Origin of the sequence: Burkholderia sp. MS389 (assembly GCF_016899425.1) — a bacterium.
Classification (GTDB): Bacteria; Pseudomonadota; Gammaproteobacteria; order Burkholderiales; family Burkholderiaceae; genus Burkholderia; species Burkholderia sola.
The window spans coordinates 288,358-400,773 of record NZ_CP045994.1; the positions used below are offsets into that span (position 1 = coordinate 288,358).

The following is a 112,416-nucleotide window of genomic DNA, read 5'->3' on the forward strand; positions in this document are numbered from 1 at the left end:
GATCGAGCCGCCGCCGTCGGACGCATGCGCGAGCGGTACGATGCCGGCCGCGACGGCCGCCGCCGCGCCGCCGCTCGACCCGCCGGGTGTGTGGTCGAGATTCCACGGGTTGCGGCACGCGCCGAACAGTTCCGGTTCCGTGTACGGCATCTGGCCGATCTCGGGCGTGTTGGTCTTGCCGAATACGTTCAGGCCCGCCGCGCGGCTGCGCGCGATCACCGGCGAATCGTCGGCCGGCACGAAGTACCGGTAGTGCCGGCTGCCCATCGACAGCGGCAGCCCGGCGACCGCCGCGCCGAGATCCTTGACGAGATACGGCACGCCCGCGAACGGCGCGTCGGCGCCGGGTTGGGGCGCGGCCGCCGCACGCGCGCGCGCGGCTTCGTAGTCCTGCAGCACGATCGCGTTGATCGCGCCGTTCACCGCTTCGGCCTGGCCGATCGCGGCGTCGAGCAGTTCGCGCGGGCTGGCGTGGCGGTCGCGCACGAGCGCGGCGAGGCCGATTGCGTCATGCGCGAGATAGTCCGAGTGCATCGCGGTCACCCCCGTTGTGACTCGTGGCGATGGTGCGAGCATAACGCGGGCCCGGCGCGCCGGGACCGCGGCCGGGCCTTTTCAGAGATGCTCGGCGAGGAAGGTCAGCGTGCGGCCGTGCGCGAGCGCCGCGGCGCGCTGGTTGTACGACGCGCGGTCCGTGCAGTTGAAGCCGTGCTCGGCGCCCGGGTACACGTGGAACGAAGCGTTGCCGCGGCCGGCGAATGCGGCCTTCACCTGATCGACGGCCGTGAGCGGAATGCCGTGGTCGTTTTCCGCGTAGTGGAACAGGATCGGCTGCGTGACCTGGCCGGCGAGGTCGAGCGCATTCTGGATGCCGCCGCCGTAATAGGCCACCGCCGCGTCCAGCTTGCCGGTCGCGGCCGCGCGATACGCGAGCTGGCCGCCGAAGCAGTAGCCGATCGCGGCGAGCTTGCCGGCCACTTCGGGGCGCGCGCGCAACGCGTCGGCCGCCGCGACGATGTCCGCGACCGCGAGACCCACGTCGGTCTTCTTCAGCAGCTCGATGCCCTTGTCGCGATCCGCACCCTCGTAGGTCAGCTCGACGCGCGGCTGCGTGCGCCAGAATACGTCCGGCGCGAGCGCGACGAAGCCGTCGGCCGCGTACTGATCGGCGACCGCGCGGATGTGCGCGTTCACGCCGAAGATCTCCTGGATGATGATGACGGCAGGGCCCTTGCCGCGCTTGGGCAGGGCGAGATAGCCGCCGAAGCTGTCGTTACCGGTCGGGATGTCGATCCATTGGGCAGTCACGTTCTGAACTCCTGGCGTGCGGGGTGCGGGAGGCGCCCCCGGGGATGAAAAGAGGCGGCCTAGTGTGCCACCAATCGCCCGCTGCTGCAGCGCACGCGGCCGCTTCTCGCGCAGCGATCGTTTCGATCTCGATTATTCATTTTTCGGCGCCGAGCCGCTTCGATAGAGTCGATGTACCGGCCTTTACAAAGCGCTTTCGCGCACCGTCATCGAAGGATTCGCCATGTCTGCCCGCTCGTTTTCCACGCCCTTTTCCGCACGCTTCGGCCTGCGTCTGCCGCTCGTGCAGGCGCCGATGGTCGGCGCGACCACGACCGCGATGGTCGCCGCCGCATCGAATGCCGGTGCGCTCGGCAGCCTCGGCGCCGGCGCGCTCGCGCCCGAACGGATCGACGCCGAAGTCGCCGCGATCCGCGCGGCGACCGATCGCCCGTTCGCGATCAACCTGTTCGTGTTGCCCGATGAAGCCGCGCCCGACGCGGCGACCGTCGCGCGCGCGCTGGCGGCGATCGACCCGCTGAATGCCACGCTCGGCTTGCCGCCGGGCACGGCGCCCGCGCGCTACGCGCCCGATTTCCGCGCGCAGCTCGATGCGCTCGTCGCGCTGCGCGTGCCGGTCGCGAGCTTCACGTTCGGCGTGCTCGACGCAGCCGACGTCGCACGCCTGAAAGCCGCCGGCACCTATGTGATCGGCACCGCGACGCACGTGGCCGAAGGGCTCGCGTGGCAGGCGGCCGGCGCCGACGCGATCTCCGCGCAGGGCGCCGAGGCGGGCGGCCACCGCGGCACCTTCATCGGTGCCGCCGACGACGCGCTGATCGGCACGCTCGCGCTCGTCCCGCAGCTCGTCGACGCGACGGGCCTGCCGGTGCTGGCCGCGGGCGGCATCATGGACGGCCGCGGCATCGCGGCCGCGCTCGCGCTTGGCGCGCAGGCCGCGCAACTCGGCACCGCGTTCCTCACGTGCGCGGAAAGCGCGATCGCCGCGGACTGGAAGGCGCGTCTGCTCGCGAGCGCCGATACGTCGACGCAGGTCACCCGTGCGATCACCGGCCGTCACGCACGCGGGCTGCGCAACGCGCTGATGGCGCGGCTCGGCGAGCACGTGGTCGACGTCCCACCGTATCCGGTGCAGAACGCGCTGACCCAGCCGCTGCGGCAGGCGGCCGCGCGCGCGAACGACGGCGACTACCTGTCGCTGTGGGCCGGCCAGGGCGCGCCGCTCGCGCGGCGGCGCGGCGATGCGCTGACGACGTCGCAGCTGGTCGCCGCGCTCGATGCGGAATGGCGCGCATCGGCTGCCTGAACACCGTTTCGGCCGCTTGAGCCGTTCATGTGGGGCGACGAAACGCGCGTGGTGTCACGCGCGTTTCATTCAATGATCCAGGTCACAAAATACCGAATCGAAATGCCCGCGCGACTCGCTTGAAACGACCTTTCGACAGTGCGTCGAAATTAGCGGAAACCCTTATCCGCCGGGGCTTGCAGCGCGATTCGAATCATCCTTCCAAAGCGCGCATATCGGTAGTGTTACCACTATCCTAAAAAAGTCCCACAAATTAATTTGATCACCTACACTTGCGCGCAAGTACGAGCGGGCGGCTGCTAAAAGCGGCGGTTTTCACGTGCTTGAGGCCAAGTGCATGAAGGATGCAACCGGCGAATCGTCCAGTGATTGCAAACACGGGGATGGCAGCGGGGCACCGGGCGATGGCGTTTTTTGGGACCGAACTGGAGACTTACATGAATATCAAGATGCAAAAGCTGTTGCCGATCACCGCAGCGGCAATGCTGTGCGCTGCAGCTGCAAGCAACGCGTCCGCCGATCAAGTCGTCAAGATCGGCCACGTCGCGCCGTTGACGGGCGGCATTGCACACCTGGGCAAGGACAACGAAAACGGCGCGCGTCTCGCAGTCGAGGAGATCAACGCGAAGGGTCTCACGATCGGCGGCCAGAAGATCACGCTGCAACTCGACCCGCAGGATGACGCCGCCGACCCGCGGCAGGCGACGCAGGTTGCGCAGAAGCTCGTCGACGACAAGGTCGTCGCGGTGGTCGGCCACCTGAACTCGGGCACGTCGATCCCGGCCTCGAAGATCTACAGCGATGCGGGCATCGTGCAGATCTCGCCGTCGGCGACCAACCCGGCCTACACGCAGCAAGGCTTCAAGACCACGTACCGCGTGGTGGCGACCGATGCGCAGCAGGGCCCGGCACTGGCGAACTACGCGCACTCGAAGGGCATCAAGAGCGTGGCGGTGGTCGACGATTCGACCGCGTACGGCCAGGGTCTCGCGAACGAGTTCGAGAAGAAGGCGAAGGCGCTCGGCCTGAAGGTGATGTCGCATGACGCGACGAACGACAAGGCGGTCGACTTCCGCGCGATTCTGACGAAGATCAAGGGCGAAAACCCGGACGCGATCATGTACGGCGGCATGGACGCCACCGGCGGCCCGTTCGCGAAACAGGCGAAGCAACTCGGCCTGCGCGCGAAGATCTTCGCGGGCGACGGCGTGTGCACGGAAAAGCTGGCCGACCTGGCCGGCGACGCGACCGACAACATCGTGTGCTCGGAAGCCGGTGCCTCGCTCGAGAAGATGCCGGGCGGCGCGGCGTTCAAGGCGAAGTACGAGAAGCGCTTCGGCCAGCCGATCCAGATCTACGCACCGTTCACGTATGACGCCGTGTACATCATCGCCGACGCGATGAAGCGCGCGAACTCGACCGACACGGCGAAGATCCTCGCGGCGATGCCGGCGACGAAGTACACGGGCGTGATCGGCACGACGACCTTCGACGCGAAGGGCGACCTGCAGCACGGCGTGATTTCGCTGTACAACTACAAGAGCGGCAAGAAGTCGCTGCTCGACGAAGTGAAGATGTAACGCTTCAGCGGCCGACAGAAGGGGGGAAAGCGCGCATGCGGCAACGCATGCGCGCTTTCTTTTTGGGCCGGCTTACGCCGCCGCGCCGTCAGATCTTCAGGTGCGCGAGCACCCTGGGTGCGACGAGCGCGACGAGCGCCGCGCACAGTGCGACGACCGACAGGCCGATCGTCAGGTTCGCGGCCTGCGCGACCGCGCCGATCACGACCGGACCGAACAGCAGTCCGAAATACGCGAGCCCGGCCACGTGCGCGAGCCCTTCGGCCGCGTGGATGCCCTTCACGCGCGCGGCGGCCGCGAACAGCACCGGCATCATGTTGGCCAGCCCGAGGCCCATCAGCGTGAAACCGGTCAGCACCGCGACCGGATTCGGCAGCAGCAGCGCGCCGATCATCCCCGCACAGGCGAGCGACGCGCTCGCGAACACGAGCTGCGGCGCGCCGAAGCGGGCGCGCACCGCGTCGCCCGCGAAGCGCGCGATGGCCATCCCGCCGGAGAACGCCGCGTACGCGGCGCTCGCGAGCGCGGGGCTTGCCGCGACGACGTCGCGCATGTAGACGGTCGCCCAGTCGTACATCGCGCCTTCGGCGATCAGCGCAACCAGCGCGATGCCGCCGAGCATCCACAACGCGGGCGAGCGCCAGCGGTTGCCGCCGCCGTGCACCTGTTCGTGGTGCGGTACGTGCGGCAGCACGGCCGGGCTCGCGGCCACGAGCACCGCGGCGCTCGCCGCCGCCGCGAGCGCGAGATGCGCGACCGGCGCCATGCCGGCCGACAGCAGCGCGCCGCCGGCCGCCGCGCCGGCCATCCCGCCGATGCTGAACATCCCGTGCAGCGACGACATGATCGGCTTGCCGAGCGCGATTTCGACCGCGCTGGCCTCGGCGTTCATCGCGACGTCGAGTGTCGCCATCGAGAAGCCGAACAGCGCGAGCACCACGAGCAGCATCCAGTAGTCGGGCACGACGAGGATCAGCGCCGCGCACGCGGACATCACGAGCCCGCCGGCGACGCACGCGGTGCGCGAGCCGACGCGCGCGATCCAGCGCGCGATGGTCAGCATCGCGGCGATCGACCCGCCGGCGACCGCGAACAGCGCGATCGACAGCAGCCCGGGGCTCAGCGCGAACTTGTCGCGCACGGTCGGCACGTGCACGCCCCACGACGCGTACATCATGCCGGCGACGAAGAACAGCGCCATCGACGCCGTGCGCGCGCGCTGGCGCGCCGGCAGCGGCAGCACGCGATGCGCGTCGGGCGGCGCGGCGAACGGGGACGGCGATTCGGAGGAAGGGGATTCGGACACGGGAAGGCTCGTCAGGAAAATGCGCGGGCGCACGCGGCGCCGATCGGATTTGTCCGATTCTATCGAACCGCTTACGATCCTGCCGGGCGATGGCCGTTCGGCCGATGCGCGGCGTGCGGCGCCCGCGGGTAACATCGAAACCCTGGCCGACGCGCCGCCTTTCGACCGCAGGAGTCACCTTGAACATCGATCCCGCCTTCGCGCTGCATCTGCTGCACCGCTGCACGTTCGGCACGCTCGCCACCCATGCGCGCGAACCGGAGGGCTTCCCGTATCCGACGGTCGTGCCGTTTGCACCCGATGCAAGCCATCGGCCGGTGATCCTGGTGAGCGGTCTGGCCGAGCACACGCGCAATCTCGCCGCCGATCCGCGCGCGGGTTTCCTCGTCGTCGACGCCAGCCCCGGCGATGTGTTGAGTGCCGAGCGTGCGACGCTGCTGGGCCGGTTCGTGCTGCTCGGCGACGATCCGCACGTCGCCGCGCGTTACCTGCGCTACGAACCGGGCGCCGCGCGCTATCTCGCGCTCGGCGATTTCGGGTTCTGGGCGCTCGAGATCGAGCGGTTGCGCCATATCGTCGGGTTCGGGCGGATGGGCTGGATCGACGGCGTGCAGCTCGATGCGCTGCCGCCGCTCGCGTTCGACGACGAACGGGCACTGTGGGCGGCATACGACGCGGGCGACGCCCGCCGAGACGGGCTCGACCTGCTCGGCGTCGATCGCCATGGCGCGGACTGGCGATGCGACGGCCGCCGCGTGCGCACGCCGTTCGACGCGCCGTCGGCCGACATCGGTGCGCTGCGCGAACAGCTGATCGCCCGCGCAAAGGATGTGACGTGACGTCACGGGTCAGTGATTTGTTCGTTTAGCAAACGGCGTCATCTGGTTTTCGCGAAACTCTCGTCCGATGAAAGCTTTGATTTTCTTCAATGCAGGGTAATTGCGTATGTTGAAAGACCTAATAGCCAATCGCTAATGTCCTAATCTCTATGGAGGAGCGTAAAAATTTGAGAAAAGGCCGCGGCCGGTCAAAATGACATGTGCGAATTTCAATTGATCTCGGGATTTTCATGAATCTCGCTTCTATCAAATCTTTTTTGTGCTAATCTCTGCCTTCAAAAATCCGAGGCACATATATTTCATGAATGGTGAGCTGGCTCAGACCGGCGCCATTGGTCAGATAGATAGAAAGGGAAACTATGTCTTCTTACAAGGACCTGCTGGCCCAGCGGGAGAAGCTGGAGAAGCAAATCGAAGAAGCGAAGTCGCGTGAATACGCTGAAGTGCTGAATGACGTGAAGCAGAAAATTGCCGACTACGGCTTTTCGCTCGCCGAACTCGGCCTCAGCCGCGCGAAGGCCGGCAAGGTCGGTCGTCCGCGCGCAGGCGTGGCGGCCAAGTATCGCGATCCGGAAACGGGCGCGACGTGGTCGGGTCGTGGCAAGCCGCCGCGCTGGATCGCCGGCAAGAACCGCGAACAGTTTGCGATTTAAGCGTTCGTTTAGGTTGCCCGCTCTTCGAAAGAGCCGCGTGTCCGTCGAGGAGCGCGGCTTTTTTGTTTTCCGGACACCGGCGGCCCAGCCGGGTCGTCATGAAGCTGTAAGCATGTCCGGTGAATGAAAATGCGACACGTTCGCATAAGCGATTGATTTAAATGAGAAATTTGTGGATATTGGCCGGTCTTGCGGGGCGCCTTTGATAGAATTGCGTACCGCACACCGATATCTCATATTTCATGTCCACGTTTTCCGGCGACGCGCAGAGCGCAGATAAGCACGCCGTTGCGCGCAAGAGCACGCTCGTCAGTATTGTCCTCAATGTCGTACTTGCGACATTTCAGATCGCGGTCGGCGTGATTGCGCATTCGCAAGCATTGATTGCGGACGGTGTGCATTCGATTTCCGATTTGATCTCGGATTTTGTCGTGCTGGTTGCGAATCGGCATAGCGGCGCATCGCCGGATGCCGACCACAATTACGGCCATAGCCGCTACGAGACGGTCGCGTCGCTGTTTCTCGGCGCGATCCTGATCGCGGTCGGTATCGGCATGCTCTGGCGCGCCGGCGACCGCCTCGTTAATCTCGAAAACATTCCGGCCGTGCATTTTTCCGCGCTGATCGTGGCGCTGACGGTACTCGTGTCGAAGGAAGCGCTGTTTCGCTACATGCTGCGCGAAGCGCGGCGCGTGCGCTCGGCGATGCTCGTCGCCAACGCATGGCATGCGCGTTCGGATGCGGCGTCGTCGCTCGTCGTCGCGATCGGCATCGTCGGCAGCCTGGCCGGTGTGCGGCTGCTCGACCCGATCGCGGCGGCGATCGTCGGCTTCATGGTCGCGCGCATGGGCTGGACGTTCGGCTATGACGCGTTGCAGGACCTCTCCGACCGCGCGCTCGATACGGCCGACACGGCCGAGATCCGCGCGCTGCTCGTCGCGACGCCCGGCGTGCGCGACGTGCACGACCTGCGCACGCGCAAGATGGGCGATGCCGCGCTCGTGGACGCGCACATCCTCGTCGATCCGAAGATCTCCGTCTCGGAAGGGCATTACATCGCCGAGACCGCGCGGGCGCGCGTGCTGTCCGACCCGCGCGTGCTCGATGCGCTGATCCATGTCGACCCGGAGAACGATGCGGCGCGCCGTCCGGCGCTCGCGCTGCCGCCGCGCGGCGAACTGGCGGCGCGGCTCGAGGCCGCGCTCGCGCAGCGCGGGCTGCATGCGGCGGCGATCAACCTGCATTACCTGAGTACGGGGCTCGAGGTCGACGTGACGCTCGACGGCGATCCGCGCGACACCGATGCGGCGCTGGCCGCCCGGCTCGACATCGACACGCTGAAGCGCGAGTTCGGCGCACGCCGGATCGGCTTCACGCGCACGTTGACCGGGCAGACGTGACCGGCAACCGGCGGCCGGCACCGGCGAACGCGGCCCGCCGCAGGGCAGGCCCGCGCGTTACAGCGGCAGTTGCGTGTCGAACTTGATTTCGCGCAGCACGACGCTCGTGCGCACCTGCGACACGGCCGGGATCTTGAAGATGCGTTCGTGCAGGAACACGTCGTAGGCCTTGATGTCCGGCGCGACGATCTTGAGGATGTAATCGGCTTCGCCGGTCGTGCTGTAGCACTCGGTGACTTCCGGGCAGGTCGCGATCTCGCGCTCGAACTGCTCGACGCCGCCTTCGTTGTGGCGCGTCAGGTGCACGTGCGCGAGCGCGCAGACGTGCAGGCCGAGCTTCTCGCGATCGAGCAGCGCCGTGTAGCGCTGGATCACGCCCGACTGTTCCATGTCCTTGATGCGGCGCCAGCACGGCGTGCTCGACAGCCCGACCTGGTCGGAGATTTCCTGAACGGAACGGCGCGCGTCGAGCTGCAACAGGCGAAGGATTTTTTGCGAAAAGGAATCGAGCGTCACCTGCGCCTCCATGCGGCAGCTACAACACGCTGAATGTTAGAGCGCCGGGGAACGAAAGGCAATCTGGCGACGCGCCGTTGAGCGAGATTCGCTAATTTGCTCGCGGATCCGTGGGATTTTGTCCCGCCCCCGCGCTTTCCGACCGATCGGTATCCGACACGGCCAGGCCCGCGAGCGCGGCCTGCTGCCGGCGCAGGTCGGCGAGCATGTTGCAGAACAGCGCGCCTTGCTCGATCGCGTCGTCGAGCGCGACGTGCGTGTGCGGATGGTCGTCGAACCAGTGCTTCGGAAAGCGCGGCTTGATCGCCTTGCGGTACGGCAGGCCCGTCATCGCGAACGCGAGCGTCTTGATGTCGAGCGCCGACCACGAGAACGGGCAGCGCCCCGCGAACCGCATCATGTACCAGAACATGAACGTGAAATCGAAGCCGGCCGGCATCGCGACGAACACCGGCTTGCCGGGCAGCGCCTCGACCCATTCGACGTACGCGACCAGCGCCGCGTCGGGCGTCTGCAGATCGCGCCGGCACGCGGCCCAGGCTTCGGGCTCGGTCTTCCACCACGCTTCCTGCACCGGGTGAGCGCTGGCGCCGGGCAGCGTCTCGAGGTTCGCCGAGAACGTCGCGATCAGTTGCTTGTCCTCGGTATAGGCGGCCGACGCGAAGCTCAGCATCGAATGCGGGCCGGGAATCGGGCCGTCGGCTTCGACGTCGGTGCTGACGTAAATTTCCGGGATGGCGGTCTGGTTCATCCGAATACCTTGTCGGATACGAACGGGTTCGTGCGGCGCTCGTCGCCGAACGTCGACACCGGGCCGTGGCCGGGCACGAACGTGACGTCGTCGCCGAGCGGCCACAGCTTTTCCTTGATCGAACGCACGAGATCCTCGTGATTGCCGCGCGGGAAATCGGTGCGGCCGATCGAGCCCGCGAACAGCACGTCGCCGACGATCGCGACGCGATGCGCGCGGCTGAAGAACACGACGTGGCCGGGCGTGTGGCCCGGGCAGTGATAGACCTCGAGCGTCTCGTCGCCGAACCGCACGGTGTCGCCGTCGTTCAGCCAGTGGTCGGGCTCGAACACGTCGGCGGCCGGAAAGCCGAAGCGCTCGCTCTGCGTCGGCAGCTTCTCGATCCAGAAGCGTTCTTCTTCCTGCGGCCCCTCGATCGGCACGCCGTAGCGCGTCGCGAGCGTCTTCGCGCCCGCGCAGTGATCGATGTGCCCGTGCGTGAGCAGCACTTTCTCGACCTGCACGTTCTGCCGCGCGACTTCCTGTTCGATCCGGTCGAGATCGCCGCCCGGATCGACGACGGCGGCGCGGCCCGTCTTCTCGCAGACGAGCAGCGAGCAGTTCTGCTGGAACGGCGTGACCGGAATGAGCGTGACTTTCATGAGGGCACCGGCGGCTAAAAGGAGCGATTGTACCGGTCGCGCGTGTGGCCTGCCGTGCGTACGATGCATGCCGCAGCACGCGGATCAGGGCATTCCCGGAGCATGCCGATTGTTACAGCCATAGCGAGAATCAATGGTCCGCCGGGGGCCCTTTTCGAGACAAGGTTTTGATTTATGTATAATGCGCCCCATTGCGCGTGAATTTCACGCCATTCGCTGGTGTATCGGCCCCGTTAAACGAGGCGTCCGATCCACCGTCAAGCATCAGCCGCCGGGGAGTCCGGCGGTGTATCCAGCACCGAGCAGTCGGTGCTCACGTCTTGTCCGGCCGGGTGCTGCGCGCCCGCCTGCGGCCCTGCTGCCGCGCCGCCGGATGAGGCCTGTGCCGCCGTTCCTGTGCGTTGGTCGTAGCGACGCGCGCGAACGTGGAGCCATGTTCGATGGCGGCATGTGGGGTCTGGTCAGGCTGTTGGGGACAGGTTGCGCCAGACGTGAAAGCTAATCAGGACGGTTGCGGCCAGGACGAACGCCGCGCCCATGCTAGCCGCCTGCTCGCATTCGAGCGGGGCGTGCACGCATTTGCCGTCCGGGCCGCATATGTCTGCGTTGTGAAGCAGCGTTGTATCGATGCGGCCCGAACCAGAAGGCGACACGTCGATGAATTTACGTTTTCCGAGCCGATTCGGAACCATTGCATTGTTTTTTGCGCTGACGGGCTGTGCGGTGCCATCCAGCCAGACCACCGGCAGCGTGAGCCAGAAGAAGGCGGTCGACAAGACCGCCGCCGCCGCGAAGGCGGACGACGACAAGCAGCCGCTCAATTTCGATTCCGCGCTGGCATCGATGCCGGCTGCCGACAGCAAGGACGCGAAGAAGTCGTCGCTGGCGGATGCCGAGCCGATCGACGGCAAGGATGTGTCCGATTTCCGCCAGAGCGGCCGCGCATCGTGGTACGGGCGGGATTTCCACGGCCGCCGCACCGCGAACGGCGAACGTTTCAACATGAACGCGTTCACCGCCGCGCACCGCACGCTGCCGCTGTCGTCGTACATCAAGGTGACGAACGCATCGACCGGCAAGTGGGTCGTCGTGAAGGTCAACGATCGCGGGCCGTTCAAGCGCGGCCGTGTGCTCGACCTGTCGTATGCGGCGGCCAAGGTGATCGGCCTCGTGCACGCCGGCACGGGCCGCGTGAAGATCGAAGGGCTGTCGCCGCAGGAAGCGCGCGATGCACGCAACGAAATGTTCGCATCGATCTCGGCGAAGTAACGCGGCGCAACAACCCGACGCAACAACCCGGCGGATCGTCCGCTCCTGCGCAAAGGGCTGCCTTCCGGCAGCCCTTTGTGTTTCCGCGCGGCGGCGTCGCGCGTCAGCCTTCGTCGCCTTCCTTCAGCACGAGCGCACGCGCATACAGCGTGTTGCGCGATGCGCCCGTCAGCGCGGCCGCGAGCTTGGCCGCGCTCTTCACCGGCACCTCTTCCAGCAGCAGCCTGAGCAGCGCGTCGTGCGCGGTGTCGTCGGCTTCGCCGCTTGCCGCCGGCGCGCCTTCGACGACCAGCACGAACTCGCCGCGCTGCCGGTTCGCATCGCCGGCGAGCCAGCTCTGTCCTTCGGCCAGGGTGCCCTGAAACAGTTGCTCGTGTAGCTTGGTGAGCTCGCGCGCGATCAGCAGCCGGCGCGCGGGGCCGAACGCGTCGGCGAGCGCGTCGACGGTTTCGGCGATCCGGTGCGGCGCTTCGTAGAACACCAGCGCGTACGGGTGCGACGCCAGCGCCTGCAGCGCGGTCGCGCGCTGTTTCGCCTTCGGCGGCAGGAAGCCAGCGAACGTGAACGCGCCGGCCCAGTCGCCGGCCACGCTCAGCGCGGTCACGGCCGCGCTTGGGCCCGGCAGCGGAACCACCGGGAAGCCGGCCGCGCGCACGGCGTCGACGAGCCGCGCGCCGGGGTCCGAGATGCCCGGCGTGCCGGCGTCCGACACGTAGGCCACGCGTTCGCCGCCACGCAGCAGTTCGATCACGCGCTGCGCGGCTTCGCGTTCGTTGTGCTCGTGCACGGCGACGAGCGGTTTCGAGATCCCGTAGCGGGCGAGCAGCTGGCCCGTATTGCGGGTGTCTTCGGCCGCGATGCGGTCGGCGAGGCCGAGCACGTGCAGCGCGCGCAGCGTGATGTCGGCCGTATTGCCGATCGGCGTGGCGACCACGTAGAGCGCGGCGTCCGGGTAGTGCTGCGTATGCGCGAGTTCGAGGAGGGCAGTCATGGCAGGCAATGCACGCAATCGCGGCACGAGCGGAACAAGGACGGCATTGTGCCACGCGGCGCCGGCGCGGCCGGAGGGCGCCAGCGATCGGCCGCGTTCGGGCGACAACTTTTCCGGCGCGGCGCGATCCAAACCGGTCGGCGCGGCGTTCGAGCAGCGCGCGCGGCAGTTTCTCGAGCGTCGTGGCCTCGGGTTCGTTGCCGCGAACGTGACGATGCGCGGCGGCGAGCTCGATCTCGTGATGCGCGAGCCAGACGGCATGCTCGTATTCGTCGAAGTGCGCGCGCGGCGCAGCACCCGGCACGGCGGCGCGGCCGCGAGCGTCGGCTGGCGCAAGCGGCGGCGTCTGGTCGCGGCGGCGTTGCAGTTCTGGTCGCGGCACGGCGCCGGCGCCGCGTGCCGTTTCGACGTCGTCGCGTTCGAGGCCGGACGGCTTGCGTGGCTGCGCGACGCATTTCGTACCGACGATGCATAGCCGCGAGCTGTGACGAGATGTAAAGAGTTCTTGCCGGACCGCCGGAGAGGGCGCCGGAGTACGGTAAACTCGCCGCACCCACGATGTCGCGCGAGTTGTGCCGCGCGCCCAGTTCACCAGGAATCGATGTCAGTCGAACGTATTCAGCAACAATTCCGCGACAGCGCCGCGCTTCACGCCGAAGCGGCCGACGCGCTGTCGCTGCCGATCGCAGCCGCGGTCGATGCGATGTTCGCCGCACTGGCGAACGGCAACAAGATCGTCGCGTGCGGTGACGGCCCGTCGGCCGCCGCCGCGCAGTACCTCGCCGCGTCGCTCGTCGGCGGTTTCGAGCGCGAGCGTCCGGGCCTGCCCGCGATCGCGCTGGCCACCGACGCATCGCAGGCCGGCCTCGCGGGCGCGGCGGCGGCCGAGCAGTTGTTCGCGCAGCAGGTGCGCGTGCTGGGCCAGACGGGCGACATCCTGCTGGTGCTCGACGCGCTCGGCGCTTCGCCGCGCGTGCTCGCGGCGATCGACGAGGCGCACGAGCGCGAGATGACCGTCGTCGCGTTGACGGGCGGCAACGACCACACGGTCGCGGCCGCGCTGTCCGATACCGATATTCCGATCAGCGTGCCCGCCGTTCGCGCGGCGCGCATCCACGAAGTCCATCTGCTGACCATCCACTGCCTGTGCGACGGCATCGACGCGATGCTGCTGGGTGAGGATTGAACGAAGGAGAGCCGTCGATGAATCAAAGCCGCGTCAAACAGACGCTCGTCAGAACCACGCTGCTCGCCGCGCTGACGGCGGGCCTCGCCGTGTCGCTGCAGGGTTGTGTGCTCGGGGTCGTGGGCGCAGCGGCCGGCGGCGGCGCGCTGATCGCGACCGATCGCCGCACGCTCGGCGCGCAGACGGAGGATCGCGAGATCCAGGTCAAGTCGCTCACGCAGATCAACAACGGGCTGCCCGACCAGTCGCACGTGAACGTGACGGTGTTCAACCGCCGCGTGCTGCTGACGGGCGAAGTGCCGAACGATGCGTCGAAGCAGCGCGCCGAGGAAATCGTGCGCGGCATCAACAACGTGAACGGCATCGTCAACGAGCTGTCGGTCGGGCCGGCGTCGTCGCTGTCGTCGCGCGCGAACGACTCGTACCTCGAAGGGCGCGTGAAATCGGAGCTGATCGCGACGAAGGGCATCTCGGCGAACTACTACAAGGTCGTCAGCGAGCGCGGCAATCTTTATCTGATGGGGCTCGTCACGGTCGATGAAGGCAATCGCGGCGCCGAAGCCGCGAGCCAGGTGCCGGGCGTCGAGAAGGTCGTGAAGGTATTCCAGTACGTGAAGCCGCAGGACGCGCAGGCGCTGCAGGACGCGTCGCCCGCGAGCGGCGCATCCGGCGCGCAGGCGGCTGCCGCCCCGGCGGACAGCGCGACGGTGGGCGCGGTGCCCGACGCGTCGGTGCAGTCCGCGCCGCTGCAGCCGCCCGCGCCGATCTCGAATTCGTCGAGCGTGCATCCGGGCAATCCGAAGGCGAAGGCGCAATGACGGGCAGGCAGATGACGCAGATCAAACGATGGATGGTGCAGGGCGCCGCGGCCGCGGCGCTCGTGGCCGGCACGCTGGGCGCCGCGCACGCGGACGTCGGCGACGGCCTGAAGGTTGCGCGCAGCAACGCGTGCATGGGCTGCCACGCGGTCGACCGCAAGCTCGTCGGCCCGTCGTTCAAGGATATCGCCGCGCGCTACAAGTCCGATCCGCAGGCCGTCGCGAAGCTGTCGAAGAAGGTGAAGGACGGCGGCTCGGGCGTCTGGGGCGCGATTCCGATGCCCGCGCATCCGCGCATGAGCGACGCCGACGTCCGGTCGGTGGTCGAATGGGTGCTGGCCGGCGCGCCGTCAAAGTAATGCGCTGCGGGTGACGTAACCCCTATTGCCAAGCGCGGAAATGCGTGTGTATGATGGTCGACTGTTGGGGCGGTAGCTCAGCTGGGAGAGCGTCGCGTTCGCAATGCGAAGGTCGGGAGTTCGATCCTCCTCCGCTCCACCAACGGAATTTGAAAGGCCCGATCGCGAGATCGGGCCTTTTTGTTTTCCCGCAGGACCGTGGTCGGCGCGCTAAGTCGCCAGTTCGTGGATCAACCTGAACGTCGGCACCGACAACACCGCGAACCCCACCGTCATGACCGCGAGCACGGCGGTCCTCTTCCGCAGCAGCGCGCAGACGACGATCGACAGCCCGCAGAACACGCAGGTCAGAATGACGATCCACCACAGCGCCGCATAGCCCGCCCCGCCTTCGAAATTCGATACGTTCTGCGTGATCCGGGTCGCGGCATACCCGGCGACGGTGATGCTCGCGGGCAGGCACAGCACCGAATACAGCACGAAAACGATGATCTGTCGCGGTGTCGGATCGGATGACGTCATGGAGCGCGTTCTGTTGCGGATGGACGGGGGCCCTCGACCGTCCGCCGCACGGGCCGATCAAGGCAGTCGGCAGGATGCGACCGTTTTCCATGTTTGGCAACCGCCACCGCCTGCCACCCCGTCATCCCGCCCTAAACTACCCCTAAACCCGCCCCAAACTCGGCCGCTTCGGATCGTACGTCCACCCCGGCACCAGATAACGCATCGCCACCGCATCGTCGCGCGCCGTACCGCCCACCGCGTTGTACAACGCATGCGCGGCCTCGACCTGCGCCATATCCAGCTCGATCCCCAGCCCCGGCCGCTCTGGCACGGCCACCTGGCCGCCGACGATCGCGAGCGGTTCGCGCGTGAGCCGCGCGTCGCCTTCCTGCCAGATCCAGTGCGTGTCGATCGCGGTGATCGTGCCGGGCGCGGCCGCCGCCGCATGCGTGAACATCGCGAGCGACACGTCGAAATGGTTGTTCGAGTGCGAGCCCCACGTGAGCCCCCAGTCGCGGCACAGCTGCGCGAGCCGCACCGAGCCCTGCATCGTCCAGAAATGCGGATCGGCGAGCGGGATGTCGACCGCCTGCAGCCGCACCGCGTGATCCATCTGCCGCCAGTCGGTCGCGATCATGTTGGTCGCGGTCGGGATCCCCGTCGCGCGGCGGAATTCGGCCATCACCTCGCGGCCCGAATAGCCGCCTTCCGGCCCGCACGGATCTTCCGCGTACGCGAGCAGGTGGCCTTGCCCGCGGCACAGCGCGACGGCCTCGTCGAGCGACCACGCGCCGTTCGGGTCGAGCGTCGTGCGCGCGTCGGGAAAGCGCGCCTTAATTGCCGCGATCGCTTCCATCTCGTCGGCGCCGGCCATCACGCCGCCCTTCAGCTTGAAATCGGCGAAACCGTAGCGCTCGACCGCGGCTTCGGCCTGCCGCGCGATCGCGGCCGGCGTCAGCGCTGCCTCGTTGCGTAGCCGGAACCAGGCGTTCGATGCATGGGCCTCGTCGCGATACGGCAGATCGGTGCGGCGCCGGTCGCCGATGTAGAACAAATACGCGAGCATCGGCACCGCGTCGCGCTGCTGGCCTTCGCCGAGCAGCGCCGCGACCGGCACGTCGAGGTGCTGGCCGAGCAGGTCGAGCAGCGCGGCTTCGATCGCGGTGATCACGTTGTCGAGCCGCAGGTTGATCTCGTGCGGCTGCCGCAGCACCGCCGCCTCGCCGGCCGACGTCACTTCGTGGCGGATCGTGCGGCCGGCACCGGCACCCGCGCCCCCACCGGACAGCGCCGCGCGCACCGCATTGAGCGTCGCCTGGTAGCGTCCGATCGACTGGCCGACCACGCGATCCGTCATGCGCTCGAGCGCGTGGCGGATCCCTTCGCCGCCCGGTACTTCGCCGACGCCCGTGTGTCCGCTGCTGTCGTCGAGGATCACGAGGTTGCGCGTGAAGTACGGCGCGTGCGCGCCGCACAGGTTGAGCAGCATGCTGTCGCGCCCGGCGACGGGAATCACCTGCATGCGCGTGACGCGCGGGGTGCCGGCACGGCTGGGTTCGGACATCGGTTCGCTCCTGGTTCCGTTGGCGCGCGGGCCGCCGGACGCGCCGGCGCAGCCCGCGCCGTTCATTGAAGCTCGACGCGGCGGATCTCGCCGACGACGAACAGGTAGCAGATCACGGCGACGAGCGCATGCGCGACGACATAGACGAGCGCGCCGTTGAACGAGCCGCTGCGGTCGACGATATAGCCGATCGCGATCGGCGTCGTGATGCTGGAAAGGTTGCCGCACGTGTTGAGCAGCGCGCCGCTCAGGCCGGCGATCTGGCGCGGCGCGGTGTCGGCGTTGACGGCCCAGCCGAGCGCGCCGAGCCCCTTGCCGAAGAACGACAGCGCCATGAACAGCACGACGAGCACATGCGAATCGGTGTAGTTGCAGACGATCATCGACATCGACAGCAGCATGCCGAACACGATCGGCACCTTGCGCGCGACCGACAGCGACCGGCCCTGCTTGAGCAGCGCATCGGACACGACGCCGCCGAGAATCCCGCCGAGGAACCCGCACACGGCCGGGATCGACGCGACGAGCCCCGCGTTGAGGATCGACATCCCGCGCGCCTGCACCAGATAGACGGGAAACCACGTGATGAAGAAGTAGGTGAGCGCGTTGATGCAGTACTGCGCGACGTACACGCCGACCAGCATCCGGTTTCTCAGCAGCGCCTTCACGTGACGCATCGACGGGCCGCCTTCGCGTGCGCCCGTCGCCTGGTCGATGTTGACGAGCGCGCCGCCTTCGGCGAGGTAGTCGAGTTCCGCGCGGTTGATGGTCGGGTGCGCCTTCGGGTCGTACATCGTGCGGTTCCACACCAGCACGAACGCGAAGCCGAGCACGCCCATCACCGCGAACACCGACTGCCAGCCGAACGCGTGCACGAGCCAGCCCATCAGCGGCGCGAACACGACGGTCGCCGCGTACTGCGCGGCGTTGAAGATCGCCGATGCGGTGCCGCGCTCGGCGGCCGGGAACCACGCGGACACGATCCGGCTGTTGGCCGGGAACGACGGCGCCTCGGCCGCACCGACCAGGAAGCGCAGCCCGAACAGCAGCGCGAACGCGGCCGCGCCGCCGAAGAAGCCGATCCCGCCCTGCAGCAGCGTGAACAGCGACCAGAAGAAGATGCTGAACGCGTAGACGATGCGGGATCCGTAACGGTCGAGCAGCCAGCCGCCCGGCAATTGCGCGATCACGTACGACCAGCCGAACGCGGAAAAGATGAAGCCCATCTGCACGTGGCTCAGGTGCAGCGAGCGGGCCAGCGCGGGGCCCGCGATCGCGATTGCCGCGCGATCCGCGTAGTTGATCGTCGTGACCGCGAACAGCACGGCCAGCACCAGCCAGCGCACGCGGGTGCGCCGGGCCGTTGCCGACGCGGACGCCGGCAATGCGTGAAGCGGATTCATGACTTGTCTCCTCCGAAGGGCGGAAGGCGCCGTCGAGCGGCACGCGCGTCGGGTGCGCGCGTAATGTAGTGATGCCGCCGGCGGAGGCCGGGCACCGGACGCCGAGGCAGGCAGAGCGTCCGGGCCATTCTGTCATGTCGATATTTGCGCTTTCATGCCAATTGCTGACTTGATCGATTCAGCATTTGAATCGATCGAATGAAGTGGGCGGTCATGCGCGTGCGTGGTCCGCGCCGGCGCCGTGATGGCGCGCCACGTGCTGCGCCAGAAACTCGACGGCGGCGCGCACGCCGGGCAACTGGCCGCGCCGATGCGGCATCAGCAGCGTCGTCGTGACGGTGCCCGCGCGCCAGCCGGGCAGCACGCGCACGAGCGCGCCGGATGCGAGCGCGGCGCCGGCGATCCAGTCGGGCAGGCACGCGAGGCCGAGACCGGCCGTTGCCGCCTGCAAGAGCAATGTCGATTCGTCGGCCTGCAGCCGCAGGCGCGGCGTCACGTCGACGGCATCGCCGCCGCGCTGCAGCCGCCATGGCTGCGGGCCCGGGTGAAGCCCGTCGTGCTGCGCGAGGTCGGCCGGCATGTCGGGCGTACCGGCCCGCGCGAGATAGGCTGGCGCCGCGACGACGACGATCGGCGACGCCGCGAGCGGCCGTTGCACGAGCGCGGAATCGGGCAACGGTGCGAAATGGCTGCGCACCGCGATGTCGAAGCCTTCCTGCGCGATGTCGACGAGGCGGTCGCTCGCATGGATCTGCAGCAGCAGCTTCGGATGCGCGATCGCCAGCGCCGGCAGGCACGGCGCGAGGATGTGCTGCGCGACCGGCACCGAGCTCGTGATCCGCACGACGCCGGCCGGCTCGGCGGCCTGCCGCAGCACCGCGTCGCGCGCGCTGTCGGCCTCGATCACGGCGGCGCGCGCATGCTCGAAGAATTCGGCGCCGACCGGCGTGAGCCGGAAGCTGCGCGACGTGCGATGCACGAGCCGCGCGCCGAGCGTGCGCTCGAGCTCGGCCACGCGCTTGCTGACCGTCGATTTCGGCAGGTCGAGCCGGCGCGCGGCCGCCGACATGCTGCCTGCGTCGACCGCCTGCACGAACAGGTAGAGATCGTTCAGATTCACTTCCGGCGTCCATATGGAGAAACGACGGGTTTCGATTTTAGCGACTACTGCGCCATCGTTCGCCATGGGAGCATGACTGCTCGTTCAACTTCCGCGGAATTCCCCGATGTCTCCGATCCTTCTCTACGGTATTCCCGCCGGCTGCTCGTTCGGCTCGATCGTCGCGCTCGAATGGACCGGCCGCCCGTACCGGCTGTCGCGCATCACGATGCCGGGCACTGTGACGAGCGACGCGTTCGTCGCGCTGAACCCCGTCGCCGAGACGCCGGCGTTCGTCACCGCGGCCGGCGACGTGCTGACCGAAAGCATCGCGATCCTCGGCCATATCGGCGCGCAGGCGCTCGACAGCGGCCTCGCGTTTCGCCAGGGCAGCGCGGATTTCGACCGGCTGAACCGGATGCTGGCATGGCTGAACACGACGTTCTTCAGTGCATTCGGTGCGCTCTGGTACGTGTACGAACACGACACCGAAGGCGCGGAGAAGGCGGCGCTGCAGGCGTACGGCCGCGGCAAGGTGCTGAAGGCGCACCGGCAGCTCGAAGCGCTGCTCGAACGCGGCGAAGGCCCGTGGCTGCTGGGCGCGCGGCGCACGCTGGCCGACGCGTACTTCACGGGAATCGCGCGCTGGGCCGACTATCACGCGGTGTTCGAGCGCGATGCGTTCCCGCGCGTCGCCGCGCTGCGCGCGCGGCTCGCCGACGATGCCGGCGTGCGGTTCGCGCACGCGATCGAGGAGAACCTGCCGCCGCCGGCGTCGTCGGCGTTCGAAGGGCATGTGTCGCTCGACGACGCGCTGGCCAGCGCGCGCGGGATCGTGGCGCGGGCACGGGCGACCTGATCGGCCGCGCCGGTCGCCAGGCAGGATTCGGTGGCGACGATTTTTTTACCCGGATAATATTGACATCCAATTAATACCCGGATGAAAATAGCGTCATTACGATTCCAGCCCCCGGGCGACCACGATGACCTCTTCCACGCTTCTTCCTTCGTACACGGCCTTCGACGGCCATCGGCGGCTCGCGTCGGGCCCGCTTGCGACGGTCGCGCTCGCGGTCCGGCAGGCGGCCGGCGACGCGACGCCCGGCACGATCCTGATCTTCGACGACGCGACCGGCCGCTCGATCGACCTCGACCTGCGCGGCACGGCGGACGACATCCGGGCGCGCTATGCGGCGCCGTCGGGCGACGCAGCGGGCAGCGCCGGCGAGCCGGCAGGCGCGGTCGCAGGCGAACAGCGCGGCCGCGGCCGGCCGAAGCTTGGCGTGGTGTCGCGCGAGGTCACGCTGCTGCCGCGCCACTGGGAATGGCTCGGCGCGCAGCCGGGCGGTGCGTCGGTCGCGCTGCGCAAGCTCGTCGAGGACGCGCGACGCACGCATGCGGCGGCCGACCGGCAGCGCGACGCGCAGGCGCGCGCATACCACTTCATGTCGGCGATGGCGGGCGACCTGCCCGGTTTCGAGGAAGCCGCGCGGGCGCTGTATGCGAACGATCCGGCGCGGCTGGCCGAACTGATCGCCGGCTGGCCCCACGACGTGCGCGACCATGCGCTCGCACTGGCGCGCGGCGATCTGCCGCCGGCCGCCGACGACTGCTGACGGAGCGCCGACGCGATGACCGTATTCGACCTGAACCGCGGCGCGATCGCGCCGGTCGCCGACGAAGTCGACGTCGTCGACCTGCGTGTGACGGGCGCCATTCCGCGCGAACTCGACGGCACGTTGCTGCGCAACGGCCCGAACCCGCCGGGCGGCCGCTTCGACGGCAACGACATGCTGTCGTGGTGGCCGGAGGCCGCGATGCTGCATGCGATCGCGTTCGACGACGGCCGCGCGGCCGGCTACCGGAACCGCTGGGCGCGCACGCGGCGCTGGGCCGCCGTCCATGCACCGGGGCAGGCGCCGCATCTGCCCGACACCAATCCGAACGTGAGCGTGCTGCAGCATGCGGGCGAATTGCTCGCGCTGGCCGAGGGCGGCGTGCCGCTCGCGATCACCGCCGCGCTCGATTCGTTCGGCGTGCCGACGCGGCACGCGGGCTTCGACGGCGCGATGACCGCGCATCCGAAGGTCGATCCGGTAACCGGCGAGCTGATCCTGTTTCGCGCGGACTGGCGCGCACCGTGGCTGCGCTACGGCGTCGCGGATGCGCTCGGCGTGCCGCGCGTCGATTTCGAGATCGAGCTGGGCGCGCCGTCGATGATGCACGACCTCGCGATCACCGAAACCCGCAGCCTGCTGCTCGACCTGAACGTCGGCTACGACTTCTCGCTGCTGAAGCAGGGCCACCGGATGCCGCTGCGCTGGCACGACGACCGGCCCGCGCGCATCGGCGTGCTGCCGCGCCACGGCGGCGACGTGCGCTGGTTCGGCGTCGAGCCGTGCTTCATCCAGCACGTCGTGAACGCGTACGACTGCGACGCGTCGTGCATCGTGCTCGACGCGGTGCGCTATCCGTCGTTCCTGCGGCTCGACGCGGGCACGGGCCGCTTCGCCGACAACCCGGTCGGCGAGCTGTGGCGCTACGTGATCGATACGGCGAACGGGCTGATCGACGAAGGGCCGCTCGCCGACGGCGGCATCGAGCTGCCGCGCATCAACGAAAGCCGGACCGGGCGCGGCTACCGCTATCTATATGCGGTCGAGCAGCCGAATAACGCGGAAATGCGCGGCGTGATGCGCTTCGACCACGCGCGCGGCACGACCACGCACTACGCGGTGCCGGCCGGCGACCAGAACGGCGAGCCGGTGTTCGTGCCGCGCCCGGGCGGCGCGGACGAGGACGACGGCTGGCTGCTGGTGATGGTCTACCGCGCGGCGACGGACACGAGCGACGTCGTGATCCTCGATGCGCGCGCGATCGACGCGGGGCCGGTCGCGACCGTGCACCTGCCGCGCCGCGTGCCGGCCGGGTTCCACGGCGCGTGGGTGCCGCGCGAACGTTGAACGTGCGCGTCGGCGGCGCGCGTCACTGCGCGCGCAGCGCGTCGACGATCTTCAGTCGTGCGGCGCGCATCGCCGGCAGGAACCCGCCGACGAGCCCCATCACGAGCGAGAACACGAGCGTCTTCACGACGATCGCGGGCGTCAGCACGAAGCGGAACGACAGGTCCGAGAAGGTCTGGAAATTGGTCGTCGAGAACGACGCGAACTGCATCAGCGACGCGCACGCGAGCCCCGCGACGCCGCCGACGAAGCCGAGCAGCAACGCCTCCAGCAGGAACGCGGCGAGCACGTTGGTGCGCTTGAAGCCGAGCGCGCGCAGCGTGCCGATCTCGGCCACGCGGTTCGCGACCGACGCATACATCGTGATCATCGCGCCGATCATCGCGGCGATCGAGAAGATCGTCGACAGCGTGATGCCGAGGATGTTGATGAACGTCGACAGCGCCTTCGACTGGTCGCCGTAGAAGGTCTGCTCGCGCTTCGCCTCGTCGGTCAGGCGCGGATCGACGTCGATGTCGGCCTTGAAGCGCGCGAAGCCGTCGGCGCTCGGGATGCGCAGCACCATCGACGAATAGCTGGTGCGCCGGAACGACTGCATCAGCTGGTCGACGTCGCCCCAGATCTCCGAATCGAAGCCGCTGCCGCCCGCGTCCAAGATGCCGACGATGGTCCAGTCGCGCTGCGCGAAGTGCAGGCGATCGCCGAGCTGCGTGCCGCTGAAGCCTTTCGCGATCGCGCTGCCGACGACGATCTCCGACGAGCCCGGCGCGAACGGGCGGCCGGCCACGAGCGTCACGTGCGGCCGCAGCGCGAGGCCCGCCGGCGACACGCCGCGGATCACGACGTTCGACGGCTTGCCGGTCGACGTCTTCACGAGCGAGATCAGCACCACGGCCTCCTTCGACACGAGCGGCCGGCCGTCGGGGCCGAGCGCGACGGCCGGATGCATCTCGAGCGCATTGGCCTGCTGATGGTCGATCGAACTCTGGATCTCGGTCTCGGCGCCCTTGCGGATCACCACCGCGTTGTCGGGTTCGCCGGTCGATACGAGTGTCTTCGTGAGCCCCGCATCGAGCATCTGCACCGTCGCGAACACGAAGATCACGAGCGCCATGCCACCGGCGGTCAACGCGGTGGTGAGCCGCCGGGTCCACAGGTTGCGTGCGATGTAGGTGAGCGGGATCGCCATGCGCGTCTCTATCCGATCGCCCGCAGGCCTTCGACCACGCGCACGCGCGCCGCCTGCCAAGCCGGCACGATTGCCGCAGCGAAGCCGACCGCGACCGAGCACGCGGCCTGCAGCACGACCGTCTCGGTCGACACCTTGAATACCGGGAAAATGCCGCCCGCCGCCTGCTTGAACAGGTTCGCGGCGGGCGGCGTCGCGAGCATCCCGAGCCCGCCGCCGACCACCGCGATCACGACCGATTCGCCGAACACGATCAGCGCGAGGAACCCGGGGCCGAAGCCGAGCGCCTTCAGCGTCGCGTATTCGGCCGTGCGCTCGCGCGCGCTCATCGCCATCGCGTTGGCCATCACGGCCATGATGATCAGGATCACCACGTACGACACGAGGCGGATCGCCGCGATGATCTGGTTCGACATCGCGACGAAGCCGAGCTGGAACGCCTGCTCGGTCTCGGTCAGCGTTTCGGCGAGCGAGTTCTTGAACACCGCGTCGACGTTGCGCGCGATCGACGCGCCGTCGTCGGGGTTCGCGACGCCGAGCACGAACACGCCGACCTGGTCGGCCTGCTTCGGCGTGCGCTTGCGCACCGTCTCGTTCAGGTAATCCCAGTGGAACACCAGTTGACGCGTGATCGTCGAGTCGTCGCGGCCGTCGAGAATCCCGCGCACGACGAAGTCCCACGTGCCCGGATAGATCGTGCCTTTCAGCGGAATCACGTCGCCGACCTTGAAGCCGAACTGCGTCGCGAGCTGGCGGCCGACGAGGCAGCCGCGGCGGTCGCGATCGTAGTCGGCGCGCTGCTGCGCCGGCAGGATGAATTCCGGATACAGGTCGAGATAGTTCTCCGACACCGCGAAGCTCGCGAAGAAGTTCTTCGGGTCGCGGTAGATGCCGCCGAACCAGTTCGAGCGGACCACGGCCGTCACGCCGTCGACGCCGCGGATCCGGTTCTCGTAGCTCACCGGCAGCGGAAACACCAGCGAGATCGCGTTGCGCGTGACGAGCCGGCCGCTGGACGCGGCGGCCGCGCCCGCATACCACGCGTCGACGACGGTGTGCAGCAGCCCGAACGCGAGCACGGCGATCGTGAGCCCGAGCACGGTCAGCAGCGTGCGCAGCCGGTGCCGCAGCGCGTTGCGCGCGATCAGCTTCAGCACGTACATCGCGCGCGCTCGCGTCGATCAGGCCGCGTGCCCATCGATCAGCTCCCCTTTTTCCAGATGGACGAGCGAGCGCGCGGCGCCGGCCGCGTGCGCGTCGTGCGTGACCATGATGATCGTCTTGCCGAGCTCGGCGTTCATCCGCTGCAGCATCGCGAGCACGTCGGTGGCCGATGCGCGGTCGAGGTCGCCGGTCGGCTCGTCGGCGACGATCAGCACCGGATCGGTGATCAGCGCGCGCGCGATCGCGACGCGCTGCTGCTGGCCGCCCGACAGCTCCGACGGATAATGGCTCGTGCGATCGCCGAGATTCACCATGTCGAGCACGAGCTCGACGCGTTCGCGCCGCTCGCGGCGCGACAGGTGCGTGAGCATCAGCGGCAGCTCGACGTTCTCGAACGCGGTGAGCACGGGCATCAGGTTGTAGAACTGGAAGATGAAGCCGACGTTCGCCGCGCGCCATTCGGCCAGTTGCGCCTCGGCGAGTTGCGAGATGTCGAGGCCGCCGACGCGCAGCTCGCCGCTGTCGGGCCGGTCGATGCCGGCCACGAGGTTCAGCAGCGTGCTCTTGCCGGAGCCCGACGGCCCCATCAGCGCGACGAAGTCGCCTTCGCCGATGTCGAGCGTGATGTCGGTCAGCACGGGCACGATCTGGTTGCCGCGCCGGTACGACTTCGCGACGTGGCTGAGCTCGACGAGGGGTGGCCGGGCGTCGTTCACGCGCTACTTCTTCGCGACGGTCACTTTCGCGCCGTCCTTCAGTTTCGCGCCCGGCGCGAGCACGACCGTGTCGCCGGGTTTCACGCCGCGCACGGCGACCAGCTCGCCGATCCGCGCGCCCTTCGTCACGGCCACCGCATGCACGGCGTCGTCCTTCACGACGAACACGACCGGCCGGCCGTCGCGCTCGACCACGGCACTCGCCTGCACGGCCGTCACCGGCTGCCGGTCCTGCGCGGTCGCCGGCTTCGACAGGAACGCGATCTTCGCGCTCATGTCGGGCAGCACGCGCTCGTCGCGGTCGACGAAGCGCACCTTCACGAGTACGGTGGCCTTCGAGCGGTCGACGGTCGGCACGATGCGCGACACGCGGCCCGCGAAGCGCATGTCGGGCAGCGCGTCGAGCTGGATCTCGCACGGCTGCTCGGCGCGGATCTTCGCGATGTTCGATTCGGCGACGTCGGCCTCGACCTCGAGCGTCTCCATGTCGGCGATCGTCACGACCGCGCCCTTGCTGTCCGACGCGGACGAGAACGGCGTGATGTTGTCGCCGACGTTCGCATGCTTCGCGAGCACGATGCCGTCGAACGGCGCGCGGATCACCGTCTGGTCGACCGCCACCTGCGCGGCCTGCGCGTTCGCTTCGGCCGACACGATCGCGGCCTGGTCGCTGTTGAGCGTCGCGCGCGCCTTGTTCACGCGCGCCGTGTCGGTGTCGAGCTGCGCGGCCGGCACGGCGCCCTTCGGCGCGAGCGCGGCGGTGCGGCGCAGCGCGATCTCCGCATCCTTGAGTTCCGCCTGCGCGACGCCGAGGTTCGCACGGGACACCTGCACCTGCGCACGCGCCTGGGCGAGCGACGCTTGCACGTCGTTGCTTTCGAGACGCGCGATGATCTGGTCCTGCTTCACGCGCGTGCCTTCGAGCACGCCGAGCCACTCGACGCGCCCCTGGCCCTTCGACGCGACCGCGGCCTTGCGCTGCGGCACGACGTAGCCGGTCGCATTGAGCTGCGTATCGTTCTGGTACGGGTATGCGGACGTGACGGACGTGGTGTCGACGGTCGGCCGGCCGGTGAGCGCGAGGCCGGCGACGATCGCGACGACGACGAGCGCGGCGGCGACCGCATAGCGCCCCCAGCGGCGCCGGCGCGGCACCGGGGCGATCGGACGCCGGTCGATTTTCAGTTTGTCCAGATTGTGATCGGGCAATTTGAGCGCCTCGAGACGGCGGCGGTCGTGCGACCGGCCGCGATCCGGTTTCCGGGGAAAGGGACGGATGGACGCCAGTATAAGCGTCGCTCCGGCGCCGCGCGAGCCGGTTTGCGGCGCCGTGCGGCGGCGGCCCGTCCGGCCCGCTGGCGCCGGCCGACGCGCCCGCCCCCGGGGAAACCCGAGGATGCAAGCAACGTGTCAACTTGCCGCGAATGCGGTGCGTTATGGAACCAGTGCGTCAGGTTTTGTCGCGACGGAACGGCGAAAGCCGGCCTCGCGGCCTGGGGCTCCGGTGCGAATGCCTCGCATCTTTACTTACCGGTACGTTTGATTTTTTCTCCGCTAAAGGAAGAACAATGAAGAAGACGCTCGCTTCGATCATCGCCGCAGCATTCGCACTCGCATCGGTTTCGGCATTCGCACAGGCGTCCGCGCCGGCAGCCGACACGTCGGCTGCCGCATCGGCACCGGCCAAGAAGGATCACAGCAAGCCGAAGCACCAGCTGAAGCACCACGGCTCGAAGAAGGGCCAGGCGAAGGCTGCAGCCGCATCGGCCGCCGGCACGAACGACGCAGGCACGCAGAACTAAGCGGTTCCGCCGCCACGGCCGGCGTTGCCGGTCATCGGTCGGCCAACCCCGCATGCTCCGGCATGCGGGGTTTTGTTTTTTCAGGCGCAGAATGCGCACCGCGCCCGGCCGGCGGCAGGCGCTGCAGCGCGCCGGCATCTGTGTTTAACTCGCGGCTTCACGGAGCGAAGGAGCGAGACATGGATCTCGGGTTTATCGGGCTGGGCGAAATGGGGCAGGCGATCGCGACGAACCTGCTGAAGGCGGGCCACACGGTGCGGGTCTGGAACCGGTCGCGCGAGCGGGCCGAGCCGCTCGCGGCATTCGGCGCGCAGATCGTCGACACGCCGGCCGACGCGTTTCGCGGCGACGCGGTGTTCTCGATGCTCGGCGACGATGCGGCCGCGCGCGCGGTGTTCGACGATGCGCTGCTGGCCCAGGCGCCGCGCGGGCTGATCCACGTGAACATGGCGACCGTGTCGGTCGCGCTCGCCGAATCGCTCGCGCACGCGCATGCGTCGCGCGGCATCGACTATGTCGCCGCGCCGGTGATGGGCCGGCCCGACGTCGCGGCCGCCGCGCGCCTGACGATCATGGCCGGCGGCCCGGCCGAGGCGATCGACCGCATGCAGCCGCTGTTCGATGCGATCGGCCAGAAGACCTGGCGCTTCGGCTCGCTGCCGCAGCACGCGAACGTCGCGAAGATCGCCGCGAACTTCACGCTCGCGTCGGCGATCGAGACGCTCGGCGAGGCGTCCGCGCTGCTCGGCGCGCACGGCGTCGCGATGCGCGATTTCCTCGACGTGATCACCAGCAGCGTGTTTCCGGGGCCCGTCTACGAAGGCTACGGCGCGATGATCGCCGAGCGGCGCTACGAGCCCGCGCGCTTCAAGGCGCGGCTCGGGCTGAAGGACGTCCGGCTCGCGCTGGAGGCCGGCGACGCGACGTCGGTGCCGCTGCCGGTGGCGAGCGTCGTGCGCGACAGCCTGCTCGATGCGCTCGCGCACGGCGGCGGCGACCAGGATTTCGCGGTGCTCGGCGAGGCCGCGCTGCGCCGCGCGGGCCGCTGACACGCGACAGAAGCGCGGTGCGCACGGCATAATCGACAGTCCGTTTTCCCTACATTCATTTCAGGCAGAGGCAGTCATGAACTTGCATACGTGGTGGCTTTTCGTGGCGACGGTGTTCGTCGTGTCGGCGATTCCGGGCCCGAACATGCTGCTCGTGATGACGCACGGCGCGCGCCACGGGCTGCGGCGCTCGTCCGCGACGATGGCCGGCTGCCTGAGCGCGCTGGTGCTGATGCTCGCGGTCTCCGCGGCCGGGCTCGGCGCGGTGCTCGAAGCATGGCCGGCGACGTTCGATGCGTTGCGCTTCGCGGGCGCAGCCTATCTGATCTATCTCGGCGTGAAGGCGTGGCGCGCGCGCGTGGACGACGCGCCGGCGGCCGACGTCGATGCGGTGTCGTCGCAAGCGGCCTCGACATCGCGCGTCGCGCTGTTCCGCAACGGCTTCCTGGTCGCGGGCAGCAACCCGAAGGCGATCCTGTTCGCGGCCGCGCTGCTGCCGCAGTTCATCAACGCGGCCGAGCCGACGCTGCCGCAGTTCGGCATCCTCGTCGTCACGTTCGCGGTGATCGAGGTGAGCTGGTATCTCGTCTACGCGGCGTTCGGCACGCGCATCGGCGCCACGCTGAAGAGCCAGAGCGTCGCGAAGGTGTTCAACCGGCTGACGGGCGGGCTGTTCGTCGGCTTCGGCGCGATGATGGCGCTGGTCCGTCACTGATTCCCGGCCGACCCCGGCGTACCGAATGCCCCATCTCTCGCAAGAGGGTGGGGCGTTCGGCTTTTGGGCGCCGCTTCACCGGTGAGTGCTCACGCACGCGGCCGATCCGGCGCCGCCGCGCCGGGCCCGCGTCCGGTCGCCAGCCCGAACACGGTCGCCGCGCCGGCGAACGCGAATCCGACGCCACACACCGCGCTCCAGCCGCCCCATGCCCACGCGCTGCCCGCGAGCGCCGCGCCGAGCGCGCCGCCGACGAAGAACAGCCCGACGAACAGCCCGTTCAGGCGTCCGCGCGCGGCCGGGTTCAGCAGGTTGATCGCGCGGCGACCGATCGTCTGATCGACGATCACGCCCGCATCGAGCAGCGCCGCGCCGCCGGCCAGCAGCGCGAGCGCGACGCCGCGATGCGCGTGCGCATCGAAGCCGAACCAGCCTGCGCCGGCGATGCCGAGCACGACGAGCGCCGCGAGCATCGTGCCGTGCGCGAGCCGTTGCGCGGTCGGGCCGTGGCCGCGGTCGCCCGCGCGGCCGGCGAGCGGCGTGACGATCGCGCCGCTGGCGCCGGCGAACGCGAACAGCGCAATGCCGCGCAGATCGAGCGCGAACGGCGGCTGCGCGAGCCGCAGCCCGACGGCGGTCCAGAACGCGCTGAACGCGGCCATCGCGAGCGCGGCCAACAGCGCATGCCGGCGCAGCACCGGTTCGTCGGCAAGCAGCCGTCCCATCGACGCGAGCAACGCGCGGTAACTGGCCGTGATCGACGGCGTGCGCGCCGGCAGGCGCAGCGCGAGCACGACCGCGATCGCCGCGTTCGCGAGCGCGGCGAGCAGATAGAACGCGCGCCAGCCTGCCGACCCCGCGATCAGGCTCGCGAGCGGCCGCGACAGCAGGATCCCGAGCATCAGCCCGCTCATCACGTTGCCGACCGCGCGGCCGCGCTGCGCGTCGGGCGCCATCGACGCGGCCATCGGCACGAGCATCTGGATCACGCTCGACGCGGCGCCGGCCGCGAGCGTCGCGAGCAGGAACACGGTGCCCGACTGCGTGAAGGCGGGCAGCGCGAGCGCGGCCGCGCAGACGGCGAGCGTCGCGACGATCAAACGGCGGTTCTCGAGCAGGTCGACCAGCGGCACGAGCAACGCGAGCCCGGCCGCATAGCCGAGCTGCGGCAGCATCGCGACGAGGCCCGCGAGGCCGGGCGGCAGGTGCAGGTCCGCGCTGATCGGGCCGGTCAACGGCTGCGCGGCGAACAGGTCCATCACGATCACGCCGACCGTCGCGGCGAAGAACAGCGTCATGCCGGTGCTCAGTGCAGGCGGCGCGGGCGCGGCGACGGTCGGAGAAACGGGGGCGGAGCAACGATTGGCAGGGCAGTTCATTGCAAACCAGGAGGAGTCGAAGGAACGCTCATCGTAGGCGTCCGATCTTTATGCGACAATTGAAATATGTCTAATATGATTATGCGAGTTTGTTTTGAATACGCGTGATCTCCAGGCGTTCGTCGCGGTCGTCGACAGCGGGTCGATGGTCGCCGCGGCCGCGAAGCTCCACCTGACGCAGCCGGGCCTGACGCGGCGCGTGCAGAACCTCGAAACGCTGCTTGGCGTGCCGTTGCTCGAACGGCAGAGCAAGCCGCTGAAGCCGACCGCCGCCGGGCGCGACGTCTACGCGCTCGCGCGCAACGTGCTCGGCGCGGTCGACGAACTGATGGCGGCGGGCACACCGGACAGCGAGCCGTCGGGCGAGCTGCGCATCGGCGTGCCGCCGTTTCTGTCCGAACTCGCGCTGGAGCGGCCGATCGACCGGCTGCGCGACGCGTTTCCGCGCCTCACGCTGCGCGTGACGGCCGGCTGGTCGCCCGCGCTGGTGCAGGGCATCGAGCGCGGTGCGCTCGACGTCGCGACCGTGATGGTGCCCGCGAGCGCGGCGCTGCCAGACGCATTGACGGCGACGCTGCTCGCCACGCAGCCGACGGTGCTCGTGGCCGCACGCGATTTCCCGCTGCCGGACGGCCCGCTGTCGCTCGACACGCTGTCGGGCTTTCCGTGGGTACTGAGCCAGGACGGCTGTGGGATGCGTTCGGCGCTGAGCCGCGCGCTCGGCGCGGCCGGGCTGCCGTTCGACGTCGCGGTCGAGGCATTCGGCTCGGAACTGCAGTTGTCGCTCGTCGCGCGCGGCGCCGGCATCGGCATCGCGCCGCCGAACGCGCTGGCGCGCAGCGCGCATCGCGATGCGCTGAGGGTGGTGGAAACGGCGGGGCTGGAAACGCGGATCAACGTATGGATCGTGCACGGCACGCTGCCGGGCCGCCTCATGCGGCCGGTCGCGCTGCTGCGCGACGCACTGGGCGAGGTGCTGGAGCGGGAGAGCGGAAAGGGGTCAGGCGCCGTGACGGAGAAGTAGAGGCCGCGTTCGAGGGAAAATCCTTATTTTCTCTACGGAAATGTTGCATTGCGGAAACCGATTCGATATGATTGCACCTGTCTCCTCCATGTCTCCTCTGATATGGATTCAGCCCGCCGATCAGGCGGGCTTTTTTTTGCCTGCGATTGAGTCGCAGCGCTCCATTTCCATTCGCCGACGGCCGCCGCGCTCAGAACTTGTATGTCATCCCGACGTAGCTGATGATCGGGTCCGCCTTCAGGTCCGATTTCGACTCGGCGAGCACCGAGCCGTCCGCCGCCTTGATCGTCACCGTCGACGTTGTCTTCAGCGGGATGTAGGTCACCGACGCGACCAGCCCGAAGTGTTCCGTCAGGTTGTACTGCAGGCCCGCGTTGAACACCGGCTGCCACGACGACGATGCCTTCGCCTCCACCGACGTCGTACCCGGCTTGCCCGCGCCCGCCGCGAGGATTGCGCCGAGGTTGTCCTGCGTCTGCTTGATGAAGTTCGTATTGAGCTGCAGGTCGCTGAACCAGTTGTACGACACGCCGAGGCCGAGGAACGGGCGGAACTTCGCGGTCGCCTGCCCGAAGTAGTACTGCAGGATCACCGCCGGGCTCCACTGCCGTACGCTCTTCACGATCGGATTGACCGAGGCCAGCCCGATGTTCTGCGTGCCGAGCGCGCCGGCCGGCCCCGGCGGCTTGATCGTGCCCTGGCCCGACACCTTGAACACCGGCGGCACGCCGGCCACCGACGTGACCGCGATATGGTCGGTCAGGAAGTGGCTGACCGTCAGGCCGACGGTGTCGGCGCCGCTCGTGTGCAGCCCGGTGCCGGCCGATGTGAACGACGGCGGCAGCCGCAGCGGCGTGTTGATCGGCGTCGGCGCGACGTTGGTCGTCATCGGCGTGCTGCTCTGCTGCGGCATGATGTGGAACCAGCCCAGCGTGACGACGTTGCTGCCGGCGCTCTGCGCGTGCGCGGCGAGCGGCGCCACGGCGGCGGCGCCGGCCGCCGCGCAGAGAAGGGTTTTCTTCATCACGGCTTTCCCCTCCGCTTACTGGACGAATGCGCCGATCGTGAAATACGGCGTCGATCCCGCGTTGTCGAGGAAACCGAACACGCCGCCCGAGAAGATGAACTTGCCGGTCGGCGACGTGCTGCCCGAACCCGTATGGATCGTCGTGACCGTGCCCGGCACCTTCTGCGTGTAGTCCAGGTCGAGCACTCTCGTGAGCGACGCCTGCGACGGCTGGAACGGATCGAGCAGCGTGGCCTGCTTGTCGATCAGCGCGGTGGTCCGGTAATCGAACTGGCTGTCGACGCCGATGTATTCGCCGTTCTGCGAACCGGCCGCGACGGCCGTCTGCGGCGCGAGGATCGAGATGCTCGATTCGTCGTCGGCGGTCAGGCCCGGCACGCCGTTGCTGTCCGGCGTCGGGTTCGGGTTCGCGACCCCCGTGCGCACGAGGATCGGCACGAGCTGGTTGCGCAGCTTGCCGACGACCATGAAGCCCTTGCCCTGCGGCGTGGCCGACAGCGTCGGCTTCAGCTGGCTCGCGTAGTTGTTCGACTGGAACGCGCCGCTGCCGTCGGCCGACTGCACGAAGTTCGTGCCCTGCTGCGTGCACGCGCCGCCGGCGAACTGGCCGGTCGTGTCGCACTTGGTCCACGTGCCGTCCGCGTTGAGCGTCACTTTCGCGTCGATCGACGCCGGCCCGAATTTCTGCGACGGCACTTCGCCGAAGCCGATGTGGCTGTACGTACCCGCGACCTTCGTGATGTCGGTTTCGATCGACGAGAACCCGATGAACGGGTAGTACGGGAATTTCGTGTCGGGCACCGCGGCCTGGCCGAGCACGCCGTCGAACTGGATCTCCTTGCCGGGAATCGTGCCGCCCGCGACGCCGAAGCCGACGAAGATGCGCGCCGGACGCGACGCATCGAGGCTCGCGCCGTTCAGGCGGAACGCGCACTGGTTCAGCTTGTTGGTCGGCAGCAGCGTTTCCTGCGTGAGCGTGCCGCTGTCGACGGTGCCCGCGCGGGTCGGCGTGACGGTGCCGGTCTTTTGCGGCACCGCCGATTCGACATAGGTGACCTGCCAGGTCATCTTGGTCGTGTCGAGCTGGACCTTCGCGAGTTCGCCGCTGCCCGCGCCGCCCGTAAACACGGTGTTGTAGTCGAGCGTGGCAGGGCAAAGCCGCTCTTCGACGAGCGGCGGCGGGTTGTCGCTGCCGCCGCCGCAGGCGGAAAGAAGGGGGCCGGCAAAGGCCGCCGCCAGAATGAGGTTGCGCTTCATGTTGCTCCTCCAGATTTGTCTTGTGCGGCGGCCAGCTCCCTGTCGGCCGCTTCTGTTGGTCGTGCTCGTCTTGTTGGCGCCGTGCCGGGCGCCTTCGTGCCTTCCCTGCGTCACGCGGCGGCAGGCCGGCCGCCGCGTCCCCGATCGCTACTTGCTGATCTGCGCGCCCACGCCGAAGTACGGGGTCGATGACGTCGTCGAATTCGCCGACGTCGACGTGACGCCGCCGTTCACCGTGCCCTGGATCAGCGCCGCGTACAGCCCGCCCGTCGCGATCACCACGCCCGATACGGACGGGTAGTTCGCGCCGCTCGGCGGGGCGGTTTTCGCGTTCAGCAGGCCCGGTGTCGTCTGGCCGTAGTCGAGCGTGAAGCCGTCTTCCTCGGCCTGCGTGGACGGGTTGATGAACGACGCGTTGCCGCCGCGGATCAGTGCGGCCGTGTACTTGAAGTTCGAGTCCGCGCCCGCGTAGCCGCCATCGATCGCGCCCGACGTGATCGCCGTCGCCGCGCCGAGCACCGCGATGCCCGATTCGTCGTCGACCTGCGCATCGAGGTGCAGTGGCGGCGTGCCGAGGTTCACGTTGCCCGTGCGCACGATCACCGGCACCGTCGCGCCGTTGAGCTGGCCGATCACCAGGTGCGCGGTGGCCGACTTGCCGGTCGCGCCGACGATCGGCAGTTGCGTCTGCGGCAGCGTCTGCGGTGCCTTGGCGCTGTCGAAGTAGCCGCCGTTCGCGCTCGTTTTCCACGGATCGCCGGTCGTCTGGCAGCCACCCGACCCGCTCGACGTGCACGCGCCGTTCGCGTCGAACGTCTCGCTCGAGGTCGAGCCCTTCGTCGCGTAGTTGCCCGACGGCACGAGGTGGTAGAGCAGCGCGTTGTACGTGCCCGGCAGTTTTGACAGATCGGTCGTCGTGTTTGCGAAGCCGAGGAACGGATAGAAGTCGAAGTGACGGTTCGGCACCTGGCCGACGTTCTGCACGACGCCCGGGATGATCGTCAGCCCGTCGTACTGGATCGTCGCGCCCGGAATGCCGCCGCCCGCGACGCCCATGCCGACCAGCAGCATCGGCGGGTTCGCCTGGTTGAAGTCGGCGGCCGTCGAATAGGTCGAGCCATCCGGCGCGGGGCCGGTGCCCGGCGTGAGGACGAACGCGCAGCGCGTCTGCTCGGCGGTCGGCAGCGTGCCGGTCGGCGGATGGATGACCTTGCCGGTGATCGTCGTGCCGACGCGGCTCGGCGTGACGGTGCCCGTCTTCAGCGGAATCGGCGATTCGAGCCACTTGAGCGTGTACGTCATCGCGACCGCGTCGATGTTGACGCTGACGATCTCGCCGCTACCCGCGCCGCCGAGATACGTGCTCTTCACGATATCCGCGTTGGCCGGGCACAGTGCGCCGTTGATCGGTTGCGAAGGCGGCTGCCCTTGCGTGCCGCAGCTCGAGCCGGAACATTGGGGCGCGTTGATCGGCGCGAGCGCGCCGCCTGAGTCCCCCCCACCACATGCAACCAGGAAAGGGGCAATGGCAAAGGCCGTTGCCACCCCCTTCGATAAGGTGTGCGACATGCCGCTGTCTCCAATCGTTTAATTGTGCGAGCTAATGTCGCTGCCTGTGTTTTTGCTGTCAATTGATGAACCCGTCTAAAAAAGGCGATTGAAACGGGATCTGCGAATTGAATGCTTGCCCAATAAGGCAAACGGTAAGAATTTAAACGCGGAACGGGCTACCGAAAGCTGCCGGAGTGGGGGATACGCGACGTCCGGCACGCTCTCGCAGCACCTTCTGGCGTATAACGGCAGCGTTTAAATCAACGGGTATCCGGTTTATCCCTATTCGGGATTGACTGGATAAGGAAGGGGCGAATTAATCTACTTGTAATCGCGCAATGGAAAGCTTGTAAATATTTGTAAATGCGCGGCGCGGTGTTTTTATATATTGCCTGATACGGGTAAATAAAAAGCCGGCCAACGGCCGGCTTTGCATGGCATGCGATGTTGAATCAGCGTTTGAGGCCCGCGTCCTCGGCCGCGCCGATGTTGAGGTTCATGCACTGGATCGCGGCGCCCGACGCGCCCTTGCCGAGGTTGTCGAGGCGCGCGACCGTGACGAAGCGCTCCGCGTTGCCGAACACGAACAGGTCGACGCGGTTCGTGTCGTTGTTCGCCTGCACGTCGAAGAAGCCGCCGTCGAGGTTCGCGTCCGCATCGAACGGCGCGACGCGCACGAACGCTTCGTCCGCGTAGTACTCGGCGAACACGCGCTGCACGTCCTGCGGCGTCGCGCGCTTCGCGAGCTGCTCGGGCGTGAAGTAGGTCGTCACCGCGAGGCCCTTCAGGAACGGGCCGACGATCGGCGTGAAGATCGGTGCGTGCGCGAGGCCCGTGTGCGCGGCCATTTCCGGCAGGTGCTTGTGCGCGAGGCCGAGCGCGTACGGGCGCGGGCTCGCGAGCTTGCCGCCCGGCGCGGCGCTTTCGTACTCGGCGATCATCGACTTGCCGCCGCCGCTGTAGCCGGTGATCGAGTAGCTGTGCGCGGCGAACGTCGGCGCGACGATGCCCGCATCGACGAGCGGCCGCATCGCGAGCACGAACGCCGACGCGTGGCAGCCGGGCACCGCGATGCGCTTCGACGTGCGAATCTTCTCGCGCTGCGCGCGGGTCAGCTCGGGCAGGCCGTACGCCCAGTCGGCGCTGGTGCGGAACGCGGTGCTCGCGTCGATCAGCGTGGTGTTCGGGTTCTCGACGAGCGACGCGGATTCGCGCGACGCGACGTCCGGCAGGCACAGGAACGTGACGTCCGACGCGTTGATCAGGCGGCGGCGCTCGTCGACGTCCTTGCGCTTCGCTTCCTCGATGCGCAGGATCTCGATGTCGCTGCGTGCCGACAGGTATTCGAAGATCTTGAGGCCGGTCGTGCCTTCCTGGCCGTCGACAAAAACTTTGGTGCTCATTTCGCTCTCACTGAATGAAACGGGAGCCGCGGCGCCCTGAAACCGCCATTTTAAGACGTCATCCGGCGGCACTGCAGCGCGCGGGGCGAAAAAAGACGGCCGGCGGGCCGTCTTCGTGCCCATCTTCGTGTCCCTTTGACGCCCGCCGGTACGTGCGCGGGCCGGGGAACGCGCGCGCTCAGCGGGCGCCGGCGTCCCAGCGGGCGGTCGCTTCGGCGACGCGCCGGCCGAATGCCTTGCCGGTCTCGAGGTCGCCCGGCAGCGGCCCTTCGTCGGGCGTCGCATCGGCCGGCGACTGCGCGAGCAGGCCCGTCGAGCCGCCGAGATAGTTGATGTCGTTGCGCGTGGCCGCCTTCGAGTTCGCCGGCATCAGGCTCGTGCCGACCCACACCATCCCATGCTGCATCGCCAGCGTGACGAAATATTGAATCGTCGAGAACTTGTCGCCGTTCATCGTCGCGGAGTTCGTGAAGCCCGCGGCGATTTTGTCCTTCCATTTCTGCGTGAACCACGCTTTCGACGTGGCATCGGCGAATTGCTTGAACTGCGCGGACGGGCCGCCCATGTAGGTCGGCGCGCCGAAGACGATCGCGTCCGCCGCGTCGAGCGCGGCCCAGCCTGCGTCGTCGAGGTCGCCGACGGCGATCAGGCGCACGGTCGCGCCGGCGTCCTGCGCGCCGGCGTGCACGGCTTCGGCCAGTTTCTGCGTGTGACCGTAGCCGCTGTGATAGACGATGACGATGTTCGACATGAAGCGTTCTCCGGAAAGGGACGGGAACGGCGGGCCGCCGGCTCGCCGCGTCACGCGTCGCCGGCAGGCGGCGCGACGGTCGCGCGGCAGGGGATGCCGCGACCGGTGACGACGAGTCTAGCAAGCCGAAATGACGAGACAACGTGCGCGTGCGGCGCACCGAAATTCGCGGCGGTCTGCAATCGCGGCGCCACTGCCAGGCGAGACGCCGTGCGGCTACTGGCCGTAAGTGACCGTGAGTTGCGCGGTGCCGATCGCGAGCGTGCCGATCTCGTGCTCGAACATCGGCGCGGGGCGACCCTGCGAAATGCGCAGGTCGGTGCCTTTGAGCGCGTAGACGGTGATCACGTAGCGATGCGGCTTGCCGGGCGGCGGGCACGGGCCGCCGTAGCCGTCGATCCCGTAGTCGTTGCGTGCCTCGCTCGCGCCGATGCGGCGCAGGAAGCCGGATGCGCTCGCGTCGGCCGGCAGGCTCGTGACGGTCGCCGGAATGCCCGCGACGGCCCAGTGCCACCAGCCATGCCCGGGCGCATCGGGATCGAAGACCGTGACAGCGTAGCCGCGCGTGCCGGGCGGCGGGTTGCGCCACGCGAGTTGCGGCGAGCGGTTCGCGCCCTTGCAGTCGCCGCGGTCGAACACGTTCGCGGCCCGCACGCGGGCGCCGGGCGTCAGGTCGTCGCTCGTCACGGTGAACGGGCCTTCCGCATGCGCGGGCAGCGCCGCGAAAACGGCAGCGCACAGGAGGGCGGGGAGGCGGAACGCAGACGGGCGGCCCGATGGCGCAGGCGGAGTGATCCGGCGATCCACACGCATATGGCGTTTCTCCCGTCACGTGGGCCGGGCCGCGGCGCCCGGCATTGTTGGCGTTGTGTGTTGCCCGCGCCGCTGAGGGCGGCGATGGGTCAAGTCTAGCATTAGGGTTCGATGAGCGACGCACACCGGCGCCCGCGATCGCGATCGGTCAGCGCGCTAGTCGGCAGACGAAAAAAAACCGCCTGCGATGAAGCAGGCGGCTCTTCAGCCAGTGTGCCGGCGCGTGCGCCGGCGTGGCGTCATTCCTTCGGGGCCGTCGCGCCGCCGTGCGCGGCCGACCATTCGGCCGGTGCGTGCAGGAATTTCTCGACTTCGTCGAGCGTCTTCGTCTCGAAGTAGCCCGACGCCTTCGCGACGCGCAGCACGTCCCACCACGTGGCGAGCGCGTGCAGGTCGACGTCGATGTCCTTCAGGACCGACACGCTTTCCTTGAAGATGTCGTAGTGGAACAGCACGAAGCAGTGGTTCACCGTCGCGCCCGCGGTGCGCAGCGCGTTGACGAAGTTGATCTTGCTGCGGCTGTCGGTCGTCAGGTCTTCCACCAGCAGCACGCGCGAGCCTTCCTCGAGATGGCCTTCGATCTGCGCGTTGCGGCCGAAACCCTTCGGCTTCTTGCGCACGTACTGCATCGGCACCATCATCCGGTCCGCGATCCATGCCGCGAACGGGATGCCGGCCGTCTCGCCGCCCGCCACCGCATCGATCTGCTCGAAGCCGATGTCGCGCGTGATCGTCGTTTCCGCCATTTCCATCAGCGCACGGCGCACGCGCGGATACGAGATCAGCTTGCGGCAGTCGATATAGACGGGGCTTGCCCAGCCGGACGTGAAGATGAACGGTTTTTCGGCATTGAAGTGCACCGCCTGCACTTCGAGCAGGATTTTGGCGGTCGTATCCGAGATCGACTGACGATCGTAGCCTGTCATGGGCATTCCTTGGGTGATGAGCGAGGAGCGGGCGCGGGCCCGATGGCGCAGCAAGGGGAACCTGCCCGAAGGGCCGGGGCGCGATTGGCGGACCAATCGCATCGCTGCGCGCGTAGCCCGCTATTTTACCCGATTCAGGCCGGTTTTCGGCGGAATTCGCGCGCGCCGCCGCGCCGCTCGCCACCGGCGAAACAAACGGGGCACGACCAGTCCGACACGGACGCCGGGGATGCGGCGGTGCACCAACGGAGGTCATTTAGGGGGTGTACACTAGGCGACCCTAAGAAATCGTTCAGTACTTTGTACTTTCCTCTTGCCACCCGCCAAGGTTCGTTGGCGTGCCCATCCGGCGCGTCGCGGGCCGTCTCGCAGTCGACCATCCCCTCGATTCAGGCAGACGCGGCCGAAGGTGCTGTGTACTGAGTCGTCAATATTTCGCATGTCTCTCGCAGGTCAATCATGGACGAACAACTGAAGCAGGCCGCTCTCGCTTATCACCTGAACCCGAAACCCGGCAAGATTTCGGTCACCCCGACCAAGCCGCTGTCGAACCAGCTCGATCTGTCGCTCGCGTATTCGCCGGGCGTCGCCGCCGCGTGCGAGGCGATCCACGCCGATCCGCTCGACGCGCAGAAGTACACGTCGCGCGGCAACCTCGTCGGCGTCATCACGAACGGCACGGCCGTGCTCGGCCTCGGCAACATCGGCCCGCTCGCCGCGAAGCCGGTGATGGAAGGCAAGGGCTGCCTCTTCAAGAAATTCGCGGGCATCGACGTGTTCGACATCGAACTCTCGGAGTCCGACCCCGACAAGCTCGTCGAGGCGATCGCGATGCTCGAGCCGACGCTCGGCGGCATCAACCTCGAGGACATCAAGGCGCCGGAGTGCTTCTACATCGAGCAGAAACTGCGCGAGCGCATGAAGATCCCCGTCTTCCACGACGACCAGCACGGCACCGCGATCATCGCATCGGCCGCGATCCTGAACGGCCTGAAGGTCGTCGGCAAGAAGCTGTCGGAAGTGAAGCTCGTGTGTTCGGGCGCCGGCGCGGCCGCGATCGCGTGTCTGGACCTGCTGGTGAACCTCGGCCTCACGAAGACGAACATCCTCGTCGCCGATTCGAAGGGCGTGATCTACGAAGGGCGCGGCAACCTCGATCCGTCGAAGCAGCGCTATGCGGCGAACACTGACGCGCGCTCGCTCGCCGATGCGATCGTCGGCGCCGACGTGTTTCTCGGCTGCTCGAGCGCGGGCGTGCTGAAGCAGGACATGGTCAAGACGATGGGCGAGCGCCCGCTGATCCTGGCGCTCGCGAACCCGGAACCGGAAATCCGCCCGGAAGACGCGAAGGCCGTGCGCCCGGACGCGATCGTCGCGACCGGCCGTTCGGACTACCCGAACCAGGTCAACAACGTGCTGTGCTTCCCGTTCATCTTCCGCGGCGCGCTCGACGTCGGCGCGACGACGATCACGGAAGAAATGAAGCTCGCGTGCGTGCGCGCGATCGCCGAGCTGGCGCAGGAAACCGACCAGAGCGAGGAGGTCGCGAAGGCGTATGAAGGCCATTCGCTGGAATTCGGGCCGGAATACCTGATTCCGAAGCCGTTCGACCCGCGCCTGATCATCAAGATCGCGCCGGCCGTGGCGCAAGCCGCGATGGATTCGGGCGTCGCCACGCGCCCGATCCAGGACATGGACGCGTACCGCGAACAGCTCGGCGCGACCGTCTACCGTACCGGCATGGTGATGCGCCCGGTGTTCGCGACCGCGAAGCAGAAGGAGGCCCGCATCGTTTTCGCCGAAGGCGAGGATGAGCGCGTGCTGCGCGCCGCGCAGTTCGTGCTGCTGGAAAAGATCGCGAAGCCGATCATCATCGGCCGTCCGTCGGTCGTCGACATGCGCCTCGCGAAGATCGGCTCGAAGCTGAAGGCCGGCACCGATTTCGAAATCGTCGATCCGGAAGACGATGCGCGCTACCACCGCTACTGGCAGGCGTATCAGGAGATCGGCGCGCGCGACGGCGTGACGCCGGAAGTCGCGAAGGCCGCGATGCGCAAGTTCAACACGCTGATCGGCGCGATGCTCGTGCACCTGGGCGATGCGGACGGGATGGTCTGCGGGATGATCGATACGTTCCACAGCCACCTGAAGTTCATCGAGCAGGTGCTGGGCCGCGCGAAGGGCGCCGAGCACTTCGCCGCGATGAACCTGCTGATGCTGCCGGGCCGCAACCTGTTCGTGTGCGACACGTACGTGAACGAGTTGCCGAGCGCCGACCAGCTCGCCGACATGACGATCCAGGCCGCGGCCGAGATCGAGCGCTTCGGCATCACGCCGAAGGCCGCGCTGCTGTCGAACTCGAACTTCGGCAGTGCGCCGTCGGCGTCGTCGCGCCGGATGGCCGAGGCCCGCAAGCTGATCGTCGAACGTGCGCCGAACCTCGAAGTCGACGGTGAAATGCACGGCGACGCGGCGCTGTCGGAACTGATCCGCAAGCAAGCGTTCCCGGGCACGACGCTGTCGGGCGAGGCGAACCTGCTGATCATGCCGAACGTCGAAGCGGCGAACATCGCGTACAACCTGCTGAAGATGGTCGGCGGCGAAGGCGTGACGGTCGGCCCGTTCCTGCTCGGCGCGGCCAAGCCGGTCCACATCCTGACGCCGGCCGCGACCGTGCGCCGGATCATCAACATGACGGCCGTTGCCGCCGCGAACGTGAACACGAAGTAAGTCCACGCTCGCGTGTGCCGCGCGTCACGCGCGGCACAATGAAAAACGCCACGGAACCTGCGTTCCGTGGCGTTTTTTTTCGCGTGAACGCTAAGGGCGACGGCGGCGCGGGGTGGGCATCCGGACCGCGAACGCCCGCCGCGCGCACCGTTACGCGACCTGCTGATGCGACTGGCCGCCTGCCGGCGAGCGCCACTTCGCGAGCAGCGTGTCCCACTTCTGCCGCACTGCGCGCAGGTTGTTCTCCTTCACGTGGCCGTAGCCGCGAATGCCGTCCGGCAGCGCCGCAAGCTCGAGCGCGAGCGGCCGGTTGGCCGCGTTCAGCCTGCCCAGCACCTCGCCGATCAGCGCTTCATATTCGCCGATCAGCGCGCGCTCGGTGCGGCGCTCCGCGGTGCGGCCGAACGGGTCGAGCCCCGTGCCGCGCAGGAACTTCGCCTTCGCGAGCAGCCGAAACGCGGACATCATCCACGGGCCGTACGCCTTCTTCACGAGATGGCCGTGGGCGTCCGTCTTCGCGAACAGCGGCGGCGCGAGGTGGAATTTCAGCTTCCAGTCGCCTTCGAACTGCGCGGTCAGCCGCGCGAGGAACGCGGGATCGGACTGCAGCCGCGCGACCTCGTATTCGTCCTTGTACGCCATCAGCTTGAACAGGTTGCGCGCGACCGCTTCGGTCAGCGGCTCCTGCACCGTGTCGCCGTCGGCGAGCGCGCGCTCGGCGGCGCGCACCTTGTCGACGAATGCCGCATAACGCGACGCGTACGCGGCGTTCTGGTACGCGGTGAGGAATTCGACGCGCTTCGCGATCAGCGCGTCGACCGCCTTCTTCGTGTGCAGCGAAATCACCGTCGCGCCTTGCGCGGGCCGGGCGTCGCCGGCCGCGGCCTGCTTCACGCTGGCCAGGTCGTGCGCGGCGCGGCGGCCCCAGTCGAACGCCGCGCGGTTCTTGTCGACCGATACCGCGTTCAGCTCGATCGCGCGTTCGAGCGACGCGAGCGTCAGCGGCAGCCAGCCCTTCTGCCACGCGTAGCCGAGCACGAACGGGTTCGTGTAGATCGCGTCGCCGAGCAGCGCGACCGCGAAGCGGTTCGCATCGATGAAGTCGACCGCTTCACCGGCTGCCGCGCGGATGTCGTTCTCTGCGGACACGCCGGGGAACGCCCAGTTCGGGTTCTTGATGAACTCGGCGGTCGGCGTCTGCGCGCTGTTGACGACCACGCGCGTCGTGTCGTGCCGCATCCGCGACGTGCATTCGTCGCCGGCCGTGACGATCGCATCGCAGCCGATCACGAGATCGGCTTCGCCCATCGCGATCCGCGTCGCATGAATGTCGGTCGGCGCGTGCGAGATCTGCACGTGGCTCATCACCGCGCCGCCCTTCTGCGCGAGGCCGGTGACGTCGAGCACGGTCACGCCCTTGTTTTCCAGGTGCGCGGCCATCCCGAGCAGCGCGCCGATCGTGACGACGCCCGTGCCGCCCACGCCGGTGACGAGCACGCCGTACGCGCGATCGATCGCCGGCAGCGTCGGTTCGGGAATCGGCGGCAGCGCACCGCCGTCGACCGCCACCGCCTTCGGCTTCTTCAACTGGCCGCCCTCGACCGTGACGAAGCTCGGGCAGAAGCCCTTCACGCACGAAAAGTCCTTGTTGCAGCTCGACTGGTTGATCTGGCGCTTCGTGCCGAATTCGGTTTCCAGCGGCTCGACCGACAGGCAGTTCGACTGCACCGAGCAGTCGCCGCAGCCTTCGCACACCGCGTCGTTGATCACGACGCGCTTCGCCGGGTCCGGGTATGTACCGCGTTTGCGGCGGCGGCGCTTCTCGGTCGCGCAGGTCTGGTCGTAGATCAGGATCGTCGTGCCTTCGATCTCGCGCAGCGCGCGCTGCACGTCGTCGAGCTGGTCGCGATGGTGGATCGTCACGCCCGGCGCGAGCAGCGCCTTCTGGCTGTCGTACTTCTCCGGCTCGTCGGTGACGATCACGATCTTCTTCGCGCCTTCGGACGCGAGCTGGTGCGTGATCTGCGGCACCGTCAGCACGCCGTCGACCGGCTGGCCGCCCGTCATCGCGACCGCGTCGTTGTAGAGGATCTTGTAGGTGATGTTCGCCTTCGACGAGATCGCCGCGCGCACCGCGAGCAGGCCCGAATGGAAATAGGTGCCGTCGCCGAGGTTCGCGAACACGTGCTTCTCGTCGGTGAACGGCGCCTGGCCGATCCACGGCACGCCTTCGCCGCCCATCTGGCTGAAGGTGCTCGTGCTGCGGTCCATCCACACGGTCATGTAGTGGCAGCCGATCCCGGCGATCGCGCGCGAGCCTTCCGGCACGTTGGTCGACGTGTTGTGCGGGCAGCCCGAGCAGAACCACGGCTTGCGCTCGGTCTGCACGTGCGGCTTCGCGAGCGCCATTTCCTTCGCGTTGATCACCGCGAGCCGCGCGGCGATGCGCGCGCGCACGTCGGACGGCAACTCGAACTTCTCGAGCCGCGTCGCGATCGCCTTCGCGATGATCGCGGGCGACAGCTCGTAGTGCGCGGGCAGCAGCCAGTTGCCCATCGGCACCGACCATTCGCCGCCGGCACCGTCCTTCTCGTCGAACTTGCCGAACACCCGCGGGCGCTGCGCGTCGGGCCAGTTGTACAGCTCTTCCTTGATCGCGTATTCGAGGATCTGGCGCTTTTCCTCGACGACCAGGATTTCGTCGAGGCCGCGCGCGAACGCCTGCGCGCCCTGCGCTTCGAGCGGCCACACGCAGCCGACCTTGTAGAGCCGGATGCCGATCCGCGCGCAGGTTTCGTCGTCGAGGCCGAGGTCGGTCAGCGCCTGGCGCACGTCGAGGTACGCCTTGCCGCCGGTCATGATCCCGAAGCGCGCATGCGGCGAGTCGATCTCGATCCGGTCGAGCTTGTTTGCGCGCACGTAGGCGAGCGCCGCGTACCACTTGTAGTCGAGCAGCCGCGCTTCCTGCACGAGCGGCGGGTCGGGCCAGCGGATGTTCAGCCCGCCTTCCGGCAGGATGAAGTCGGTCGGCAGCACGATCTCGGTGCGATGCGGGTCGATGTCGACCGACGCCGACGATTCGACGACGTCCGTCACGCACTTGAGCGCGACCCACAGGCCCGAGTAACGGCTCATCGCCCAGCCATGCAGGCCGAAGTCGAGATATTCCTGCACGTTGGACGGGAACAGCACCGGCAGCCCGCAGGCCTTGAAGATGTGCTCGGACTGATGCGCGAGCGTGGACGATTTCGCCGCGTGATCGTCGCCGGCCAGCACCAGCACGCCGCCGTGCTGCGACGAGCCGGCCGAGTTCGCGTGCTTGAACACGTCGCCCGTGCGATCGACGCCCGGACCCTTGCCGTACCACATGCCGAACACGCCGTCGTACTTCGCGCCGGGGTACAGGTTCACTTGCTGGGAGCCCCACACGGCGGTGGCGGCGAGATCTTCGTTGAGGCCGGGCTGGAACACGATCCGGTGGGCGGCCAGGTGCTGCTTGGCTTTCCACAGCGACAGATCGAGGCCGCCCAGCGGCGAGCCGCGGTAGCCGGAGATGAAACCGGCCGTATTGAGACCGGCGGCGCGATCGCGTTCCTGCTGGAGCATCGGCAGGCGCACGAGGGCCTGGATGCCGCTCATGTACGCGCGGCCGCGTTCCAGCGTGTATTTGTCGTCAAGCGTGACGGACTTCAGCGCGGCTTCTAGCGACGCGCGTTGGTCTGCGTCTAGCGGGGCATTCATTAACTGTCTCCTCCACCCGGTCTGGGATCACCAAAACTTCGGTTGCGTCGGCATCTTTTGGACGCGTCCGCAGTGGCCGGCATGTTCGCCGGTTTTAAGGGATGGTAGCACTGGGGCAAACCCGCCGCCCATCGGTCGCAACGCGAGGGAAAGGGCCGCCACGCACCATGAAACAGGGCGAGATCATGCGTTACATCATGTAAAAGCATGTAAAGCGGCGTTGATCTGCGGGCAAATGCCGTTAATCTTGTCGGCCTGCCGGAGGTGCCCGGCCGCGTGGGTTCGTTCCGACGCAGTCGGGGAGGCGCCGGCAGTTTTACAGGAGGTGCAATGAACACACGTCATATCCAGAGTTTCCTGATCGTGTCCGCCGCGTTTTTCTCGATGACGGGCCCGGTGCACGCGCGAGGCGCGAGCGCGCTGGCGGCAGCCGGCGCACAGATGCAGCAGATCGTGCCCGCTCAGGACGCCGCAGCTCAGCCGTCGGTCGAGCGCGCCGCCGCGTCGAAGGCGAACGTGCGTTGATGCGATCGCGCGGCCCGCGGGCCTCGCCGGCATGCAAAAAGGGCGGGAATCCTCGGATTCCCGCCCTTTTTCTTTGTGCGGCCGGATCGCGCGGCCGCCCCCGGTTGCTCGGAGGCGCCGCGCGGCGGGGGCGTCAGGCCTTGTCCTGCACGACGCCGCGGCGGATCTGGTCGAGCTCGATCGATTCGAACAGCGCCTTGAAGTTGCCTTCGCCGAAGCCCTGGTTGCCCTTGCGCTGGATGATCTCGAAAAAGATCGGCCCGATCTGGTTTTCGGTGAAGATCTGCAGCAGCAGGTCGTCGCGTGCGCCGTCGATCAGGATCTTGCGCTTCTTCAGTTCGTCCAGCGATTCGCCGTGGTTCGGCACGCGGCGGTCGACCAGTTCGTAATACGTGTCGATCGTGTCGAGCAGCTTCACTTCCTTGCTGCGCAGCCCGTCGACTGCCTGATAGATGTCGCTCGCGCCGAGCGCGATGTGCTGGATGCCTTCGCCGTGATATGCGTCGAGGTATTCCTGGATCTGGCCGGCCGTGTCCGAGCCTTCCTCGTTGATCGGGATGCGGATCTTGCCGCACGGCGACGTCATCGCCTTCGACTTCACGCCCGTCACCTTGCCTTCGATGTCGAAATAGCGCACTTCGCGGAAGTTGAACAGGCGCTCGTAGAACTCGGCCCATTCCTGCATGCGGCCGCGATGCACGTTGTGCGTCAGGTGGTCGATGTAGGTGAGGCCGTGGCCGACCGGGTTCGGGTTCGCGCCGGGAATCGGCTCGAAGTCGACGTCGTAGATGCTGATGTCGCCGATCGCGCCCGGCTGCGCGCCGTTCTTGCCGCGCCAGCGGTCGACGAAGTAGATCAGCGAATCGCCGATCCCCTTGATCGCCGGGATGTTCAGCTCCATCGGGCCCGTCTTGTTGTCGAAGCCCCATGCGCCGAGTTCCAGCGCGTGCCGGTACGCCTTCGCGGCGTCCTGCACGCGGAACGCGATCGCGCAGATCGACGGGCCGTGCAGCCGCGCGAAGCGTTGCGCGAACGAATCGGGTTCGGCGTTGATGATGAAGTTGATGTCGCCCTGGCGGTACACCGTCACGTCCTTGTGGCGGTGGCGCGCGATCGCGGTGAAACCCATCCGTTCGAACAGTTGTCCGAGTGCTTTCGGGTCCGGTGCCGTGTATTCGATAAATTCGAAGCCGTCGGTGCCGACGGGGTTGTCCCAGGTGGGGATCTGCATGTCGTGTCTCCTGTGCGGGGCGATCGGCCGGGGGCGGCGTGCGCGTGCCCGGCGTGGTTCGATGTCGACGGCCGCGCCCATCACGAGCGTGCGCGGCAAGCCGAGACATGCGACAGAGTGTAGCGGGCGGCCGCGAGCGGAAACTTGCGAACTTAATCGCCCGCGCCTACGATGGCGCAATTTCCAGTCTCAAAACACTCAGTGGAGGGCAGAAGATGGCGCAAGCCGAATTGGATGCCATCGACCGGCGCATTCTCGCGATTCTTCAGGAGAACGGGCGCCTGTCGAACCAGGAGATCGCCGAGCGCGTGAACCTGTCGCCGAGCCCGTGCTTGCGGCGAATCCGGCGGCTCGAGGAAATCGGCGTGATCACCGGCTACGTCGCGCTGCTGAATCCGCAGAAGCTCGGGCTCGACCTGCTCGCCTACGTGAGCGTGCGGCTCGAAAAGCGCGGCGGCCTCGCGCCGGTCCGGGCCGACGAGACGTCGGCGCGCGCGGGCGCGACCCACGCGGAGCTGTTCCGCGCGGCCGTGCAGACCTGGCCGGAAGTGGTCGCGTGCCATGCGATGACGGGCGACATGGATTACCTGCTGCGCGTACAGGTCGAGGACATGGCGCATTTCTCCCGCTTCGTGCAGGAGCATCTGCTGCATCACCCGTCGGTGATCGACGTGAAGACGAGCTTCTCGCTCGATTGCTTCAAGGAAACGACGGCGTTGCCGATTCGTTCGGTGCGCTAGCGTGGCGGGGAAGGGGGGCGCCGGGCGCGCCGCAGGCGCGGCCCGGCTGGCCGACGTCAGGCCGTCAGTGTGGCCGGCATCAGCGATTCGATGAACTTCGTCGTGCGGCGCGCCTGGCGCTTCATCGCGTAGTCGAACACCGCGGCCTGTTCCTGCAGCATCTCGGCGATGATCGTCGAGTGGTCGGCCGGCGGCAGCGACAGATACGCATCGGCTTCACCGTACGCGTACTCGATCCGCATCCCGGACTTCTTCGCGATGTGCATCATCGTCGCGTTACGCGACAGGCAGTGCATGTACAGCATCGTCACGTGCGTGTTGCGGCTGCGGATCGCCGCGCGCTCGAACAGTTTCGAGCCGACGCCGCGGCCGCGCGCGCTTTCGAGCACCGACACGCCGAATTCGGCCGTGCGCGTGTCGCCCTCGGCCGGCAGGTAGGCCAGGTGGCCGACGCCGATCAGTTCGAGGTCGTGGTCGAACACGCCGAACACCGTATCGCGACCGAAGTCGAGCGTGCGGACATAGTTCTCGATCACGTGATCGGGCACCATCTGGCCGAAGCGCAGCAGGCGGTCCTCTTCGTCGAGCGAGAGAAAGTGGGTGAGCATCTGCTCACGGTCTTTGGAAGCCAGTTCCCTGACGAGAACCGGCGCAGTAGCGACCTTGCCGACAGCAGCGGCACGGCCGTTGAATTGCGTGTTCATCGTGGGTTCCTCAGTGTGGGTGCACAAGCGGGTTGTGCAATGCAACAGCATTTTACCCGAGCGAGGTTGGGGAAAACCCGTATTTGACGTTATTTGTGCTGAGGGGGAATTCTAAAACCGCTTAGTTCATTCTTTAAGTTATTGATTTTAAGCGAATTTAAAATTCATCATATGAAATGCGCGGCGGGCGGTCGGCTGTGCCCGTCGCGCAACGCATGCTGCTGCGCGGCAATCAGGCCGCCGTCGACAGCCCGCGCTCGATGAGGTCGATCACCTGTTCCGCGAAGTCGCGGTAGCCGAGGCGGCCGCCCGGCTTCAGCCACGTGAAGGTCCAGTTGATCATCCCGAACACCATCATCGTCACCGAGGTCTGGTTTTCCTTCGAGATGCGGTCCGGGTACGCACGCGCGAGCTGCCGCGTAAACGCCGCGACGATGTCGCGCTGGCGGTCGAGCACGATTTCACGCTGTGCGTCCTCGAGATACTTCACGTCGTTGAGCAGCGCGACGTGGCGGCTGTGCGACGTCTCGTATTCGGCGAGGAACGCGCGCACGAGTTCGGCGAACGCGTCGCGCTCGCTGAGGCCGCGCCGCTGGCTCGCGCCCTCGACCTCGGCGATGATCAGCATCAGCCGTTTCGTGTAGCGGTCGAGCAGGTCGAACAGGATCGCTTCCTTGCTCTCGTAATAGTGATAGAGCCGCGCCTTCGACGTGCCGCTCGCGGTCGCGAGATCGGACATCGACGTACTCGGGTAGCTCGTCTGCGCGAATTTCTCGGCGGCCAGGTCGAGGATCTGCTCGCGCTGGGATTCGTGGTCGGGCGCTCGGGTTCGGGCCATGGTCGAATGCGGAAGATTAGCGGTGCGCGGCGGCGCGCACCTGCGTGGAAGAGAGGGCGTCGGGCGCGTCGTCCTGCAGCTCGAGCCGGCCGGCGGCCGCGAGTTCGCGACAGCGCCACCACGCGAGCGAGTCGCTGACGAACAGCCCGCCGCGGTCGGCGGCGGCCATGATGCTGCCAACGAGATGTCGCGCGGGCTGCCAGTCGGTTTCCGCGCGCTCGACGATCAACGCGTCGAGATCGGCGTAGTGGCCGCTCTTGATCGTGTTGCTGACCCAATAACGCAGTTCGGCGTTCAGATGTTTCGCTTCCTGCCATTCGAGCGCGAGGCGGCCGATGCGCAGGACCGAGACCGGCGCGGCCGCCGGCCGCTTGCGCGCCAGTTCCGCGGGCGAGAACATCCCGGTCGCGCAGGCTTGGTCGGTACGCGACAGCGCTGCGCGCTGCGCGGCGTCGAGATCGGCGGCCGACAGCCGCACCTCGTTCAGGCGCTGCGGCACGTTGCGCAGGTGATAGGCGACGCGGCGCAGCAGCAGCTTGTCGCCGACGCTCGGCGCGTGCCACACGACGACCTGGCCGGTCTCCGTCGCGAGCTGGTCGAGGCGCGCGAATTCGGCCTCGATTTCCGCGTTCCAGTCGGGGATCTGGTCGCCGAGCACGTGCTGCCAGAAGGTGGCGCGCGTGTCGGGCGTCTCGTCGGCGCCCTTCAGCGGCCCGACGCCGAGATCGTCGAGCAAACCGACGACGCGCTCGTCGCGTCCGGTTTGCGCGAGGGCTTCGCGCAGCGACGCGGCGGCGGTGCCGCCCTGAATCACATGAATGGTACTCATCGGCCTGTCGTCAACAAAAGAAAACCGCCGGCCGGGCGGACGTTGCGATGTCCAGCCGGCCGGCGGCCCCTAGGGTCTGTTTACATATGGAACGCGCATGCGAATGCCCGAAATCGCTCGTCCCCCAAGGGGACTTCCTCCGGGGCGTATGGCAAGGAGTGAGGAGCGCCGTTTGGCCGAGCCAAACAAGCGACGAGCGACGCCGCCATACGGGCGATTTCGGGCATTCCCGTGGAATGATTTTTTAATTTGGGGTTGCCACGAGAACGGCCGCTCGCCGCGTTGCGCTCCTTGCGAATACGTCAGTATTCGCGGCGTCGCGCGCCTCGCGAGCGGCCGTTCTCGTGGCAACGCATGCGCGTTCCATATGTAAACAGACCCTAGTGTAAGCGAGATGTGTGACGGCGAGAAACCGTCAGGCGCCGCGACGCGACGCCGCTCAACGCTCGTCGAAGCTCACGACGACCTTGTCGCTGATCGGGTGGCACTGGCACGTGAGCACGAAACCGTCCTTCACTTCGTGCGCCTCGAGCGTGTAGTTCTTCTCCATCCGCACTTCGCCTTCGACCACCTTCGCGCGGCACGTGCAGCACACGCCGCCCTTGCATGCGTACGGCAACGCGAGGCCCGCGCGCAGGCCCACGTCGAGCAGGCTCACGCCTTCGTACGGCAGACGCAGCTTGCGCTTCTTGCCGTCGAGCACGATTTCGAGGTCGGCGGCCGGCGTCTGGTCGGTGATCTCGACGACCGGTGCGCCGGCCTGCGGCAGCGGCGTGCCGAAGCGCTCGACGTGCACCTTCGCCTGCGGCACGCCGGCCGCGTTCAGCGCGGCTTCGGCCGCGTCCATCATCGGCGCCGGGCCGCAGATGAACGCCTCGTCGATCGCGTCGGCCGGCGTCAGCGTCGCGAGGAATTCCGCGCATTTCGCCTGGTCGAGCACGCCGTTGAACAGCTCGACGTCCTGCAGGTCGTCCGACAGCACGTGATAGAGGACGAAGCGGTTCATGTAGCGGTTCTTCAGGTCCTCGAGCTCCTCCGCGAACATGATCGCGTCGACGCTGCGGTTGCCGTAGATCAGCGTGAACGTGCTGCGCGGCTCGAGTTCGAGCGTCGTCTTCACGATCGCGAGCACCGGCGTGATTCCCGAGCCGCCGGAAAACGCGACGTACTGCTTGCCATGGTCGGCGTTCAGGTGCGTGAAGAAGCGGCCGTCCGGCGTCATCACGTCGATCGTGTGGCCGGGCTTCAGCGTGTCGAACGCGAAGTTCGAGAAGCGGCCGCCGCGCACGCGCTTGATGCCGATGCGCAGTTCGCCGTCGCGATCGTAGTCCGTCGTGCCGACGCAGATCGAATACGAGCGGCGCGTCTCCTCGCCGTCGATGTGGGCCTTCAACGTGACGAACTGGCCCTGCGTGAAGCGGTACGCGTCGCGCAGCTCGGGCGGCACGTCGAACGAGACGGTCACGGCGTCGGCGGTCTCGGGCCGCACGTCGCGGATACGCAGCGGGTGAAATTGCGGGGTCGCCATATTCAGTAGGGTTTGAAGTAGTCGAAGGGTTCGCGGCAGTCGACGCAGCGATACAGCGCCTTGCAGGCCGTGGACGCGAATTGCGCGAGACGTTCGGTGCGCGCGGAGCCGCAGCGCGGGCAGGTGGGCGCCGCGACCGGCCGCGGCACGAAGCGCACGACGTTCTCCCGCGGCACGGCGCTGCCGCACTGGCCGACCGGCGGCGCGATGCCGTACGCGCGCAGCTTGTCGCGCGCTTCCTGCGTGATCCAGTCGGTCGTCCACGCGGGGGCGAGCACCGTCTCGATCCGGTGCGGCGGCAGATCGGCGGCCTGCAGCGCGGCGGCGATGTCCTCGGCGATCTGCGACATCGCCGGGCAGCCCGAGTAGGTCGGCGTGATCACGACTTCGAGCTGGCCGTCGTCCGCGCGGCGGACGTCGCGCAGGATGCCGAGCTCGCGGATCGACACGACCGGAATCTCCGGATCGGGCACGGCTTCGAGTACGTCCCACGCGTGGGCGAGCAGCGGATCGTCGCGGTGCGCGGCGGCGGTAGGGGCGGCGGTCTGGGCGGACATCGGCGGGCTCCGTGGCGTGGGCCGGTTACCAGCTCGCGCCGGGGTGCTGGCGCGCGAGGCTCTGCATTTCGGCGAGCAGGTAGCCCATGTGTTCCGAATGCTCGCCCTGCTTGCCGGTCGTCACGTGCTTCACCGGTGCCGGCAGCGCGAGCGTGGCCTCCGCGAGCGCGTCGTCCACGTCCGCGCGCCACGCGGCCTCGAGCGCGGCCGGCGCCGGGCCGATGCCCGCGGCGACGATCGCGTCGTCGATCGCATCGGCGGCGAAGCATTCGCGCGTGTACGGCATCAGGTAATCGAGCGCGGCCTGCGCGCGGCGGTGCGATTCGTCGGTGCCGTCGCCGAGGCGCACGAGCCATTCGCGCGCATGCTGGACGTGATAGCGGGTTTCCTTCACCGATTTCGCGGCGATCGCGGCGAGCTGCGTGTCGGTCGACGTTTCCAGCGCGCTCCACACGTGCAGCATCAGCGCCGCGTACAGGAAGTTGCGCACGATCGTCACCGCGTAGTCCTTGTCGGCGTGTGCGGTGCCGGAGACGGGCCCGTAGTGCGGCAGTTCGGCGAGCGTGAAGTTCGCGAACTCGCGCTCGGTGCGGAAGTACGCGTAATCGTCTTCCGTCTTCGCCGCGCCGGTGAGCTGACGCTCGAGCTCGGCCGCGTGCGTATACAGCATGCGCGCCTGGCCGATGAGGTCGAGGCTCATGTTGGTGAGCGCGATGTCTTCCTCGAGGATCGGGCCATGGCCACACCATTCGGCGTTGCGCTGACCGAGGATCAGCGCGTTGTCCGCGAGGCGCAGCACGTAGGAGAGGTGTTCGGGCGTGATCGTCATGGTGCGGGCGTTACATGTGGTTGACTTCGTCGGGCAACGTGTAGAACGTCGGGTGACGGTAGATCTTGTCGCCCGCCGGTTCGAACAGTTCGGCCTTCTCGCTCGGGTCCGATGCGGTGATCGCCGACGACGGCACCACCCAGATGCTCACGCCTTCCTGGCGCCGCGTGTAGACGTCGCGCGCCATGCGCAGCGCCATCGTCGCGTCGGCGGCGTGCAGGCTGCCGCAGTGCTTGTGGTCGAGGCCCTGCTTGCTGCGCACGAACACTTCCCAGATCGGCCATTCCTTGTTCATCGCTTTCTCCTGATTCCTGAATTCGGGGGGTGCCGCTCAGGCGGCGTGCTGTTCGGCGCGGGCGCGACGCTTCGCTTCGTGCGCGAGCGCGGCTTCGCGCACCCAGGCGCCGTCCTCGTGTGCTTTCACGCGAGTCGCGAGGCGTTCCTTGTTGCACGGGCCGTCGCCATTGACGACGCGCCAGAATTCGTCCCAGTCGATCGCGCCGTAGTCATAGTGGCCGCGCGCCTCGTTCCATTTCAGGTCGGGGTCGGGCAGCGTCACGCCGAGCACCTTTGCCTGATCGACCGTCGCGTCGACGAATTTCTGGCGCAGGTCGTCGTTCGAGATCCGCTTGATGCCCCATTTCGCGGACTGGCTGCTGTGGACCGAATCGGCGTCGCTCGGGCCGAACATCATCAGTACCGGCCACCACCAGCGGTCGACGGCCTGCTGGACCATCGCGCGTTGCGCGTCGCTGCCCTTCATCATCGACAGCAGCGCGTCGAAACCCTGGCGCTGGTGGAACGACTCTTCCTTGCACACGCGGATCATCGCGCGCGCATACGGGCCGTACGTGCAGCGGCACAGCGGGATCTGGTTCATGATCGCGGCGCCGTCGACGAGCCAGCCGATCACGCCGACGTCGGCCCAGGTCGGCGTCGGGTAGTTGAAGATGCTCGAGTATTTCGCCTTGCCGGCGTGCAGCGCGTCGATCAGCGAATCGCGCGATACGCCGAGCGTTTCGGCCGCGCTGTACAGGTAGAGGCCGTGGCCGGCTTCGTCCTGCACCTTCGCGAGCAGGATCGCCTTGCGCTTCAGGCTCGGCGCGCGCGAGATCCAGTTGCCTTCCGGCAGCATGCCGACGACTTCCGAATGCGCGTGCTGCGAGATCTGGCGTACCAGCGTCTTGCGATATGCGTCGGGCATCCAGTCCTGCGGTTCGATCTTGCCGTCCGCGGCCATCACCGCATCGAACCGCGCCTGTTCGGGCGACTCGGCTGCGGCATCGAGCGGCGCGACGTTGCCGGGGATGTCGAGGGATTGCGTGTACATGGCGAAAGCTCTCGTCCGGTTGAATGTGTGCGAAGTATAAACCAACCGACCGGTCGGTTAATAAATTTGTTGCGAATTTTCGGCGAGACACGGGTAAACGAGGGACGTCGGGGCGCGATCCGGTCGCGCACGTGTGGCCTCGCACGTGGGTCTCGCGTCTTCTGCGGCACAATGCCCGCTTTCCGATGAGGATTTTGCCGATGTCATTTCGAAGCAGTGTCGCCGCGGCCGTGCTGGGCGCGGCCGTTTTCGTGTCGCCGCTTGCGGCGTCGGCGGCGTCGGGCTCGCCGGTGGGTTGGGTCGCCGCGTGGGCGACCGCGCTGCAGCCGATTCCTGACCTCGCCGCACCGCCGCCGCTCTACCGCGCACCCGACGTGGCCGGGAGAACCGTGCGGCAGATCGTCTACCCGACCGTGTCGGGGCGGGCCGCGCGGATTCGCGTGAGCAACGCCTACGGTCGCGCGCCGCTGGTCGTCGAGGCCGCGAGCCTCGCGCGTGCCGGCGAAGGGGCCGCGCTCGCCGGCGGCGCGGTGGTACCGGTCCGGTTCGGCGGCAGCGCGTCGGTGACGCTCGCACCGGGCCAGGCGCGCGAAAGCGATCCGGTGTCGATCGACGTGACGGCCGCGCAGCCATATGCGATTAGTCTCCAGATGGGGCCGAACCAGCGGATGACGGTCTGGCATCGCGTGTCGAACCAGTTCAACTATGTGTCCGCGCCGGGCGATCAAGTGGGCAATCCGGGCGCCGACGTGTTCCGCACCCGCTTTACTCAATATGCATGGGTGACGGAACTTGCCGTCGAAGCCGGCTCCGCACGCGGCAGCGTCGCCGCGATCGGCGATTCGATCACCGACGGGTTGCGCTCCAGCGTGAACCGCAACCGTCGCTGGCCCGACGCGCTCGCACGCCGGCTGATGGCGTCGAGTGCCGATTCGATCGGCGTCGTGAATCTCGGCATCAGCGGGAACCGGCTGCTCAGCGATTCCGCGTGTTACGGCACGTCGCTGGCGTCGCGGTTCGAGCGTGACGCGCTGTCGCGCTCGGGCGTGAAGGCGGTGATCGTGCTGATCGGGATCAACGACATCAACTTTGCGGCGATGCCGCCGCGCGCGGGGCTCGATTGCGATCACCCGCATACGCAGGTGACCGCCGCGTCGCTGATCGACGGCTATCGCCGGCTGATCGACGCGGCGCACCGCCAGGGCGTGAAGGTCTTCGGCGCGACGCTGACGCCGGCGGCGTTGCCGCCCGGACGCGAAGCGATCCGGCTCGAGGTGAACCGGTGGATCCGGAGCGGAGGCGGGTTCGACGGCGTGGTGGACTTCGACGCTGTGCTGCGCGATCCGGCGCGCCCGAGCGTGCTGCAGCGCCGATACGATAGCGGCGACGGCATCCATCCGAGCGATGCGGGCTACACGGCGATGGCCGATGCGGTGCCGATCGAGCAACTGCAGGCTGCGGTGGGCGGCAAATGACGCGGCTCTATATATAGAGGGAAAGGTTGCCGACGGCCTGCGGGCCGGCAGCGCGACATCGTCCGTCGAGCCAGAAGCCTCCGTACGCGCCACCGCACGGAGGCTTTTTCAAACTTTCTTCACAAAGGGCTTGCGCGGATGGGGGCGGATGCATAGAATCACGCCTCTTTCGCGCTAACGGAAACGCGGCGCGGGAGGAAGGGAAGCGGTGCTGTTGGGGTTCGGTCGTAGCGAGCCTTGGCGGTACAGGAAGTTGAGCCCCGCAGTCGCAACGATGTAGTGTAAAAAGTTGTTGACGAGCTGCGAAACGCGGTTCATAATCTCGCTTCTCTGCTGCTGAAAACGCAGCGCTGCCGGGAAACACGGAGTTCCTCGCAGAATGCTCTTTAAAAATTAACAGCCGATAAGTGTGGGCGCTTGATGAAAGCGAGCTGATCCTCGGATCAGATAGCGAAAGTATCAAGAGTCTCACACTAAAGTAAGTCAGGTTTATGAAGTGATTCATATTCCTGTCAGCTTTGAGTGAGCGACCGGTTCTACGGAACCGAAAACAGTAACAGGTTTGAACTGAAGAGTTTGATCCTGGCTCAGATTGAACGCTGGCGGCATGCCTTACACATGCAAGTCGAACGGCAGCACGGGTGCTTGCACCTGGTGGCGAGTGGCGAACGGGTGAGTAATACATCGGAACATGTCCTGTAGTGGGGGATAGCCCGGCGAAAGCCGGATTAATACCGCATACGATCTACGGATGAAAGCGGGGGACCTTCGGGCCTCGCGCTATAGGGTTGGCCGATGGCTGATTAGCTAGTTGGTGGGGTAAAGGCCTACCAAGGCGACGATCAGTAGCTGGTCTGAGAGGACGACCAGCCACACTGGGACTGAGACACGGCCCAGACTCCTACGGGAGGCAGCAGTGGGGAATTTTGGACAATGGGCGAAAGCCTGATCCAGCAATGCCGCGTGTGTGAAGAAGGCCTTCGGGTTGTAAAGCACTTTTGTCCGGAAAGAAATCCTTGGCTCTAATACAGTCGGGGGATGACGGTACCGGAAGAATAAGCACCGGCTAACTACGTGCCAGCAGCCGCGGTAATACGTAGGGTGCGAGCGTTAATCGGAATTACTGGGCGTAAAGCGTGCGCAGGCGGTTTGCTAAGACCGATGTGAAATCCCCGGGCTCAACCTGGGAACTGCATTGGTGACTGGCAGGCTAGAGTATGGCAGAGGGGGGTAGAATTCCACGTGTAGCAGTGAAATGCGTAGAGATGTGGAGGAATACCGATGGCGAAGGCAGCCCCCTGGGCCAATACTGACGCTCATGCACGAAAGCGTGGGGAGCAAACAGGATTAGATACCCTGGTAGTCCACGCCCTAAACGATGTCAACTAGTTGTTGGGGATTCATTTCCTTAGTAACGTAGCTAACGCGTGAAGTTGACCGCCTGGGGAGTACGGTCGCAAGATTAAAACTCAAAGGAATTGACGGGGACCCGCACAAGCGGTGGATGATGTGGATTAATTCGATGCAACGCGAAAAACCTTACCTACCCTTGACATGGTCGGAATCCTGCTGAGAGGCGGGAGTGCTCGAAAGAGAACCGGCGCACAGGTGCTGCATGGCTGTCGTCAGCTCGTGTCGTGAGATGTTGGGTTAAGTCCCGCAACGAGCGCAACCCTTGTCCTTAGTTGCTACGCAAGAGCACTCTAAGGAGACTGCCGGTGACAAACCGGAGGAAGGTGGGGATGACGTCAAGTCCTCATGGCCCTTATGGGTAGGGCTTCACACGTCATACAATGGTCGGAACAGAGGGTTGCCAACCCGCGAGGGGGAGCTAATCCCAGAAAACCGATCGTAGTCCGGATTGCACTCTGCAACTCGAGTGCATGAAGCTGGAATCGCTAGTAATCGCGGATCAGCATGCCGCGGTGAATACGTTCCCGGGTCTTGTACACACCGCCCGTCACACCATGGGAGTGGGTTTTACCAGAAGTGGCTAGTCTAACCGCAAGGAGGACGGTCACCACGGTAGGATTCATGACTGGGGTGAAGTCGTAACAAGGTAGCCGTATCGGAAGGTGCGGCTGGATCACCTCCTTTCCAGAGCTTCTCGCAAAGTTGAGCGCTCACGCTTATCGGCTGTAAATCAAAGACAGACTCAGGGGTCTGTAGCTCAGTCGGTTAGAGCACCGTCTTGATAAGGCGGGGGTCGTTGGTTCGAATCCAACCAGACCCACCATTGTCTGACGTGTCGGTGATCGTTAGCGCTTTAGCGCTTACGAGCAGCCCATGCCGATAGGCTGTAGTACCTGAGGTCATCTGTACTCAATGGGGGCATAGCTCAGCTGGGAGAGCACCTGCTTTGCAAGCAGGGGGTCGTCGGTTCGATCCCGTCTGCCTCCACCAATCTTCAATGACAAGCGTTCGAACAAAGCGTCGTTCGAGTCTTTGTCATTGGCGATTGAGCCAGTCAGAGGATATCAACAGATATCGGCTGTCGTTCTTTAACAATCTGGAAGAAGTAAGTAATTTGGATAGCGGAAGCGTCTCGAGATGGACGTGGAAGTTATCCGGGTTGTGATTGTATCGATGTATCTCAAGATGATTCGAACTTCATTGTTCGGCTCGATTTTGGAATACGGCACAACGCGAGAACTCAACCTGTAGCGACTGTCGCGTCGAAAGATGAGACAGACTCGTTATAGGGTCAAGCGAACAAGTGCATGTGGTGGATGCCTTGGCGATCACAGGCGATGAAGGACGCGGTAGCCTGCGAAAAGCTACGGGGAGCTGGCAAACGAGCTTTGATCCGTAGATGTCCGAATGGGGAAACCCGGCCCTTTTGGGTCATCCTGGACTGAATACATAGGTCCAGTGAAGCGAACGCGGTGAACTGAAACATCTAAGTAACCGCAGGAAAAGAAATCAACCGAGATTCCCAAAGTAGTGGCGAGCGAAATGGGATGAGCCTTGCACTCTTTATTTGTATTGTTAGCCGAACGCTCTGGAAAGTGCGGCCATAGCAGGTGATAGCCCTGTAGGCGAAAACAGTATGAAAGAACTAGGTGTGCGACAAGTAGGGCGGGACACGTGAAATCCTGTCTGAAGATGGGGGGACCATCCTCCAAGGCTAAATACTCGTGATCGACCGATAGTGAACCAGTACCGTGAGGGAAAGGCGAAAAGAACCCCGGGAGGGGAGTGAAATAGATCCTGAAACCGCATGCATACAAACAGTCGGAGCCTCGCAAGGGGTGACGGCGTACCTTTTGTATAATGGGTCAGCGACTTACGTTCAGTAGCAAGCTTAACCGTATAGGGCAGGCGTAGCGAAAGCGAGTCCGAATAGGGCGTTCAGTTGCTGGGCGTAGACCCGAAACCAGGTGATCTATCCATGGCCAGGATGAAGGTGCGGTAACACGTACTGGAGGTCCGAACCCACTAACGTTGAAAAGTTAGGGGATGAGCTGTGGATAGGGGTGAAAGGCTAAACAAACCTGGAAATAGCTGGTTCTCTCCGAAAACTATTTAGGTAGTGCCTCGTGTCTCACCTTCGGGGGTAGAGCACTGTCATGGTTGGGGGGTCTATTGCAGATTACCCCGCCATAGCAAACTCCGAATACCGAAGAGTGCAATCACGGGAGACAGACATCGGGTGCTAACGTCCGGTGTCAAGAGGGAAACAACCCAGACCGCCAGCTAAGGTCCCCAAATATAGCTAAGTGGGAAACGAAGTGGGAAGGCTAAAACAGTCAGGAGGTTGGCTTAGAAGCAGCCACCCTTTAAAGAAAGCGTAATAGCTCACTGATCGAGTCGTCCTGCGCGGAAGATGTAACGGGGCTAAGCTATATACCGAAGCTGCGGATGCGAGCTTGCTCGCATGGTAGGAGAGCGTTCCGTAAGCCTGCGAAGGTGCCTTGTAAAGGGTGCTGGAGGTATCGGAAGTGCGAATGCTGACATGAGTAGCGATAAAGGGGGTGAAAGGCCCCCTCGCCGTAAGCCCAAGGTTTCCTACGCAACGTTCATCGGCGTAGGGTGAGTCGGCCCCTAAGGCGAGGCAGAAATGCGTAGCTGATGGGAAGCAGGTCAATATTCCTGCACCATTGTTAGATGCGATGGGGGGACGGATCGCGGAAGGTTGTCCGGGTGTTGGAAGTCCCGGTCGCTGCATTGGAGAAGGCGCTTAGGCAAATCCGGGCGCGCAATTCAAGGGTGTGGCGCGAGCTCCTTAGGGAGCGAAGCAATTGGAAGTGGTTCCAAGAAAAGCCTCTAAGCTTCAGTCTAACGATGACCGTACCGCAAACCGACACAGGTGGGCGAGATGAGTATTCTAAGGCGCTTGAGAGAACTCGGGAGAAGGAACTCGGCAAATTGGTACCGTAACTTCGGGATAAGGTACGCCCTTGTAGCTTGACTGGCCTGCGCCAGGAGGGTGAAGGGGTTGCAATAAACTGGTGGCTGCGACTGTTTAATAAAAACACAGCACTCTGCAAACACGAAAGTGGACGTATAGGGTGTGACGCCTGCCCGGTGCCGGAAGATTAAATGATGGGGTGCAAGCTCTTGATTGAAGTCCCGGTAAACGGCGGCCGTAACTATAACGGTCCTAAGGTAGCGAAATTCCTTGTCGGGTAAGTTCCGACCTGCACGAATGGCGTAACGATGGCCACACTGTCTCCTCCCGAGACTCAGCGAAGTTGAAGTGTTTGTGATGATGCAATCTACCCGCGGCTAGACGGAAAGACCCCATGAACCTTTACTGTAGCTTTGCATTGGACTTTGAACCGATCTGTGTAGGATAGGTGGGAGGCTATGAAACCGGAACGCTAGTTTCGGTGGAGCCGTCCTTGAAATACCACCCTGGTTTGTTTGAGGTTCTAACCTTGGCCCGTGATCCGGGTCGGGGACAGTGCATGGTAGGCAGTTTGACTGGGGCGGTCTCCTCCCAAAGCGTAACGGAGGAGTACGAAGGTACGCTAGGTACGGTCGGAAATCGTGCTGATAGTGCAATGGCATAAGCGTGCTTAACTGCGAGACCGACAAGTCGAGCAGGTGCGAAAGCAGGTCATAGTGATCCGGTGGTTCTGTATGGAAGGGCCATCGCTCAACGGATAAAAGGTACTCTGGGGATAACAGGCTGATACCGCCCAAGAGTTCATATCGACGGCGGTGTTTGGCACCTCGATGTCGGCTCATCTCATCCTGGGGCTGTAGCCGGTCCCAAGGGTATGGCTGTTCGCCATTTAAAGAGGTACGTGAGCTGGGTTTAAAACGTCGTGAGACAGTTTGGTCCCTATCTGCCGTGGGCGTTGGATATTTGAAGGGGGCTGCTCCTAGTACGAGAGGACCGGAGTGGACGAACCTCTGGTGTACCGGTTGTCACGCCAGTGGCATCGCCGGGTAGCTATGTTCGGAAGAGATAACCGCTGAAAGCATCTAAGCGGGAAACTCGCCTTAAGATGAGATATCCCTGGGGACTAGATCCCCTTGAAGGGTCGTTCGAGACCAGGACGTTGATAGGTCAGGTGTGTAAGCGCAGTAATGCGTTCAGCTAACTGATACTAATTGCCCGTAAGGCTTGATCCTATAACAAGTCTGTCTCGATGCCCGTTAGCGCTTTAGCGCTTACGGACATCGAGCGTCGAGTGTGAGGCACTCGACGTACGACGGTTGAACTACCGCGTACGTGTGAGATACAGCTCACAACCCAACTCAATTACTGCTTCTTCCAGGATTGGTTGTGCTGCGAAGCCAGCACAACAACCCCCTTTGCCTGATGACCATAGCGAGTCGGTCCCACCCCTTCCCATCCCGAACAGGACCGTGAAACGACTCTACGCCGATGATAGTGCGGATTCCCGTGTGAAAGTAGGTAATCGTCAGGCTCCCTCAAGCCAAAAACCCCCGTCCGAAAGGCGGGGGTTTTTGCATTTCGGCATTCCAAAAAGCATGTGGCGAGGCGTGACCGAGGCTACGTACGCCGGGCTCCTCTGCCGTAAACCATTGCAGCATCAAACTCCCCCAACCGCTTCCATCTCCGGCGATTCCGCCGATTATCGACCGTATCTTCGATCAAAACCGCAATTTGCTCCCCGCAAACGTATATCGACGAGCGCGATTGCGCGACCCGCTTCCTGCAGCCCGCCACCTCGTCTACTCCATCTTTGATCAAAGAGACCCGACCGAGGGGCCGCCAGCGCCGTGCGCGTAGCGGGCCGGACGAGATCAAAAACCGGCGCAGTCTCTTCTGACGCCCACTCGTTGACCGTCCAGTAGCGCGTAGATTTCCTCGATGAGCGAATAGGCTGCGCCGCCTACGCGGACTCGCTGTTTCCCCGCCGGCGCGGGCTATGTGCTGACTGCGCCGACGCTTGGCGCGCGTTCGGCGCGTATCGTATTCGGACCGCCGAACTGAGAGCCTCCGGCAGGTCAGCTCGTGTACCGCGTTCTAGCTATGATCGCGCGTCAGCTTGAGCATTGCCGGACAGCGCACGTTGGATGTCGACGCTCTGGCGCCATATATCGGTTTTATAACGACTTCGGATGCGTGAGGTACGGCGAAGGCGCCTGCGTCGAATCCGGCGCGGATATTCGTGTCCAGGGGCGAGGCGGGCGCGGCACGAGCAGTAGCGATATCGACTGTACGCAAAGATTCGCTGCGATAAGCCGGCCGGTGGCGTTAGGCGCCTTCCACGAAGGGGCGTAGGGCCGCCGAGCATGAGGACCAATCGATGCGGTGGCGGGAAGGTTATGGGGACGGTTGGACCTCCACGCACGTCGTCGCCGAGTAGCGGCTGTAAGCATCGCAGGGCCCGCAGAATCGCCAGGATTTATCCTCGGGGACATCGTCGGACCAGTGCGTGCCGATTCATCCGTTGTGCGCGCGCTACCCGATGGGCGCCCAACCCGCGCACTCGGCTTCGAGTGCGGTCTTCAACTGCTGATGCGCCCCAGGCGCCGAGCATCCCTCCCGGGCTCCGCGGAGAAGCCATCAGCCAGGCCTGCAGTCGGATCTTCCCGATCGGCCGCGTGTGGCGCCGGGCCCCTGCCGCAGCGTGGCAGGGGCAGCTGCAACCACGAAGAATGTCGTTACAGAGCAAGCGGGCGCATGGAGCCTTGTGCCGGTGTGGGAGAGCGACTCCAGACGAGTATCGTGCGTTCCCATGAGGCCGTCGAACACGACTGTGGCCGAATTCGGTGATGGGGCTGACCCGCTGCAACCGCGAGAAGGACGCCCGCCCGTACACGGCGCCCGCGGCAAATGACCACCAGGCGGTCCGCGGCACCGGCTGCCGGACCGCGATTGCGCGCCGGAAGCACCACCAACCCTCCCGCGAGCAACCACAGCCGGCTCACCAAACCCGCCCGGCACGAAATTTGCCGAAATTTTGTGTCTACCCGCTTGGCATTATGCGAAAGAGATCGTATGATGGCGGTCTTTCGTTTTTAGCGCAGATGCAGATCGGCGTTGAAGGCGGAGTCTGACGAAGATGTGGCGCCGGTCGGCAACATCTCGCGCTTGCCTTAGCCGGGCGAGAGCGGGGATCGGTGGGAAGCGGAAGTCGGGAAGAGAGTGAAAATAATCTTCCAGATATGCTTGACAGGAGTGCGATGCACCCCCATAATCGTCAGTTCTCTACGGAGGGGTGCCCGAGTGGCTAAAGGGGGCAGACTGTAAATCTGTTGGCTTACGCCTACGTTGGTTCGAATCCAACCTCCTCCACCAAGATATCAGCGCAGTGAGCGGCAAGGAATCGTTAGTGGCCCGTGCGGGTGTAGCTCAATGGTAGAGCAGAAGCCTTCCAAGCTTACGACGAGGGTTCGATTCCCTTCACCCGCTCCAGACCGCTAAGTTGAAGCGTAGCGCCCATGTGGCTCAGTGGTAGAGCACTCCCTTGGTAAGGGAGAGGTCGGCAGTTCGATCCTGCCCATGGGCACCAGCAGTAAAAAGTCAGTGTCTTGTTTGCGCGCGGCGCAACCTGTGAAATTCCTTCTGGGAGTCGAAAATGGCCAAGGGTAAATTTGAGCGGACCAAGCCGCACGTGAACGTTGGTACGATTGGTCACGTTGACCACGGCAAGACGACGCTGACGGCAGCGATCACGACGGTTCTGACGAAGAAGTTCGGCGGCGAAGCGAAGGCGTACGACCAGATCGACGCGGCACCGGAAGAAAAGGCGCGCGGCATCACGATCAACACGGCACACGTCGAGTACGAAACGGCTAACCGCCACTACGCACACGTCGACTGCCCGGGCCACGCTGACTATGTGAAGAACATGATCACGGGCGCAGCGCAGATGGACGGCGCGATCCTGGTTTGCTCGGCAGCAGACGGCCCGATGCCGCAAACGCGTGAGCACATCCTGCTGGCGCGTCAGGTTGGCGTTCCGTACATCATCGTGTTCCTGAACAAGTGCGACATGGTGGACGACGCAGAACTGCTCGAGCTGGTCGAGATGGAAGTTCGCGAGCTCCTGTCGAAGTACGACTTCCCGGGCGACGACACGCCGATCGTGAAGGGTTCGGCAAAGCTGGCGCTGGAAGGCGACACGGGCGAGCTGGGCGAAGTGGCGATCATGAGCCTGGCCGACGCGCTGGACACGTACATCCCGACGCCGGAGCGTGCAGTTGACGGCGCGTTCCTGATGCCGGTGGAAGACGTGTTCTCGATCTCGGGCCGCGGTACGGTGGTGACGGGTCGCGTCGAGCGCGGCATCGTGAAGGTCGGCGAGGAAATCGAAATCGTCGGTATCAAGCCGACGGTGAAGACGACCTGCACGGGCGTTGAAATGTTCCGCAAGCTGCTGGACCAAGGCCAGGCAGGCGACAACGTCGGTATCCTGCTGCGCGGCACGAAGCGTGAAGACGTGGAGCGCGGCCAGGTTCTGGCGAAGCCGGGTTCGATCACGCCGCACACGCACTTCACGGCTGAAGTGTACGTGCTGAGCAAGGACGAAGGCGGCCGTCACACGCCGTTCTTCAACAACTACCGTCCGCAGTTCTACTTCCGTACGACGGACGTGACGGGCTCGATCGAGCTGCCGAAGGACAAGGAAATGGTGATGCCGGGCGACAACGTGTCGATCACGGTGAAGCTGATTGCTCCGATCGCGATGGAAGAAGGTCTGCGCTTCGCGATCCGCGAAGGCGGCCGTACCGTCGGCGCCGGCGTCGTCGCCAAGATCATCGAGTAAGCCAGTTATTCGTTGATCGACAGTTTTGGGGCTGGCGTCAGCCGGCCCCAGCATGGTTTAGGGGTATAGCTCAACTGGCAGAGCGTCGGTCTCCAAAACCGAAGGTTGGGGGTTCGATTCCCTCTGCCCCTGCCAAAAATCGCCACGTGTCCCACGTGGCATTTGTTTTAAGGTGTTATGGCGAATCCATCCGTCGAAACTGTAAATACCTCCGGCGATAAGCTGATGCTGGCCCTGGGCGTATTGCTGGTGTTGGCCGGATTCGTGGGCTTCTTCTGGCTGGCCAATCAGCAGTGGTATGTCCGCGGTGCCGCGTTGGCGGTAGGTATCATCGCCGGCGTGGCCGTCGGGCTGATGTCCGCCCCTGGCAAGAGCCTCATCGCGTTTGCCAAGGATTCGTACAAGGAAGTCCGGAAGGTCGTATGGCCCACCCGCAAGGAAGCAACGCAAACCACACTCGTCGTGTTCGGTTTCGTGCTCGTGATGGCGATTTTCCTCTGGTTGAGCGACAAATCGATCGAATGGGTGATTTTCTCGGCGATTCTGGGTTGGAAATGATATGAGCGATACTCCGGCATCCCCGAGCGGAAAGCGTTGGTACGTCGTGCACGCCTACTCCGGTATGGAGAAGAGCGTGCAACGTGCGCTTCAGGAGCGCATTGAACGTGCTGGCATGCAGGACAAATTCGGTCAGATCCTGGTCCCGACCGAAGAAGTGGTCGAAGTCAAAGGCGGCCACAAGGCTGTGACCGAGCGTCGTTTCTTCCCCGGCTACGTGCTGGTGGAAATGGAAATGACGGACGAAACGTGGCACCTCGTGAAGAACACCGCGAAGGTCACCGGTTTCGTCGGCGGTGCGCGTAACCGCCCGACCCCGATTTCCCCGAAGGAAGTCGAGAAGATCATGTCGCAGATGCAGGAAGGCGTCGAAAAGCCGCGCCCGAAAACCCTGTTCGAAGTCGGCGAGATGGTGCGTGTCAAGGAAGGCCCGTTCACGGACTTCAATGGCACCGTCGAAGAAGTCAACTACGAAAAATCGCGTGTACGCGTGTCGGTCACCATCTTTGGTCGATCCACCCCGGTCGAACTCGAATTCGGCCAGGTCGAAAAAGTTTGACCCCGATTCGGTGGGCAGCCTCGGCTGCCCACCTTCGCGCTTACGGCCCGCGTCATGGCCGTTGAGGAGCGTCAGTAGCCAGCGGCGAACGCGCGTTATCACTCACCGAACGCCTTCTCCGGCGTTCCAATGAGGTTTCAAATGGCAAAGAAGATTATCGGCTTTATCAAGCTGCAGATCCCTGCAGGTAAAGCCAACCCGTCGCCGCCGGTCGGTCCGGCACTGGGCCAGCGCGGCCTGAACATCATGGAGTTCTGCAAGGCGTTCAACGCGCAGACTCAAGGCATGGAGCCGGGTCTGCCGGTGCCGGTGGTCATCACGGCATTCGCTGACAAGAGCTTCACGTTCGTGATGAAGACGCCGCCGGCAACCGTCCTGATCAAGAAGGCGGCGAAGGTGGACAAGGGCTCGAGCAAGCCGCACACCGACAAGGTCGGTTCGATCACGCGCGCTCAAGCCGAAGAAATCGCGAAGACCAAGATGCCGGACCTTACGGCAGCTGATCTGGACGCAGCCGTTCGCACCATCGCTGGTAGCGCACGCTCGATGGGTATCACTGTGGAGGGCGTGTAAATGGCTAAGATCTCCAAGCGCCGTCAGGCATTTGCCGCCAAGGTCGACCGTCAGAAGCTGTACGCGATCGAAGACGCACTGAGCCTCGTGAAGGAATGCGCGAGCGCGAAGTTCGACGAGTCGATCGACGTCGCAGTCCAGCTCGGCATCGATGCGAAGAAGTCGGACCAGGTCGTTCGTGGCTCGGTCGTTCTGCCGGCAGGTACGGGCAAGTCGGTTCGCGTTGCCGTGTTCGCGCAAGGCGAAAAGGCCGAGCAGGCACGTGCAGCAGGCGCGGAAATCGTCGGTATGGAAGACCTGGCTGAGCAGATCAAGGCTGGCCAGATGGACTTCGACATCGTGATCGCTTCGCCGGACACGATGCGTATCGTCGGTACGCTCGGCCAGATCCTCGGCCCGCGCGGCTTGATGCCGAACCCGAAGGTCGGTACGGTCACGCCGGACGTCGCAACCGCCGTCAAGAACGCGAAGGCTGGTCAGGTGCAATTCCGTGTCGACAAGGCCGGTATCATCCACGCGACCATCGGCCGTGCATCGTTCGAGCCGACCGCGCTGCGTTCGAACCTGTCGGCGCTGATCGAAGCGCTGCAGAAGGCGAAGCCGGCAACGAGCAAGGGCGTGTACCTGCGCAAGATCGCACTGTCGAGCACGATGGGCGTCGGCGTGCGCGTCGACCAGGCTACGCTGGCAGCGCAGTAAGCAAGTATTCGGGCCGCTTCGTTCGCGAGGCGGCCTACATGGGCTTTGGGCGGTTGTTCGTGCAGCAGGGCGAACAACCGGTTATCAAAGACCGTTGGTGGGGCGCAGCAGGCAGGCGATCCCTTAATTCAAGCCAACGCAGATGGCGAACCCGAAAAAGTTTTGCAGTGGTGAAGCCGCAGGCCGCGAAGCGATTCGCGGCGTGAGGTGGAAATACTCCTAACGAGGTCGGACGCCGTTGTTGAACGAGGTACGTGAGGTTTCGGCCATACCGGCCACGCCGAACGTATCGTTTCTGGAGGCTAACCGTGCCGCTTAATAGAGAAGACAAGCAAGCCGTCGTCGCTGAGGTTTCCGCGCAAGTCGCGAAGGCCCAGACCGTTGTGCTGGCTGAGTATCGTGGAATTGCGGTTGGCGATCTGACCAAGCTGCGCGCGAAAGCGCGTGAGCAACAGGTTTACCTGCGCGTGTTGAAGAACACGCTGGCGCGTCGCGCCGTCGAAGGTACGCCTTTTGCTCCGCTGGCAGAGCAGATGACTGGTCCCCTGATCTACGGCATCTCGGAAGATGCCATTGCTGCTGCCAAGGTCGTCAACGACTTCAGCAAGAGCAATGAAAAGTTGGTCATCAAGGCTGGTTCGTTCGATGGCAAGGTGATGGACAAGGCTGGCGTGCAAGCGCTGGCAAGCATCCCGAGCCGCGAAGAACTGCTCTCGAAGCTGCTGTTCGTTATGCAATCGCCTGTTTCGGGCTTCGCGCGTGCTCTCGCCGCGCTGGCCGAGAAGAAGCAAGCGGAAGCTGCGTAAGCGAACGTGCATCAGCGTTACTGATCGCTGGCTGTATCCGAATTCAATTTAGGAGTATTTCAAATGGCAATCGCAAAAGAAGACATCCTGGCAGCAGTCGAAGGGATGACCGTTCTGGAACTGAACGAACTGGTCAAGGCGTTCGAAGAGAAGTTTGGCGTGTCGGCAGCTGCAGTGGCAGTCGCTGGCCCGGCAGGCGGCGGCGCAGCTGCTGCAGCAGAAGAGAAGACCGAATTCACGGTCGTCCTGGCTGAAGCCGGCGCCAACAAGGTTTCGGTCATCAAGGCCGTTCGCGAACTGACGGGCCTGGGCCTGAAGGAAGCGAAGGATCTGGTTGACGGTGCACCGAAGCCCGTCAAGGAAGGCGTCGACAAGGCTGCTGCTGAAGAAGCCAAGAAGAAGCTGGAAGAAGCTGGCGCGAAGGTCGAAGTCAAGTAAGTTTCGGCGCGCTGTGCGAAGGCTGGCGGTATTTTCACCGCCGGCCTTTTTGTGCTTTGTGGGGTCGTTATTCTGGCACTCATTCGGGAGCCCGAATAATCGGCCCCAGAAGCCAAAGAAAACCGCCTGATCGTTGTGATGGATCACTCACGATTGGCGGTTCTCTTTGTCTTCTGAAGCGACTGCAGAAGGCAAGTTTGGTCGGGTAGCGGGCAACACAGGCATCCGCTGCCGTCAGCCAGCGGTTGGTAGCGGCCAACCACCAAGCTTCTCGGCTCGTTCAAGCCGTCGAACGGCCATCGGGTCTCAGTCGGTGAACACTCGGGTTTGAAACGTCCAGGTATTCCGCCTCGATAGCACCCGCCGTGATTCGGAGATCGTATGCAATATTCCTTCACCGAGAAGAAGCGCATTCGCAAGAGTTTCGCGAAGCGCCCCATCGTTCACCAAGTTCCGTTCTTGCTGGCTACCCAGCTTGAATCATTCAGCACGTTTCTGCAAGCCGATGTGCCCGCGACGCAACGTAAGCCTGAGGGTTTGCAGGCCGCGTTCACATCGGTATTTCCCATTGTTTCGCACAACGGTTTCGCGCGCCTCGAGTTCGTGAGCTATGCGCTGTCCTCGCCGGCATTCAACATCAAGGAATGCCAGCAGCGTGGCCTGACGTACTGCTCCGCGCTGCGCGCGAAGGTCCGCCTCGTCATCCTCGACAAGGAATCGCCGAACAAGCCGGTCGTCAAGGAAGTGAAGGAGCAGGAAGTGTACATGGGCGAAATTCCGCTCATGACGCCGACGGGCTCGTTCGTCATCAACGGCACCGAGCGTGTCATCGTCTCGCAGCTGCACCGTTCGCCGGGCGTGTTCTTCGAACACGACAAGGGCAAGACGCACAGCTCGGGCAAGCTGCTGTTCTCGGCACGGATCATTCCGTACCGCGGCTCGTGGCTCGACTTCGAATTCGATCCGAAGGACATCCTGTACTTCCGCGTCGACCGTCGCCGCAAGATGCCGGTCACGATCCTGCTGAAGGCCATCGGCCTGACGCCGGAACAGATCCTCGCGAACTTCTTCGTGTTCGACAACTTCACGCTGATGGACGAAGGCGCGCAACTCGAGTTCGTGCCCGAGCGCCTGCGTGGTGAAGTCGCGCGTTTCGACATCACGGATCGCGACGGCAAGGTCATCGTCCAGAAGGACAAGCGGATCAACGCGAAGCACATTCGCGACCTCGAAGCCGCGAAGACCAAGTTCATCTCGGTGCCGGAAGACTATCTGCTCGGCCGCGTGCTGGCGAAGAACGTCGTCGACGGCGACACCGGCGAAGTGATCGCGAGCGCGAACGACGAAGTCACGGAAAGCGTGCTCGAGAAGCTGCGCGAAGCGGGCATCAAGGACATCCAGACGCTCTACACGAACGATCTGGACCAGGGTCCGTACATCTCGTCGACGCTGCGTGTCGACGAAACGACCGACAAGACGGCCGCGCGCATCGCGATCTACCGCATGATGCGTCCGGGCGAGCCGCCGACCGAAGAAGCGGTCGAGGCGCTGTTCAACCGTCTGTTCTACAGCGAAGAAGCGTACGACCTGTCGAAGGTCGGCCGTATGAAGTTCAACCGCCGCGTCGGCCGTGACGAGATCGTCGGCCCGATGACGCTGCAGGACGACGACATCCTCGCGACGATCAAGATCCTCGTCGAGCTGCGCAACGGCAAGGGCGAAGTGGACGACATCGACCACCTCGGCAACCGTCGCGTGCGTTGCGTCGGCGAACTGGCGGAAAACCAGTTCCGCGCGGGTCTCGTGCGTGTGGAGCGCGCGGTCAAGGAACGCCTCGGCCAGGCCGAAAGCGAAAACCTGATGCCGCACGACCTGATCAACTCGAAGCCGATTTCGTCGGCGATCCGCGAGTTCTTCGGTTCGTCGCAGCTGTCGCAGTTCATGGACCAGACCAACCCGCTGTCGGAAATCACGCACAAGCGCCGTGTTTCCGCACTGGGCCCGGGCGGTCTGACGCGCGAGCGCGCAGGCTTCGAAGTCCGCGACGTGCACCCGACCCACTACGGCCGCGTGTGCCCGATCGAAACGCCGGAAGGTCCGAACATCGGCCTGATCAACTCGCTCGCACTGTACGCGCACCTGAACGAGTACGGCTTCCTCGAGACGCCGTACCGCAAGGTCGTGGACAGCAAGGTGACCGACCAGATCGACTACCTGTCGGCGATCGAGGAAGGCCGCTACATGATCGCCCAGGCGAACGCCGCGATCGACGAGAACGGCCAGCTGATCGACGAACTCGTGTCGTCGCGCGAAGCCGGCGAGACGATGATGGTCACGCCGGACCGTATCCAGTACATGGACGTCGCGCCGTCGCAGATCGTGTCGGTGGCAGCGTCGCTGATCCCGTTCCTCGAGCACGATGACGCGAACCGTGCGCTGATGGGTTCGAACATGCAGCGTCAGGCCGTGCCGTGTCTGCGTCCGGAAAAGCCGGTCGTCGGTACGGGCATCGAGCGCACCTGCGCGGTCGACTCGGGTACGACGGTCCAGGCGTTCCGCGGCGGTGTGGTCGACTACGTCGACGCAGGCCGTATCGTGATTCGCGTGAATGACGACGAAGCGGTCGCAGGTGAAGTCGGTGTCGACATCTACAACCTGATCAAGTACACGCGTTCGAACCAGAACACGAACATCAACCAGCGTCCGATCGTGAAGATGGGCGACAAGGTCTCGCGCGGCGACGTGCTGGCCGACGGCGCGTCGACGGACCTGGGCGAGCTCGCGCTCGGCCAGAACATGCTGATCGCGTTCATGCCGTGGAACGGCTACAACTTCGAGGATTCGATCCTGATCTCGGAGAAGGTGGTCGCGGACGATCGCTACACGTCGATCCACATCGAAGAGCTGAACGTCGTTGCACGCGACACGAAGCTCGGGCCGGAAGAAATCACGCGCGACATCTCGAACCTGGCGGAAGTCCAGCTCGGCCGTCTCGACGAATCGGGCATCGTGTACATCGGTGCGGAAGTCGAAGCGGGCGACGTGCTGGTCGGCAAGGTCACGCCGAAGGGCGAGACCCAGCTGACGCCGGAAGAGAAGCTGCTGCGCGCGATCTTCGGCGAGAAGGCTTCGGACGTGAAGGACACGTCGCTGCGCGTGCCGTCGGGCATGAGCGGCACCGTGATCGACGTCCAGGTGTTCACGCGTGAAGGCATCCAGCGCGACAAGCGTGCGCAACAGATCATCGACGACGAACTGAAGCGCTACCGTCTCGACCTGAACGACCAGCTGCGCATCGTGGAAGGCGACGCGTTCCAGCGTCTCGCGCGCATGCTCGTGGGCAAGGTCGCGAACGGCGGTCCGAAGAAGCTCGCGAAGGGCACGAAGATCGACCAGGCTTACCTGGAAGATCTCGACCACTACCACTGGTTCGACATCCGCCTCGCGGACGACGAAGCAGCGGCATCGCTCGAAGCGATCAAGAACTCGATCGAAGAGAAGCGTCACCAGTTCGACCTCGCGTTCGAAGAGAAGCGCAAGAAGCTCACGCAAGGCGACGAACTGCCGCCGGGCGTGCTGAAGATGGTCAAGGTGTACCTCGCGGTGAAGCGCCGTCTGCAGCCTGGCGACAAGATGGCAGGCCGTCACGGTAACAAGGGTGTCGTGTCGAAGATCGTCCCGATCGAAGACATGCCGTACATGGCCGACGGCCGTCCGGCAGACGTCGTGCTGAACCCGCTCGGCGTGCCGTCGCGGATGAACGTGGGTCAGGTTCTGGAAGTGCACCTCGGCTGGGCTGCGAAGGGCCTCGGCTGGCGTATCGGCGAAATGCTGCAGCGTCAGGCGAAGATCGAGGAACTGCGCGTGTTCCTGACGAAGATCTACAACGAGTCGGGCCGCCAGGAAGATCTGGAAAGCTTCACCGACGACGAGATCCTCGAACTCGCGAAGAACCTGCGCGAAGGCGTGCCGTTCGCGACGCCGGTGTTCGACGGTGCGACCGAGGAAGAAATGGGCAAGATGCTCGACCTCGCGTTCCCGGACGACATCGCCGAACAGCTCGGCATGAACCCGTCGAAGAACCAGGTCCGCCTGTACGACGGCCGCACGGGTGAAATGTTCGAACGTCGCGTGACGCTCGGCTACATGCACTACCTGAAGCTGCACCACTTGGTCGACGACAAGATGCACGCGCGTTCGACCGGCCCGTACTCGCTCGTCACGCAGCAGCCGCTGGGTGGTAAGGCGCAGTTCGGTGGCCAGCGCTTCGGTGAAATGGAAGTGTGGGCGCTCGAAGCGTACGGCGCGTCCTACGTGCTGCAGGAAATGCTGACGGTGAAGTCGGACGACGTGACCGGCCGGACGAAGGTGTACGAAAACCTCGTCAAGGGCGATCACGTGATCGATGCAGGCATGCCGGAATCCTTCAACGTGCTCGTGAAGGAAATCCGCTCGCTCGGTATCGATATCGATCTCGACCGCAATTAATCGGACTACGGAGAGAAAGCAATGAAAGCTCTGCTCGATCTATTCAAGCAAGTCCAACAGGAAGAAGTTTTCGACGCGATCAAGATCGGTCTGGCCTCGCCCGACAAGATCCGTTCGTGGTCGTTCGGCGAAGTGAAGAAGCCGGAGACCATCAACTACCGTACGTTCAAGCCGGAACGCGATGGTCTGTTCTGCGCGAAGATCTTCGGGCCGATCAAGGACTACGAGTGCCTGTGCGGCAAGTACAAGCGCCTGAAGCACCGCGGCGTGATCTGCGAGAAGTGCGGCGTCGAAGTGACGCTGGCGAAGGTGCGTCGCGAACGGATGGGCCACATCGAACTGGCCTCGCCGGTCGCGCACATCTGGTTCCTGAAGTCGCTGCCGTCGCGTCTGGGCATGGTGCTCGACATGACGCTGCGCGACATCGAACGCGTGCTGTACTTCGAAGCGTACGTGGTGATCGAACCGGGCATGACGCCGCTGAAGGCGCGGCAGATCATGACCGAAGAGGATTACTACAACAAGGTCGAGGAATACGGCGACGAATTCCGTGCCGAAATGGGCGCGGAAGGCGTGCGTGAACTGCTGCGCGCGATCAATATCGACGAGCAGGTCGAGACGCTGCGCACCGAGCTGAAGAACACCGGCTCGGAAGCGAAGATCAAGAAGTACGCGAAGCGCCTGAAGGTCCTCGAGGCATTCCAGCGTTCGGGCATCAAGCCCGAGTGGATGATCCTCGAAGTGCTGCCGGTGCTGCCGCCGGAACTGCGTCCGCTGGTGCCGCTGGACGGCGGCCGTTTCGCGACGTCGGACCTGAACGACCTGTATCGCCGCGTGATCAACCGTAACAACCGGTTGAAGCGTCTGCTCGAGCTGAAGGCGCCTGAAATCATCGTCCGCAACGAAAAGCGGATGCTGCAGGAAGCCGTCGACTCGCTGCTCGACAACGGTCGTCGCGGCAAGGCGATGACGGGCGCGAACAAGCGTCCGCTGAAGTCGCTCGCCGACATGATCAAGGGCAAGGGCGGTCGTTTCCGTCAGAACCTGCTGGGCAAGCGCGTCGACTACTCGGGCCGTTCGGTCATCGTGGTCGGCCCGACGCTGAAGCTGCACCAGTGCGGTCTGCCGAAGCTGATGGCGCTCGAACTGTTCAAGCCGTTCATCTTCAACAAGCTGGAAGTGATGGGCGTTGCCACGACCATCAAGGCTGCGAAGAAGGAAGTCGAGAACCAGACGCCGGTGGTGTGGGACATCCTCGAAGAGGTGATCCGCGAGCACCCGGTGATGCTGAACCGTGCGCCGACGCTGCACCGTCTCGGTATCCAGGCGTTCGAGCCGGTCCTGATCGAAGGCAAGGCGATCCAGCTGCACCCGCTCGTCTGCGCGGCGTTCAACGCCGACTTCGACGGTGACCAGATGGCCGTTCACGTGCCGCTGTCGCTCGAAGCGCAGATGGAAGCGCGCACGCTGATGCTGGCGTCGAACAACGTGCTGTTCCCGGCCAACGGCGATCCGTCGATCGTGCCGTCGCAGGATATCGTGCTGGGTCTGTACTACGCGACCCGCGAAGCGGTCAACGGCAAGGGCGAAGGCCTGTCGTTCACGGGCGTGTCGGAAGTCATTCGCGCGTACGAGAACAAGGAAGTCGAGCTGGCCTCGCGCGTCAACGTGCGGATCACCGAAATGGTCCACAACGAAGACACGTCCGAAGGCGCGCCGCCGTTCGTGCCGAAGATCACGCTGTACGCGACGACCGTCGGTCGCGCGATCCTGTCGGAGATCCTGCCGCACGGCCTGCCGTTCTCGGTGCTGAACAAGCCGCTGAAGAAGAAGGAAATCTCGCGCCTGATCAACACGGCGTTCCGCAAGTGCGGTCTGCGTGCGACGGTCGTGTTCGCCGACCAGCTGATGCAGTCGGGTTTCCGTCTCGCGACGCGTGCCGGCATCTCGATCTGCGTGGACGACATGCTCGTGCCGCCGCAGAAGGAAACGATCGTCGGCGACGCCGCGAAGAAGGTGAAGGAGTACGACCGCCAGTACATGTCGGGTCTCGTCACCGCGCAGGAACGCTACAACAACGTGGTCGACATCTGGTCGGCAACGTCGGAAGCGGTCGGCAAGGCGATGATGGAGCAGCTGTCGACGGAGCCGGTGACGGACCGCGACGGCAACGAGACGCGCCAGGAGTCGTTCAACTCGATCTACATGATGGCCGACTCGGGCGCCCGGGGTTCGGCGGTTCAGATTCGTCAGCTGGCCGGTATGCGTGGCCTGATGGCGAAGCCGGACGGCTCGATTATCGAGACGCCGATTACCGCGAACTTCCGCGAAGGTCTGAACGTGTTGCAGTACTTCATCTCGACCCACGGTGCACGTAAGGGTCTGGCTGATACGGCACTGAAGACCGCGAACTCGGGTTACCTGACACGTCGTCTGGTCGACGTCACGCAGGATCTGGTCGTGGTGGAAGACGATTGCGGCACGTCGAACGGCGTGGCGATGAAGGCGCTGGTCGAAGGTGGTGAAGTCGTCGAAGCGCTGCGCGACCGTATCCTCGGCCGCGTCGCGGTCGCGGACGTCGTGAACCCGGAAACGCAGGAAACGCTGTATGAATCGGGCACGCTGCTCGACGAAACGGCGGTCGAGGAAATCGAACGCCTCGGCATCGACGAAGTGCGCGTGCGCACGCCGCTGACCTGCGAGACGCGTTACGGCTTGTGCGCAGCCTGCTACGGTCGCGACCTCGGCCGCGGCTCGCTCGTGAACGTCGGCGAAGCGGTCGGCGTGATCGCGGCGCAGTCGATCGGCGAACCGGGCACGCAGCTGACGATGCGTACGTTCCACATCGGTGGCGCGGCATCGCGTGCGGCAGTGGCTTCGTCGGTCGAAGCGAAGAGCAACGGTATCGTTCGCTTCACGGCGACGATGCGCTACGTCACGAACGCGAAGGGCGAGCAGATCGTCATTTCCCGTTCGGGCGAAGCGATGATCACCGACGACTTCGGTCGCGAGCGCGAGCGTCACAAAGTGCCGTACGGCGCGACGCTGCTGCAGCTCGACGGCGCGACGATCAAGGCCGGCACGCAGCTCGCCACGTGGGATCCGCTGACGCGTCCGATCATCACCGAGTACGGTGGTACGGTGAAGTTCGAGAACGTCGAGGAAGGCGTGACCGTCGCGAAGCAGATCGACGACGTGACCGGCCTGTCGACGCTGGTCGTGATCGACGTGAAGCGCCGCGGTTCGCAGGCTTCGAAGAGCGTGCGTCCGCAGGTGAAGCTGCTCGACGCGAACGGCGAGGAAGTGAAGATTCCGGGCACGGAGCACGCAGTGCAGATCGGCTTCCAGGTCGGCGCGCTGATCACCGTGAAGGATGGCCAGCAGGTGCAGGTCGGTGAAGTGCTCGCACGTATCCCGACGGAAGCGCAGAAGACGCGTGACATTACCGGCGGTCTGCCGCGGGTGGCGGAACTGTTCGAAGCGCGTTCGCCGAAGGATGCCGGCATTCTCGCGGAAGTCACCGGTACGACGTCGTTCGGCAAGGACACGAAGGGCAAGCAGCGTCTCGTCATCACGGACCTCGAGGGCAACCAGCACGAGTTCCTGATCGCGAAGGAAAAGCAGGTTCTGGTTCACGATGCCCAGGTCGTCAACAAGGGCGAAATGATCGTGGACGGTCCGGCCGATCCGCACGACATCCTGCGTCTGCAGGGTATCGAGGCGCTGTCGCGCTACATCGTCGACGAAGTGCAGGACGTGTACCGTCTGCAGGGCGTGAAGATCAACGACAAGCACATCGAGGTGATCGTTCGCCAGATGCTGCGTCGTGTGCAGATCACCGACAACGGCGATACGCGCTTCATCCCGGGCGAACAGGTCGAGCGTTCCGACATGCTGGACGAGAACGATCGCATGATCGCCGAGGGCAAGCGTCCGGCTTCGTACGACAACGTGCTGCTCGGTATCACGAAGGCATCGCTGTCGACCGACTCGTTCATCTCCGCGGCATCGTTCCAGGAAACGACCCGCGTGCTGACCGAAGCGGCGATCATGGGCAAGCGCGACGATCTGCGCGGCCTGAAGGAAAACGTGATCGTCGGCCGTCTGATTCCGGCCGGTACGGGTCTCGCGTTCCACAAGGCACGCAAGGCGAAGGAATCGTCGGATCGCGAGCGTTTCGACCAGATCGCAGCGGAAGAGGCATTCGACTTCGGCACGCCGAGCGCGCCGGCGGAAGAGCCGCAACACCCAGCAGCCGAGTAAGCGCGGCGCGGCGCAAGCCGCGTTGCCTTGCTATCATCGCTGTCACCGAAACCGCCCGGTTCTGCCGGGCGGTTTTTTTTCATCCTTCGTTCACGCGCATGACGTGCCTGTGCCGCGCCGGCGCTTGCCCCGCGATCGCCTTCGGTATGACCGCGACAGGCCCGTGATGCACGCGAACGAACCCTGACCGAATGGCCAACATCGTGCGATTCGCCACGCGTCGCGCGAGCGGGTTGTTAAAATTGCGGTCATCGTTTAGCCGTCCCTGGTCTCATTCATGTCCCGCGCCCTCGAAATACTCGACGAAGTCTTTGGTTACTCCGCCTTTCGCGGCCAGCAGGGCGAGATCGTCGAGCACGTCGCCGGCGGCGGCGATTGTCTCGTGCTGATGCCGACCGGCGGCGGCAAGTCGCTGTGCTACCAGATCCCCGCGCTGCTGCGCCGCGAGGCTGGGCAGGGCGCCGGCATCGTCGTGTCGCCGCTGATCGCACTGATGCAGGACCAGGTCGCCGCGTTGAGCGAAGTCGGCGTGCGTGCGGCCTACCTGAATTCGACGCTGTCGGGCGCCGAGGCGGCGGCCACCGAGCGCGCGCTGCGCGAGGGCGACATCGATCTGCTGTACGTCGCGCCGGAGCGGTTGATGACCGGGCGCTTCCTCGAGCTGCTCGAGCGCGCGAAGATCGGCCTGTTCGCGATCGACGAAGCGCACTGCGTGTCGCAATGGGGGCACGATTTCCGCCCGGAATACATTCAGCTGTCGGTGCTGCACGAGCGCTTCCCGTCGGTGCCGCGCATCGCGCTGACCGCCACTGCCGATGCGATCACGCGCGACGAAATCATCCATCGTCTCGCGCTCGACGACGCGCGCGTGTTCGTGTCGAGCTTCGACCGCCCGAACATCCGCTACCGGATCGTCGAGAAGGACAACGCGCGTTCGCAGCTGCTCGACTTCATCCGCGCCGAGCACACGAATGCCGACGGCACGACGGACGCCGGCGTCGTCTATTGCCTGTCGCGCCGCAAGGTCGAGGAAACAGCCGAATGGCTGAAGGCGCAGGGCGTGCGCGCGCTGCCGTATCACGCGGGCATGGAGTTCGAGGTGCGGCAGAAACACCAGGAAATGTTCCAGCGCGAGGAAGGCATCGTGATGTGCGCGACGATCGCGTTCGGCATGGGCATCGACAAGCCCGACGTACGCTTCGTCGCGCACCTCGATTTGCCGAAGAGCGTCGAAGGCTACTACCAGGAGACCGGCCGCGCGGGCCGCGACGGGATGCCCGCGAACGCGTGGATGGCGTATGGCCTCGGCGACGTCGTCCAGCAGCGCAAGATGATCGACGAGTCGGACGCGGACGACGCGCACAAGCGCGTGCAGACGTCGAAGCTCGACGCGCTGCTTGGGCTGTGCGAGACGATCTCGTGCCGCCGCGTCCGGCTGCTGAACTACTTCGGCGAGGCGAGCCAGCCGTGCGGCAACTGCGACACGTGCCTCGAGCCGCCCGATTCCTGGGACGCGACGCGCGAGGCGCAGATGGCGCTGTCGTGCGTGTTCCGCGCGCAGCGTGCAAGCGGCTTCAACTTCGGCGCGAGCCATCTGATCGAGATCCTGCGCGGCGGCCGCACGGAGAAGGTGCTGCAGCGCGGCCATGACCAGTTGAGCACGTTCGGGATCGGCGCGGCGCTCTCCGAGCCCGAGTGGCGCGCGATTTTCCGGCAACTGGTCGCGTACGGCTACCTGGCCGTCGATCATGGCGGCTTCGGCGCGCTGGTGCTCACCGAGGCCGCGAAGCCGGTGCTGAAGAACGAGGAAAAGGTCACGCTGCGCCGCTACGTGAAGCCGCAGCGCACGCGCCAGTCGTCGAGCCGCAGCGGCACGCGCGTCGACCCGACGGCCGGCATGGGCGCCCGCGAGCGCGCACGGTGGGACGCGCTGCGCGCCTGGCGCGCGGAAACCGCAAAGACGGACGGCGTGCCGGCCTACGTGATCTTCCACGACGCGACGCTCGCCGAAATCGCGCGCAACGCGCCGGAGACGATCGAGGACCTGCGCCACATCCCCGGCATGGGCGTGCGCAAGCTCGAGCGCTTCGGCGACGAGATCATCGACGTCGTCGAATCGGCCTGACACAGCGTTCCGACCCCTGCTGTAAACCGCGCGCTCGGCCGGCAAATCACGCAAGCCGTTGACTTAGTTGGCATTTCCGGAATATCATGCTGGGTTCCGGTATTCGGTGGGCCGAGTCGCGTTCGACAGTTCGCACCCGATTCGCCGGTTCGGAAGTCAACTGTGCGTCGATTCTCGCTTTGCCCGAAATCGGCGTGCAGATTTTGTTCAATTTCAGGAATAAACAATGCCAACCATCAACCAACTGGTTCGCAAAGGCCGTCAGTCGGAAACGACGAAGAGCAAGAGCCCGGCCCTGCAGGACTGCCCCCAGCGTCGCGGCGTGTGCACCCGTGTGTACACGACGACGCCGAAGAAGCCTAACTCGGCACTCCGTAAGGTCGCCAAGGTTCGTCTGACGAACGGCTTCGAAGTGATTTCGTACATCGGCGGTGAAGGCCACAACCTGCAGGAACACTCGGTTGTGCTGATCCGCGGCGGCCGTGTGAAGGACTTGCCGGGTGTGCGTTACCACATGGTTCGCGGCTCGCTGGATACCCAGGGCGTCAAGGACCGTAAGCAAGCGCGTTCGAAGTACGGCGCGAAGCGTGCAAAGGCTGCCAAGTAAGCAGTTTTTGATCAGGGATCGCCGCAGGGCGGTCAAGGCGGGAGTGCCGGATTGCCGGTGCTGTCGAGTAAGTGGTCACCCGGCCAAGCTGGTTAGTCGTGAAGATGTGATCGGGTTTGTTGGTGGCCGCGGAGCTGAATCCAGCTCCAACTGAACAAGTAAAGGAAGAATCATGCCGCGTCGTCGCGAAGTCCCCAAGCGGGAAGTGTTGCCGGATCCGAAGTTCGGTAACGTTGATGTTGCCAAGTTCATGAACATGCTGATGCTGTCCGGCAAGAAGTCGGTCGCAGAGCGCATCGTTTATGGCGCATTCGAACAAATCCAGACCAAGGGTGGCAAGGACCCGCTGGAAGTGTTCACGGTTGCGCTCAACAACGTGAAGCCGGTGGTCGAAGTGAAGAGCCGTCGCGTTGGTGGTGCCAACTATCAAGTTCCGGTCGAAGTGCGCCCGTCGCGTCGTATGGCATTGGCGATGCGCTGGCTGCGTGAGGCTGCGAAGAAGCGCAGCGAGAAGTCGATGGCCCTGCGCCTGGCAGGTGAACTCTCCGAGGCGGCCGAAGGCCGTGGCGGCGCGATGAAGAAGCGCGACGAAGTTCACCGCATGGCAGAAGCCAACCGCGCGTTCTCGCATTTCCGTTTCTAAGCGCCTGGCTGGGCTGTTTGCGGAAATAAATTCCGGGCGGGTGCGCTTTTCAGGCGCCTCGCCCGTTTGTGTTGAGGCGTGATGCGGCAGGGCTGCATCACGTCATCCCAGTAGAGGATCAAAGTGGCTCGCAAGACTCCTATCGAGCGCTACCGCAATATCGGTATTAGCGCTCACATCGACGCCGGCAAAACGACGACGACCGAGCGCATTCTGTTTTACACCGGTGTGAACCACAAGATCGGTGAAGTCCACGACGGCGCAGCCACGATGGACTGGATGGAGCAGGAACAGGAACGTGGCATCACGATCACGTCCGCTGCTACCACGGCCTTCTGGAAGGGCATGGGCGGCAACTATCCGGAACACCGCATCAACATCATCGACACCCCGGGCCACGTCGACTTCACGATCGAAGTGGAGCGCTCGATGCGCGTGCTCGACGGCGCGTGCATGGTGTACTGCGCAGTGGGCGGCGTGCAGCCGCAGTCGGAAACGGTGTGGCGCCAGGCGAACAAGTACAAGGTGCCGCGTCTCGCGTTCGTCAACAAGATGGACCGTACCGGCGCGAACTTCTTCAAGGTCTACGACCAGCTCCGTCTGCGCCTGAAGGCGAACCCGGTTCCGGTCGTGGTGCCGATCGGCTCGGAAGAAAACTTCAAGGGCGTGGTCGACCTGATCAAGATGAAGGCGATCATTTGGGACGAAGCGTCGCAAGGCACGAAGTTCGACTACGTCGACATCCCGGCCGAGCTCGCGGAAACCTGCAAGGAATGGCGCGAAAAGATGGTCGAAGTGGCTGCCGAAGCCAGCGAAGACCTGATGAACAAGTACCTGGAAGAAGGCGATCTGCCGGAAGCCGACATCGTCAAGGCGCTGCGTGATCGTACGATCGCATGCGAAATCCAGCCGATGCTGTGCGGTACCGCGTTCAAGAACAAGGGCGTGCAGCGTATGCTCGACGCCGTGATCGACTTCCTGCCGTCGCCGGTCGACATCCCGCCGGTCAAGGGCGAACTCGAAAACGGCGAAGAAGCCGAGCGCAAGGCGTCGGACGAAGAGAAGTTCTCGTCGCTCGCGTTCAAGATCATGACCGACCCGTTCGTCGGCCAGCTGATCTTCTTCCGTGTGTACTCGGGCGTCGTCAATTCGGGCGACACGCTGCTGAACTCGACCAAGGGCAAGAAGGAACGCCTCGGCCGTATTCTGCAGATGCACGCGAACCAGCGTGAAGAAATCAAGGAAGTCCGCGCAGGCGACATCGCCGCAGCGGTCGGCCTGAAGGAAGCGACCACGGGCGACACGCTGTGCGACCCGGCGAACCCGATCGTTCTCGAACGCATGGTGTTCCCGGAGCCGGTGATTTCGCAGGCAGTCGAGCCGAAGACCAAGGCCGACCAGGAAAAGATGGGCCTCGCGCTGAACCGTCTGGCTCAGGAAGACCCGTCGTTCCGCGTGCAGACCGACGAAGAGTCGGGCCAGACCATCATTTCGGGGATGGGCGAGCTCCACCTCGAAATTCTGGTCGACCGGATGAAGCGTGAATTCGGCGTGGAAGCGACCGTCGGCAAGCCGCAGGTTGCGTACCGCGAAACGATCCGTTCGACGGCGAAGGATGTCGACGGCAAGTTCGTCAAGCAGTCGGGTGGTCGCGGCCAGTACGGTCACGCGGTCATCACGCTCGAGCCGAACGAACAAGGCAAGGGCTACGAGTTCTTCGACGAGATCAAGGGTGGTGTGATTCCGCGCGAATACATCCCGGCGGTCGACAAGGGTATCCAGGACACGCTGAAGTCGGGCGTGCTGGCTGGCTTCCCGGTCGTCGACGTGAAGGTTCACCTGACGTTCGGTTCGTACCACGACGTTGACTCGAACGAAAACGCGTTCCGCATGGCCGGTTCGATGGCGTTCAAGGAAGCGATGCGCAAGGCGAACCCGGTCGTCCTCGAGCCGATGATGGCTGTCGAAGTCGAGACGCCGGAAGACTACATGGGCAACGTGATGGGCGACCTGTCGGGCCGTCGCGGTATCGTCCAGGGCATGGAAGACATGGTCGGCGGCGGCAAGATCGTGCGCGCCGAAGTGCCGCTGTCGGAAATGTTCGGTTACTCGACGTCGCTGCGTTCGCTGACGCAAGGTCGTGCAACGTACACGATGGAGTTCAAGCACTACGCTGAAGCTCCGCGCAACGTTGCCGAAGCGATCATCAGCGCGAAGTCGAAGTAAATCTGCAGCTACCAACCGATAATTTTTGAAAGAAGAGAATCATGGCAAAAGGTAAATTTGAGCGGACCAAGCCGCACGTGAACGTTGGTACGATTGGTCACGTTGACCACGGCAAGACGACGCTGACGGCAGCGATCACGACGGTTCTGACGAAGAAGTTCGGCGGCGAAGCGAAGGCGTACGACCAGATCGACGCGGCACCGGAAGAAAAGGCGCGCGGCATCACGATCAACACGGCACACGTCGAGTACGAAACGGCTAACCGCCACTACGCACACGTCGACTGCCCGGGCCACGCTGACTATGTGAAGAACATGATCACGGGCGCAGCGCAGATGGACGGCGCGATCCTGGTTTGCTCGGCAGCAGACGGCCCGATGCCGCAAACGCGTGAGCACATCCTGCTGGCGCGTCAGGTTGGCGTTCCGTACATCATCGTGTTCCTGAACAAGTGCGACATGGTGGACGACGCAGAACTGCTCGAGCTGGTCGAGATGGAAGTTCGCGAGCTCCTGTCGAAGTACGACTTCCCGGGCGACGACACGCCGATCGTGAAGGGTTCGGCAAAGCTGGCGCTGGAAGGCGACACGGGCGAGCTGGGCGAAGTGGCGATCATGAGCCTGGCCGACGCGCTGGACACGTACATCCCGACGCCGGAGCGTGCAGTTGACGGCGCGTTCCTGATGCCGGTGGAAGACGTGTTCTCGATCTCGGGCCGCGGTACGGTGGTGACGGGTCGCGTCGAGCGCGGCATCGTGAAGGTCGGCGAGGAAATCGAAATCGTCGGTATCAAGCCGACGGTGAAGACGACCTGCACGGGCGTTGAAATGTTCCGCAAGCTGCTGGACCAAGGCCAGGCAGGCGACAACGTCGGTATCCTGCTGCGCGGCACGAAGCGTGAAGACGTGGAGCGCGGCCAGGTTCTGGCGAAGCCGGGTTCGATCACGCCGCACACGCACTTCACGGCTGAAGTGTACGTGCTGAGCAAGGACGAAGGCGGCCGTCACACGCCGTTCTTCAACAACTACCGTCCGCAGTTCTACTTCCGTACGACGGACGTGACGGGCTCGATCGAGCTGCCGAAGGACAAGGAAATGGTGATGCCGGGCGACAACGTGTCGATCACGGTGAAGCTGATTGCTCCGATCGCGATGGAAGAAGGTCTGCGCTTCGCGATCCGCGAAGGCGGCCGTACCGTCGGCGCCGGCGTCGTCGCCAAGATCATCGAGTAAGATCGACGATCCGCGGATCCCGACGGGGTCCGCGATTGCACGGTAAGCAGCTGTGTACCGTCGAAACCGGGTGTCCAGTTCGATCTGGCACCCGGTTTTTCTTTGTGGCGTGCGAATCGCCCTATTGACAAACGCCCACCACCGCGAATTTTCGTGTAGAATCGCGGGCTTAGCAGTGGAAGTCCTGTCCGGAACCTGATGCTTCGCTCCCCGCAGGCGTCATGTTTCACGTTCTTTTAGTGTCCGGCGATGCAACATCGCCTCGCTCTTTTCAAGGAATTGTCATGCAGCAACAGAAAATCCGCATTCGCCTGAAGGCATTCGACTATCGTCTGATCGATCAATCGGCTGCCGAAATCGTCGATACCGCGAAGCGGACTGGCGCAATCGTCCGTGGCCCGGTGCCGCTGCCGACGCGCATTCAGCGTTTTGACATCCTGCGTTCGCCGCACGTCAACAAGACGTCGCGCGATCAGCTCGAAATCCGCACCCACCAGCGCCTGATGGACATCGTCGACCCGACGGACAAGACCGTTGACGCGCTGATGAAGCTCGACCTGCCGGCTGGTGTCGACGTGGAAATCAAGCTGCAGTAAGGCTTCTAGCGCCGGTCGACATGCCGGGCGGCGCTAAGTCTTTGTATTGCTTGCGGAAATCGAGAAGTCGGGCTATACTGCTTGGCTTTTCGCGTATTCGCGTAAAAAAGTTGGGCCTTGCGTGCCCGGCATTTTGTAAATCAGCCCCGACCAATCGCAGTCGGGAATGGAGAAAATGATGAGCCTTGGACTCGTAGGTCGCAAGGTTGGCATGACCCGTATCTTCACGGCTGAAGGGGATTCGATTCCCGTCACCGTGCTGGACGTGTCGGACAACCGCGTGACGCAGATCAAGACTGTTGAAACCGACGGCTACACGGCCGTGCAGGTTGCATTCGGCTCCCGCCGCGCATCGCGCGTGACGAAGCCGCTGGCAGGTCATCTCGCCAAAGCCGGTGTCGAAGCCGGTGAAATCCTCAAGGAATTCCGCATTGACGCGGCCAAGGCAGCCGAGCTGTCGAATGGCGCCGTGGTCGGTGCAGATCTTTTCGAAGTGGGCCAGAAGGTCGACGTGCAAGGCGTGTCGATCGGTAAGGGCTACGCCGGTACGATCAAGCGTTACAACTTCTCCTCCGGCCGTGCCACGCACGGTAACTCGCGCTCGCACAACGTGCCGGGCTCGATCGGTATGGCGCAGGATCCGGGTCGTGTTTTCCCGGGTAAACGCATGACGGGTCACATGGGTGACGTGACGGTGACGGTGCAGAACCTCGAAATCGCCCGTATCGACGCAGAGCGCAAGCTGCTGCTCGTGAAGGGTGCGATTCCGGGCGCGAAGGGCGGCAAGGTCTTCGTGACGCCGGCCGTCAAGACCAAGGGGGCGAAATAATGGAACTCAAGCTCCTGAACGAAAATGGTCAGGAAGGTGCAGTGGTCAACGCATCGGACGTCGTGTTCGGTCGTGACTACAACGAAGCGCTGATCCACCAGGTCGTCGTCGCTTACCAGGCGAATGCTCGCCAGGGTAACCGCGCACAGAAGGACCGTGAGCAAGTCAAGCACACGACCAAGAAGCCGTGGCGCCAGAAGGGTACGGGCCGCGCTCGTGCCGGTATGTCGTCGAGCCCGCTGTGGCGTGGCGGTGGTCGTATCTTCCCGAATTCGCCGGAAGAAAACTTCTCGCACAAGGTCAACAAGAAGATGCATCGCGCAGGTCTCTGCTCGATCTTCTCGCAGCTGGCCCGTGAAGGCCGTCTGTCGGTCGTCGAGGACATCATCCTCGAAGCGCCGAAGACCAAGCTGCTGGCCGACAAATTCAAGACCATGGGTCTCGACTCCGTTCTGATCATCACGGACACGGTCGACGAGAACCTGTACCTGGCTTCGCGCAACCTGCCGCACGTGGCGATTGTCGAGCCGCGCTACGCTGACCCGCTGTCGCTGATCTACTTCAAGAAAGTGCTGGTCACGAAGGCTGCGGTCGCCCAGATCGAGGAGTTGCTGTCATGAGCGAGATTCGCAAGAACGATCATCGTTTGATGCAGGTCCTGCTCGCACCGGTGATCTCGGAAAAGGCGACGCTGGTTGCCGACAAGAACGAGCAAGTCGTGTTCGAAGTCGCACCGGATGCCACGAAGCAGGAAGTGAAGGCGGCTGTCGAGCTGCTGTTCAAGGTTGAAGTTGATTCGGTCAACGTGCTGGTTCAGAAGGGCAAGCAAAAGCGCTTCGGCCGTTCGATGGGCCGCCGCAAGGACGTGAAGAAGGCGTACGTTTGCCTGAAGCCCGGCCAGGAAATCAACTTTGAAGCGGAGGCCAAGTAATCATGGCAATCGTTAAAGTTAAGCCGACATCGCCGGGTCGCCGCGCGATGGTCAAGGTGGTCAACAAGAACCTGCACCAGGGCAAGCCGTTCGCGGCACTGCTCGACTCGCAGAGCTCGACCGCCGGCCGTAACAACAACGGTCGTATCACCACGCGTCACAAGGGTGGTGGTCACAAGCAGCACTATCGTATCGTCGATTTCCGTCGCACGAAGGATGGCATCCCGGCAAAGGTCGAACGTCTCGAGTACGACCCGAACCGCAGCGCGAACATCGCGCTGGTGCTCTACGCAGACGGCGAACGTCGCTACATCATCGCCCCGAAGGGCCTGACCGTCGGCCAACAGCTGATGTCGGGTTCGGAAGCGCCGATCCGTGCAGGCAACACGCTGCCGATCCGCAACATTCCGGTCGGTACGACGATCCACTGCATCGAGATGCTGCCGGGCAAGGGCGCGCAAATGGCGCGTTCGGCTGGCACGTCGGCCATGCTGCTCGCACGTGAAGGCGTCTACGCGCAGGTTCGTCTGCGTTCGGGCGAAATCCGCCGCGTGCACATCGAGTGCCGTGCAACGATCGGTGAAGTCGGCAACGAAGAGCATAGCCTTCGCCAGATCGGCAAGGCTGGCGCGAACCGCTGGCGCGGTATCCGCCCGACGGTGCGTGGCGTTGCGATGAACCCGGTCGATCACCCGCACGGTGGTGGTGAGGGCAAGACGGCTGCAGGTCGCGACCCGGTGAGCCCGTGGGGTACGCCGGCTAAGGGTTACCGCACCCGCAGCAACAAGCGCACGACGACGATGATCGTCCAGCGCCGTCACAAGCGTTAAGGAGTAGGCAATGGCACGTTCTGTTAAAAAAGGTCCGTTCTGCGACGCCCATTTGCTGAAGAAAGTTGAGGCGGCTGCAGCTTCGCGCGACAAAAAGCCGATCAAGACCTGGTCGCGTCGCTCGACGATTCTGCCGGATTTCATCGGCCTGACGATCGCTGTTCACAACGGCCGTCAACACGTTCCGGTGTACATCTCGGAAAACATGGTCGGCCACAAGCTTGGCGAGTTCGCACTGACCCGTACGTTCAAGGGTCACGCAGCCGACAAGAAGGCCAAGAAATAAGGGGCAATCAAGATGGAAGTGAAAGCAATTCATCGCGGTGCCCGCATCTCGGCGCAGAAAACGCGCCTTGTGGCTGACCAGATCCGCGGTTTGCCGGTCGACAAGGCGCTGAACGTTCTGACGTTCTCGCCGAAGAAGGCGGCTGGCATCGTGAAGAAGGTTGTGCTGTCGGCAATCGCGAATGCGGAGCACAACGAAGGCGCTGATATCGACGAGCTCAAGATCAAGAGCATCTACGTCGACAAGGCTGCATCGCTCAAGCGTTTCACCGCGCGCGCCAAGGGCCGCGGTAACCGCATCGAGAAGCAATCCTGTCACATCACTGTGACGGTCGGGAATTAAGGAGCCATACGATGGGACAGAAAATTCATCCGACTGGCTTCCGCCTGGCTGTCAGCCGCAATTGGGCTTCGCGTTGGTACGCGAACAACAACAATTTCGCGGCGATGCTGCAGGAAGACATCGGTGTTCGTGAGTACCTGAAGAAGAAGCTGAAGAACGCTTCGGTCGGTCGGGTCGTCATCGAGCGTCCGGCGAAGAACGCGCGCATCACGATTTACAGCTCGCGTCCGGGCGTGGTCATCGGCAAGAAGGGCGAGGATATCGAACAGCTGAAGACGGAACTGCAACGCCGCATGGGCGTGCCGGTTCACGTCAACATCGAAGAAATCCGCAAGCCGGAAACCGATGCTCAGCTGATCGCTGACTCGATCACGCAACAGCTCGAGCGCCGGATCATGTTCCGTCGCGCGATGAAGCGTGCGATGCAGAACGCGATGCGTCTGGGTGCCCAAGGCATCAAGATCATGAGCGCAGGCCGTCTGAACGGTATCGAAATCGCTCGTACGGAGTGGTATCGCGAAGGTCGCGTGCCGCTTCACACGCTGCGTGCTGATATCGACTACGCGACTTCGGAAGCGAAGACGACTTACGGGATCATCGGCGTCAAGGTGTGGGTCTACAAGGGCGATACGCTCGGCCGCAACGACGCACCGGTGGTGGAAGAAGTAGCCGAAGACAAGCGTCCGCGTCGCAATGCGCGTCCGGGCGACCGTCGTCCGCGCCGTGACGGCGAAGGCGGCGCTCCGGGTGCTCGTCGTGGCGCACCGCGCCGTGGCGCCGGCAAGCCCGAAGACGGCAAGACTGGAGAATAACGATGCTGCAACCGAAACGCAGAAAGTATCGTAAAGAGCAGAAGGGGCGTAACACCGGCAAGGCGACGCGCGGCAACGCAGTGTCGTTCGGTGAATTCGGCCTGAAGGCGATCGGTCGCGGTCGTTTGACCGCACGTCAGATTGAAGCGGCGCGTCGTGCAATGACGCGTCACATCAAGCGTGGCGGCCGCATCTGGATCCGGATCTTCCCGGACAAGCCGATTTCGCAGAAGCCGGCCGAAGTGCGTATGGGTAACGGTAAGGGTAACCCGGAGTACTACGTCGCCGAGATTCAGCCGGGCAAGATGCTCTATGAAATGGACGGCGTAACCGAAGAACTGGCACGCGAAGCGTTCCGTCTGGCCGCAGCCAAGCTGCCGCTGAAGACGGCATTCATCGTGCGCCAGCTCGGCGCCTAAGGAGAAAACATGAAGGCTTCCGAACTTCTCCAGAAAGACCAGGCCGCGCTCAACAAGGAGCTGGCGGACCTGCTGAAGGCGCAATTCGGCCTGCGCATGCAACTCGCGACCCAGCAGCTCACGAACACGAGCCAGCTGAAGAAGGTTCGTCGCGACATCGCACGTGTGCGGACCGTCATGACTCAGAAGGCGAACCAGAAATGAACGATAGCGTGAAAACCTCGCTGAAGCGGACGCTGGTCGGTCGGGTCGTCAGCAACAAGATGGACAAGACCGTCACCGTGCTGATCGAGCACCGCGTCAAGCATCCGATCTACGGCAAGTATGTCGTGCGCTCGAAGAAGTACCACGCGCACGATGAAGCGAACACCTACAACGAAGGCGATCTCGTCGAAATCCAGGAAACGCGTCCTGTTTCGAAGACGAAGGCCTGGACGGTGTCGCGCCTCGTCGAAGCCGCTCGCGTCATCTAAGCGGGCAGCGCAGTAGGCAGTAACGGGCACTTCGTCACGAAGTGCTTGAAATCGCAAAGTTTTTGCTTGCGGGACCAGGATTATTTGTTATAATCCTGGTCTTCCCTCTTTATGGGAGCCCCGTCGCGGGCGAAGTTGGTGGGGGAAGCGGACTGGCGCCTGCCTGTCCGAAAGATTCACCGAATTGCGATGGCGGGTTTCGTTTGCCGTCGCTGCTGTTCCAACCCAAGCAGCCGATTGGCTGACGGGACCAAGACTGACCGAATGCATCATGGTGGTGCATCCGGATTAAGTTGGGAAAGACAAACCATGATCCAGACCGAATCTCGGCTCGAAGTAGCCGACAACACGGGTGCACGTGAAGTCCTGTGCATCAAGGTGCTCGGCGGCTCGAAGCGTCGTTATGCCGGCATTGGCGACATCATCAAGGTGAGCGTCAAAGAGGCAACGCCGCGCGGGCGCGTGAAGAAAGGCGAAATCTACAACGCCGTGGTGGTTCGCACCGCCAAGGGCGTGCGCCGTCAAGACGGCTCGCTGATCAAGTTCGACGGCAACGCCGCTGTGCTTTTGAATAACAAGCTCGAGCCGATCGGCACCCGTATCTTCGGGCCGGTGACGCGTGAGCTGCGTAGCGAACGATTCATGAAGATCGTTTCGCTGGCGCCGGAAGTGCTGTAAGGAGTCGCGATGAACAAGATTCGCAAAGGTGACGAAGTCATCGTCGTCACTGGCAAGGACAAGGGCAAGCGCGGCGTCGTGCTGGCTGTCGGTGCTGAACATGTGACGGTTGAAGGTATCAACCTCGTCAAGAAGCATGTGAAGCCGAACCCGATGAAGGGTACGACGGGCGGCGTGGAAGCGAAGACGATGCCCCTGCATATTTCGAACGTCGCACTGGTCGACGCGAATGGCAAGGCGTCGCGTGTTGGCATCAAGGTCGAGGAAGGCAAGAAGGTTCGCTTCCTGAAGACGACCGGTGCCGTACTGAGCGCCTGACGCAGCGGAGTAAAAAATGGCTCGTTTTCAAGAGTTTTACAAAGAAAAGGTTGTGCCCGGCCTGATCGAGAAGTTCGGTTACAAGTCGGTCATGGAAGTGCCGCGCATCACCAAGATCACGCTGAACATGGGTCTTGGCGAAGCGATCGCTGACAAGAAGATCATCGAGAACGCCGTTGGCGACCTCACGAAGATCGCCGGCCAGAAGCCGGTCGTCACGAAGGCTCGCAAGGCAATCGCAGGCTTCAAGATCCGCCAGGGTTATCCCATCGGCGCGATGGTGACGCTGCGTGGCCAGGCGATGTACGAATTCCTCGACCGTTTCGTGACGGTTGCCCTGCCCCGCGTGCGTGACTTCCGCGGTGTGTCGGGTCGTGCTTTCGATGGCCGTGGCAACTACAACATCGGTGTGAAAGAGCAGATCATTTTCCCCGAAATCGATTACGACAAGATCGACGCACTGCGTGGGCTGAACATCAGCATCACGACGACTGCGAAGACCGACGACGAAGCAAAGGCTCTGCTCGCCAGCTTCAAGTTCCCGTTCAGAAACTGAGGTTACCGTGGCTAAACTGGCACTGATCGAACGTGAAAAGAAGCGCGCCCGCCTGGTCGCGAAGTTCGCAGCAAAGCGCGAAGCGCTGAAGGCGATCGTCGAAGACCAAAGCAAGTCGGAAGAAGAGCGCTACGAAGCACGCCTGGAGCTGCAGCAACTGCCCCGCAACGCAAACCCGACCCGCCAGCGTAACCGCTGCGCGATCACGGGCCGTCCGCGTGGCACGTTCCGTAAATTCGGCCTCGCGCGTAACAAGATTCGTGAAATCGCATTCCGTGGCGAGATTCCTGGCCTGACCAAGGCGAGCTGGTAATAGGAGAAACGTAAATGAGCATGAGTGATCCTATCGCCGATATGCTGACTCGCATCCGCAACGCGCAGATGGTCGAGAAGGTATCGGTCGCGATGCCCTCGTCGAAGGTCAAGGTTGCAATCGCGCAAGTCCTGAAGGACGAAGGCTATATCGACGATTTCGCCGTGAAGGCGGAAGGTGCGAAGTCCGAACTGAATATCGCGCTGAAGTACTACGCAGGTCGCCCGGTCATCGAACGCCTCGAGCGCGTGTCGAAGCCTGGTCTGCGCGTGTACCGCGGCCGCAACGACATTCCGCAGGTCATGAATGGCCTCGGTGTGGCAATCGTGTCGACGCCGAAGGGCGTGATGACCGACCGCAAGGCGCGCGCTACCGGCGTCGGCGGCGAAGTCATCTGCTACGTCGCTTAAAGCCGAGGAGAGAGAAACATGTCTCGAGTAGGTAAAAGCCCGATCGCGCTGCAAGGCGCGGAAGTCAAGCTGGCCGACGGTGCAATCACCGTCAAGGGTCCGCTGGGCACCATCACGCAAGCGATCAATCCGCTCGTGAACGTGGCGAACAACGACGGCACGCTGAATCTGTCGCCGGTCGACGAAAGCCGCGAAGCAAATGCACTGTCGGGCACGATGCGCGCGATCATCGCGAATGCCGTGCACGGCGTGACCAAGGGTTTCGAGCGCAAGCTGACGCTGGTTGGCGTCGGTTACCGTGCGCAAGCGCAAGGCGACAAGCTGAACCTGTCGCTGGGTTTCTCGCACCCGGTGGTGCACCAGATGCCGGAAGGCGTCAAGGCTGAAACCCCGACGCAAACCGAAATCGTGATCAAGGGGATCAATAAGCAACAAGTCGGTCAAGTGGCTGCGGAAGTCCGCGGTTACCGTCCGCCGGAGCCCTACAAGGGCAAGGGCGTGCGTTATGCCGACGAGGTTGTGATCCTCAAAGAAACGAAGAAGAAGTAAGGGTGCGCAATCATGGATAAGACTCAATCTCGCCTGCGCCGCGCTCGCCAGACGCGTATCAAGATCGCTGAGCTGCAGGTCGCGCGTCTCGCCGTGCATCGCACGAACACGCACATCTACGCTCAAGTGTTCTCGCCCTGCGGCACCAAGGTGCTCGCCAGCGCGTCGACGCTCGAGGCAGAAGTGCGCGCAGAATTGGCCGACAAGTCGGGCAAGGGCGGCAACGTCAATGCCGCGACGCTGATCGGCAAGCGTATTGCCGAAAAGGCAAAGGCTGCCGGCATCGAATCCGTCGCCTTCGACCGCTCGGGCTTCCGCTACCACGGCCGCGTCAAGGCGCTGGCTGAGGCAGCTCGCGAAGCTGGGCTCAAGTTCTAAGGAAGGAATTCGTCATGGCAAAGATGCAAGCGAAAGTTCAGGCTGACGAGCGCGACGACGGCCTTCGCGAAAAGATGATTTCGGTCAATCGCGTGACCAAGGTCGTGAAGGGTGGCCGTATTCTCGGCTTCGCCGCACTGACCGTGGTTGGCGACGGTGATGGCCGCATCGGTATGGGCAAGGGCAAGGCGAAGGAAGTGCCGGTCGCTGTCCAGAAGGCAATGGAACAAGCTCGCCGCAACATGTTCAAGGTGCCGCTCAAGAACGGCACGCTGCAGCACGAAGTGCACGGCAAGCACGGCGCATCCGCTGTCCTCCTCGCTCCGGCGAAGGCAGGTACGGGCGTGATCGCCGGCGGCCCGATGCGCGCAGTGTTCGACGTGATGGGCGTTCAGAACGTCGTGGCGAAGAGCCACGGTTCGACGAACCCATACAACCTCGTTCGCGCCACGCTGGACGGCCTGCGCAAGCAGTCGACCCCGGCAGACATCGCGGCGAAGCGCGGCAAGTCCGTCGAAGATATTTTGGGCTAAGCCCGGGTGGTCACCATGTCTGAAAAAACTGTCAAGGTTCAGCTCGTGAAGAGCCTGATCGGGACCCGCGAATCGCACCGCGCGACCGTGCGTGGCCTGGGCCTGCGCCGACTCAACTCGGTTAGCGAGCTGCAGGACACGCCGGCGGTCCGCGGCATGATCAACAAGGTCTCGTACCTCGTTAAGGTCATCGCGTAAGCGGCCCTACGGATCAAGGAGTTGATATGGAATTGAATAACCTGAAGCCGGCAGCTGGCGCCAAGCACGCCAAGCGTCGCGTCGGTCGTGGCATCGGTTCGGGCCTCGGCAAGACGGCTGGCCGTGGTCACAAGGGTCAGAAATCGCGTTCGGGCGGCTTCCACAAAGTCGGTTTCGAAGGCGGTCAGATGCCGCTGCAACGTCGTCTGCCGAAGCGCGGCTTCACGTCGCTGACGAAGGAATTCGTCGGTGAAGTGCGCCTGGGCGACCTCGAGAAGCTGCCGGTCGACGAGATCGATCTGCTCGCACTGAAGCAAGCCGGCCTGGTCGGCGAGCTGACGAAGAGCGCAAAGATCATCGCGACGGGCGAACTGAAGCGCAAGATCGTCGTGAAGGGTCTCGGTGCCACCAAGGGTGCGCGCGCTGCGATCGAAGCGGCTGGCGGTTCGTTCGCCGAGTGACACGCGTAGCGCGTCGTCACTTGCATTCATCGGAGAAGGTACTTGGCTAACAGCCCGAGTCTTGCAAAACCCGGTCGAAGCACGGCGAAATTCGGCGATCTGCGCCGGCGAGCGATGTTCCTGCTCCTGGCGCTGATCGTCTATCGCATCGGCGCGCACATTCCCGTGCCGGGCATCGATCCGGATCAACTGGCCAAGCTGTTCCAGAGCCAGGCGGGCGGCATCCTGGGCATGTTCAACATGTTCTCGGGTGGCGCACTTTCCCGCTTCACGATCTTTGCGCTGGGGATCATGCCGTACATCTCGGCGTCGATCATCATGCAGTTGCTGGCGATCGTTTCGCCGCAGCTCGAGGCGCTGAAGAAGGAAGGGCAGGCAGGGCAACGGAAGATCACGCAGTACACGCGGTATTTCACCGTGGTGCTCGCGACCTTCCAGGCATTCGGTATCGCGGCCGCGCTGGAAAACCAGCCGGGCCTCGTCACCGATCCCGGCACGCTGTTCCGTCTGACGACGGTCGTGACGCTGGTGACGGGCACGATGTTCCTGATGTGGCTCGGCGAGCAGATTACCGAGCGTGGTCTGGGCAACGGTATCTCGATCATCATCTTCGGCGGGATCGCAGCAGGGTTCCCGAATGCCGTGGGCGGGTTGTTCGAGCTGGTGCGTACGGGTTCGATGAGCATCATTTCGGCGATCATCATCGTCGTTCTGATCGCCGCGGTGACTTACCTGGTCGTGTTCATCGAACGCGGTCAGCGCAAGATCCTCGTGAACTACGCGAAGCGCCAGGTCGGCAACAAGATCTACGGTGGGCAGTCGTCGCATCTGCCGCTGAAGCTGAACATGTCGGGCGTGATTCCGCCGATCTTTGCATCGTCGATCATTCTGTTCCCGGCAACGATTCTCGGCTGGTTCAGTACCGGTCAGCCGACGGGAAGCTGGATTTCCAATACGTTGCATAACGTTGCGGAAGCGCTGAAGCCGGGCCAGCCGGTCTATGTGCTGCTGTACACGCTGGCAATCGTGTTTTTCTGCTTCTTCTACACCGCACTGGTGTTCAACAGCAGGGAGACCGCGGACAACCTGAAGAAGAGCGGCGCGTTTGTTCCGGGCATCCGTCCGGGCGATCAGACCGCACGATATATCGACCGCATCCTCACGCGTCTGACGCTGGCCGGTGCGATCTACATCGTCTTCGTGTGTCTGCTGCCGGAATTCCTGGTGCTGCGCTGGAACGTGCCGTTTTATTTTGGTGGAACGTCGCTGCTGATCATTGTCGTCGTCACGATGGACTTTATGGCGCAGGTGCAGTCGTACGTTATGTCGCAACAGTATGAGTCTCTGCTCAAGAAGGCAAACTTCAAGGGCGGCAACATCCCGATGCGTTGAAAGGACTATGGCCAAAGACGATGTAATCCAGATGCAGGGCGAGGTGATTGAAAACCTCCCGAATGCGACCTTCCGTGTGAAGCTGGAAAACGGCCATGTCGTGTTGGGGCATATTTCCGGAAAGATGCGGATGCACTACATCCGCATTCTGCCCGGCGACAAGGTGACGGTTGAGTTGACGCCTTACGATCTGTCTCGTGCGCGGATCGTGTTCCGGGCGAAGTGATTTGAAAAAAGGGTATTATCATGAAAGTGATGGCATCGGTTAAGCGCATTTGCCGCAATTGCAAGATCATCAAGCGCAAAGGCGTCGTTCGCGTGATCTGCAGCTCGGATCCGCGCCACAAGCAGCGCCAAGGCTGACCGCGCGTTTGTTTGCGCTTTTTGTTTGAGGAAAAACAATGGCTCGTATCGCAGGGGTTAACATCCCGAATCACCAGCACACCGAGATCGGCCTGACGGCTATCTTTGGTGTCGGCCGCACCCGTTCGCGCAGCATCTGCGTGGCAGCTGGCGTCGATTTTTCGAAGAAGGTCAAGGATCTGACCGACGCAGACCTGGAAAAGCTGCGTGAAGAAGTGGGCAAGTTTGTCGTCGAAGGCGATCTGCGCCGTGAAGTGACGATGAACATCAAGCGCCTGATGGACCTCGGTTGCTACCGTGGCGTCCGTCATCGCAAGGGCCTGCCGATGCGCGGTCAGCGTACGCGTACGAACGCACGTACCCGCAAGGGTCCGCGTCGTGCAGCGCAAGCGCTGAAGAAGTAAGCGGAACTGACAGTTACAGGAAAACGTAATGGCTAAGGCTTCGAACACCGCGGCGCAACGCGTTCGCAAGAAGGTTAAGAAGAACGTCGCTGAAGGCGTGGTTCACGTTCACGCGTCGTTCAACAACACGATCATCACGATCACCGATCGCCAAGGCAACGCTCTGGCATGGGCGACGTCGGGCGGCCAGGGCTTCAAGGGCTCGCGCAAATCGACGCCGTTCGCCGCTCAGGTCGCAGCTGAATCGGCTGGCCGCGTCGCGATGGAATATGGCGTGAAGAATCTGGAAGTGCGGATCAAGGGCCCGGGCCCGGGTCGCGAGTCGGCAGTGCGTGCACTGCACGGCCTCGGCATCAAGATCACCGCGATTTCGGACGTCACCCCGATTCCGCACAACGGCTGCCGTCCGCCGAAGCGTCGTCGTATCTAAGGATGTGCTGGCACGTTCGTGCTAGCGCATTGCCTGTCGCCGCTCAGCGTCGACGGGCGTTGCTTTTTTGATTGACTAAGCCCACCGTTCGCCCCAAAGGGAGCGGACTAGCGCGGATTTCGATCCGCGTGACTGATTGATAAAGGAATGCAAAGTGGCACGTTATATCGGCCCCAAAGCCAAGCTGTCCCGCCGTGAAGGCACCGACCTGTTCCTGAAGAGCGCGCGCCGCTCGCTCGCCGACAAGTGCAAGCTCGACAGCAAGCCGGGCCAGCACGGCCGTACCTCGGGCGCACGTACGTCCGACTACGGTACGCAGCTGCGCGAAAAGCAGAAGGTCAAGCGTATCTACGGCGTGCTGGAACGTCAGTTCCGTCGCTACTTCGCTGAAGCCGATCGCCGGAAGGGCAACACGGGTGAAAACCTGCTGCAACTGCTCGAGTCGCGCCTCGACAACGTCGTGTATCGCATGGGCTTCGGCTCGACCCGCGCTGAAGCGCGTCAGCTGGTGAGCCACAAGTCGATCACCGTGAACGGCGTCGTCGCAAACGTCCCGTCGCAGCAAGTGAAGGCGGGTGACGTCGTCGCGATCCGCGAAAAGGCGAAGAAGCAGGCGCGTATCGTCGAAGCGCTGTCGCTGGCCGAGCAAGGCGGCATGCCGAGCTGGGTTGCAGTCGATGCGAAGAAGTTCGAAGGCACGTTCAAGCAAATGCCGGAACGCGCTGAAATCGCAGGCGACATCAACGAAAGCCTGATCGTCGAATTGTATTCGCGTTAATCCGATTGACGGCCGAGGTACCCCGATTGCGTTGCGCAAGGAGGGGCCTCGGCTGTTTATTTTCTGGTTGTTACCGGTCAGCCTTATCGGTGTAACGAGCCGAGGGTATTGAAAAGGAAAGCCCATGCAAACCAGTTTGCTGAAACCCAAGATCATCGCCGTGGAATCGCTGGGCGAGAACCACGCGAGGGTGGTCATGGAACCGTTCGAACGCGGTTACGGCCACACCTTGGGCAATGCGCTTCGCCGCGTGCTGCTGTCGTCGATGGTAGGCTACGCGCCGACCGAAGTCACGATCGCAGGCGTGGTGCACGAGTACTCGACGCTGGATGGCGTGCAGGAAGACGTCGTCAACCTGCTGCTGAACCTGAAGGGCGTGGTGTTCAAGCTGCATAATCGTGACGAAGTGACGGTTACGCTGCGCAAGGAAGGTGAAGGCGTCGTGACGGCCGGCGATATCGAGCTGGCGCACGATTGCGAAGTCATCAACCCGAATCACGTGATTGCGCACCTGTCGAAGGGCGGCAAGCTCGACGTTCAGATCAAGATCGAAAAGGGTCGCGGCTATGTGCCCGGCAACGTCCGTCGCTACGGCGAAGACACGGCCAAGATCATCGGCCGCATCGTCCTCGACGCATCGTTCTCGCCGGTTCGCCGCGTGAGCTATGCGGTCGAAAGCGCACGGGTCGAGCAGCGTACCGACCTCGACAAGCTCGTGATGAACATCGAGACGAGCGGCGTGATCACGCCGGAAGAAGCGATCCGCCAGTCGGCCCGCATCCTGGTCGACCAGTTGTCCGTGTTCGCGGCGCTGGAAGGCACGGAAACGGCAGCCGAAGCGCCGTCGCGTGCACCGCAGATCGATCCGATCCTGCTGCGTCCGGTGGACGATCTCGAGCTGACGGTTCGTTCGGCGAACTGCCTGAAGGCCGAGAACATCTACTACATCGGCGATCTGATCCAGCGCACGGAAAACGAGCTGCTGAAGACGCCGAACCTCGGTCGCAAGTCGCTCAACGAGATCAAGGAAGTGCTCGCTTCGCGCGGTCTCACGCTGGGCATGAAGCTCGAGAACTGGCCGCCGGCTGGTCTCGACAAGTAATCCCGGTTGTAGCCTGGCTATCGCTGTAGTTGGCAAAGATGCGGATTTTCCTTTAAAATCCGCATCTTGCTTTTTTCGTTACCGGCCCGTGCGCCCTCCGAGGCGCGATAGAAGAGCTGGACCAAAACTTTGAATCAAGGAAACTGAAATGCGCCATCGTCATGGTCTGCGGAAACTGAACCGCACGAGCAGCCACCGTCTGGCTATGCTCCGTAACATGTCCAACTCGCTGATCGAGCACGAAGTCATCAAGACGACGCTGCCGAAGGCGAAGGAACTCCGTAAAGTCGTCGAGCCGCTGATCACGCTTGGCAAGAAGCCGTCGCTGGCAAACCGTCGCCTGGCGTTCAACCGCCTGCGCGATCGTGACTCGGTCGCGAAGCTGTTCGACGTGCTCGGTCCGCGTTTCGCGAACCGTCCGGGCGGCTACCTGCGCGTGCTGAAGTTCGGCTTCCGCGTGGGCGACAACGCACCGATGGCACTGGTCGAACTGCTCGACCGTCCGGAAGTCGACGAAACGGAAAACGTGCAAGAAGCTGAATAAGCTTCCGGTACGCAGCAGGATCTGAAAGGGGCCGAGCGATTGCTTGGCCCTTTTTGTTTTTGGGATGCCGGTTGCGGTCGATTGTCGCAGGCTGGTGCCGGCAGCGTTGCGCGGGCTGCGCTACGATACGGGCAACCGGTGCGGTCCCTGGGCGGGTAACCGGCGCCGGCAGGCGCCTGCAGACCAGCGAGGAGAGCGGATGATAGTGGTGCTGATGCTGACGACGGTCCCCGATGCGCCGACGGCCGCGGCGCTCGCCGACGGCGCGCTCGACGCGCGGCTTGCCGCGTGCGTGTCGGAGCTCGGTACGATCAAGTCGCGCTATCACTGGCAGGGCAAGGTCGAAACGGCCGACGAGATCCAGTTGCTGTTCAAGACGAGCCCGGTTCGGGCGCTCGAACTGGAGCGATTTATTCTCGCGCATCATCCGTACGAGACGCCTGAAATCGTCTCGTGGCAGACGACGGCATCGGCCGCGTATGGCCAATGGGTGACCAACGAAACTCAACGTTTATTTCATGTTTAACGGTATGGCGCTTTCGGTGCGCGTGCGCGCGCTGCGGTTTCTTGCGGTCCTGTTGTCGTTCGTGCTCGTGCTCGTGCTGGGCGGGTTGTCCGCCGCGCGTGCGGCCGACGATTTCCTCGATCCGTCGGTTGCGTTCAAGTTCAGCGCGAGCGAATCGCCGGGACAGGTGGACGTCCGCTTCAAGATCGCCAACGGCTACTACATGTACCGCGAGCGCTTCGCGTTCGCGGTGAAAAGCGGCCAAGCCACGCTCGGCGAGCCGCAATTCCCGGCCGGCCACGTGAAGTTCGACCAGACGTTCCAGAAGGACGTCGAGACCTACCGCGATGAAGTCGTCGTTCACGTGCCGGTGAAGCAGGCGGCCGGGCCGTTCGAGCTCGCGGTGACGTCGCAAGGGTGTGCGGACGAAGGGATCTGTTATCCGCCGGCCGAGCACGTGATGAAGGTCGATGGCGCCGCGCTCGGCGCCGCGTCGCCGTCCGGCGACACGGCTGCCGCGGGCAGCTGGTTCGACAAGGTCACGAGCGCCGATTTCGCGCAGTCGCTGCTCGAAGGCCACGGCTTCTTCACGATCGTCGCGCTCTATTTCGTCGCGGGTGTCGTGCTGAGCCTGCTGCCGTGTTCGTACCCGATGATTCCGATCGTGTCCGCGATCATCATCGGCCAGGGCACGCGCGCGACGCATGCACGCGGCTTCGCGCTGTCGCTGACCTACGTGGTCGGCATGGCGCTGGTCTACACGGTGCTCGGCATCGCCGCCGCGCTGGTCGGCCAGAGCCTCGGCGCATGGTTGCAGAACCCGTGGGTGCTCGGCGCGTTCGGCGTGCTGCTGAGCGCGTTCGCGGTGTCGCTGATCTCGGGCAAGGACATCGCGCTGCCGGAGCGCTGGCAGAACGGCGCGGCCGAGGCATCGAGCGCGCGCCAGGGCGGCCACTTCGTCGCGGTCGCGGCGATGGGCGCGTTGTCGGCGCTGGTCGTCGGCGCGTGCATGACGGCGCCGCTGTTCGCGGTGCTCGCGTTCATCGCGCACACCGGCAATGCGTGGCTCGGCGGCGCGGCGCTGTTCGCGATGGGGCTGGGCCTCGGCGTGCCGCTGCTGGTCGTCGGCGTCGGAGCGGGGACGGTGCTGCCGCGCACAGGCGCGTGGATGGACGGCGTGAAGGTGTTCTTCGGCATCGTGCTGCTCGCGGCCGCGCTGTGGATCGTGTGGCCGGTGCTGGCGGGCGGGCTGAAGATGGTGCTCGCGGCGTTGTGGCTGCTGATCGCCGCCGCAGCGCTCGGGTTGTTCACGCCGAATGCCGGCGCCGCGTCGATCTGGCGCCGCCTGGGCCGCGGCGTAGGCGCCGCGCTCGCGATCTGGGCCGCGACGCTGCTCGTCGGCCTGGCTGCGGGCTCGACCGATCCCGTCAAGCCGCTGGCCGTGCTGGCGGCGCGTACGGTGGCGTCCGGCGGCGCGGCGACGGCCGGCGCGGCTGCCGCGCAGGACGGCCCCGCGTTTGCCCCGGTGCGCTCCAGCGGCGAACTCGACGCGCTGCTGAAGACGTCGGGCCAGCCGGTGATGCTGGACTTCTACGCCGACTGGTGCGTGAGCTGCAAGGAGATGGAGCATCTGACCTTCACCGACGCGCGCGTGCAGGCGCGGCTCGCGCAGCTTCACCTCGTGCGCGCGGACGTCACCGCGAACAACCCGGACGATCAGGCGCTGCTCAAGCGCTTTAATCTGTTCGGGCCGCCGGGCATCATCTTCTTCGATCGCAATGGCCGCGAGATCGGCCGCGTGGTCGGCTATCAGGCGGCCGACACGTTCCTGCGCAGCCTCGATCGGGCGGCCGTTCCGACGGTATGACGACGGGCGGCTGCGGCGACCGGCGAACGGAAGATCCGCGGCCGGCTGACGGTCGCGATCGACGGTAAACAAAAAACGGCGGAACACCGAGGTGTCCCGCCGTTTTTGCTGGCGCGTGCCGGCGCGCGATCAGCGCTGCGCTTTCAGCAGACGCGCGGCATCGAGCGCGAAGTACGTGAGCACGCCGTCGGCGCCCGCACGCTTGAACGCGAGCAGCGATTCGAGCACGACCTTGTCGTGGTCGAGCCAGCCGTTCATCGCGGCCGCCTTCAACATCGCGTATTCGCCGCTCACCTGGTACACGTAGGTCGGGAAGCGGAACTCGTCTTTCACGCGGCGCACGATGTCGAGATACGGCATGCCGGGCTTGACCATCACCATGTCGGCGCCTTCGTCGATGTCGAGGCGCACTTCGCGCAGCGCTTCGTCGCTGTTCGCCGGATCCATCTGGTAGGTCATCTTGTTGCCCTTGCCCAGGTTGGACGCCGAACCGACCGCATCGCGGAACGGGCCGTAGAACGCCGATGCGAACTTCGCCGAATAGGCCATGATCCGCGTATGGATATGGCCGTCGCTTTCCAGCATCTCGCGGATCGCGCCGATGCGGCCGTCCATCATGTCCGACGGCGCGACGATGTCGACGCCGGCTTCCGCCTGCGCACGCGCCTGGTCGACCAGGATCTCGATCGTGTCGTCGTTGATCACATAGGCGTTTTCGTCGAGCACGCCATCCTGGCCGTGACTCGTGTACGGATCGAGCGCGACGTCGGTCAGCACGCCCAGTTCGGGGAAGTGCTTCTTCAGCTCGCGCACCGCGCGCGGGATCAGGCCTTCCGGATTGGCCGCCTCGCGGCCGTCGGGTGTCTTCAGCGACGGCTCGATGGCCGGGAACAGCGACAGCACGGGCACGCCGAGTTCGACGCACTGCTCGGCGACGTGCATCAGCAGATCGACCGACACGCGCTCGACGCCGGGCATCGACGGGATGGGCTGGCGCTCGTTGGTGCCTTCGACGACGAATACCGGGTAGATCAGGTCGTCGGTGGTCAGGCGGTTTTCGCGCATCAGGCGGCGGGAGAAGTCGTCGCGGCGCATCCGGCGCGGACGATGAAGCGGATGGAAGCTCATGGCGGTTTGGCAGAAATCAGGGCAAGAAGGACCTTACGGAACCCTTAGGTCATTTTCGAGATCGTTGGTATATGATAGCGATCGAGCGGCACGCGTTGCGTGCAGCTCCCCGCTTCTCCTCCCTGAGCGGGTGCCTGTCGTTTTTCGATTAGGCTGTTTGACCCGCCGTTCAACGGCGGGTTTTTTTATGAGCCGGCCGAATCCGCAGGCGCCGTCAGGTGCGCAGGGCCGATCCCAGCCGCGCGTTGCCCGCTCATTGTGCTACAGGCTCGCTGTTTTCGTCGGCGACGGACGGCCGCAGCCAGCTCTCGATCAGTTCATGGGCCTCGTCGAGCCCCGTGCGCTTCAGCGCCGAGAACAGCTGGACCGTCAGCTTGCCCTTCACGCCCTGGTCGCGATACGCGTCGAGCCCCTTCTGCGTGTTGCGCAACGCGTTGATGCTTTCCTGGCGCGTCAATTTGTCGCACTTGGTCAGCAGCGTGTGGATCGGCTTGCCGGTCGGCGCGAACCATTCGATCATGCGCCGATCGAGATCGGTCAGCGGACGGCGCGAATCCATCATCAGGATCAGGCCGCAGAGCTGCGAGCGCGTCGCGAGATAGGACGACAGCAGCATTTCCCAGTGCGCCTTCGCGGCGCCGGGCACTTCCGCATAGCCGTAGCCGGGCAGATCGACGAGGTTCGCGACGGGCTCGGCGGCCGGGCCGACGGAGAAGTAGTTGATATGCTGCGTGCGGCCGGGCGTCTTCGACGCGAAGGCCAGCCGCTTCTGGTTGCACAGCACGTTGATCGCCGTCGACTTGCCGGCATTCGAGCGGCCCGCGAACGCGATTTCCGGCTGGACCGTCGGCGGCAGGTCGCGCAGATGGTTGACGGTCGTGTAGAAGCGGGCTTGATGGAGCAGAAAGGCCATGGGAACCGGAAGGACGGGCGGCGCGAGCCGCGTGGTGGAGGCGGGGTAGCCCCGATAGGCGCGGGAGCTTTCAGCACGATATTGTACAATACGGCGGTTTTGCCGAAGGCCACCGGGCGCCTGCCTCGCGCTTTTATGTGGCTTCTGCGGTAGACTGAACGCCGTCGTTTTTTGCAGAACCTCAAATTCCCACAAGACGAAACAGGGTGTGCGAATGAATCGACTGTGCAAGTCTCTGATGGTGCTTCAGGTTGCAGCAGGGTTCGTAGGTTTCGTAGCGGAGGCAAACGCGGCAGATGCGGCCAAGCCGGATCTGGACCGCGGCAAGGCGATTGCCGGGCAGGTCTGCGCGTCGTGTCACGGCGCCGACGGCAACAGCGCGTCGGGCAGTTTCCCGAAGCTCGCCGGCCAGCATCCCGAATATCTGGTCAAGCAGTTGAACGACTTCAAGACGCAGCCGGGCGCGAAGGGGCCGGTGCGTAACAACGCGGTGATGGTCGGATTCGCGAGCGCGTTGAGCGCGGACGACATGCGCAACGTCGCCGCGTACTACGGGTCGCAGACGACGAAGCTCGGTACCGCACGCAATGCGGCGACGGTGCCGATCGGCCAGAAGATCTATCGCGGCGGCATCGCGGAAAAGGGCGTTCCCGCCTGCGCGAGCTGCCACGGGCCGACGGGGCAGGGGATCCCGGTCCAGTACCCGCGTCTGTCGGGGCAATGGGCCGATTACACGGTCGCGCAGTTGACCGCGTTCCAGCAGGGTGCCGGCGCGCGCAACAACAACGAGGCGATGCATCAGATCGCGTCGCGGCTGTCGGATACCGAGATCAAGGCCGTCGCGGATTACATCGCGGGCCTGCGTTGAGCGGTCAGCCGCGAATGGAATGACCGGGCGCCCGAAGGGCGGCCGGAGTCAGAACAAGAAAAGGGTGGGGCGCCGCGCCGTCGCGGTTGCCTCGCCCTTCTTTTTTGCCGGCACTCGCCGGGCCGGGATGGCGCGGCTGGCAGGCGATGGGGAGCTGCGCTCCCCGAGCGAACATAGTGAGCGTGGGGGTGGTTTCCCCTTAGTCGGAGTTTGAATGAGCGTTACCACGTCGGGGTTGCAGTCGAAGTCGGGTCAGGGTGCGTCGAAACGTGCGGTCGAGTTGCTGAGCTCGATGCGTTTCGCGATCGCGCTGCTGGTGGTGCTGTCGATCGCGAGCATCATCGGCACGGTCCTGACCCAGGACGATCCGTATCCGAACTACGTGAACCAGTTCGGGCCGTTCTGGGCGGACATCTTCCGTTCGCTCGGCCTGTACAACGTGTACAGCGCGTGGTGGTTCATGCTGATCCTGATCTTCCTCGTCACGTCGATCTCGCTGTGCGTGATCCGCAACGCGCCGAAGATGCTCGCCGATGCGAAGAGCTGGAAGGACAAGGTCCGCGAAGGCAGCCTGCGCGCCTTCCACCACAAGGCCGAATACACGGCGTCCGGCACGCGCGCGAGCGTCGCGGCGACGCTCGCCGCCTTCGTCACGAAGGCTGGCTACAAGCACGTCGTGCGTGAAACCGACGGCGCGACGCTGATCTCCGCGAAGCGCGGCGCGATGACCAAGTGGGGCTATATCTCCGCGCACCTCGCGATCGTCGTGATCTGTATCGGCGGCCTGCTCGACAGCAACCTGCCGATCAAATTCCAGATGCTGATGTTCGGCAAGAGCCCGGTCAACACGAGCGCGACGATCAGCGATATCTCGCCCGACCATCGGCTGTCCGCGTCGAACCCGACCTTCCGCGGCTACGCGTGGGTGCCGGAGGGCCAGTTCGTGTCGACCGCGATCCTGAACCAGCCGAGCGGCTCGCTGATTCAGGATCTGCCGTTCTCGATCCAGCTCGACAAATTCATCGTCGATTACTACACGACCGGCATGCCGAAGCTGTTCGCGAGCGACATCGTCGTGATCGATCGCGAGACCGGCCGGAAGATCCCGGCGCGGGTGGAGGTCAACAAGCCGTTCACGTACAAGGGCGTGTCGATCTATCAGTCGAGCTTCCAGGACGGCGGCTCGCAGATGCAGATGACGGCCTATCCGATGACGGGCAGCCACGCGGCGACCGTCCCCGTGAAGGGCACGATCGGCAGCTCGGCGCCGCTGCAGGTCCCGGGCGCCGACGGCGACACGATCGAATTCTCCGATTTCCGCGCGATCAACGTCGAGAACATGGCCGACGCGAAAGGCAAGCCGGACGTGCGCGGCGTCGCGACCACCAGCTCGCTGAAGGAAGTGTTCGACGAGCGGCTCGGCTCGGGCGCGAAGACGTCGAAGCCGACGCAGCTCCACAACATCGGGCCGTCGGTGCAGTACAAGATTCGCGGCAAGGACGGCCAGGCGCGCGAATTCAACAACTACATGCTACCCGTCGACATGAACGGCGAGCGCGTGTTCCTCGCCGGCGTGCGCGCGAGTCCGAACGATCCGTTCCGCTACATGCGGATTCCGGCCGACAGCCAGGATTCGATCGGCGAATGGATGCGCCTGCGCGCCGCGCTCGAGGATCCGGCCGTGCGCACCGAGGCCGCCGCGCGCTTCGCGCAGCGCTCGCTGCCGGGCGACGCGTCGCTGCGCGGCCGCCTGCAGGACAGTGCGTCGAAGGTGCTGACCCTTTTCGCGGCGAGCGACGACAGCGTCGGCCGCGGCGCGGACGGCCAGCCGATCGGCGGCTTCCAGGCGGTGGCGACGTTCATCGACCGCTCGGTGCCGAAGGGCGAGCAGGAGAAGGCCGCGAGCCTGCTGTTGCGGATGCTCGAGGGCTCGATGTGGGAGGTGTGGCAGATCGCGCGCGAGCATGCGGGCGAGCCGGCCGCGCAACAAGGCGCCGACACGATCCGCTTCGTGCAGAACGCGATCAATGCGCTATCCGACAGCTTCCTGTATGGATCGCCGGTCTATTTGCAGCTTGACTCCTTCAAGCAGGTGCAAGCTTCGGTATTTCAGCTGACGCGCGCGCCCGGCAAGAATCTGGTGTATCTTGGCAGCCTGCTGCTGGTCGCCGGCATCTTCTCGATGTTCTACGTGCGCGAGCGGCGGCTCTGGTTCTGGCTGAAGGACGCCGGTTCGGGCGTCGAGGTGGTGATGGCCATGTCCACGGCCCGCAAGACCTTCGATTTCGAGAAAGAATTCGTGCAGACGCGCGACGCGGCCGGCGCCGCCTTGCACGCCGCACCTCGCGACGCCGCACCCGCCGGTGCGGCTTCGACGGCCCGCGCGCCTGCCGGCGGCGGTTCCGATTCCGAGAATTCCACCCGGTAACATCATGGATCTCACGCAAGTTTCCTCTTCCCGTACGGCGCCGGCAGCGTCGCCGCTGTTCGACGACCGTCCGTTCCTCGCGCGCCTGTCGCTGTTCGACTGGCTGTTCGCGCTGGCGCTGGTGGCGGGCGCGGGCTATGCGCTCGTGCACTACAACGCGCACATGGATTACTACGACAAGGCGGTGATGATCGGCACCGTGCCGGCGCTTGTCGCGCTCGGCTGGCGCTGGAAGCCCGCGCGGCTGATGATGGCGTCGATCGCCGTGCTGTCGCTGCTGTCGATCCAGATCTACCAGGGCGATCTCGCGCGCGCCGATTCGGCGTTCTTCCTCAAGTACTTCCTGTCGAGCCAGTCGGCGATCCTGTGGATGAGCGCGCTGTTCGTGCTCGCGACGATCTTCTACTGGATCGGCCTGCTCGCGCGCTCCGAAACGGGCGCCGCGATCGGCCAGAAGCTCACGTGGGTCGCCGTGCTGATGGGCTTCACCGGGCTGATGGTGCGCTGGTACGAGTCCTACCTGATCGGTGCGGACGTCGGGCATATCCCCGTGTCGAACCTGTATGAAGTGTTCGTCCTGTTCAGCCTGATCACCGCGCTGCTTTATCTGTATTACGAAGGCCACTACGGCACGCGTTCGCTCGGCGCGTTCGTGCTGCTGGTCATCAGCGCGGCGGTCGGCTTCCTGATGTGGTACTCGGTCGCGCGCGATGCGCAGCAGATTCAGCCGCTCGTGCCGGCGCTGCAAAGCTGGTGGATGAAGATCCACGTGCCGGCGAACTTCATCGGCTACGGCAGCTTCGCGCTGTCGGCGATGGTGTCGGTCGCGTATCTGATGAAGGAGCGCGGGATCCTCGCGGATCGCCTGCCGACGCTGGAAGTGCTCGACGACGTGATGTACAAGTCGATCGCGGTTGGTTTCGCGTTCTTCACGATCGCGACGATCCTCGGCGCGCTGTGGGCGGCCGAAGCGTGGGGCGGCTACTGGAGCTGGGATCCGAAGGAAACCTGGGCGCTGATCGTGTGGCTGAACTACGCGGCGTGGCTGCACATGCGGCTGATGAAGGGCCTGCGCGGCGCGGTGGCCGCGTGGTGGGCGCTCACCGGCCTGCTGGTCACGACGTTCGCGTTCCTCGGCGTCAACATGTTCCTGTCCGGGCTGCACAGCTACGGCAAACTGTAAGATTTCCGACGCTCGTCCGACTATCGAACCGCCGGTGCACTGCGTGCCCGGCGGTTTTCTTTTGTAACGCGGCGGGCGAACCGGGCGTCGAACGGCGCGTGACGGGCCGGGTCGAACGCTGATGAAGCATGCGCGCCGCGCATGCGGGAGGAACTGCACGATGTGGATCAAACGCCCTTTGCGTAACGTACTGACCGGCGCGGACATCGCGCCGAGCGAGATCACCCCGCGCGCGGTGTTCGAGAACCGGCGGCGCGTATTGCAGGCGGCCGGCCTCGCGGCCGCGGGCGGCCTGTTTGGCGCCAGCGGCGCGGCGCTCGCCGCGTATGCGTCGCCCGATCCGCGCGCGGCGAAGCTCGCGGCAAAAACGAACCCGAAGTTCGTCGCCATCGACAAGGTGACGCCGTTCAAGGACATCACGTCCTACAACAACTTCTACGAATTCGGCACCGACAAGAGCGACCCGGCGCAGAACGCCGGCACGCTGCGGCCGCGCCCGTGGCGCGTGAGCGTCGAAGGCGAGGTGCAGCACCCGAAAGTGTTCGATCTCGACGAGTTGCTGAAGCTCGCGCCGCTCGAGGAGCGCGTGTACCGGCTGCGCTGCGTCGAGGGCTGGTCGATGGTGATCCCGTGGATCGGCGTGCCGCTGTCCGAGCTGATCAAGCGCGTGCAGCCGACCGGCAACGCGAAATACGTGCAGTTCGTCACGCTGGCCGATCCGTCGCAAATGCCCGGCCTGTCGACGCCCGTGCTCGACTGGCCGTATTCGGAAGGGCTGCGCATGGACGAGGCGATGAATCCGCTGACGCTGCTGACGATGGGCGTCTACGGCCAGGTACTGCCGAACCAGAATGGCGCGCCGGTGCGGATCGTCGTGCCGTGGAAGTACGGCTTCAAGAGCGCGAAGTCGCTCGTGAAGATCCGCTTCGTCGACAAGCAGCCGAAGACGAGCTGGAACACGTACGCCGCGAACGAGTACGGCTTTTATTCGAACGTGAACCCCAACGTCGATCATCCGCGCTGGAGCCAGGCGACCGAGCGGCGCATCGGCGAGGACGGCTTTTTCACGCCGAAGCGCAAGACACTGATGTTCAACGGCTACGGCGATCTGGTCGCCTCGATGTATCAGGGCATGGACCTGAAGAAGAATTTCTGAGCACGACGGTGAGAAACGACATGCGTCCTTCGACGCTCACTTCCGAGCGCGCCGCGGGTGTCCGGTCGGCCGCACGCACCGCGCGGACCGGTGCGATCCGTCCCGCCGCGCCGCGCTGGCTCGCACCGGCCAAGGTGCTGGCGTTCGCGGCCGGCCTGTATCCGCTCGCGCGCGTCGTGCTGTTCGGGCTGACGGACCGGCTGGGCGCGAACCCGATCGAATTCATCACGCGCTCGACCGGCTTGTGGACGCTCGTCCTGTTGTGCATCACGCTTGCCGTCACGCCGCTCAGGCGCATCACGGGCTTCGCGTCGCTGCTGCGCTTTCGCCGGATGATCGGGCTGTTCGCGTTCTTTTACGCGACGCTGCATTTCACGACCTACCTGTGGTTCGACAAGTGGTTCGACGTCGTCGCGATCCTGAAGGACGTCGGCAAGCGCCCGTTCATCACCGTCGGCTTCGCGGCGTTCGTGCTGCTGATTCCGCTCGCCGCGACGTCGCCGCGCGCGATGGTGCGCCGGCTGGGGCGCCACTGGGCGACGCTGCACAGCGCGATCTATGCGATCGCGCTGTTCGGCGTGCTGCACTTCTGGTGGATGCGGGCCGGCAAGCACGATCTCGCGCAGCCGAAGCTCTACGCGGCGATCGTCGCCGCGCTGCTCGGCTGGCGGGTGGTTGCGTGGGGCTGGCGGCGCGTGCGTGCGTGACGCGGCGGCCCGAAAAAACAAAAGGCGATGACCGGGGAGTCATCGCCTCGTTGCGCGCGCCGCGCGGGCGGCATCGCGTCGTTACTTCGTGGCTGCCGGGCCCGATGCCGGGGCGGGCATGGTCGATGCGGTGCTCGACAGTTCGGGCGACAGCGTGAGCGGCGAGCCGGACGTGTCGGGCGTCTCGTCGGACGACGCGTTTTCGTCGGTCGGTTTCACGTCCGACGGCGGCGTGTTCTGCTGCTGGATCGGCTTGGGCATCGGGGGTACGGTGGGCAGATAGAGCGCGCCGCTTTGACCGCAGCCGGCAAGAATCGCCAAAGCCGCTACAATCGCGCTCATCCGGAAAACGACTCGCATGATCGTCCCTGAACAATTTAACCGATAGAGTTTAGCATGTCCGATACTGAATACCTGGCCCGTGCCGAGGCCGTGCTGGCGGCCGTCGAGCGTACCGTGGACGTCGCGAACGACGGCGATCACGACATCGATCTGGAGCGCAACGGCAGCGTGCTGACGCTGACGTTCGAAAACGGCTCGAAGATCATCGTCAACCTGCAACCGCCGATGAAGGAAGTGTGGATCGCCGCGAAGGCCGGTGGATTCCACTACCGTTTCGTCGACGGTGCGTGGCGCGATACGCGCACGGGCACCGAGTTCTTCTCGGCGCTCACCGAATACGCGACGCAGCAGGCCGGCCTGCCGATCACGTTCGGCGCGTGACGGCCGGGGCAGCGGGTCCCGAATGTCGTGCCCAAAGAAAAAGCGCCCCGCGGGGCGCTTTTTTCATGGTCGGGCCGCGGGTCAGTGGCCCTGGAACAGGTTCATGATGTCCTGCTTTTCCTGTTCGTCGACGTGCGGCACGGCCTCGTCGACGTTCTGCGCGGCCGGCGCCTGCGGCACGCCGACCGTCGACACGAAGCCGTGCCCCGGCGTGAACTCGGTGAAATACAGCTCGCCGCCGAGCGACTCGACGCCGTCCGGCACCGTCGGCTTGAATTCCGGCACGCCCTTCAGCGCCGCACCCATGTAGTCGATCCAGACCGGCAGCGACAGGCCGCCGCCGGTTTCGCGATCGCCGAGGCTGCGCGGATTGTCGTAGCCGATCCACGCGATCGCGGCGAGCGTGTGCTGGTAGCCGGCGAACCAGGCGTCGTGCGAGTCGTTCGTCGTGCCGGTCTTGCCCGCGAGGTCGGCGCGCTTCAGCACGTTGGTCCGCGCGCCCGTGCCGCGCTGCGCGACGCTCTGCAGCAGGCTGTTCATCACGTACGCGTTGCGCGCGTCGATCGCGCGCGGCGCGTTCTGCTCGGCGACGAGCGGCTGCGCGCGCGCGACGATCGCGCCGTTCGGATCGGTGACCTCGGCGATCAGGTACGGATTGACGCGGTAGCCGCCGTTCGCGAAGACCGAGTACGCGCCTGCCATTTGCAGCGGCGTGACCTGGCCGGCGCCGAGCGCCATCGGCAGGTAGGCCGGATGGCGCTCGGCGTCGAAGCCGAAGCGCGTGATGTATTGCTGCGCGTATTTCGTGCCGATGTGGTTCAGGATCCGGATCGACACGAGGTTGCGCGAGCGCTGCAGCGCGGTGCGCATCGACATCGGGCCCTCGAAGCCGCCGCCGTAGTTCTTCGGCTCCCACGGCTGGCCGCCCGTTTCCGCGGCGCTAAAATACAGCGGGCCGTCGTTGATCACGGTCGCCGGCCCGAGGCCCTTGTCGAGCGACGCCGAGTAGATGAACGGCTTGAACGACGAACCCGGTTGCCGCCATGCCTGCGTGACGTGGTTGAACTTGTTCTTGTTGTAGTCGAAGCCGCCGACGAGCGAGCGGATCGCGCCGTCCTGCGGGACGATCGACAGGAACGCACCCTCGACCTGCGGCAACTGCGTGATCGACCACTTGCCGGCGTCGTTCTTCACCACGCGGACGATCGCGCCCGGGCGGATCCGGCGGTTCGGCTGCGCGTTGGCCGACAGCGCGCCTGACGCGAAGCGCAGGTTGTCGCCGTCGATCGTCGCGGTACTGCCGTCGATGAACGCCACCGTGAT

At 64.7% G+C, this 112,416-nt stretch carries 110 protein-coding genes, 7 tRNA genes and 3 rRNA genes (2 of these 120 cut by a window edge); 82 read left to right on the forward strand and 38 right to left on the reverse strand.

The window, feature by feature from the left end:
* Positions 1-534, reverse strand: partial view of an amidase family protein gene (locus GJG85_RS01280; protein WP_050012091.1) — the beginning only. Its footprint begins 945 nt before the window's first position; 534 of the gene's 1,479 nt are visible here — the first part of the coding sequence; the start codon lies at positions 532-534; its stop codon lies off the left edge, out of view.
* 81 nt (positions 535-615) lie between these two features.
* A complete protein-coding gene (locus tag GJG85_RS01285; protein ID WP_050011828.1) occupies positions 616-1,308 on the reverse strand; it encodes a dienelactone hydrolase family protein in 693 nt (230 codons plus the stop codon).
* A 223-nt stretch (positions 1,309-1,531) separates the two neighbouring features.
* Here GJG85_RS01285 and GJG85_RS01290 point away from each other — a divergent pair, with 223 nt between their 5' ends.
* Complete coding sequence (locus GJG85_RS01290; RefSeq protein ID WP_089488051.1) at positions 1,532-2,614, forward strand: nitronate monooxygenase; 1,083 nt, start codon at positions 1,532-1,534, stop codon at positions 2,612-2,614.
* Positions 2,615-3,051: 437 nt separating this feature from the next.
* The gene (locus GJG85_RS01295) at positions 3,052-4,194 is read left to right on the forward strand and encodes a branched-chain amino acid ABC transporter substrate-binding protein (RefSeq protein WP_050011830.1); all 1,143 of its coding nucleotides are present in this window, start codon (positions 3,052-3,054) and stop codon (positions 4,192-4,194) included.
* Between the two features lie 88 nt (positions 4,195-4,282).
* Here the strand turns inward: GJG85_RS01295 and GJG85_RS01300 are convergent, their stop codons facing one another.
* The gene (locus GJG85_RS01300; RefSeq protein ID WP_050012092.1) at positions 4,283-5,500 is read right to left on the reverse strand and encodes an MFS transporter; all 1,218 of its coding nucleotides are present in this window, start codon (positions 5,498-5,500) and stop codon (positions 4,283-4,285) included.
* A gap of 179 nt (positions 5,501-5,679) precedes the next feature.
* Between GJG85_RS01300 and GJG85_RS01305 the strand changes: the two genes are divergently transcribed.
* From GJG85_RS01305 to GJG85_RS01315, 3 genes are all read left to right on the forward strand, one after another.
* Positions 5,680-6,339 carry a pyridoxamine 5'-phosphate oxidase family protein gene (locus GJG85_RS01305; RefSeq protein ID WP_089488052.1) on the forward strand — a complete coding sequence of 220 codons (660 nt, stop codon included), beginning with the start codon at positions 5,680-5,682 and terminating at the stop codon, positions 6,337-6,339.
* A 359-nt stretch (positions 6,340-6,698) separates the two neighbouring features.
* Entirely contained in the window at positions 6,699-6,992 is a 294-nt protein-coding gene (locus GJG85_RS01310; RefSeq protein ID WP_006491875.1) for an H-NS histone family protein, read from the forward strand.
* A gap of 242 nt (positions 6,993-7,234) precedes the next feature.
* Positions 7,235-8,392 carry a cation diffusion facilitator family transporter gene (locus tag GJG85_RS01315; protein ID WP_050011832.1) on the forward strand — a complete coding sequence of 386 codons (1,158 nt, stop codon included), beginning with the start codon at positions 7,235-7,237 and terminating at the stop codon, positions 8,390-8,392.
* A gap of 57 nt (positions 8,393-8,449) precedes the next feature.
* Here the strand turns inward: GJG85_RS01315 and GJG85_RS01320 are convergent, their stop codons facing one another.
* The 4 genes from GJG85_RS01320 to GJG85_RS01335 all read right to left on the reverse strand — a co-directional run bounded on the left by GJG85_RS01320 (position 8,450) and on the right by GJG85_RS01335 (position 11,076).
* On the reverse strand, positions 8,450-8,920 hold the full coding sequence (locus tag GJG85_RS01320) for an Lrp/AsnC family transcriptional regulator (RefSeq protein ID WP_006477376.1): 471 nt from the start codon (positions 8,918-8,920) through the stop codon (positions 8,450-8,452).
* A 79-nt stretch (positions 8,921-8,999) separates the two neighbouring features.
* On the reverse strand, positions 9,000-9,659 hold the full coding sequence (locus GJG85_RS01325; protein WP_050011833.1) for an exonuclease: 660 nt from the start codon (positions 9,657-9,659) through the stop codon (positions 9,000-9,002).
* Positions 9,656-10,300, reverse strand: coding sequence for an MBL fold metallo-hydrolase (locus GJG85_RS01330; protein WP_050011834.1), 645 nt, complete (start codon positions 10,298-10,300; stop codon positions 9,656-9,658). The genes GJG85_RS01325 and GJG85_RS01330 overlap by 4 nt, the downstream gene beginning before the upstream one ends.
* A gap of 461 nt (positions 10,301-10,761) precedes the next feature.
* A complete protein-coding gene (locus GJG85_RS01335) occupies positions 10,762-11,076 on the reverse strand; it encodes a hypothetical protein (RefSeq protein ID WP_162484451.1) in 315 nt (104 codons plus the stop codon).
* Between GJG85_RS01335 and GJG85_RS01340 the strand changes: the two genes are divergently transcribed.
* The gene (locus tag GJG85_RS01340; protein ID WP_050011835.1) at positions 10,958-11,569 is read left to right on the forward strand and encodes a septal ring lytic transglycosylase RlpA family protein; all 612 of its coding nucleotides are present in this window, start codon (positions 10,958-10,960) and stop codon (positions 11,567-11,569) included. The genes GJG85_RS01335 and GJG85_RS01340 overlap by 119 nt on opposite strands.
* A 103-nt stretch (positions 11,570-11,672) precedes the next feature.
* On the opposite strand, the gene rsmI is transcribed toward GJG85_RS01340, so the two are convergent.
* Positions 11,673-12,560: a 16S rRNA (cytidine(1402)-2'-O)-methyltransferase gene (rsmI, locus tag GJG85_RS01345; RefSeq protein ID WP_124556836.1), complete on the reverse strand. Its 888-nt coding sequence runs from the start codon at positions 12,558-12,560 to the stop codon at positions 11,673-11,675.
* Positions 12,561-12,606: 46 nt separating this feature from the next.
* Between rsmI and GJG85_RS01350 the strand changes: the two genes are divergently transcribed.
* From GJG85_RS01350 to GJG85_RS01370, 5 genes are all read left to right on the forward strand, one after another.
* Positions 12,607-13,035, forward strand: coding sequence for a YraN family protein (locus GJG85_RS01350; protein ID WP_176016556.1), 429 nt, complete (start codon positions 12,607-12,609; stop codon positions 13,033-13,035).
* A 126-nt stretch (positions 13,036-13,161) separates the two neighbouring features.
* Entirely contained in the window at positions 13,162-13,746 is a 585-nt protein-coding gene (locus GJG85_RS01355; protein WP_050011838.1) for an SIS domain-containing protein, read from the forward strand.
* Positions 13,747-13,763: 17 nt separating this feature from the next.
* Positions 13,764-14,564 (forward strand): BON domain-containing protein, encoded by an 801-nt coding sequence (locus tag GJG85_RS01360; RefSeq protein WP_050011839.1) that lies wholly within the window; start codon positions 13,764-13,766, stop codon positions 14,562-14,564.
* Positions 14,561-14,923 carry a c-type cytochrome gene (locus tag GJG85_RS01365; protein WP_050011840.1) on the forward strand — a complete coding sequence of 121 codons (363 nt, stop codon included), beginning with the start codon at positions 14,561-14,563 and terminating at the stop codon, positions 14,921-14,923. The genes GJG85_RS01360 and GJG85_RS01365 overlap by 4 nt, the downstream gene beginning before the upstream one ends.
* A gap of 66 nt (positions 14,924-14,989) precedes the next feature.
* Positions 14,990-15,065, forward strand: a tRNA-Ala gene (locus GJG85_RS01370).
* A 68-nt stretch (positions 15,066-15,133) separates the two neighbouring features.
* Here the strand turns inward: GJG85_RS01370 and GJG85_RS01375 are convergent.
* The 4 genes from GJG85_RS01375 to GJG85_RS01390 form a co-directional block, all read right to left on the reverse strand.
* Positions 15,134-15,445 carry a hypothetical protein gene (locus GJG85_RS01375; protein ID WP_050011841.1) on the reverse strand — a complete coding sequence of 104 codons (312 nt, stop codon included), beginning with the start codon at positions 15,443-15,445 and terminating at the stop codon, positions 15,134-15,136.
* Between the two features lie 142 nt (positions 15,446-15,587).
* Positions 15,588-16,991, reverse strand: coding sequence for an enolase C-terminal domain-like protein (locus GJG85_RS01380; RefSeq protein WP_050012093.1), 1,404 nt, complete (start codon positions 16,989-16,991; stop codon positions 15,588-15,590).
* Positions 16,992-17,053: 62 nt separating this feature from the next.
* Positions 17,054-18,394 (reverse strand): MFS transporter, encoded by a 1,341-nt coding sequence (locus GJG85_RS01385; RefSeq protein WP_050011842.1) that lies wholly within the window; start codon positions 18,392-18,394, stop codon positions 17,054-17,056.
* Between the two features lie 211 nt (positions 18,395-18,605).
* Positions 18,606-19,580 carry a LysR substrate-binding domain-containing protein gene (locus tag GJG85_RS01390; RefSeq protein WP_204383555.1) on the reverse strand — a complete coding sequence of 325 codons (975 nt, stop codon included), beginning with the start codon at positions 19,578-19,580 and terminating at the stop codon, positions 18,606-18,608.
* Between the two features lie 40 nt (positions 19,581-19,620).
* Here GJG85_RS01390 and GJG85_RS01395 point away from each other — a divergent pair, with 40 nt between their 5' ends.
* The 3 genes from GJG85_RS01395 to GJG85_RS01405 all read left to right on the forward strand — a co-directional run bounded on the left by GJG85_RS01395 (position 19,621) and on the right by GJG85_RS01405 (position 22,456).
* On the forward strand, positions 19,621-20,352 hold the full coding sequence (locus tag GJG85_RS01395) for a glutathione S-transferase (protein ID WP_050011844.1): 732 nt from the start codon (positions 19,621-19,623) through the stop codon (positions 20,350-20,352).
* A 124-nt stretch (positions 20,353-20,476) separates the two neighbouring features.
* Positions 20,477-21,109: a DUF2239 family protein gene (locus tag GJG85_RS01400; protein WP_124631746.1), complete on the forward strand. Its 633-nt coding sequence runs from the start codon at positions 20,477-20,479 to the stop codon at positions 21,107-21,109.
* A 15-nt stretch (positions 21,110-21,124) separates the two neighbouring features.
* On the forward strand, positions 21,125-22,456 hold the full coding sequence (locus GJG85_RS01405; protein WP_124631745.1) for a carotenoid oxygenase family protein: 1,332 nt from the start codon (positions 21,125-21,127) through the stop codon (positions 22,454-22,456).
* Positions 22,457-22,478: 22 nt separating this feature from the next.
* Here the strand turns inward: GJG85_RS01405 and GJG85_RS01410 are convergent, their stop codons facing one another.
* Genes GJG85_RS01410 through GJG85_RS01425 form a run of 4 tightly spaced genes read right to left on the reverse strand, consistent with a single transcriptional unit; the run spans position 22,479 to position 26,734 of the window.
* On the reverse strand, positions 22,479-23,645 hold the full coding sequence (locus GJG85_RS01410; RefSeq protein ID WP_050011847.1) for an ABC transporter permease: 1,167 nt from the start codon (positions 23,643-23,645) through the stop codon (positions 22,479-22,481).
* A gap of 8 nt (positions 23,646-23,653) precedes the next feature.
* Positions 23,654-24,808 carry an ABC transporter permease gene (locus tag GJG85_RS01415; protein ID WP_050011848.1) on the reverse strand — a complete coding sequence of 385 codons (1,155 nt, stop codon included), beginning with the start codon at positions 24,806-24,808 and terminating at the stop codon, positions 23,654-23,656.
* Positions 24,809-24,826: 18 nt separating this feature from the next.
* Positions 24,827-25,525: an ABC transporter ATP-binding protein gene (locus tag GJG85_RS01420; protein ID WP_050011849.1), complete on the reverse strand. Its 699-nt coding sequence runs from the start codon at positions 25,523-25,525 to the stop codon at positions 24,827-24,829.
* Positions 25,526-25,528: 3 nt separating this feature from the next.
* Complete coding sequence (locus GJG85_RS01425) at positions 25,529-26,734, reverse strand: efflux RND transporter periplasmic adaptor subunit (RefSeq protein WP_204383556.1); 1,206 nt, start codon at positions 26,732-26,734, stop codon at positions 25,529-25,531.
* A gap of 359 nt (positions 26,735-27,093) precedes the next feature.
* Between GJG85_RS01425 and GJG85_RS01430 the strand changes: the two genes are divergently transcribed.
* From GJG85_RS01430 to GJG85_RS01440, 3 genes are all read left to right on the forward strand, one after another.
* Complete coding sequence (locus tag GJG85_RS01430; protein ID WP_012327737.1) at positions 27,094-27,327, forward strand: hypothetical protein; 234 nt, start codon at positions 27,094-27,096, stop codon at positions 27,325-27,327.
* 179 nt (positions 27,328-27,506) lie between these two features.
* On the forward strand, positions 27,507-28,376 hold the full coding sequence (locus GJG85_RS01435) for an NAD(P)-dependent oxidoreductase (protein WP_089488056.1): 870 nt from the start codon (positions 27,507-27,509) through the stop codon (positions 28,374-28,376).
* 76 nt (positions 28,377-28,452) lie between these two features.
* Positions 28,453-29,091 (forward strand): LysE family translocator, encoded by a 639-nt coding sequence (locus GJG85_RS01440; protein WP_050011852.1) that lies wholly within the window; start codon positions 28,453-28,455, stop codon positions 29,089-29,091.
* Positions 29,092-29,180: 89 nt separating this feature from the next.
* On the opposite strand, the gene GJG85_RS01445 is transcribed toward GJG85_RS01440, so the two are convergent.
* Positions 29,181-30,470 (reverse strand): MFS transporter, encoded by a 1,290-nt coding sequence (locus GJG85_RS01445; RefSeq protein ID WP_089488057.1) that lies wholly within the window; start codon positions 30,468-30,470, stop codon positions 29,181-29,183.
* 94 nt (positions 30,471-30,564) lie between these two features.
* On the opposite strand from GJG85_RS01445, the gene GJG85_RS01450 reads away from it, so the two are divergent.
* Complete coding sequence (locus GJG85_RS01450; RefSeq protein WP_050011854.1) at positions 30,565-31,494, forward strand: LysR family transcriptional regulator; 930 nt, start codon at positions 30,565-30,567, stop codon at positions 31,492-31,494.
* Positions 31,495-31,684: 190 nt separating this feature from the next.
* On the opposite strand, the gene GJG85_RS01455 is transcribed toward GJG85_RS01450, so the two are convergent.
* From GJG85_RS01455 to GJG85_RS01485, 7 genes are all read right to left on the reverse strand, one after another.
* On the reverse strand, positions 31,685-32,518 hold the full coding sequence (locus tag GJG85_RS01455) for an OmpW family outer membrane protein (protein ID WP_089488059.1): 834 nt from the start codon (positions 32,516-32,518) through the stop codon (positions 31,685-31,687).
* An 18-nt stretch (positions 32,519-32,536) separates the two neighbouring features.
* Positions 32,537-33,778 (reverse strand): DUF2957 domain-containing protein, encoded by a 1,242-nt coding sequence (locus GJG85_RS01460; protein ID WP_204383557.1) that lies wholly within the window; start codon positions 33,776-33,778, stop codon positions 32,537-32,539.
* Positions 33,779-33,925: 147 nt separating this feature from the next.
* Positions 33,926-35,347 (reverse strand): DUF2957 domain-containing protein, encoded by a 1,422-nt coding sequence (locus GJG85_RS01465; protein WP_204383558.1) that lies wholly within the window; start codon positions 35,345-35,347, stop codon positions 33,926-33,928.
* Positions 35,348-35,781: 434 nt separating this feature from the next.
* The gene (gene argC, locus GJG85_RS01470) at positions 35,782-36,732 is read right to left on the reverse strand and encodes an N-acetyl-gamma-glutamyl-phosphate reductase (RefSeq protein ID WP_089466425.1); all 951 of its coding nucleotides are present in this window, start codon (positions 36,730-36,732) and stop codon (positions 35,782-35,784) included.
* 178 nt (positions 36,733-36,910) lie between these two features.
* Positions 36,911-37,483: a flavodoxin family protein gene (locus tag GJG85_RS01475; RefSeq protein WP_050011859.1), complete on the reverse strand. Its 573-nt coding sequence runs from the start codon at positions 37,481-37,483 to the stop codon at positions 36,911-36,913.
* 216 nt (positions 37,484-37,699) lie between these two features.
* Entirely contained in the window at positions 37,700-38,296 is a 597-nt protein-coding gene (locus GJG85_RS01480; RefSeq protein ID WP_050011860.1) for a YbhB/YbcL family Raf kinase inhibitor-like protein, read from the reverse strand.
* A 239-nt stretch (positions 38,297-38,535) separates the two neighbouring features.
* Positions 38,536-39,222, reverse strand: a complete 687-nt coding sequence (locus tag GJG85_RS01485) for an orotate phosphoribosyltransferase (protein ID WP_011546659.1) — start codon at positions 39,220-39,222, stop codon at positions 38,536-38,538.
* Positions 39,223-39,681: 459 nt separating this feature from the next.
* Between GJG85_RS01485 and GJG85_RS01490 the strand changes: the two genes are divergently transcribed.
* Entirely contained in the window at positions 39,682-41,952 is a 2,271-nt protein-coding gene (locus GJG85_RS01490) for an NADP-dependent malic enzyme (protein WP_050011862.1), read from the forward strand.
* 150 nt (positions 41,953-42,102) lie between these two features.
* Here GJG85_RS01490 and GJG85_RS01495 read toward each other — a convergent pair whose 3' ends face one another.
* Positions 42,103-45,693 carry an indolepyruvate ferredoxin oxidoreductase family protein gene (locus GJG85_RS01495; protein WP_089488061.1) on the reverse strand — a complete coding sequence of 1,197 codons (3,591 nt, stop codon included), beginning with the start codon at positions 45,691-45,693 and terminating at the stop codon, positions 42,103-42,105.
* 330 nt (positions 45,694-46,023) lie between these two features.
* Between GJG85_RS01495 and GJG85_RS01500 the strand changes: the two genes are divergently transcribed.
* Entirely contained in the window at positions 46,024-46,218 is a 195-nt protein-coding gene (locus tag GJG85_RS01500; RefSeq protein ID WP_050011864.1) for a hypothetical protein, read from the forward strand.
* Positions 46,219-46,351: 133 nt separating this feature from the next.
* Here GJG85_RS01500 and hppD read toward each other — a convergent pair whose 3' ends face one another.
* Positions 46,352-47,449 (reverse strand): 4-hydroxyphenylpyruvate dioxygenase, encoded by a 1,098-nt coding sequence (hppD, locus tag GJG85_RS01505; protein WP_050011865.1) that lies wholly within the window; start codon positions 47,447-47,449, stop codon positions 46,352-46,354.
* 215 nt (positions 47,450-47,664) lie between these two features.
* On the opposite strand from hppD, the gene GJG85_RS01510 reads away from it, so the two are divergent.
* Positions 47,665-48,189, forward strand: a complete 525-nt coding sequence (locus tag GJG85_RS01510) for an Lrp/AsnC family transcriptional regulator (RefSeq protein ID WP_040143005.1) — start codon at positions 47,665-47,667, stop codon at positions 48,187-48,189.
* 56 nt (positions 48,190-48,245) lie between these two features.
* Here the strand turns inward: GJG85_RS01510 and GJG85_RS01515 are convergent, their stop codons facing one another.
* From GJG85_RS01515 to paaA, 8 genes are all read right to left on the reverse strand, one after another.
* Positions 48,246-48,893 (reverse strand): GNAT family protein, encoded by a 648-nt coding sequence (locus GJG85_RS01515; protein WP_124556854.1) that lies wholly within the window; start codon positions 48,891-48,893, stop codon positions 48,246-48,248.
* A gap of 232 nt (positions 48,894-49,125) precedes the next feature.
* Positions 49,126-49,731, reverse strand: coding sequence for a TetR/AcrR family transcriptional regulator (locus tag GJG85_RS01520; RefSeq protein ID WP_006482923.1), 606 nt, complete (start codon positions 49,729-49,731; stop codon positions 49,126-49,128).
* A gap of 16 nt (positions 49,732-49,747) precedes the next feature.
* Complete coding sequence (locus GJG85_RS01525) at positions 49,748-50,560, reverse strand: DUF1835 domain-containing protein (protein ID WP_050011867.1); 813 nt, start codon at positions 50,558-50,560, stop codon at positions 49,748-49,750.
* Positions 50,561-50,999: 439 nt separating this feature from the next.
* On the reverse strand, positions 51,000-52,088 hold the full coding sequence (gene paaE, locus GJG85_RS01530; RefSeq protein WP_050018278.1) for a 1,2-phenylacetyl-CoA epoxidase subunit PaaE: 1,089 nt from the start codon (positions 52,086-52,088) through the stop codon (positions 51,000-51,002).
* 2 nt (positions 52,089-52,090) lie between these two features.
* Positions 52,091-52,645 (reverse strand): 1,2-phenylacetyl-CoA epoxidase subunit PaaD, encoded by a 555-nt coding sequence (gene paaD, locus GJG85_RS01535; protein WP_050018277.1) that lies wholly within the window; start codon positions 52,643-52,645, stop codon positions 52,091-52,093.
* A gap of 25 nt (positions 52,646-52,670) precedes the next feature.
* On the reverse strand, positions 52,671-53,474 hold the full coding sequence (gene paaC, locus GJG85_RS01540; RefSeq protein WP_050018276.1) for a 1,2-phenylacetyl-CoA epoxidase subunit PaaC: 804 nt from the start codon (positions 53,472-53,474) through the stop codon (positions 52,671-52,673).
* A 10-nt stretch (positions 53,475-53,484) separates the two neighbouring features.
* Positions 53,485-53,769: a 1,2-phenylacetyl-CoA epoxidase subunit PaaB gene (gene paaB, locus GJG85_RS01545; RefSeq protein WP_006482881.1), complete on the reverse strand. Its 285-nt coding sequence runs from the start codon at positions 53,767-53,769 to the stop codon at positions 53,485-53,487.
* A gap of 36 nt (positions 53,770-53,805) precedes the next feature.
* A complete protein-coding gene (gene paaA / locus GJG85_RS01550) occupies positions 53,806-54,804 on the reverse strand; it encodes a 1,2-phenylacetyl-CoA epoxidase subunit PaaA (protein WP_050018275.1) in 999 nt (332 codons plus the stop codon).
* Between the two features lie 200 nt (positions 54,805-55,004).
* On the opposite strand from paaA, the gene GJG85_RS01555 reads away from it, so the two are divergent.
* The 55 genes from GJG85_RS01555 (at position 55,005) to dsbD (ending at position 101,987) form a co-directional block, all read left to right on the forward strand.
* Entirely contained in the window at positions 55,005-56,279 is a 1,275-nt protein-coding gene (locus GJG85_RS01555; protein WP_050018274.1) for an SGNH/GDSL hydrolase family protein, read from the forward strand.
* Positions 56,280-56,843: 564 nt separating this feature from the next.
* Positions 56,844-58,376, forward strand: a 16S ribosomal RNA gene (locus GJG85_RS01560).
* A gap of 62 nt (positions 58,377-58,438) precedes the next feature.
* Positions 58,439-58,515, forward strand: a tRNA-Ile gene (locus GJG85_RS01565).
* A gap of 91 nt (positions 58,516-58,606) precedes the next feature.
* Positions 58,607-58,682: transfer RNA gene (locus tag GJG85_RS01570), tRNA-Ala, on the forward strand.
* A gap of 299 nt (positions 58,683-58,981) precedes the next feature.
* Positions 58,982-61,862: ribosomal RNA gene (locus GJG85_RS01575) — 23S ribosomal RNA — on the forward strand.
* A 186-nt stretch (positions 61,863-62,048) separates the two neighbouring features.
* A 5S ribosomal RNA gene (gene rrf / locus GJG85_RS01580) occupies positions 62,049-62,161 on the forward strand.
* The 16S, 23S and 5S rRNA genes sit together here with 2 tRNA genes alongside, the layout of an rRNA operon.
* Positions 62,162-63,916: 1,755 nt before the next feature.
* Positions 63,917-64,002: transfer RNA gene (locus GJG85_RS01585), tRNA-Tyr, on the forward strand.
* 43 nt (positions 64,003-64,045) lie between these two features.
* Positions 64,046-64,119: transfer RNA gene (locus GJG85_RS01590), tRNA-Gly, on the forward strand.
* Positions 64,120-64,141: 22 nt separating this feature from the next.
* Positions 64,142-64,216 (forward strand) — tRNA-Thr (locus GJG85_RS01595).
* Between the two features lie 66 nt (positions 64,217-64,282).
* The gene (gene tuf / locus GJG85_RS01600; protein ID WP_011350666.1) at positions 64,283-65,473 is read left to right on the forward strand and encodes an elongation factor Tu; all 1,191 of its coding nucleotides are present in this window, start codon (positions 64,283-64,285) and stop codon (positions 65,471-65,473) included.
* Positions 65,474-65,532: 59 nt separating this feature from the next.
* A tRNA-Trp gene (locus tag GJG85_RS01605) sits at positions 65,533-65,608 on the forward strand.
* Positions 65,609-65,650: 42 nt separating this feature from the next.
* The gene (gene secE, locus GJG85_RS01610) at positions 65,651-66,031 is read left to right on the forward strand and encodes a preprotein translocase subunit SecE (RefSeq protein ID WP_006482892.1); all 381 of its coding nucleotides are present in this window, start codon (positions 65,651-65,653) and stop codon (positions 66,029-66,031) included.
* Position 66,032: 1 nt separating this feature from the next.
* A complete protein-coding gene (gene nusG, locus GJG85_RS01615) occupies positions 66,033-66,590 on the forward strand; it encodes a transcription termination/antitermination protein NusG (protein ID WP_006400672.1) in 558 nt (185 codons plus the stop codon).
* 141 nt (positions 66,591-66,731) lie between these two features.
* Positions 66,732-67,163 carry a 50S ribosomal protein L11 gene (rplK, locus tag GJG85_RS01620; protein WP_006477201.1) on the forward strand — a complete coding sequence of 144 codons (432 nt, stop codon included), beginning with the start codon at positions 66,732-66,734 and terminating at the stop codon, positions 67,161-67,163.
* Positions 67,164-67,862: a 50S ribosomal protein L1 gene (gene rplA, locus GJG85_RS01625; RefSeq protein WP_006482906.1), complete on the forward strand. Its 699-nt coding sequence runs from the start codon at positions 67,164-67,166 to the stop codon at positions 67,860-67,862. It abuts the gene before it with no gap.
* Positions 67,863-68,170: 308 nt separating this feature from the next.
* Positions 68,171-68,668, forward strand: a complete 498-nt coding sequence (rplJ, locus tag GJG85_RS01630) for a 50S ribosomal protein L10 (protein ID WP_011546647.1) — start codon at positions 68,171-68,173, stop codon at positions 68,666-68,668.
* A gap of 63 nt (positions 68,669-68,731) precedes the next feature.
* Positions 68,732-69,106, forward strand: coding sequence for a 50S ribosomal protein L7/L12 (gene rplL / locus GJG85_RS01635; RefSeq protein ID WP_006477198.1), 375 nt, complete (start codon positions 68,732-68,734; stop codon positions 69,104-69,106).
* A gap of 381 nt (positions 69,107-69,487) precedes the next feature.
* The gene (gene rpoB / locus GJG85_RS01640) at positions 69,488-73,594 is read left to right on the forward strand and encodes a DNA-directed RNA polymerase subunit beta (protein ID WP_050013170.1); all 4,107 of its coding nucleotides are present in this window, start codon (positions 69,488-69,490) and stop codon (positions 73,592-73,594) included.
* A 21-nt stretch (positions 73,595-73,615) separates the two neighbouring features.
* A complete protein-coding gene (gene rpoC, locus GJG85_RS01645; protein ID WP_050013169.1) occupies positions 73,616-77,857 on the forward strand; it encodes a DNA-directed RNA polymerase subunit beta' in 4,242 nt (1,413 codons plus the stop codon).
* A 277-nt stretch (positions 77,858-78,134) separates the two neighbouring features.
* Positions 78,135-79,982 (forward strand): DNA helicase RecQ, encoded by a 1,848-nt coding sequence (gene recQ / locus GJG85_RS01650; RefSeq protein ID WP_050013168.1) that lies wholly within the window; start codon positions 78,135-78,137, stop codon positions 79,980-79,982.
* 226 nt (positions 79,983-80,208) lie between these two features.
* The gene (gene rpsL / locus GJG85_RS01655; RefSeq protein WP_006400662.1) at positions 80,209-80,589 is read left to right on the forward strand and encodes a 30S ribosomal protein S12; all 381 of its coding nucleotides are present in this window, start codon (positions 80,209-80,211) and stop codon (positions 80,587-80,589) included.
* 172 nt (positions 80,590-80,761) lie between these two features.
* Entirely contained in the window at positions 80,762-81,232 is a 471-nt protein-coding gene (rpsG, locus tag GJG85_RS01660; RefSeq protein ID WP_006477195.1) for a 30S ribosomal protein S7, read from the forward strand.
* Positions 81,233-81,355: 123 nt separating this feature from the next.
* A complete protein-coding gene (gene fusA / locus GJG85_RS01665; protein WP_044849034.1) occupies positions 81,356-83,458 on the forward strand; it encodes an elongation factor G in 2,103 nt (700 codons plus the stop codon).
* 41 nt (positions 83,459-83,499) lie between these two features.
* Entirely contained in the window at positions 83,500-84,690 is a 1,191-nt protein-coding gene (gene tuf, locus GJG85_RS01670) for an elongation factor Tu (protein ID WP_011350666.1), read from the forward strand.
* 284 nt (positions 84,691-84,974) lie between these two features.
* Positions 84,975-85,286, forward strand: coding sequence for a 30S ribosomal protein S10 (rpsJ, locus tag GJG85_RS01675; RefSeq protein ID WP_004199280.1), 312 nt, complete (start codon positions 84,975-84,977; stop codon positions 85,284-85,286).
* 178 nt (positions 85,287-85,464) lie between these two features.
* Positions 85,465-86,115: a 50S ribosomal protein L3 gene (gene rplC, locus GJG85_RS01680; RefSeq protein WP_006482922.1), complete on the forward strand. Its 651-nt coding sequence runs from the start codon at positions 85,465-85,467 to the stop codon at positions 86,113-86,115.
* Entirely contained in the window at positions 86,115-86,735 is a 621-nt protein-coding gene (gene rplD, locus GJG85_RS01685; RefSeq protein ID WP_006477192.1) for a 50S ribosomal protein L4, read from the forward strand. Before rplC ends, rplD begins: the two co-directional genes overlap by 1 nt.
* Positions 86,732-87,046, forward strand: a complete 315-nt coding sequence (gene rplW / locus GJG85_RS01690; RefSeq protein WP_004199275.1) for a 50S ribosomal protein L23 — start codon at positions 86,732-86,734, stop codon at positions 87,044-87,046. The genes rplD and rplW overlap by 4 nt, the downstream gene beginning before the upstream one ends.
* 2 nt (positions 87,047-87,048) lie before the next feature.
* Positions 87,049-87,876 (forward strand): 50S ribosomal protein L2, encoded by an 828-nt coding sequence (gene rplB / locus GJG85_RS01695; protein ID WP_006482900.1) that lies wholly within the window; start codon positions 87,049-87,051, stop codon positions 87,874-87,876.
* Between the two features lie 10 nt (positions 87,877-87,886).
* Positions 87,887-88,162: a 30S ribosomal protein S19 gene (gene rpsS, locus GJG85_RS01700; protein WP_004199273.1), complete on the forward strand. Its 276-nt coding sequence runs from the start codon at positions 87,887-87,889 to the stop codon at positions 88,160-88,162.
* 12 nt (positions 88,163-88,174) lie between these two features.
* Positions 88,175-88,504 carry a 50S ribosomal protein L22 gene (gene rplV, locus GJG85_RS01705; RefSeq protein ID WP_004199272.1) on the forward strand — a complete coding sequence of 110 codons (330 nt, stop codon included), beginning with the start codon at positions 88,175-88,177 and terminating at the stop codon, positions 88,502-88,504.
* A gap of 11 nt (positions 88,505-88,515) precedes the next feature.
* Entirely contained in the window at positions 88,516-89,316 is an 801-nt protein-coding gene (gene rpsC, locus GJG85_RS01710) for a 30S ribosomal protein S3 (protein WP_006482899.1), read from the forward strand.
* 2 nt (positions 89,317-89,318) lie between these two features.
* Complete coding sequence (gene rplP / locus GJG85_RS01715; protein WP_006482873.1) at positions 89,319-89,735, forward strand: 50S ribosomal protein L16; 417 nt, start codon at positions 89,319-89,321, stop codon at positions 89,733-89,735.
* A gap of 9 nt (positions 89,736-89,744) precedes the next feature.
* Positions 89,745-89,939, forward strand: coding sequence for a 50S ribosomal protein L29 (gene rpmC / locus GJG85_RS01720; protein ID WP_006400652.1), 195 nt, complete (start codon positions 89,745-89,747; stop codon positions 89,937-89,939).
* Entirely contained in the window at positions 89,936-90,208 is a 273-nt protein-coding gene (gene rpsQ / locus GJG85_RS01725; RefSeq protein ID WP_006477189.1) for a 30S ribosomal protein S17, read from the forward strand. Before rpmC ends, rpsQ begins: the two co-directional genes overlap by 4 nt.
* Positions 90,209-90,517: 309 nt before the next feature.
* On the forward strand, positions 90,518-90,886 hold the full coding sequence (gene rplN / locus GJG85_RS01730) for a 50S ribosomal protein L14 (RefSeq protein WP_006482918.1): 369 nt from the start codon (positions 90,518-90,520) through the stop codon (positions 90,884-90,886).
* 9 nt (positions 90,887-90,895) lie between these two features.
* Positions 90,896-91,204 carry a 50S ribosomal protein L24 gene (gene rplX / locus GJG85_RS01735; RefSeq protein ID WP_006477187.1) on the forward strand — a complete coding sequence of 103 codons (309 nt, stop codon included), beginning with the start codon at positions 90,896-90,898 and terminating at the stop codon, positions 91,202-91,204.
* Positions 91,205-91,220: 16 nt separating this feature from the next.
* Positions 91,221-91,760: a 50S ribosomal protein L5 gene (rplE, locus tag GJG85_RS01740; RefSeq protein WP_006477186.1), complete on the forward strand. Its 540-nt coding sequence runs from the start codon at positions 91,221-91,223 to the stop codon at positions 91,758-91,760.
* Positions 91,761-91,767: 7 nt separating this feature from the next.
* A complete protein-coding gene (gene rpsN, locus GJG85_RS01745; RefSeq protein WP_006482884.1) occupies positions 91,768-92,073 on the forward strand; it encodes a 30S ribosomal protein S14 in 306 nt (101 codons plus the stop codon).
* A 14-nt stretch (positions 92,074-92,087) separates the two neighbouring features.
* Positions 92,088-92,483 (forward strand): 30S ribosomal protein S8, encoded by a 396-nt coding sequence (rpsH, locus tag GJG85_RS01750; RefSeq protein WP_006477185.1) that lies wholly within the window; start codon positions 92,088-92,090, stop codon positions 92,481-92,483.
* An 18-nt stretch (positions 92,484-92,501) separates the two neighbouring features.
* On the forward strand, positions 92,502-93,032 hold the full coding sequence (gene rplF, locus GJG85_RS01755; RefSeq protein ID WP_006477184.1) for a 50S ribosomal protein L6: 531 nt from the start codon (positions 92,502-92,504) through the stop codon (positions 93,030-93,032).
* A gap of 12 nt (positions 93,033-93,044) precedes the next feature.
* Positions 93,045-93,410, forward strand: a complete 366-nt coding sequence (gene rplR, locus GJG85_RS01760) for a 50S ribosomal protein L18 (RefSeq protein ID WP_006477183.1) — start codon at positions 93,045-93,047, stop codon at positions 93,408-93,410.
* A 14-nt stretch (positions 93,411-93,424) separates the two neighbouring features.
* Positions 93,425-93,943: a 30S ribosomal protein S5 gene (rpsE, locus tag GJG85_RS01765; RefSeq protein WP_006752931.1), complete on the forward strand. Its 519-nt coding sequence runs from the start codon at positions 93,425-93,427 to the stop codon at positions 93,941-93,943.
* A gap of 15 nt (positions 93,944-93,958) precedes the next feature.
* On the forward strand, positions 93,959-94,141 hold the full coding sequence (gene rpmD, locus GJG85_RS01770; protein WP_006400644.1) for a 50S ribosomal protein L30: 183 nt from the start codon (positions 93,959-93,961) through the stop codon (positions 94,139-94,141).
* Between the two features lie 26 nt (positions 94,142-94,167).
* Positions 94,168-94,602: a 50S ribosomal protein L15 gene (gene rplO / locus GJG85_RS01775; RefSeq protein WP_006482880.1), complete on the forward strand. Its 435-nt coding sequence runs from the start codon at positions 94,168-94,170 to the stop codon at positions 94,600-94,602.
* 42 nt (positions 94,603-94,644) lie between these two features.
* Entirely contained in the window at positions 94,645-95,994 is a 1,350-nt protein-coding gene (gene secY, locus GJG85_RS01780) for a preprotein translocase subunit SecY (protein WP_050013167.1), read from the forward strand.
* Positions 95,995-96,001: 7 nt separating this feature from the next.
* The gene (gene infA, locus GJG85_RS01785; RefSeq protein WP_004521905.1) at positions 96,002-96,220 is read left to right on the forward strand and encodes a translation initiation factor IF-1; all 219 of its coding nucleotides are present in this window, start codon (positions 96,002-96,004) and stop codon (positions 96,218-96,220) included.
* A gap of 20 nt (positions 96,221-96,240) precedes the next feature.
* Positions 96,241-96,357, forward strand: coding sequence for a 50S ribosomal protein L36 (rpmJ, locus tag GJG85_RS01790; RefSeq protein WP_004199844.1), 117 nt, complete (start codon positions 96,241-96,243; stop codon positions 96,355-96,357).
* Between the two features lie 38 nt (positions 96,358-96,395).
* Positions 96,396-96,761 carry a 30S ribosomal protein S13 gene (rpsM, locus tag GJG85_RS01795; protein WP_006477178.1) on the forward strand — a complete coding sequence of 122 codons (366 nt, stop codon included), beginning with the start codon at positions 96,396-96,398 and terminating at the stop codon, positions 96,759-96,761.
* Between the two features lie 28 nt (positions 96,762-96,789).
* Positions 96,790-97,191, forward strand: coding sequence for a 30S ribosomal protein S11 (gene rpsK / locus GJG85_RS01800; protein ID WP_004197937.1), 402 nt, complete (start codon positions 96,790-96,792; stop codon positions 97,189-97,191).
* 154 nt (positions 97,192-97,345) lie between these two features.
* Positions 97,346-97,969: a 30S ribosomal protein S4 gene (rpsD, locus tag GJG85_RS01805; RefSeq protein ID WP_006477177.1), complete on the forward strand. Its 624-nt coding sequence runs from the start codon at positions 97,346-97,348 to the stop codon at positions 97,967-97,969.
* A 124-nt stretch (positions 97,970-98,093) separates the two neighbouring features.
* The gene (rpoA, locus tag GJG85_RS01810) at positions 98,094-99,071 is read left to right on the forward strand and encodes a DNA-directed RNA polymerase subunit alpha (protein WP_006477176.1); all 978 of its coding nucleotides are present in this window, start codon (positions 98,094-98,096) and stop codon (positions 99,069-99,071) included.
* A 148-nt stretch (positions 99,072-99,219) separates the two neighbouring features.
* The gene (gene rplQ, locus GJG85_RS01815; protein WP_006477175.1) at positions 99,220-99,615 is read left to right on the forward strand and encodes a 50S ribosomal protein L17; all 396 of its coding nucleotides are present in this window, start codon (positions 99,220-99,222) and stop codon (positions 99,613-99,615) included.
* A 199-nt stretch (positions 99,616-99,814) separates the two neighbouring features.
* Positions 99,815-100,141: a divalent-cation tolerance protein CutA gene (gene cutA / locus GJG85_RS01820; protein WP_050013166.1), complete on the forward strand. Its 327-nt coding sequence runs from the start codon at positions 99,815-99,817 to the stop codon at positions 100,139-100,141.
* On the forward strand, positions 100,134-101,987 hold the full coding sequence (dsbD, locus tag GJG85_RS01825; RefSeq protein ID WP_204383559.1) for a protein-disulfide reductase DsbD: 1,854 nt from the start codon (positions 100,134-100,136) through the stop codon (positions 101,985-101,987). Before cutA ends, dsbD begins: the two co-directional genes overlap by 8 nt.
* A 129-nt stretch (positions 101,988-102,116) precedes the next feature.
* Here the strand turns inward: dsbD and hemB are convergent, their stop codons facing one another.
* Together hemB and yihA are read right to left on the reverse strand one after the other, a co-directional pair.
* Positions 102,117-103,115, reverse strand: a complete 999-nt coding sequence (gene hemB / locus GJG85_RS01830) for a porphobilinogen synthase (RefSeq protein ID WP_050013164.1) — start codon at positions 103,113-103,115, stop codon at positions 102,117-102,119.
* A gap of 253 nt (positions 103,116-103,368) precedes the next feature.
* Positions 103,369-104,028 carry a ribosome biogenesis GTP-binding protein YihA/YsxC gene (gene yihA / locus GJG85_RS01835; protein WP_050013163.1) on the reverse strand — a complete coding sequence of 220 codons (660 nt, stop codon included), beginning with the start codon at positions 104,026-104,028 and terminating at the stop codon, positions 103,369-103,371.
* A gap of 214 nt (positions 104,029-104,242) precedes the next feature.
* Between yihA and GJG85_RS01840 the strand changes: the two genes are divergently transcribed.
* From GJG85_RS01840 to msrQ, 5 genes are all read left to right on the forward strand, one after another.
* Positions 104,243-104,896 carry a c-type cytochrome gene (locus GJG85_RS01840; protein ID WP_050013162.1) on the forward strand — a complete coding sequence of 218 codons (654 nt, stop codon included), beginning with the start codon at positions 104,243-104,245 and terminating at the stop codon, positions 104,894-104,896.
* A gap of 214 nt (positions 104,897-105,110) precedes the next feature.
* Positions 105,111-107,324: a cytochrome c biogenesis protein ResB gene (locus GJG85_RS01845; RefSeq protein ID WP_050013161.1), complete on the forward strand. Its 2,214-nt coding sequence runs from the start codon at positions 105,111-105,113 to the stop codon at positions 107,322-107,324.
* A gap of 4 nt (positions 107,325-107,328) precedes the next feature.
* Positions 107,329-108,507, forward strand: a complete 1,179-nt coding sequence (gene ccsB, locus GJG85_RS01850; protein ID WP_050013160.1) for a c-type cytochrome biogenesis protein CcsB — start codon at positions 107,329-107,331, stop codon at positions 108,505-108,507.
* 160 nt (positions 108,508-108,667) lie between these two features.
* Entirely contained in the window at positions 108,668-109,663 is a 996-nt protein-coding gene (gene msrP, locus GJG85_RS01855) for a protein-methionine-sulfoxide reductase catalytic subunit MsrP (protein ID WP_124631185.1), read from the forward strand.
* Positions 109,664-109,683: 20 nt separating this feature from the next.
* Entirely contained in the window at positions 109,684-110,370 is a 687-nt protein-coding gene (gene msrQ, locus GJG85_RS01860) for a protein-methionine-sulfoxide reductase heme-binding subunit MsrQ (protein ID WP_176015605.1), read from the forward strand.
* Positions 110,371-110,451: 81 nt separating this feature from the next.
* Here msrQ and GJG85_RS01865 read toward each other — a convergent pair whose 3' ends face one another.
* Positions 110,452-110,730, reverse strand: a complete 279-nt coding sequence (locus tag GJG85_RS01865; RefSeq protein WP_050013157.1) for a lipoprotein — start codon at positions 110,728-110,730, stop codon at positions 110,452-110,454.
* A gap of 36 nt (positions 110,731-110,766) precedes the next feature.
* Between GJG85_RS01865 and cyaY the strand changes: the two genes are divergently transcribed.
* On the forward strand, positions 110,767-111,093 hold the full coding sequence (cyaY, locus tag GJG85_RS01870) for an iron donor protein CyaY (RefSeq protein ID WP_050013156.1): 327 nt from the start codon (positions 110,767-110,769) through the stop codon (positions 111,091-111,093).
* Positions 111,094-111,174: 81 nt separating this feature from the next.
* On the opposite strand, the gene GJG85_RS01875 is transcribed toward cyaY, so the two are convergent.
* Positions 111,175-112,416: the 3' portion of a penicillin-binding protein 1A gene (locus GJG85_RS01875; protein WP_050013155.1), read on the reverse strand. 1,152 nt of this gene lie beyond the right edge of the window; only the last 1,242 of its 2,394 coding nucleotides appear in the window; the start codon falls outside the window, past its right edge — the gene reads right to left on this strand; the stop codon is at positions 111,175-111,177.

Excerpts from the sequence above, each read along its gene's own strand:
- GJG85_RS01290 (WP_089488051.1), top strand. The coding sequence starts at position 1,532 with ATGTCTGCCCGCTCGTTTTCCACGCCCTTTTCCGCACGCTTCGGCCTG.
- GJG85_RS01295 (WP_050011830.1), top strand. The coding sequence starts at position 3,052 with ATGAATATCAAGATGCAAAAGCTGTTGCCGATCACCGCAGCGGCAATG.
- GJG85_RS01310 (WP_006491875.1), top strand. The coding sequence starts at position 6,699 with ATGTCTTCTTACAAGGACCTGCTGGCCCAGCGGGAGAAGCTGGAGAAG.
- GJG85_RS01315 (WP_050011832.1), top strand. The coding sequence starts at position 7,235 with ATGTCCACGTTTTCCGGCGACGCGCAGAGCGCAGATAAGCACGCCGTT.
- GJG85_RS01320 (WP_006477376.1), bottom strand. The coding sequence starts at position 8,920 with ATGGAGGCGCAGGTGACGCTCGATTCCTTTTCGCAAAAAATCCTTCGC.
- GJG85_RS01325 (WP_050011833.1), bottom strand. The coding sequence starts at position 9,659 with ATGAACCAGACCGCCATCCCGGAAATTTACGTCAGCACCGACGTCGAA.
- GJG85_RS01330 (WP_050011834.1), bottom strand. The coding sequence starts at position 10,300 with ATGAAAGTCACGCTCATTCCGGTCACGCCGTTCCAGCAGAACTGCTCG.
- GJG85_RS01340 (WP_050011835.1), top strand. The coding sequence starts at position 10,958 with ATGAATTTACGTTTTCCGAGCCGATTCGGAACCATTGCATTGTTTTTT.
- rsmI (WP_124556836.1), bottom strand. The coding sequence starts at position 12,560 with ATGACTGCCCTCCTCGAACTCGCGCATACGCAGCACTACCCGGACGCC.
- GJG85_RS01355 (WP_050011838.1), top strand. The coding sequence starts at position 13,162 with ATGTCAGTCGAACGTATTCAGCAACAATTCCGCGACAGCGCCGCGCTT.
- GJG85_RS01360 (WP_050011839.1), top strand. The coding sequence starts at position 13,764 with ATGAATCAAAGCCGCGTCAAACAGACGCTCGTCAGAACCACGCTGCTC.
- GJG85_RS01365 (WP_050011840.1), top strand. The coding sequence starts at position 14,561 with ATGACGGGCAGGCAGATGACGCAGATCAAACGATGGATGGTGCAGGGC.
- GJG85_RS01375 (WP_050011841.1), bottom strand. The coding sequence starts at position 15,445 with ATGACGTCATCCGATCCGACACCGCGACAGATCATCGTTTTCGTGCTG.
- GJG85_RS01380 (WP_050012093.1), bottom strand. The coding sequence starts at position 16,991 with ATGTCCGAACCCAGCCGTGCCGGCACCCCGCGCGTCACGCGCATGCAG.
- GJG85_RS01385 (WP_050011842.1), bottom strand. The coding sequence starts at position 18,394 with ATGAATCCGCTTCACGCATTGCCGGCGTCCGCGTCGGCAACGGCCCGG.
- GJG85_RS01390 (WP_204383555.1), bottom strand. The coding sequence starts at position 19,580 with ATGGCGAACGATGGCGCAGTAGTCGCTAAAATCGAAACCCGTCGTTTC.
- GJG85_RS01395 (WP_050011844.1), top strand. The coding sequence starts at position 19,621 with ATGTCTCCGATCCTTCTCTACGGTATTCCCGCCGGCTGCTCGTTCGGC.
- GJG85_RS01400 (WP_124631746.1), top strand. The coding sequence starts at position 20,477 with ATGACCTCTTCCACGCTTCTTCCTTCGTACACGGCCTTCGACGGCCAT.
- GJG85_RS01405 (WP_124631745.1), top strand. The coding sequence starts at position 21,125 with ATGACCGTATTCGACCTGAACCGCGGCGCGATCGCGCCGGTCGCCGAC.
- GJG85_RS01410 (WP_050011847.1), bottom strand. The coding sequence starts at position 23,645 with ATGGCGATCCCGCTCACCTACATCGCACGCAACCTGTGGACCCGGCGG.
- GJG85_RS01415 (WP_050011848.1), bottom strand. The coding sequence starts at position 24,808 with ATGTACGTGCTGAAGCTGATCGCGCGCAACGCGCTGCGGCACCGGCTG.
- GJG85_RS01430 (WP_012327737.1), top strand. The coding sequence starts at position 27,094 with ATGAAGAAGACGCTCGCTTCGATCATCGCCGCAGCATTCGCACTCGCA.
- GJG85_RS01435 (WP_089488056.1), top strand. The coding sequence starts at position 27,507 with ATGGATCTCGGGTTTATCGGGCTGGGCGAAATGGGGCAGGCGATCGCG.
- GJG85_RS01440 (WP_050011852.1), top strand. The coding sequence starts at position 28,453 with ATGAACTTGCATACGTGGTGGCTTTTCGTGGCGACGGTGTTCGTCGTG.
- GJG85_RS01445 (WP_089488057.1), bottom strand. The coding sequence starts at position 30,470 with ATGAACTGCCCTGCCAATCGTTGCTCCGCCCCCGTTTCTCCGACCGTC.
- GJG85_RS01455 (WP_089488059.1), bottom strand. The coding sequence starts at position 32,518 with ATGAAGAAAACCCTTCTCTGCGCGGCGGCCGGCGCCGCCGCCGTGGCG.
- GJG85_RS01460 (WP_204383557.1), bottom strand. The coding sequence starts at position 33,778 with ATGAAGCGCAACCTCATTCTGGCGGCGGCCTTTGCCGGCCCCCTTCTT.
- GJG85_RS01465 (WP_204383558.1), bottom strand. The coding sequence starts at position 35,347 with ATGTCGCACACCTTATCGAAGGGGGTGGCAACGGCCTTTGCCATTGCC.
- argC (WP_089466425.1), bottom strand. The coding sequence starts at position 36,732 with ATGAGCACCAAAGTTTTTGTCGACGGCCAGGAAGGCACGACCGGCCTC.
- GJG85_RS01475 (WP_050011859.1), bottom strand. The coding sequence starts at position 37,483 with ATGTCGAACATCGTCATCGTCTATCACAGCGGCTACGGTCACACGCAG.
- GJG85_RS01480 (WP_050011860.1), bottom strand. The coding sequence starts at position 38,296 with ATGCGTGTGGATCGCCGGATCACTCCGCCTGCGCCATCGGGCCGCCCG.
- GJG85_RS01485 (WP_011546659.1), bottom strand. The coding sequence starts at position 39,222 with ATGACAGGCTACGATCGTCAGTCGATCTCGGATACGACCGCCAAAATC.
- GJG85_RS01490 (WP_050011862.1), top strand. The coding sequence starts at position 39,682 with ATGGACGAACAACTGAAGCAGGCCGCTCTCGCTTATCACCTGAACCCG.
- GJG85_RS01495 (WP_089488061.1), bottom strand. The coding sequence starts at position 45,693 with ATGAATGCCCCGCTAGACGCAGACCAACGCGCGTCGCTAGAAGCCGCG.
- GJG85_RS01500 (WP_050011864.1), top strand. The coding sequence starts at position 46,024 with ATGAACACACGTCATATCCAGAGTTTCCTGATCGTGTCCGCCGCGTTT.
- hppD (WP_050011865.1), bottom strand. The coding sequence starts at position 47,449 with ATGCAGATCCCCACCTGGGACAACCCCGTCGGCACCGACGGCTTCGAA.
- GJG85_RS01510 (WP_040143005.1), top strand. The coding sequence starts at position 47,665 with ATGGCGCAAGCCGAATTGGATGCCATCGACCGGCGCATTCTCGCGATT.
- GJG85_RS01515 (WP_124556854.1), bottom strand. The coding sequence starts at position 48,893 with ATGAACACGCAATTCAACGGCCGTGCCGCTGCTGTCGGCAAGGTCGCT.
- GJG85_RS01520 (WP_006482923.1), bottom strand. The coding sequence starts at position 49,731 with ATGGCCCGAACCCGAGCGCCCGACCACGAATCCCAGCGCGAGCAGATC.
- GJG85_RS01525 (WP_050011867.1), bottom strand. The coding sequence starts at position 50,560 with ATGAGTACCATTCATGTGATTCAGGGCGGCACCGCCGCCGCGTCGCTG.
- paaE (WP_050018278.1), bottom strand. The coding sequence starts at position 52,088 with ATGGCGACCCCGCAATTTCACCCGCTGCGTATCCGCGACGTGCGGCCC.
- paaD (WP_050018277.1), bottom strand. The coding sequence starts at position 52,645 with ATGTCCGCCCAGACCGCCGCCCCTACCGCCGCCGCGCACCGCGACGAT.
- paaC (WP_050018276.1), bottom strand. The coding sequence starts at position 53,474 with ATGACGATCACGCCCGAACACCTCTCCTACGTGCTGCGCCTCGCGGAC.
- paaB (WP_006482881.1), bottom strand. The coding sequence starts at position 53,769 with ATGAACAAGGAATGGCCGATCTGGGAAGTGTTCGTGCGCAGCAAGCAG.
- paaA (WP_050018275.1), bottom strand. The coding sequence starts at position 54,804 with ATGTACACGCAATCCCTCGACATCCCCGGCAACGTCGCGCCGCTCGAT.
- GJG85_RS01555 (WP_050018274.1), top strand. The coding sequence starts at position 55,005 with ATGTCATTTCGAAGCAGTGTCGCCGCGGCCGTGCTGGGCGCGGCCGTT.
- tuf (WP_011350666.1), top strand. The coding sequence starts at position 64,283 with ATGGCCAAGGGTAAATTTGAGCGGACCAAGCCGCACGTGAACGTTGGT.
- secE (WP_006482892.1), top strand. The coding sequence starts at position 65,651 with ATGGCGAATCCATCCGTCGAAACTGTAAATACCTCCGGCGATAAGCTG.
- nusG (WP_006400672.1), top strand. The coding sequence starts at position 66,033 with ATGAGCGATACTCCGGCATCCCCGAGCGGAAAGCGTTGGTACGTCGTG.
- rplK (WP_006477201.1), top strand. The coding sequence starts at position 66,732 with ATGGCAAAGAAGATTATCGGCTTTATCAAGCTGCAGATCCCTGCAGGT.
- rplA (WP_006482906.1), top strand. The coding sequence starts at position 67,164 with ATGGCTAAGATCTCCAAGCGCCGTCAGGCATTTGCCGCCAAGGTCGAC.
- rplL (WP_006477198.1), top strand. The coding sequence starts at position 68,732 with ATGGCAATCGCAAAAGAAGACATCCTGGCAGCAGTCGAAGGGATGACC.
- rpoB (WP_050013170.1), top strand. The coding sequence starts at position 69,488 with ATGCAATATTCCTTCACCGAGAAGAAGCGCATTCGCAAGAGTTTCGCG.
- rpoC (WP_050013169.1), top strand. The coding sequence starts at position 73,616 with ATGAAAGCTCTGCTCGATCTATTCAAGCAAGTCCAACAGGAAGAAGTT.
- recQ (WP_050013168.1), top strand. The coding sequence starts at position 78,135 with ATGTCCCGCGCCCTCGAAATACTCGACGAAGTCTTTGGTTACTCCGCC.
- rpsL (WP_006400662.1), top strand. The coding sequence starts at position 80,209 with ATGCCAACCATCAACCAACTGGTTCGCAAAGGCCGTCAGTCGGAAACG.
- rpsG (WP_006477195.1), top strand. The coding sequence starts at position 80,762 with ATGCCGCGTCGTCGCGAAGTCCCCAAGCGGGAAGTGTTGCCGGATCCG.
- tuf (WP_011350666.1), top strand. The coding sequence starts at position 83,500 with ATGGCAAAAGGTAAATTTGAGCGGACCAAGCCGCACGTGAACGTTGGT.
- rpsJ (WP_004199280.1), top strand. The coding sequence starts at position 84,975 with ATGCAGCAACAGAAAATCCGCATTCGCCTGAAGGCATTCGACTATCGT.
- rplC (WP_006482922.1), top strand. The coding sequence starts at position 85,465 with ATGAGCCTTGGACTCGTAGGTCGCAAGGTTGGCATGACCCGTATCTTC.
- rplD (WP_006477192.1), top strand. The coding sequence starts at position 86,115 with ATGGAACTCAAGCTCCTGAACGAAAATGGTCAGGAAGGTGCAGTGGTC.
- rplW (WP_004199275.1), top strand. The coding sequence starts at position 86,732 with ATGAGCGAGATTCGCAAGAACGATCATCGTTTGATGCAGGTCCTGCTC.
- rplB (WP_006482900.1), top strand. The coding sequence starts at position 87,049 with ATGGCAATCGTTAAAGTTAAGCCGACATCGCCGGGTCGCCGCGCGATG.
- rpsS (WP_004199273.1), top strand. The coding sequence starts at position 87,887 with ATGGCACGTTCTGTTAAAAAAGGTCCGTTCTGCGACGCCCATTTGCTG.
- rplV (WP_004199272.1), top strand. The coding sequence starts at position 88,175 with ATGGAAGTGAAAGCAATTCATCGCGGTGCCCGCATCTCGGCGCAGAAA.
- rpsC (WP_006482899.1), top strand. The coding sequence starts at position 88,516 with ATGGGACAGAAAATTCATCCGACTGGCTTCCGCCTGGCTGTCAGCCGC.
- rplP (WP_006482873.1), top strand. The coding sequence starts at position 89,319 with ATGCTGCAACCGAAACGCAGAAAGTATCGTAAAGAGCAGAAGGGGCGT.
- rpmC (WP_006400652.1), top strand. The coding sequence starts at position 89,745 with ATGAAGGCTTCCGAACTTCTCCAGAAAGACCAGGCCGCGCTCAACAAG.
- rpsQ (WP_006477189.1), top strand. The coding sequence starts at position 89,936 with ATGAACGATAGCGTGAAAACCTCGCTGAAGCGGACGCTGGTCGGTCGG.
- rplN (WP_006482918.1), top strand. The coding sequence starts at position 90,518 with ATGATCCAGACCGAATCTCGGCTCGAAGTAGCCGACAACACGGGTGCA.
- rplX (WP_006477187.1), top strand. The coding sequence starts at position 90,896 with ATGAACAAGATTCGCAAAGGTGACGAAGTCATCGTCGTCACTGGCAAG.
- rplE (WP_006477186.1), top strand. The coding sequence starts at position 91,221 with ATGGCTCGTTTTCAAGAGTTTTACAAAGAAAAGGTTGTGCCCGGCCTG.
- rpsH (WP_006477185.1), top strand. The coding sequence starts at position 92,088 with ATGAGCATGAGTGATCCTATCGCCGATATGCTGACTCGCATCCGCAAC.
- rplF (WP_006477184.1), top strand. The coding sequence starts at position 92,502 with ATGTCTCGAGTAGGTAAAAGCCCGATCGCGCTGCAAGGCGCGGAAGTC.
- rplR (WP_006477183.1), top strand. The coding sequence starts at position 93,045 with ATGGATAAGACTCAATCTCGCCTGCGCCGCGCTCGCCAGACGCGTATC.
- rpsE (WP_006752931.1), top strand. The coding sequence starts at position 93,425 with ATGGCAAAGATGCAAGCGAAAGTTCAGGCTGACGAGCGCGACGACGGC.
- rpmD (WP_006400644.1), top strand. The coding sequence starts at position 93,959 with ATGTCTGAAAAAACTGTCAAGGTTCAGCTCGTGAAGAGCCTGATCGGG.
- rplO (WP_006482880.1), top strand. The coding sequence starts at position 94,168 with ATGGAATTGAATAACCTGAAGCCGGCAGCTGGCGCCAAGCACGCCAAG.
- infA (WP_004521905.1), top strand. The coding sequence starts at position 96,002 with ATGGCCAAAGACGATGTAATCCAGATGCAGGGCGAGGTGATTGAAAAC.
- rpmJ (WP_004199844.1), top strand. The coding sequence starts at position 96,241 with ATGAAAGTGATGGCATCGGTTAAGCGCATTTGCCGCAATTGCAAGATC.
- rpsM (WP_006477178.1), top strand. The coding sequence starts at position 96,396 with ATGGCTCGTATCGCAGGGGTTAACATCCCGAATCACCAGCACACCGAG.
- rpsK (WP_004197937.1), top strand. The coding sequence starts at position 96,790 with ATGGCTAAGGCTTCGAACACCGCGGCGCAACGCGTTCGCAAGAAGGTT.
- rpoA (WP_006477176.1), top strand. The coding sequence starts at position 98,094 with ATGCAAACCAGTTTGCTGAAACCCAAGATCATCGCCGTGGAATCGCTG.
- rplQ (WP_006477175.1), top strand. The coding sequence starts at position 99,220 with ATGCGCCATCGTCATGGTCTGCGGAAACTGAACCGCACGAGCAGCCAC.
- cutA (WP_050013166.1), top strand. The coding sequence starts at position 99,815 with ATGATAGTGGTGCTGATGCTGACGACGGTCCCCGATGCGCCGACGGCC.
- dsbD (WP_204383559.1), top strand. The coding sequence starts at position 100,134 with ATGTTTAACGGTATGGCGCTTTCGGTGCGCGTGCGCGCGCTGCGGTTT.
- hemB (WP_050013164.1), bottom strand. The coding sequence starts at position 103,115 with ATGAGCTTCCATCCGCTTCATCGTCCGCGCCGGATGCGCCGCGACGAC.
- yihA (WP_050013163.1), bottom strand. The coding sequence starts at position 104,028 with ATGGCCTTTCTGCTCCATCAAGCCCGCTTCTACACGACCGTCAACCAT.
- GJG85_RS01840 (WP_050013162.1), top strand. The coding sequence starts at position 104,243 with ATGAATCGACTGTGCAAGTCTCTGATGGTGCTTCAGGTTGCAGCAGGG.
- GJG85_RS01845 (WP_050013161.1), top strand. The coding sequence starts at position 105,111 with ATGAGCGTTACCACGTCGGGGTTGCAGTCGAAGTCGGGTCAGGGTGCG.
- ccsB (WP_050013160.1), top strand. The coding sequence starts at position 107,329 with ATGGATCTCACGCAAGTTTCCTCTTCCCGTACGGCGCCGGCAGCGTCG.
- msrP (WP_124631185.1), top strand. The coding sequence starts at position 108,668 with ATGTGGATCAAACGCCCTTTGCGTAACGTACTGACCGGCGCGGACATC.
- msrQ (WP_176015605.1), top strand. The coding sequence starts at position 109,684 with ATGCGTCCTTCGACGCTCACTTCCGAGCGCGCCGCGGGTGTCCGGTCG.
- GJG85_RS01865 (WP_050013157.1), bottom strand. The coding sequence starts at position 110,730 with ATGCGAGTCGTTTTCCGGATGAGCGCGATTGTAGCGGCTTTGGCGATT.
- cyaY (WP_050013156.1), top strand. The coding sequence starts at position 110,767 with ATGTCCGATACTGAATACCTGGCCCGTGCCGAGGCCGTGCTGGCGGCC.